The 112742-nt window shown below is 71.1% G+C and carries 114 protein-coding genes and 2 pseudogenes (2 of these 116 only partly in view); 93 read left to right on the plus strand and 23 right to left on the minus strand.

Annotated elements, in window-relative coordinates; translation table 11 throughout:
- The 4 genes in view from RY94_RS15930 to RY94_RS15945 are tightly spaced (at most 50 nt apart) and all read left to right on the plus strand, a layout consistent with a single transcriptional unit that may run on beyond the window.
- Nucleotides 1-261, plus strand: partial view of a CoA transferase subunit B gene (locus RY94_RS15930; protein WP_043447443.1) — the final stretch only. It extends 387 nt beyond the left edge of the window; only the last 261 of its 648 coding nucleotides appear in the window; its start codon lies beyond the left edge, outside the window; it ends in the stop codon at nt 259-261.
- Nucleotides 258-737: a MaoC family dehydratase gene (locus tag RY94_RS15935; RefSeq protein ID WP_043447445.1), complete on the plus strand. Its 480-nt coding sequence runs from the start codon at nt 258-260 to the stop codon at nt 735-737. The genes RY94_RS15930 and RY94_RS15935 overlap by 4 nt, the downstream gene beginning before the upstream one ends.
- A complete protein-coding gene (locus RY94_RS15940) occupies nt 734-1570 on the plus strand; it encodes an HpcH/HpaI aldolase/citrate lyase family protein (protein WP_043447758.1) in 837 nt (278 codons plus the stop codon). Before RY94_RS15935 ends, RY94_RS15940 begins: the two co-directional genes overlap by 4 nt.
- A 50-nt stretch (nt 1571-1620) precedes the next feature.
- Nucleotides 1621-2169: a dihydrofolate reductase family protein gene (locus RY94_RS15945; protein WP_043447448.1), complete on the plus strand. Its 549-nt coding sequence runs from the start codon at nt 1621-1623 to the stop codon at nt 2167-2169.
- 100 nt (nt 2170-2269) lie between these two features.
- On the opposite strand, the gene RY94_RS15950 is transcribed toward RY94_RS15945, so the two are convergent.
- Complete coding sequence (locus tag RY94_RS15950) at nt 2270-3853, minus strand: HNH endonuclease signature motif containing protein (protein WP_052274494.1); 1584 nt, start codon at nt 3851-3853, stop codon at nt 2270-2272.
- A 251-nt stretch (nt 3854-4104) separates the two neighbouring features.
- Here RY94_RS15950 and dxr point away from each other — a divergent pair, with 251 nt between their 5' ends.
- The 9 genes from dxr (at nt 4105) to RY94_RS15995 (ending at nt 13078) form a co-directional block, all read left to right on the plus strand.
- Entirely contained in the window at nt 4105-5379 is a 1275-nt protein-coding gene (gene dxr / locus RY94_RS15955; protein ID WP_052274495.1) for a 1-deoxy-D-xylulose-5-phosphate reductoisomerase, read from the plus strand.
- A complete protein-coding gene (locus RY94_RS15960; protein ID WP_043447451.1) occupies nt 5376-6719 on the plus strand; it encodes a M50 family metallopeptidase in 1344 nt (447 codons plus the stop codon). The genes dxr and RY94_RS15960 overlap by 4 nt, the downstream gene beginning before the upstream one ends.
- A 39-nt stretch (nt 6720-6758) precedes the next feature.
- Complete coding sequence (locus tag RY94_RS15965) at nt 6759-7379, plus strand: hypothetical protein (RefSeq protein WP_043447454.1); 621 nt, start codon at nt 6759-6761, stop codon at nt 7377-7379.
- A gap of 71 nt (nt 7380-7450) precedes the next feature.
- A complete protein-coding gene (locus RY94_RS15970; RefSeq protein ID WP_043447457.1) occupies nt 7451-7897 on the plus strand; it encodes a hypothetical protein in 447 nt (148 codons plus the stop codon).
- A gap of 10 nt (nt 7898-7907) precedes the next feature.
- On the plus strand, nt 7908-8198 hold the full coding sequence (locus RY94_RS15975) for a YciI family protein (RefSeq protein ID WP_043447460.1): 291 nt from the start codon (nt 7908-7910) through the stop codon (nt 8196-8198).
- 99 nt (nt 8199-8297) lie between these two features.
- Nucleotides 8298-9464, plus strand: coding sequence for a flavodoxin-dependent (E)-4-hydroxy-3-methylbut-2-enyl-diphosphate synthase (ispG, locus tag RY94_RS15980; protein ID WP_043447463.1), 1167 nt, complete (start codon nt 8298-8300; stop codon nt 9462-9464).
- Between the two features lie 37 nt (nt 9465-9501).
- A complete protein-coding gene (locus RY94_RS15985) occupies nt 9502-10320 on the plus strand; it encodes a GNAT family N-acetyltransferase (RefSeq protein ID WP_231554571.1) in 819 nt (272 codons plus the stop codon).
- A gap of 140 nt (nt 10321-10460) precedes the next feature.
- Entirely contained in the window at nt 10461-12260 is a 1800-nt protein-coding gene (locus RY94_RS15990; RefSeq protein WP_043447470.1) for a proline--tRNA ligase, read from the plus strand.
- Between the two features lie 2 nt (nt 12261-12262).
- On the plus strand, nt 12263-13078 hold the full coding sequence (locus tag RY94_RS15995; RefSeq protein ID WP_043447472.1) for a sulfite exporter TauE/SafE family protein: 816 nt from the start codon (nt 12263-12265) through the stop codon (nt 13076-13078).
- A gap of 16 nt (nt 13079-13094) precedes the next feature.
- Here the strand turns inward: RY94_RS15995 and RY94_RS16000 are convergent, their stop codons facing one another.
- Together RY94_RS16000 and RY94_RS16005 are read right to left on the minus strand one after the other, a co-directional pair.
- Nucleotides 13095-14141, minus strand: a complete 1047-nt coding sequence (locus tag RY94_RS16000) for an aminoglycoside phosphotransferase family protein (protein ID WP_082046450.1) — start codon at nt 14139-14141, stop codon at nt 13095-13097.
- Nucleotides 14134-15186 (minus strand): DUF4439 domain-containing protein, encoded by a 1053-nt coding sequence (locus RY94_RS16005; protein WP_043447475.1) that lies wholly within the window; start codon nt 15184-15186, stop codon nt 14134-14136. Before RY94_RS16005 ends, RY94_RS16000 begins: the two co-directional genes overlap by 8 nt.
- Nucleotides 15187-15508: 322 nt before the next feature.
- Between RY94_RS16005 and rimP the strand changes: the two genes are divergently transcribed.
- The 5 genes from rimP (at nt 15509) to rbfA (ending at nt 21246) form a co-directional block, all read left to right on the plus strand.
- Complete coding sequence (gene rimP / locus RY94_RS16010; RefSeq protein WP_052274526.1) at nt 15509-16135, plus strand: ribosome maturation factor RimP; 627 nt, start codon at nt 15509-15511, stop codon at nt 16133-16135.
- 10 nt (nt 16136-16145) lie between these two features.
- Nucleotides 16146-17135, plus strand: coding sequence for a transcription termination factor NusA (gene nusA / locus RY94_RS16015; protein WP_043447478.1), 990 nt, complete (start codon nt 16146-16148; stop codon nt 17133-17135).
- Nucleotides 17136-17240: 105 nt separating this feature from the next.
- A complete protein-coding gene (locus tag RY94_RS17565; RefSeq protein ID WP_082046451.1) occupies nt 17241-17591 on the plus strand; it encodes a YlxR family protein in 351 nt (116 codons plus the stop codon).
- Nucleotides 17592-17715: 124 nt separating this feature from the next.
- Entirely contained in the window at nt 17716-20700 is a 2985-nt protein-coding gene (infB, locus tag RY94_RS16020) for a translation initiation factor IF-2 (RefSeq protein ID WP_043447481.1), read from the plus strand.
- Between the two features lie 108 nt (nt 20701-20808).
- On the plus strand, nt 20809-21246 hold the full coding sequence (gene rbfA, locus RY94_RS16025) for a 30S ribosome-binding factor RbfA (RefSeq protein ID WP_043447483.1): 438 nt from the start codon (nt 20809-20811) through the stop codon (nt 21244-21246).
- 76 nt (nt 21247-21322) lie between these two features.
- Here the strand turns inward: rbfA and RY94_RS16030 are convergent, their stop codons facing one another.
- On the minus strand, nt 21323-22501 hold the full coding sequence (locus RY94_RS16030) for a pyridoxal phosphate-dependent aminotransferase (protein WP_043447771.1): 1179 nt from the start codon (nt 22499-22501) through the stop codon (nt 21323-21325).
- Nucleotides 22502-22556: 55 nt separating this feature from the next.
- On the opposite strand from RY94_RS16030, the gene truB reads away from it, so the two are divergent.
- From truB to RY94_RS16070, 8 genes are all read left to right on the plus strand, one after another.
- Nucleotides 22557-23459 (plus strand): tRNA pseudouridine(55) synthase TruB, encoded by a 903-nt coding sequence (truB, locus tag RY94_RS16035; RefSeq protein WP_231554574.1) that lies wholly within the window; start codon nt 22557-22559, stop codon nt 23457-23459.
- 2 nt (nt 23460-23461) lie between these two features.
- Entirely contained in the window at nt 23462-23830 is a 369-nt protein-coding gene (locus tag RY94_RS16040) for a hypothetical protein (protein ID WP_043447488.1), read from the plus strand.
- Nucleotides 23827-24270, plus strand: a complete 444-nt coding sequence (locus RY94_RS16045) for a hypothetical protein (RefSeq protein WP_052274496.1) — start codon at nt 23827-23829, stop codon at nt 24268-24270. Before RY94_RS16040 ends, RY94_RS16045 begins: the two co-directional genes overlap by 4 nt.
- Nucleotides 24271-24395: 125 nt before the next feature.
- Entirely contained in the window at nt 24396-25076 is a 681-nt protein-coding gene (locus RY94_RS17030; RefSeq protein ID WP_052274497.1) for a DUF4345 domain-containing protein, read from the plus strand.
- 130 nt (nt 25077-25206) lie between these two features.
- Complete coding sequence (locus RY94_RS16055; protein WP_043447490.1) at nt 25207-26202, plus strand: bifunctional riboflavin kinase/FAD synthetase; 996 nt, start codon at nt 25207-25209, stop codon at nt 26200-26202.
- Nucleotides 26203-26305: 103 nt separating this feature from the next.
- Entirely contained in the window at nt 26306-26575 is a 270-nt protein-coding gene (gene rpsO / locus RY94_RS16060; protein ID WP_043447493.1) for a 30S ribosomal protein S15, read from the plus strand.
- Between the two features lie 253 nt (nt 26576-26828).
- Nucleotides 26829-29084: a polyribonucleotide nucleotidyltransferase gene (locus tag RY94_RS16065; protein ID WP_043447496.1), complete on the plus strand. Its 2256-nt coding sequence runs from the start codon at nt 26829-26831 to the stop codon at nt 29082-29084.
- 114 nt (nt 29085-29198) lie between these two features.
- A complete protein-coding gene (locus RY94_RS16070) occupies nt 29199-30566 on the plus strand; it encodes a M16 family metallopeptidase (protein ID WP_043447498.1) in 1368 nt (455 codons plus the stop codon).
- Between the two features lie 24 nt (nt 30567-30590).
- Here RY94_RS16070 and RY94_RS16075 read toward each other — a convergent pair whose 3' ends face one another.
- Nucleotides 30591-31148 carry a hypothetical protein gene (locus tag RY94_RS16075; protein WP_156135217.1) on the minus strand — a complete coding sequence of 186 codons (558 nt, stop codon included), beginning with the start codon at nt 31146-31148 and terminating at the stop codon, nt 30591-30593.
- A gap of 88 nt (nt 31149-31236) precedes the next feature.
- On the opposite strand from RY94_RS16075, the gene RY94_RS16080 reads away from it, so the two are divergent.
- Complete coding sequence (locus tag RY94_RS16080; RefSeq protein ID WP_043447502.1) at nt 31237-31623, plus strand: PadR family transcriptional regulator; 387 nt, start codon at nt 31237-31239, stop codon at nt 31621-31623.
- A complete protein-coding gene (locus RY94_RS16085) occupies nt 31620-32336 on the plus strand; it encodes a hypothetical protein (protein WP_043447504.1) in 717 nt (238 codons plus the stop codon). The genes RY94_RS16080 and RY94_RS16085 overlap by 4 nt, the downstream gene beginning before the upstream one ends.
- 16 nt (nt 32337-32352) lie before the next feature.
- Here RY94_RS16085 and RY94_RS16090 read toward each other — a convergent pair whose 3' ends face one another.
- Nucleotides 32353-32835 (minus strand): hypothetical protein, encoded by a 483-nt coding sequence (locus RY94_RS16090; RefSeq protein ID WP_043447507.1) that lies wholly within the window; start codon nt 32833-32835, stop codon nt 32353-32355.
- A gap of 161 nt (nt 32836-32996) precedes the next feature.
- Here RY94_RS16090 and RY94_RS16095 point away from each other — a divergent pair, with 161 nt between their 5' ends.
- Nucleotides 32997-33698 carry a DsbA family protein gene (locus RY94_RS16095; protein ID WP_231554575.1) on the plus strand — a complete coding sequence of 234 codons (702 nt, stop codon included), beginning with the start codon at nt 32997-32999 and terminating at the stop codon, nt 33696-33698.
- Nucleotides 33699-33722: 24 nt separating this feature from the next.
- Nucleotides 33723-34358: a vitamin K epoxide reductase family protein gene (locus RY94_RS16100; RefSeq protein WP_043447510.1), complete on the plus strand. Its 636-nt coding sequence runs from the start codon at nt 33723-33725 to the stop codon at nt 34356-34358.
- Between the two features lie 182 nt (nt 34359-34540).
- Here the strand turns inward: RY94_RS16100 and RY94_RS16105 are convergent, their stop codons facing one another.
- Together RY94_RS16105 and RY94_RS16110 are read right to left on the minus strand one after the other, a co-directional pair.
- Complete coding sequence (locus RY94_RS16105) at nt 34541-34777, minus strand: hypothetical protein (protein ID WP_043447512.1); 237 nt, start codon at nt 34775-34777, stop codon at nt 34541-34543.
- 113 nt (nt 34778-34890) lie between these two features.
- Nucleotides 34891-35355 (minus strand): Fur family transcriptional regulator, encoded by a 465-nt coding sequence (locus RY94_RS16110; RefSeq protein ID WP_043447515.1) that lies wholly within the window; start codon nt 35353-35355, stop codon nt 34891-34893.
- Nucleotides 35356-35428: 73 nt separating this feature from the next.
- Here RY94_RS16110 and RY94_RS16115 point away from each other — a divergent pair, with 73 nt between their 5' ends.
- From RY94_RS16115 to RY94_RS16145, 7 genes are all read left to right on the plus strand, one after another.
- Complete coding sequence (locus RY94_RS16115) at nt 35429-37090, plus strand: catalase (protein WP_043447516.1); 1662 nt, start codon at nt 35429-35431, stop codon at nt 37088-37090.
- 218 nt (nt 37091-37308) lie between these two features.
- Nucleotides 37309-37680 (plus strand): universal stress protein, encoded by a 372-nt coding sequence (locus tag RY94_RS16120; protein WP_043447519.1) that lies wholly within the window; start codon nt 37309-37311, stop codon nt 37678-37680.
- 96 nt (nt 37681-37776) lie between these two features.
- Entirely contained in the window at nt 37777-40542 is a 2766-nt protein-coding gene (locus RY94_RS16125) for a cation-translocating P-type ATPase (RefSeq protein ID WP_231554576.1), read from the plus strand.
- 142 nt (nt 40543-40684) lie between these two features.
- Complete coding sequence (locus tag RY94_RS17035; protein WP_052274499.1) at nt 40685-41119, plus strand: DUF7793 family protein; 435 nt, start codon at nt 40685-40687, stop codon at nt 41117-41119.
- A gap of 61 nt (nt 41120-41180) precedes the next feature.
- Entirely contained in the window at nt 41181-41567 is a 387-nt protein-coding gene (locus RY94_RS17040) for a DUF7793 family protein (protein ID WP_052274500.1), read from the plus strand.
- 85 nt (nt 41568-41652) lie between these two features.
- The gene (locus tag RY94_RS16140) at nt 41653-43155 is read left to right on the plus strand and encodes a CYTH and CHAD domain-containing protein (RefSeq protein WP_052274501.1); all 1503 of its coding nucleotides are present in this window, start codon (nt 41653-41655) and stop codon (nt 43153-43155) included.
- A gap of 15 nt (nt 43156-43170) precedes the next feature.
- Nucleotides 43171-43524 carry a hypothetical protein gene (locus RY94_RS16145; protein WP_043447523.1) on the plus strand — a complete coding sequence of 118 codons (354 nt, stop codon included), beginning with the start codon at nt 43171-43173 and terminating at the stop codon, nt 43522-43524.
- Nucleotides 43525-43534: 10 nt separating this feature from the next.
- Here RY94_RS16145 and RY94_RS16150 read toward each other — a convergent pair whose 3' ends face one another.
- Nucleotides 43535-43786, minus strand: a complete 252-nt coding sequence (locus RY94_RS16150) for a MoaD/ThiS family protein (RefSeq protein WP_043447786.1) — start codon at nt 43784-43786, stop codon at nt 43535-43537.
- A 1-nt stretch (nt 43787) separates the two neighbouring features.
- Entirely contained in the window at nt 43788-44858 is a 1071-nt protein-coding gene (gene moaA / locus RY94_RS16155) for a GTP 3',8-cyclase MoaA (RefSeq protein WP_052274502.1), read from the minus strand.
- Between the two features lie 197 nt (nt 44859-45055).
- On the opposite strand from moaA, the gene RY94_RS16160 reads away from it, so the two are divergent.
- The 7 genes from RY94_RS16160 to RY94_RS16190 are packed head-to-tail and all read left to right on the plus strand — an operon-like array spanning nt 45056 to nt 50623.
- The gene (locus RY94_RS16160; RefSeq protein WP_052274527.1) at nt 45056-46591 is read left to right on the plus strand and encodes a molybdopterin-dependent oxidoreductase; all 1536 of its coding nucleotides are present in this window, start codon (nt 45056-45058) and stop codon (nt 46589-46591) included.
- A 46-nt stretch (nt 46592-46637) separates the two neighbouring features.
- Nucleotides 46638-47957: a molybdopterin molybdotransferase MoeA gene (locus tag RY94_RS16165; protein ID WP_082046454.1), complete on the plus strand. Its 1320-nt coding sequence runs from the start codon at nt 46638-46640 to the stop codon at nt 47955-47957.
- Nucleotides 47954-48439, plus strand: a complete 486-nt coding sequence (gene moaC, locus RY94_RS16170) for a cyclic pyranopterin monophosphate synthase MoaC (RefSeq protein ID WP_082046455.1) — start codon at nt 47954-47956, stop codon at nt 48437-48439. Before RY94_RS16165 ends, moaC begins: the two co-directional genes overlap by 4 nt.
- Nucleotides 48436-48921, plus strand: a complete 486-nt coding sequence (locus tag RY94_RS16175) for a MogA/MoaB family molybdenum cofactor biosynthesis protein (protein ID WP_043447533.1) — start codon at nt 48436-48438, stop codon at nt 48919-48921. The genes moaC and RY94_RS16175 overlap by 4 nt, the downstream gene beginning before the upstream one ends.
- Complete coding sequence (locus RY94_RS16180) at nt 48908-49345, plus strand: molybdenum cofactor biosynthesis protein MoaE (protein WP_043447534.1); 438 nt, start codon at nt 48908-48910, stop codon at nt 49343-49345. The genes RY94_RS16175 and RY94_RS16180 overlap by 14 nt, the downstream gene beginning before the upstream one ends.
- A 10-nt stretch (nt 49346-49355) precedes the next feature.
- Entirely contained in the window at nt 49356-50129 is a 774-nt protein-coding gene (gene dapB, locus RY94_RS16185) for a 4-hydroxy-tetrahydrodipicolinate reductase (protein WP_043447536.1), read from the plus strand.
- 14 nt (nt 50130-50143) lie between these two features.
- On the plus strand, nt 50144-50623 hold the full coding sequence (locus RY94_RS16190) for a hypothetical protein (protein ID WP_043447790.1): 480 nt from the start codon (nt 50144-50146) through the stop codon (nt 50621-50623).
- A 24-nt stretch (nt 50624-50647) separates the two neighbouring features.
- On the opposite strand, the gene RY94_RS16195 is transcribed toward RY94_RS16190, so the two are convergent.
- Nucleotides 50648-51829, minus strand: coding sequence for a heparan-alpha-glucosaminide N-acetyltransferase domain-containing protein (locus RY94_RS16195; protein ID WP_043447538.1), 1182 nt, complete (start codon nt 51827-51829; stop codon nt 50648-50650).
- Nucleotides 51830-51931: 102 nt separating this feature from the next.
- On the opposite strand from RY94_RS16195, the gene dapA reads away from it, so the two are divergent.
- From dapA to RY94_RS16225, 6 genes are all read left to right on the plus strand, one after another.
- On the plus strand, nt 51932-52870 hold the full coding sequence (dapA, locus tag RY94_RS16200) for a 4-hydroxy-tetrahydrodipicolinate synthase (protein ID WP_043447539.1): 939 nt from the start codon (nt 51932-51934) through the stop codon (nt 52868-52870).
- Nucleotides 52867-54567, plus strand: coding sequence for a ribonuclease J (locus tag RY94_RS16205; protein WP_043447541.1), 1701 nt, complete (start codon nt 52867-52869; stop codon nt 54565-54567). Before dapA ends, RY94_RS16205 begins: the two co-directional genes overlap by 4 nt.
- Nucleotides 54568-54643: 76 nt before the next feature.
- On the plus strand, nt 54644-57541 hold the full coding sequence (locus RY94_RS16210) for an FtsK/SpoIIIE family DNA translocase (protein ID WP_043447793.1): 2898 nt from the start codon (nt 54644-54646) through the stop codon (nt 57539-57541).
- A 9-nt stretch (nt 57542-57550) separates the two neighbouring features.
- A complete protein-coding gene (pgsA, locus tag RY94_RS16215; RefSeq protein WP_043447543.1) occupies nt 57551-58138 on the plus strand; it encodes a CDP-diacylglycerol--glycerol-3-phosphate 3-phosphatidyltransferase in 588 nt (195 codons plus the stop codon).
- The gene (locus RY94_RS16220; RefSeq protein ID WP_043447545.1) at nt 58135-58632 is read left to right on the plus strand and encodes a CinA family protein; all 498 of its coding nucleotides are present in this window, start codon (nt 58135-58137) and stop codon (nt 58630-58632) included. The genes pgsA and RY94_RS16220 overlap by 4 nt, the downstream gene beginning before the upstream one ends.
- Nucleotides 58633-58755: 123 nt before the next feature.
- Complete coding sequence (locus tag RY94_RS16225; protein ID WP_043447546.1) at nt 58756-59196, plus strand: helix-turn-helix domain-containing protein; 441 nt, start codon at nt 58756-58758, stop codon at nt 59194-59196.
- Nucleotides 59197-59260: 64 nt separating this feature from the next.
- Here the strand turns inward: RY94_RS16225 and RY94_RS16230 are convergent, their stop codons facing one another.
- The gene (locus tag RY94_RS16230; RefSeq protein ID WP_052274503.1) at nt 59261-59770 is read right to left on the minus strand and encodes a MarR family winged helix-turn-helix transcriptional regulator; all 510 of its coding nucleotides are present in this window, start codon (nt 59768-59770) and stop codon (nt 59261-59263) included.
- A 200-nt stretch (nt 59771-59970) separates the two neighbouring features.
- On the opposite strand from RY94_RS16230, the gene RY94_RS16235 reads away from it, so the two are divergent.
- Both RY94_RS16235 and recA read left to right on the plus strand, forming a co-directional pair.
- Entirely contained in the window at nt 59971-60189 is a 219-nt protein-coding gene (locus tag RY94_RS16235) for a DUF3046 domain-containing protein (protein WP_043447548.1), read from the plus strand.
- A gap of 202 nt (nt 60190-60391) precedes the next feature.
- Entirely contained in the window at nt 60392-61435 is a 1044-nt protein-coding gene (gene recA / locus RY94_RS16240; protein ID WP_043447550.1) for a recombinase RecA, read from the plus strand.
- A gap of 49 nt (nt 61436-61484) precedes the next feature.
- Here the strand turns inward: recA and RY94_RS18215 are convergent, their stop codons facing one another.
- On the minus strand, nt 61485-61820 hold the full coding sequence (locus RY94_RS18215) for a hypothetical protein (protein WP_197060703.1): 336 nt from the start codon (nt 61818-61820) through the stop codon (nt 61485-61487).
- Between RY94_RS18215 and RY94_RS18770 the strand changes: the two are divergent.
- The 5 genes and pseudogenes from RY94_RS18770 to dapF form a co-directional block, all read left to right on the plus strand.
- Nucleotides 61760-62143, plus strand: a pseudogene (locus RY94_RS18770) (hypothetical protein); the annotation flags it as partial. The gene RY94_RS18215 and the pseudogene RY94_RS18770 overlap by 61 nt on opposite strands.
- A 21-nt stretch (nt 62144-62164) precedes the next feature.
- On the plus strand, nt 62165-62500 hold the full coding sequence (locus tag RY94_RS18775) for a regulatory protein RecX (RefSeq protein ID WP_231554578.1): 336 nt from the start codon (nt 62165-62167) through the stop codon (nt 62498-62500).
- Between the two features lie 59 nt (nt 62501-62559).
- A complete protein-coding gene (gene miaB, locus RY94_RS16250; protein WP_043447802.1) occupies nt 62560-64122 on the plus strand; it encodes a tRNA (N6-isopentenyl adenosine(37)-C2)-methylthiotransferase MiaB in 1563 nt (520 codons plus the stop codon).
- Nucleotides 64119-65039: a tRNA (adenosine(37)-N6)-dimethylallyltransferase MiaA gene (miaA, locus tag RY94_RS16255; protein ID WP_043447552.1), complete on the plus strand. Its 921-nt coding sequence runs from the start codon at nt 64119-64121 to the stop codon at nt 65037-65039. The genes miaB and miaA overlap by 4 nt, the downstream gene beginning before the upstream one ends.
- Nucleotides 65036-65986, plus strand: coding sequence for a diaminopimelate epimerase (gene dapF / locus RY94_RS16260; protein WP_052274504.1), 951 nt, complete (start codon nt 65036-65038; stop codon nt 65984-65986). Before miaA ends, dapF begins: the two co-directional genes overlap by 4 nt.
- Nucleotides 65987-66009: 23 nt before the next feature.
- Here the strand turns inward: dapF and RY94_RS16265 are convergent, their stop codons facing one another.
- Nucleotides 66010-66618: a class I SAM-dependent methyltransferase gene (locus RY94_RS16265; protein ID WP_043447553.1), complete on the minus strand. Its 609-nt coding sequence runs from the start codon at nt 66616-66618 to the stop codon at nt 66010-66012.
- Between the two features lie 122 nt (nt 66619-66740).
- Here RY94_RS16265 and hflX point away from each other — a divergent pair, with 122 nt between their 5' ends.
- Both hflX and RY94_RS16275 read left to right on the plus strand, forming a co-directional pair.
- Complete coding sequence (gene hflX / locus RY94_RS16270) at nt 66741-68324, plus strand: GTPase HflX (RefSeq protein ID WP_043447555.1); 1584 nt, start codon at nt 66741-66743, stop codon at nt 68322-68324.
- Nucleotides 68317-70389, plus strand: coding sequence for an ATP-dependent DNA helicase (locus RY94_RS16275; RefSeq protein WP_052274505.1), 2073 nt, complete (start codon nt 68317-68319; stop codon nt 70387-70389). Before hflX ends, RY94_RS16275 begins: the two co-directional genes overlap by 8 nt.
- 40 nt (nt 70390-70429) lie before the next feature.
- Here the strand turns inward: RY94_RS16275 and lexA are convergent, their stop codons facing one another.
- Entirely contained in the window at nt 70430-71146 is a 717-nt protein-coding gene (gene lexA, locus RY94_RS16280) for a transcriptional repressor LexA (protein ID WP_043447556.1), read from the minus strand.
- A 380-nt stretch (nt 71147-71526) separates the two neighbouring features.
- Between lexA and RY94_RS16285 the strand changes: the two genes are divergently transcribed.
- From RY94_RS16285 to RY94_RS16320, 9 genes are all read left to right on the plus strand, one after another.
- Nucleotides 71527-72048: a LysM peptidoglycan-binding domain-containing protein gene (locus RY94_RS16285; protein ID WP_231554579.1), complete on the plus strand. Its 522-nt coding sequence runs from the start codon at nt 71527-71529 to the stop codon at nt 72046-72048.
- Between the two features lie 91 nt (nt 72049-72139).
- The gene (locus RY94_RS16290; protein ID WP_043447558.1) at nt 72140-73234 is read left to right on the plus strand and encodes a histidinol-phosphate transaminase; all 1095 of its coding nucleotides are present in this window, start codon (nt 72140-72142) and stop codon (nt 73232-73234) included.
- A 108-nt stretch (nt 73235-73342) separates the two neighbouring features.
- Nucleotides 73343-74032, plus strand: a complete 690-nt coding sequence (locus RY94_RS16295) for a DUF2461 family protein (protein ID WP_052274506.1) — start codon at nt 73343-73345, stop codon at nt 74030-74032.
- 118 nt (nt 74033-74150) lie between these two features.
- On the plus strand, nt 74151-74768 hold the full coding sequence (gene hisB / locus RY94_RS16300; protein WP_043447559.1) for an imidazoleglycerol-phosphate dehydratase HisB: 618 nt from the start codon (nt 74151-74153) through the stop codon (nt 74766-74768).
- Nucleotides 74765-75403, plus strand: a complete 639-nt coding sequence (gene hisH, locus RY94_RS16305; protein WP_043447561.1) for an imidazole glycerol phosphate synthase subunit HisH — start codon at nt 74765-74767, stop codon at nt 75401-75403. The genes hisB and hisH overlap by 4 nt, the downstream gene beginning before the upstream one ends.
- A 15-nt stretch (nt 75404-75418) precedes the next feature.
- Entirely contained in the window at nt 75419-75577 is a 159-nt protein-coding gene (locus tag RY94_RS18220; RefSeq protein ID WP_167398985.1) for a hypothetical protein, read from the plus strand.
- A gap of 71 nt (nt 75578-75648) precedes the next feature.
- A complete protein-coding gene (priA, locus tag RY94_RS16310; protein ID WP_043447562.1) occupies nt 75649-76407 on the plus strand; it encodes a bifunctional 1-(5-phosphoribosyl)-5-((5-phosphoribosylamino)methylideneamino)imidazole-4-carboxamide isomerase/phosphoribosylanthranilate isomerase PriA in 759 nt (252 codons plus the stop codon).
- A complete protein-coding gene (locus tag RY94_RS16315; RefSeq protein WP_043447564.1) occupies nt 76404-77258 on the plus strand; it encodes an SseB family protein in 855 nt (284 codons plus the stop codon). Before priA ends, RY94_RS16315 begins: the two co-directional genes overlap by 4 nt.
- Before the next feature lie 27 nt (nt 77259-77285).
- Nucleotides 77286-78584 (plus strand): MFS transporter, encoded by a 1299-nt coding sequence (locus RY94_RS16320; protein WP_043447565.1) that lies wholly within the window; start codon nt 77286-77288, stop codon nt 78582-78584.
- 100 nt (nt 78585-78684) lie between these two features.
- Here the strand turns inward: RY94_RS16320 and RY94_RS16325 are convergent, their stop codons facing one another.
- Entirely contained in the window at nt 78685-79137 is a 453-nt protein-coding gene (locus RY94_RS16325) for a DUF1844 domain-containing protein (RefSeq protein WP_043447567.1), read from the minus strand.
- Between the two features lie 334 nt (nt 79138-79471).
- Here RY94_RS16325 and infC point away from each other — a divergent pair, with 334 nt between their 5' ends.
- The 4 genes from infC (at nt 79472) to RY94_RS16345 (ending at nt 82337) form a co-directional block, all read left to right on the plus strand.
- The gene (gene infC / locus RY94_RS16330) at nt 79472-80560 is read left to right on the plus strand and encodes a translation initiation factor IF-3 (RefSeq protein WP_043447570.1); all 1089 of its coding nucleotides are present in this window, start codon (nt 79472-79474) and stop codon (nt 80558-80560) included.
- 104 nt (nt 80561-80664) lie between these two features.
- Nucleotides 80665-80859: a 50S ribosomal protein L35 gene (gene rpmI / locus RY94_RS16335; protein ID WP_043447572.1), complete on the plus strand. Its 195-nt coding sequence runs from the start codon at nt 80665-80667 to the stop codon at nt 80857-80859.
- 95 nt (nt 80860-80954) lie between these two features.
- Nucleotides 80955-81344 (plus strand): 50S ribosomal protein L20, encoded by a 390-nt coding sequence (gene rplT / locus RY94_RS16340; protein WP_043447574.1) that lies wholly within the window; start codon nt 80955-80957, stop codon nt 81342-81344.
- A gap of 45 nt (nt 81345-81389) precedes the next feature.
- The gene (locus RY94_RS16345) at nt 81390-82337 is read left to right on the plus strand and encodes a TrmH family RNA methyltransferase (RefSeq protein WP_043447576.1); all 948 of its coding nucleotides are present in this window, start codon (nt 81390-81392) and stop codon (nt 82335-82337) included.
- A 71-nt stretch (nt 82338-82408) separates the two neighbouring features.
- On the opposite strand, the pseudogene RY94_RS16350 reads toward RY94_RS16345, so the two are convergent.
- Nucleotides 82409-83599 (minus strand): annotated as a pseudogene (locus RY94_RS16350) (MFS transporter); the annotation flags it as partial.
- Nucleotides 83600-83868: 269 nt separating this feature from the next.
- Here RY94_RS16350 and RY94_RS16355 point away from each other — a divergent pair.
- Complete coding sequence (locus RY94_RS16355) at nt 83869-84321, plus strand: NUDIX domain-containing protein (protein ID WP_043447578.1); 453 nt, start codon at nt 83869-83871, stop codon at nt 84319-84321.
- A 40-nt stretch (nt 84322-84361) separates the two neighbouring features.
- On the opposite strand, the gene RY94_RS16360 is transcribed toward RY94_RS16355, so the two are convergent.
- Nucleotides 84362-85420 (minus strand): Rv2578c family radical SAM protein, encoded by a 1059-nt coding sequence (locus RY94_RS16360; RefSeq protein ID WP_052274507.1) that lies wholly within the window; start codon nt 85418-85420, stop codon nt 84362-84364.
- A 67-nt stretch (nt 85421-85487) separates the two neighbouring features.
- Between RY94_RS16360 and pcp the strand changes: the two genes are divergently transcribed.
- Complete coding sequence (gene pcp, locus RY94_RS16365; RefSeq protein WP_043447581.1) at nt 85488-86126, plus strand: pyroglutamyl-peptidase I; 639 nt, start codon at nt 85488-85490, stop codon at nt 86124-86126.
- 6 nt (nt 86127-86132) lie between these two features.
- Here pcp and RY94_RS16370 read toward each other — a convergent pair whose 3' ends face one another.
- Nucleotides 86133-86615 carry a DUF4157 domain-containing protein gene (locus RY94_RS16370; protein ID WP_043447582.1) on the minus strand — a complete coding sequence of 161 codons (483 nt, stop codon included), beginning with the start codon at nt 86613-86615 and terminating at the stop codon, nt 86133-86135.
- Nucleotides 86616-86815: 200 nt separating this feature from the next.
- Here RY94_RS16370 and pheS point away from each other — a divergent pair, with 200 nt between their 5' ends.
- The 3 genes from pheS to RY94_RS16385 all read left to right on the plus strand — a co-directional run bounded on the left by pheS (nt 86816) and on the right by RY94_RS16385 (nt 92635).
- Nucleotides 86816-87898 (plus strand): phenylalanine--tRNA ligase subunit alpha, encoded by a 1083-nt coding sequence (pheS, locus tag RY94_RS16375; protein WP_043447584.1) that lies wholly within the window; start codon nt 86816-86818, stop codon nt 87896-87898.
- A complete protein-coding gene (gene pheT, locus RY94_RS16380) occupies nt 87899-90442 on the plus strand; it encodes a phenylalanine--tRNA ligase subunit beta (protein WP_043447587.1) in 2544 nt (847 codons plus the stop codon).
- Nucleotides 90443-91075: 633 nt separating this feature from the next.
- Nucleotides 91076-92635, plus strand: a complete 1560-nt coding sequence (locus RY94_RS16385) for an HNH endonuclease (protein ID WP_231554590.1) — start codon at nt 91076-91078, stop codon at nt 92633-92635.
- 70 nt (nt 92636-92705) lie between these two features.
- On the opposite strand, the gene RY94_RS16390 is transcribed toward RY94_RS16385, so the two are convergent.
- Nucleotides 92706-93671 (minus strand): quinone oxidoreductase family protein, encoded by a 966-nt coding sequence (locus RY94_RS16390; RefSeq protein ID WP_043447589.1) that lies wholly within the window; start codon nt 93669-93671, stop codon nt 92706-92708.
- Nucleotides 93672-93755: 84 nt separating this feature from the next.
- Here RY94_RS16390 and RY94_RS16395 point away from each other — a divergent pair, with 84 nt between their 5' ends.
- The 10 genes from RY94_RS16395 (at nt 93756) to argH (ending at nt 103325) form a co-directional block, all read left to right on the plus strand.
- Complete coding sequence (locus RY94_RS16395; protein ID WP_043447591.1) at nt 93756-94166, plus strand: VOC family protein; 411 nt, start codon at nt 93756-93758, stop codon at nt 94164-94166.
- Nucleotides 94167-94198: 32 nt separating this feature from the next.
- Nucleotides 94199-94546: a YciI family protein gene (locus tag RY94_RS16400; RefSeq protein ID WP_043447594.1), complete on the plus strand. Its 348-nt coding sequence runs from the start codon at nt 94199-94201 to the stop codon at nt 94544-94546.
- Between the two features lie 78 nt (nt 94547-94624).
- Complete coding sequence (gene argC / locus RY94_RS16405) at nt 94625-95656, plus strand: N-acetyl-gamma-glutamyl-phosphate reductase (protein ID WP_043447597.1); 1032 nt, start codon at nt 94625-94627, stop codon at nt 95654-95656.
- The gene (gene argJ, locus RY94_RS16410; RefSeq protein ID WP_043447599.1) at nt 95653-96822 is read left to right on the plus strand and encodes a bifunctional glutamate N-acetyltransferase/amino-acid acetyltransferase ArgJ; all 1170 of its coding nucleotides are present in this window, start codon (nt 95653-95655) and stop codon (nt 96820-96822) included. The genes argC and argJ overlap by 4 nt, the downstream gene beginning before the upstream one ends.
- Nucleotides 96823-96833: 11 nt before the next feature.
- Nucleotides 96834-97832, plus strand: a complete 999-nt coding sequence (argB, locus tag RY94_RS16415) for an acetylglutamate kinase (protein ID WP_082046461.1) — start codon at nt 96834-96836, stop codon at nt 97830-97832.
- Entirely contained in the window at nt 97829-99097 is a 1269-nt protein-coding gene (locus RY94_RS16420; protein ID WP_052274508.1) for an acetylornithine transaminase, read from the plus strand. Before argB ends, RY94_RS16420 begins: the two co-directional genes overlap by 4 nt.
- Nucleotides 99094-100059 (plus strand): ornithine carbamoyltransferase, encoded by a 966-nt coding sequence (gene argF, locus RY94_RS16425; protein ID WP_043447601.1) that lies wholly within the window; start codon nt 99094-99096, stop codon nt 100057-100059. Before RY94_RS16420 ends, argF begins: the two co-directional genes overlap by 4 nt.
- On the plus strand, nt 100056-100595 hold the full coding sequence (locus tag RY94_RS16430) for an arginine repressor (RefSeq protein WP_043447603.1): 540 nt from the start codon (nt 100056-100058) through the stop codon (nt 100593-100595). The genes argF and RY94_RS16430 overlap by 4 nt, the downstream gene beginning before the upstream one ends.
- A gap of 100 nt (nt 100596-100695) precedes the next feature.
- Nucleotides 100696-101898, plus strand: a complete 1203-nt coding sequence (locus RY94_RS16435; protein ID WP_043447605.1) for an argininosuccinate synthase — start codon at nt 100696-100698, stop codon at nt 101896-101898.
- Nucleotides 101898-103325 carry an argininosuccinate lyase gene (gene argH, locus RY94_RS16440; protein WP_043447607.1) on the plus strand — a complete coding sequence of 476 codons (1428 nt, stop codon included), beginning with the start codon at nt 101898-101900 and terminating at the stop codon, nt 103323-103325. Before RY94_RS16435 ends, argH begins: the two co-directional genes overlap by 1 nt.
- A gap of 362 nt (nt 103326-103687) precedes the next feature.
- Here the strand turns inward: argH and RY94_RS16445 are convergent, their stop codons facing one another.
- Nucleotides 103688-104236 (minus strand): GNAT family N-acetyltransferase, encoded by a 549-nt coding sequence (locus tag RY94_RS16445; protein WP_043447610.1) that lies wholly within the window; start codon nt 104234-104236, stop codon nt 103688-103690.
- A 112-nt stretch (nt 104237-104348) separates the two neighbouring features.
- On the opposite strand from RY94_RS16445, the gene RY94_RS18030 reads away from it, so the two are divergent.
- Both RY94_RS18030 and RY94_RS16450 read left to right on the plus strand, forming a co-directional pair.
- Complete coding sequence (locus RY94_RS18030; RefSeq protein WP_156135219.1) at nt 104349-104492, plus strand: hypothetical protein; 144 nt, start codon at nt 104349-104351, stop codon at nt 104490-104492.
- 105 nt (nt 104493-104597) lie between these two features.
- Nucleotides 104598-106487 carry an ABC transporter ATP-binding protein gene (locus RY94_RS16450; protein WP_052274529.1) on the plus strand — a complete coding sequence of 630 codons (1890 nt, stop codon included), beginning with the start codon at nt 104598-104600 and terminating at the stop codon, nt 106485-106487.
- Nucleotides 106488-106492: 5 nt separating this feature from the next.
- Here the strand turns inward: RY94_RS16450 and RY94_RS16455 are convergent, their stop codons facing one another.
- Nucleotides 106493-107038 carry a methylated-DNA--[protein]-cysteine S-methyltransferase gene (locus RY94_RS16455; protein WP_052274509.1) on the minus strand — a complete coding sequence of 182 codons (546 nt, stop codon included), beginning with the start codon at nt 107036-107038 and terminating at the stop codon, nt 106493-106495.
- 49 nt (nt 107039-107087) lie between these two features.
- Nucleotides 107088-108614, minus strand: coding sequence for an AlkA N-terminal domain-containing protein (locus tag RY94_RS16460; protein ID WP_052274510.1), 1527 nt, complete (start codon nt 108612-108614; stop codon nt 107088-107090).
- 95 nt (nt 108615-108709) lie between these two features.
- On the opposite strand from RY94_RS16460, the gene RY94_RS16465 reads away from it, so the two are divergent.
- The 4 genes in view from RY94_RS16465 to tyrS are tightly spaced (at most 51 nt apart) and all read left to right on the plus strand, a layout consistent with a single transcriptional unit that may run on beyond the window.
- Entirely contained in the window at nt 108710-109351 is a 642-nt protein-coding gene (locus RY94_RS16465) for a DNA-3-methyladenine glycosylase (RefSeq protein WP_043447831.1), read from the plus strand.
- Nucleotides 109352-109362: 11 nt separating this feature from the next.
- Nucleotides 109363-109929, plus strand: coding sequence for an adenine phosphoribosyltransferase (locus RY94_RS16470; RefSeq protein WP_052274511.1), 567 nt, complete (start codon nt 109363-109365; stop codon nt 109927-109929).
- 51 nt (nt 109930-109980) lie between these two features.
- Nucleotides 109981-112233 (plus strand): HelD family protein, encoded by a 2253-nt coding sequence (locus RY94_RS16475; RefSeq protein WP_043447615.1) that lies wholly within the window; start codon nt 109981-109983, stop codon nt 112231-112233.
- 12 nt (nt 112234-112245) lie between these two features.
- A protein-coding gene (tyrS, locus tag RY94_RS16480) for a tyrosine--tRNA ligase (RefSeq protein ID WP_442853463.1) crosses the window boundary here: on the plus strand, nt 112246-112742 show its start. It continues 826 nt past the right edge of the window; the window shows 497 of its 1323 coding nt (coding positions 1-497); its start codon is at nt 112246-112248; its stop codon lies off the right edge, out of view.

The raw sequence follows: 112742 nt of genomic DNA on the forward strand, positions 1-112742 counted from the left end.
ATGGACCTCGTGTTCGGGGCCAAGCGCGTGATCGTCATGATGGAGCACGTGGACCGTGCCGGGCGGCCGAAGATCGTCGAGTCCTGCTCCCTGCCGCTCACCGGCAAGGGCTGCGTGGACAGGATCATCACCGACCTCGCCGTGATCGACGTCGGACCCGACGGCCTCGTGCTGCGCGAGACGGCACCCGGCGTCAGCACCGACGACGTCGTCGCGGCCACCGGCGCAGCGCTGCGCGTGGAGCTCGGGGGAGAGGCATGATCGAACAGCGCGGCCTGTACTTCGACGAGCTCGAGGTCGGTTCCGTCTATGCGCACCGGCCGGGCCGCACGCTCACCGAGGCCGACAACGTCCTGTTCACCACGCTCACCATGAACACCCAGGCGCTGCACCTGGACGCGGCGTGGTCGGCGGGCCAGCCGTTCGGGCAGCGGCTCGTCAACTCGATGCTGACCCTGGCCACGCTCGTGGGGCAGTCCGTCTCCCAGCTGACGCAGGGCACCATCGTGGCGCAGCTCGGACTCACCGACGTCGCCTTCCCGAAGCCGCTCTTCCATGGGGACACCCTGTACACCGAGACCGAGATCACCGGGGTCCGCCCGTCGTCGTCCCGTCCGGGGCAGGGCGTCGTCACCATGGCGCACACGGGGCGGAACCAGCACGGGGAGGTCGTGGCGACCGCGACCCGCAGCGTGCTCATGTGGTCCTCGACGGGGCCCCGGGACGGCCTGGCATGAGCGGCATCGTCCTCCCCCCTGCACTGGGCCCGGCCCTGCTGTTCTGCCCGGCGGACCGTCCGGAGCGGTATGTGAAGGCCGCGGACCGCTCCGACACCGTCATCCTCGACCTCGAGGACGCCGTCGCGCCGGGGGCCAAGGAGTCGGCGCGGGAGGCGCTCGCCGCATCCACCCTCGACCCGGGGCATACCGTGGTGCGCCTCAACGCCGTCGGGACACCGGACTTCGCACGCGACTGCGACGCCGTCCGCCGCACGCCCTACCGCACGGTCATGCTTGCCAAGACGGAGTCGCCCGACGACGTCGCCGCGGTCCGTGCGGCGCTCGGCGCCGTGGAGGTCATCGCCCTGTGCGAGACCGCGCGGGGAGTCGTGAACGTCGCGGAGATCGCCCGCGCCGAGGGGGTCAGCGCCCTGATGTGGGGCGCCGAGGACCTCGTGGCCTCCCTCGGGGGGACCTCGAGCCGGCGTCCGGACGGCAGCTACCGTGCGGTGGCCCTCCAGGCGCGCTCGCAGGTGCTGCTCGCCGCCGGGGCCGCGGACCGGCAGGCCATCGATGCCGTGTACGTGGACATCACCGACCTCGACGGCCTTGCAATGGAGACCGACGACGCCGTGGCCTCGGGCTTCGATGCGAAGGCCTGCATCCACCCGGGCCAGGTCGCCGCGGTCCGTGCCGCCTTCGCGCCGGCCGCGGCCGAGGTGGAGCGGGCGCGGGCGATCCTGGCTGCGGCCGAGAACGAGCGAGGGGTCTTCACGTTCGAGGGGCGCATGGTGGACGAGCCGATCCTCAGGCACGCGCGCCGTGTTCTGGGCAGGGTGTCGGGCAGCTGACATCCCCGACGGGGGATTGTGCTCCGCACCGATCTTTGTACGCTGGGGCGATGCAACCGCTGCGGTACTCCATCAACCTCACCCTGGACGGGTGCTGCGACCACCGTGTGGGCGAGGCGGACGAGGAACTGCATCGGCACGCCGTGGAGAACCTCGAGCGCGCCGATGCCCTCCTGTTCGGCCGGGTGACCTACGGGATGATGGAGGCGGCGTTCCGCGCGCCGGTCCGAACAGATGCAGCGCCCGCCTGGACGGAGCCCTTCGCCCGCACCATCGATGCGGCGAAGAAGTACGTCGTATCGAGCACCCTGGAGCGCGTCGACTGGAACGCCGAACTGCTGTGTGGCGATCTGGCGGACAGTGTCCGGGAGCTCAAACAGGGGCCGGGCAGAGGGCTGTTCACCGGTGGGGTGATGCTCCCTCGTGCTCTGGCGGAGCTGGGCCTGATCGACGAGTACGAGTTCGTGGTGCACCCACGGATCGCAGGCCACGGCCCTACGCTCTTCGCCGGGCTCTCACAGCACCTGGATCTCCGCCTGGTGGATCGGCAGGAGTTCGACTCCGGTGCGGTGGCCCTGCGATACGAGCCGCGAGGGTAGCCCTGAGGTCCTACCGCATCGAGCCGGTCTGATCTTGTCCGGGTGATCGGACGGCGCTGCGCTCGCCGGACGTACCGTGGCACCGCCGTCCGCCCGATCGTCAGAAGGGCGGCAGGGTTTCCTCATCAGCCACCCCCTCGGTACGCATGGCCGCCTCGAGCTCGCGCAGGATCCGGGCGGTCTCCGCCGAGTGCGGGTCGCCGGGCGGTGGTTCGGGCGGTGTCGTATACGTCCGACCACCCGGTGACAGCCACGTCAGCCCGCCGTCGGGATCGGGCCTCGGCGTCCAGTCCGTCTGGTGCTTCAGCATGTGGTGCCGCCTGCACACGGGGTGGAGGTTGTCCGCACTGGTTGATCCGTCGTCGACCCAGGCGAGCAGATGGTCGAGATCGCAGCGACTCGCGGGGCGGGAGCAGCCGTAGAAGCTGCAGGTCTTCTCCCGGAGCTGGACCCAGGTCCGCAGATCCTCGCTCGGACGGTACCGGGTGCGGTCGAGGCCGAGCACCGCACCCGTGTACGGATGGGTGAGCAGGCGCATCCACGAGGTGGCATCCGCGGCCAGGTGGCGAGCGGCGTCGGCGGGGATGGGGCCGTAGCCCTCGAGCTCGGCCGGTTCGTCGGTGAGTCCCATCAGCGAGAACACCGGGACGGTGACCACGATCCTCGCCGTGGAAGGACGCACACCCTGGCCGGTACTACTGCCTCCGGCGCCGCGCCGGCCGACGCTGCTGCCCGCGGCGTCGAGCCCTTCGCGGCCTCCGCAACCGCAGCGACCGCTGGTGGACGGCGTAGCGGCGGGCCGGCCCGCGCCGAGCAGCAGGTCGGCCAGCACATCGGCCCGCAGCTGAGGCAGCGTCCGCGGATCGTCGCCGCTCCGCAGAGTACGAGCCGCCGCGTCGACCATGGTGTGGGCCGCAAGTGCCTGCTCCGCGGGGAGGTAGGCACTCAACCACGCCATCCCGTCCCGGTCCGGTTCGAAGACGACGCACCGGTCGGCCGCCGCCCTCACCCGGCGCGCGGTCAGCGTCTCGGGGTGGAGCTTCTCCCTCAGCCGACGGCACCGTGCGGTGAGTTTCGGCCGGTTCAGGCTTCCCGCCACCTTCAGGATCTCGGTCTCGAATCCGCGCACGGCCTCGTCGGGGAGGGTGCAGGACTGCTCGACGATGACCGACGCGCGTCCTGGGCAGATATCGCCCTTTTCCAGGGCTGCCAACGTGTCCGTCAACTGGCCGGTCAACGTCAGCGACTCCGAGACGAGCCGCGCGGCGGACCCCTCGGACATCGTGAGCAGTGCTGCGGTCTCGGCGACCGTCTCGGTGAAGGCCAGGGACGAGGCCGGGCCCGACCAGGAATGGTGGTCCGGATTGCTGAAGGTATGGACCTTGGTGACCAGGCGGGCCCGCTGCGCGGCTGCCCAGGACGCCAGCCGGTCCGCGGCCCGCAGCAGGTCGAGGGTCGCGGCGGGACTGGACGGATCCATGGCGCCGGACGCTGCGCCCTCCAACCGGCCGACCAGGCCGTACGGCGTTGCGTCCTCGACGCGCGCACGGGCGTGTTCGTCGACCCCGTCATCATCGAATTCGCCATCCGAACCGAGAAGCTCGTCGAACGCATCCGCAGGCCAGCCCTCGAGCGCCTCGCTGTAGGCGTCCTCGAGAGTCAGCAGCACCGATTCGGTGGTCATGGCTCCAGCCAATCACCTCGCACCGACAAAACGGCCCGTGATCGAAGGCACGAAAAGCGCTGATTCCTGGACTTCCCGACTGGTGGCTGCCGAGCACCGAGCGACCCCAGGCCACGGCGCGAGGCGACCACCCGCTGCGGACCCGCCGACCGCCGCCGCAGGTCTGGACGACAGCCTGCCGCAGGCGCGAAACGACCACTCCCCGCGCAGTCCGGAGGGCCGGCACCGGCAGTCTGCGGGATACTGGGGCCATGGATTTCAGCAACCCCACCCGCGGGCACCGGCGCGTCACCATCCTCGGCTCCACCGGTTCGATCGGCACCCAGGCGCTCGACGTCATCGCCGCCGCCCCTGACCGCTTCAGCGTGGCAGGCCTCACCGCGGGCGGACGGAACCTCGACCTCCTCGCCCGCCAGGCCGTCGCCGTCCGGGCCCCCGCCGTCGGCGTCGCGTCCGCGACCGAAGCCGACCTCGAACTGGCGATCGCCCGTGCCGCCGACGACGCCGGTGTCAGCGGCTACGCCCCGCACCTGTTCGCCGGCGACCGGGCCGCGGCGGACGTCGCCGCCTGGCCGGACGCCGACGTCGTGCTCAACGGGATCACCGGGTCGATCGGGCTGGAACCCACCCTCGCCGCGCTCGGCGCCGGGCACCTCCTCGCGCTCGCGAACAAGGAGTCGCTGATCGCCGGCGGGGCCCTCGTGCGTGCGGCAGCAGCCCCGGGGCAGCTCGTCCCGGTCGATTCCGAGCACTCGGCGATCGCACAGGCACTTCGCGGGGGGACGGCGGACGAGGTGGACCGGCTCATCCTCACGGCGTCGGGCGGTCCGTTCCGCGGCATGACCCGCGCGCAGCTGCGGCACGCGACCCCCAGCCAGGCCCTCGCCCACCCCACCTGGGACATGGGCCGCGTGGTCAGCACCAACTCGGCGTCCATGGTCAACAAGGCCCTCGAGCTGGTGGAGGCGCATCTCCTTTTCGACATCCCGCTGGAGCGCATCGACGTCGTCGTGCACCCGCAGTCCGTGATCCACTCGATGGTCCAGTTCGTCGACGGGTCAACCCTGGCGCAGGCGTCACCGCCCGACATGCGCCTCCCGATCGCCCTCGGCATGGGCTGGCCGTTCCGCGTGCCCGGCTCGGCGAGGGCCTGCGACTGGAGCCGCCCCGAGGAATGGACCTTCGAGCCGCTCGACGACGACGCCTTCCCCGCGGTCGCCCTGGCCAAGCGGGCGGCAGCGGAGGGCGGCACCCGCATGGCCGTCTACAACGCGGCGAACGAGGAAGCCGTGGACGCCTTTCACAGGGGAGTCATAGGTTTCACTGACATCGTGGACACGGTCTCCGCGGTCGTCGAGGAGCAGCGTGCGCAGGATCAGGGCGCAGCCGTCGGCGACCTCACCCTCGACGCCGTCCTCACGGCGGAACGCTGGGCACGCCGGAGCGCCCGTGTCCGTTGTGGGCTCGAGGAGTCGTCCCTGCCGGACGGTGCAGGGGATGTGCAAGGCCAGAAGGAAACGCTGTGACTGTTCTGCTGTTCATTGCCGGAGTGCTCTTCGTCGTCGTCGGGATCGCCGCGTCGATCGCGCTGCACGAGGTGGGCCACCTGGTGCCCGCGAAGCTCTTCCGGGTCCGCGTCACCCAGTACATGGTCGGCTTCGGCCCCACTGTCTGGTCGAGGCGCCGCGGCGAGACCGAGTACGGGCTCAAGGCGATCCCGGCCGGGGGCTACGTCGCCATGGTGGGCATGTTCCCGCCCGCGACGACGGAGGCCGGAGCCGTCCGCCAGTCCAGCACCGGCGTCTTCCAGCAACTCTCCGACGACGCACGGCGGGCCGCCGCCGAGCAGCTCCAGCCCGGCGACGAGGACCGCGTGTTCTACAAGCTGCCCATCTGGAAGCGCATCATCATCATGCTCGGCGGGCCGCTCATGAACCTCCTGATCGGGACCGTCCTCTTCGCGATCCTCATCATGGGCTTCGGTTCCGCGCAGGCCACCACCACGGTCTCCGAGGTGTACCGCTGCGTCGTGCCCGCCAGCCAGCAGGCCGCCACGGGCCAGACCGACTGCGGACCGGACGACCCCGCCGCACCCGCGTTCCAGGCGGGCCTGCAGCCCGGTGACCGCGTGGTCGGCTTCGACGGCCGCGAGGTCACCGGCTGGGACGAGCTGTCCGGCTGGATCAGGGATGCCGCCGGGCGCGAGGTCGCCATCTCCTACGTCCGCGACGGCGAGACCATCGACTCCAGGATCACCCCCCTGCTGACGGAGCGGCCCGTCGCCGCGGAGGACGGCACGGCGGCGGTCGACGACGACGGCACCGCGCTGACCCGGGAGGTCGGCTTCATCGGCGTCGGTTCCACGCAGGAGCTCGTGCCCCAGCCGGCCACCGAGGTACTGCCCGCCGTCGGCGACTCCCTCGCGAGCGTGGCCGGCGTGGTGCTGAATCTGCCGCAGCGCGTGGTCGAGGTGGGCCAGGCGGCGTTCTCGGACGCCCCGCGCGATCCCGAGGGGCCCATCAGCGTGGTCGGCGTCGGCCGGATCGCGGGGGAGATCTCCGCGATGGAGGAGGTCCCCGTCGCATCCCGCGCCGCGACCCTCATCGGACTCGTCGCGGGCGTGAACCTCGCCCTGTTCGTGTTCAACCTGATCCCGCTCCTGCCGCTCGACGGCGGGCACGTGGCCGGAGCGCTGTGGGAAGGGCTCCGCCGCGGCGTCGCACGCCTGTTCAGGCGCCCCGATCCGGGCCCGTTCGACATGGCGAAGCTGCTGCCCCTCACCTATGCCGTCGCGATCCTGCTGATGGGCATGGGTGTCCTGCTGATCTACGCCGACATCGTGAAGCCGGTCGATCTTTTCGGCTGATCGGTTGTAAAACATAATTCAACCTCATACGGTTGAAGAATGTTCGTCCTCACGATCGACCAGGCGGCCAGCCGTACCTCCCCGGACCGCATCCCCGAGCTGCTCGCCCTCCTGCGGCCCGTCCGGGCCGTCCTCCCCTGGGAGCGCTCGGTGGGGGACGAGGCGCAGGGCGTCCTGGCCGATCCGGCCGACGTCGTCGACGCCGTCCTGCTGTGCCTGCGCGCCGGGGGCTGGTACGTGGGGATCGGCGTCGGCATGGTCGAGGAACCCTTCCCGTCCTCGCCGCGGGAGGGCCGGGGCTCCGCGTTCGTCGCCGCCCGCAGGGCCGTGGACCGGGCCAAGAAGACCGGTGACCGCGCGCCCTTGGCGGTCGAAGGACCTCGCGGCCACGCCGACGTGGCAGCGGAGGCCGAGGGGGTGCTCGCGCTGCTCGGCCGGCACGTCATGGGGCGCTCCGAGGCGGAGTGGCGCATCCTCGATCTCCTGCAGCCCGGCGAGCGCGGCACCCAGACCGTCGCCGCGCGGAGCCTCGGGATCAGTCCGCAGGCCGTGAGCAAGGCGGCCGCCCGTGCGGCCTGGCATGAGGAGCGCACGGTCCGTCAGGCAGTTGCACGCCTCCTGGCTTGGGCGGACCGCCCCGATGGAGCCCTGACCCACTGACGGGGGTGGCGTGCTGTAGACATGACGGACGACGGTGAGCGGCACGGTCGACGACCGTTCAGGAGGTATCGGTGGACGCACTGTGGATCGTGGTGGCCCTCGTCGCGGCGGGAGGCCTGGGCTCGCCCGTCACCATGCTCGTGCTACGCCTGGCGCGATCGGTGGACACCGCGGAACGGCGCAGGGAACTCCCCGAGCCCGCCGACCAGCCACAGCTCGAGCTGCCGGAGCCCCCGGCCCACCCACCCCAGGCGCCGATCGACGCCCTGCCCCCGGGCGTGCTCCGCGGCGGACTGGTCATCGGCGTGCTCGAGCGCCTCGCCGTGACCGTCGCCATCCTCGGCGGCCAGCCCGTCGCCATCGCCTACGTCGTGGCGGTCAAGGCCCTCGGACGCTACGCCGAGCTGAAGGAGACCCCCGCCGCGGCGGAGCGGTTCATCATCGGCACGCTGACCTCCCTGCTGTGGGCCGCCGGTGTCGCGACGATCGTCAAGGCCTACCTGCTGGGAGTCACGTAGGGTGAAAGCCATGAGTATCTTCGCCGTCGAGTACGTGTACAACCCCGACCACGACCACCTCCGCGCCGAGCACCGCCCGGCACACCGCCAATGGCTCGAAGGACTCGTCGGCGACGGCCGCGTCCTCGCCTCCGGCCCCTTCGCCGACGGCACCGGGGCGCTCCTGCTCTTCGCCTCCGCGACCGAGGCCGATCTCAACCAGCTCGTGAGCGAGGACCCGTTCGCGCAGGCCGGGGCGATCTCCGCCGTCAAGACCACCGCGTGGAACCCCGTGATCGGAACCTTCCGGGACCTCGTGTGACCTGCATCCCGGCAGGACGACGCAGCGTCCTGCCGGGTGGATAATGAAACCAAGTATGTCGTCACACGTGCGGCCAGGGCCGCCAGCATGGAGGATGTTTTGACCTCGGTCAACCTAGGAATGCCAGCAGCACCGCCGCCCGTCCTCGCTCCCCGGCGCAAGACCCGTCAGATCAAGGTCGGCTCGGTAGGGGTCGGATCCGATTCCCCGATCAGCATCCAGTCCATGACGACGACGCCGACCACGGACATCAACGCGACCCTCCAGCAGATCGCCGAACTGACGGCCACCGGGTGCGACATCGTCCGCGTCGCCTGCCCCTCGGCGGACGATGCCGCGGCACTGCCGATCATCGCGAAGAAGTCCCAGATCCCGGTGATCGCGGACATCCACTTCCAGCCGAAGTACGTGTTCGCCGCGATCGACGCCGGTTGCGCGGCCGTCCGCGTCAACCCGGGCAACATCCGCAAGTTCGACGACCAGATCAAGCAGATCGCCGACGCCGCGAAGGCCGCCGGCACCTCGATCCGCATCGGCGTCAACGCGGGATCCCTCGACCCGCGCCTCATGGAGAAGTACGGGAAGGCCACCCCGGAGGCGCTCGTCGAATCGGCCGTCTGGGAGGCGTCCCTGTTCGAGGAGCACGACTTCCACGACTTCAAGATCTCCGTGAAGCACAACGACCCCGTGATCATGGTCCGGGCGTACGAGCTCCTCGCCGAGCGCGGCGACTGGCCCCTGCACCTCGGCGTGACCGAGGCCGGGCCGGCCTTCCAGGGCACCATCAAGTCCGCCACCGCGTTCGGCGCGCTCCTGTCCAAGGGCATCGGCGACACCATCCGCGTCTCGCTCTCCGCACCGCCGGTCGAGGAGATCAAGGTGGGCAACCAGATCCTCCAGTCCCTCAACCTGCGCCCCCGCAAGCTCGAGATCGTGTCCTGCCCCTCGTGCGGCAGGGCGCAGGTGGACGTCTACACCCTCGCCGAGGAAGTGACCGCCGGCCTCGAAGGCATGGAGGTCCCGCTGCGCGTGGCCGTGATGGGCTGTGTCGTCAACGGACCCGGCGAGGCCCGCGAGGCCGACCTCGGCGTCGCGTCGGGCAACGGCAAGGGACAGATCTTCGTCAGGGGAGAGGTCATCAAGACCGTGCCCGAGGACCAGATCGTGGAGACGCTGATCGAGGAAGCCATGCGGCTCGCGGAGGAGATGGGGGAGGCTGATGGCGAAACTGCTGGCCAGGGTGGCCCCATGGTTACCGTTAGCTAGGCCCCAGCCCGACCCGGAGGGGCCGTGGTCCTTCCGGGTGCTCGGCGAGACCGACACCCCGGACCTCTGGGCCCTCGTCGACGCGGACCCCGTGGCCAACGTCTTCGTCGCCTCGCACCTCGAGGCGACGGGCAGCGCCGCGCCGTCGTTCGCCGGCGGCGAGGTCATCGGGATGTTCCGCCACCACGAGCTCCGCGCCGCCTGCTGGGCCGGGGTCAACCTCGTCCCGGTCGGCGTGACGGACGAGACCGGCGCCATCTTCGGCGACCACCTCGGCCGCTCGGGGCGCACCTTCTCCTCGATCTTCGGCCTGTCCGAGGGGGTGATGGATCTGTGGTCCACGCTCGAGGACTACAGCGCGGAGCCGTTCGACGTCCGTCCCACGCAGCCGCTCATGGCCATCGACACGGATCCCCTCATCACCCCGGCACCCGATCTGCGCTTCACGCGTCCCGACGAACTCGACCGCCTGCTGCCGGCCTGCGCCGCGATGTTCGAGGAGGAAGTGGGCTACTCGCCGTTCATCGGCGGGTCCGACCACTACCGCCGGCGGGTCGCCTCCCTGATCGGCCGCCGGCATTCGCTCGCGGCGTTCGACGACGACGGCACCGTGATCTTCAAGGCCGAGCTCGGCACCGTGTCCTCGCAGGCCGTCCAGGTGCAGGGGGTCTGGGTGAACCCCGACCACCGCGGCCGAGGGCTCAGCGCCGCCTACATGTCCGGCGTCGTCGTCGCCGCCCGCTCCCTCGCGCCCACCGTGAGCCTCTACGTGAACTCGTACAACGCGCGCGCCATCGCGGCCTACAAGCGCGTGGGCTTCGAGCAGGTGGACACCTTCGCGACGATCCTCTTCTGAGGACGGGTCCGTCGCGCACGCGACGGCGGCGGGGTGTGCGGACCGGCTAGATTGGTACCTGTTGTCTCCCGCCGGACGGCGGGGGAGTGGATGGCAGTGCTCGATCAAGCAGCGCCCGATGAATACGAACGGACACCCGCGTGGTCTTACGACTCTCGACCCTTTTCCTGCGCACCCTGCGTGACGATCCAGCCGACGCCGAAGTCGCCAGCCACCGCCTCCTGGTCCGGGCCGGCTACATCCGGCGCGCGGCCCCCGGCATCTACAGCTGGCTGCCCCTGGGCCTGAAGGTCCTCGCCCGCGTGGAGGGCATCATCCGCGAGGAGATGGAGGCCATGGGCGCCCAGGAGGTCCACTTCCCGGCGCTGCTGCCCAGGGAGCCCTACGAGGCGACGAACCGCTGGACCGAGTACGGCGAGGGCCTGTTCCGGCTCCAGGACCGCAAGGGCGCGGACTACCTCCTGGCGCCGACGCACGAGGAGATGTTCACGCTGCTCGTCAAGGACCTGTACAGCTCGTACAAGGACCTGCCGCTGAGCCTGTTCCAGATCCAGACCAAGTACCGCGACGAGGCACGCCCGCGGGCCGGGCTCCTCCGTGGACGTGAGTTCATCATGAAGGACTCCTACTCCTTCGACATCGACGACGAGGGACTCGAGGCCAGCTACCAGCTCCACCGGGCGGCCTACCTGCGCATCTTCGAGCGGCTGGGCCTCGAGGTCATCCCCGTGACGGCGACGGCCGGCGCGATGGGTGGCTCGAAGAGCGAGGAGTTCCTGCACCCCACGCCCATCGGCGAGGACACCTTCGTCCGCTCGGCCGGCGGCTACACCGCGAACGTCGAGGCCGTCACCACCGTGGTCCCCGACGCCGTCGACCACTCGGACGCTCCGGCGGCGGAGGTACGGGACACCCCGGACACGCCGACCATCGACACGCTCGTGGCCGCCGCCAACGCCATGGCCGCCCGCGAGGACCGTCCCTGGACCGCCGCGGACACCCTGAAGAACGTGGTCCTCGCCGCCGTCCTGCCCACCGGGGCGCGCGAGATCGTCGTCGTCGGTGTGCCCGGCGACCGCACCGTGGACCTCAAGCGCATCGAGGCGAACATCGCGGGCCACCTGGAGACCGGCGGTGAGGTGGCCGTCGAGGCCGCCACCGAGGACGACCTCAAGAAGCACCCGGGGCTCGTGAAGGGCTACATCGGACCGGGCCTCACGCCTGACGCCGCCGTCCTCGGGGCCGGGTCCGCCACGGGCCTGCGCTACCTCGTGGACCCCCGCGTGGTCAGCGGCACCGCATGGATCACCGGCGCCAACGAGCACGGGAAGCACGTGTTCGGCCTGGTCGCCGGTCGCGACTTCACCTGGGACGGCGTGGTCGAGGCCGTCGAGGTGCGCGAGGGCGACGAGGCCCCCGACGGCTCCGGACCGCTGGTCGCGGCCCGCGGCATCGAGATGGGCCACATCTTCCAGCTCGGACGGAAGTACGCCGACGCGCTGGGCCTGAAGGTCCTCGACCGCAACGGCAAGCTCGCCACGGTGACCATGGGCTCCTACGGTGTCGGCGTGACGCGCGCCCTCGCGGCCCTCGCCGAGGCGAACCACGACGACCGCGGCATCATCTGGCCCCGCAACGTGGCGCCCGCCGACGTGCACATCGTCGCCACGGGCAAGGGCACCGAGGTGTTCGAGGCCGCCGAGAAGCTCGCGGCGGAGCTCGAGTCCTCCGGCCTGACCGTGCTGTACGACGACCGCCCCAAGGTCTCCCCGGGGGTGAAGTTCGGCGACGCCGAGCTCATCGGCGTGCCCACCATCGTCGTCGTCGGGCGCGGGCTCGCCGACGGCGTGCTCGAGGTCAAGGACCGGCGCACCGGTGAGGCGCAGAACGTGGCCGTCGACGAGGCTGCCGCGCTGCTGCGCGAACTCACCGCGCACTGACCTTGGGAGGTTCGGGACTCGAGGAGCTGCACCTCGCCACGATCCTGCTGGTGCTCGTCGCCGGATACGCCGCCGGCTGGGTGGACGCCGTCGTGGGCGGCGGTGGCCTGCTGCAGCTGCCGGCGCTGCTCCTCGTCCCCGGCATCGCGCCCGTGGAGGCGCTGGCCACCAACAAGATGGGATCCATCTTCGGCACGACGACGAGCGCCATCACCTACTACCGGCGCGCCCATCCGGACCTGCGGACGGCGCTGCCGATGGCGGGGGTGGCCCTGATGGGCAGCTTCGGCGGGGCCGTGCTGGCGTCCTCGCTGCCGTCGTCGGTCTTCAAGCCGATCATCGTGGTGGCGCTCATCGCCGTCGCGGTGTTCACCGCACTGAAGCCGACCGTCGGGACGCTCACCGAGCTGCGGTACCAGGGGGCCCGGCACTACGGGACGGCGTGTGCGATCGGGCTCGTCATCGGCTTCTACGACGGACTGATCGGCCCCGGCACCGGGTCCTTCCTGATCATCGCGATGGTCACGCTGCTGGGCTACAACTTCCTCGGTGCCAGTGCCAAGGCCAAGATCGTGAACATGGCGACCAACTTCGGCGCCCTCATGTTCTTCCTGCCCAGCGGGTCCCTCCTGTGGGGCCTCGGGCTGCTGCTGGGCGTCGCGAACATGGCCGGCGGCTACACCGGCTCGCGCATGGCCATCAGCCAGGGCAGCCGCTTCATCAGGATCGTGTTCCTCCTCGTCGTCGGCGCCCTGATCGTCAAGCTCGGCTACGACGTGTGGGTCGAGAACGTCCGCCCGCTGGTGACAGGAGGCTGACGGCCGCCCGCGCCCGTCAGAGGGACGGCAGCGCTCCGACCGGCGGCAGGCCGTCCAGCGTCCTGCCCAGGACGGAGCTCGCCACCCACAGCGACCGCTGCGCGTCCCCGGGGACGCCTTGGCCGAGGTACGACAGCGCATTGCGGACCTCGCGGACCACGGTCCAGCCCCGGGCCAGCTCCGCATCGAGGCCCGCGGCCTCCGCCAGCGCCCGGCAGTGCGCCTGCAGGTGACCGGCAGGATCGCCGGCGTCGAGCTCGTCGAGCCTGTTCCACAGCATGGGCGCCACCGCGTACTCCGCGTCACCCAGCACGGGTTTCGGATCGATCGCCACGAAGTCCCCGAGCCGGTTCGGCGACGTCGGGAGGAGGTTGTCGTAGTGCAGGTCCGTGTGCACGAGGACGTCCCTCTCCGACCGTCGGCCGATGACCCCGCGTGACTGGCAGACCTCCAGCGCGGCCTCCATGAGCCAGCGCGGGAACGGTTCGCCGAGCTCGTCCCACTGTGCTGGGAGCGTGTCCGTCCACTGCTCGGCCTCGGACGCCAGGTGGGGGAAGGCCGCCCAGGGTGCGCTCGTGCCTGCCCGGAGGCAGAGCCGCCGCAGGACCTCGCCCCACGGTGCGGGCGTCTCGTCGAGCGGCACGTCCCGTAGCGAGTGGTCCCCGTCGAGACGCTGCAGCAGCAGGGCGTACTCGGGGCGCGAGGCGGAAAGCAGGCGGACCGCGCCCGTCCCGTCCCACAGCTCCAGCGCGTCGGGCTCGGGCAGGGCTTCGTCGTGGGGGATGCTCAGCTTGAGGACGGCAGGGGGCGCATCACTGTCGCGGCGCAGTACCGGCACGACGACGGCGCACCGCCCGGCCCACCCGGGCTGCCCGGGCCGGAGGTCGAGGTCCAGGTCCCAGGCGTCGAGTCTGTCCGCCAGCAGACCGTGCCAGGTGCGCGTCCACCGGGCGCCGCCGTCGATCGTCGCCGCGGACCGGACGAGGGCCGGCGGGAGATCCGGGAGGGCCGTGACCCGGCCGGGGGCCGTGGACCGTCCGCCGTCGCCGGCTTCGCTAGCCACCGGGCTGCTCCGTCGGGTGCACGGGAGCCGGGTCCGGGGTGGCTGCCGACGGCGGGGTGCTGCCGGCCAGTCCGGGGAGCGCTTCCAGGGGGGTGCCGGCCTCGATGCTGCGCTGGGCGGCGGCGCTGAACGAGGTGACGGCCCACGCCCGGGTCTCCGGACCGACCGTCGCGATGAGGCCCGCGTAGAGCTCGGCGTGCTCCTGTTCGATGGCGCGCGTCGCGGCGAGCGGATCGGCGCGGAAGTCCGGGCCGATCGCATAGCCCGCCGGCGTCGGGTCCGCGGGGACGCACAGGGCGGCGAGGCGATCGGCTGCGGCGTCCGCCGCCTCCCGGTGGGTGGACGCCGCGTCCAGCGCCCGTGCGGGCTCCGGGAGCAGCGCCGCGGCGACCTCGTACGCGTACCGGGCCTGGTCCTCCGCGGTCCGCGCGCCGAGGAGGGCCCGGCGGTCGGCATCCGGGCCGACCGGGGTCCCGGAGCACTCCGTGGGCGCCGGTGTACCACCGAGCGGTTCTGTCTGTTCTGCCGGTGCTGCCAGGTCCGCGAACGGGCCGGTGCCGGCGGCGAGGTCCACGGCGGACAGCGCGCCCGGTGCGGGCAGCCCGGGGTCGGCCCCCAGGGCCTGGCCGAGCCGGAGGGCGTGCCGCCACTGGTTGACGCCGGCGGCGGCCAGCACGCGGCCGGGACCGGGGTCCGCGCGGGCTGCGTCCCGAAGGCTCAGGAGTGCGCTGTCGCGGAGGATCGCCAGGACGGCGGGGGCGTCGGCCGGTGCCGCGGAGGCAGCGTCGTCGCCGGCCGTGCGGGTGCCCGTGCCCGGGTCCGCCGCGGGACCCGAGCCGCCCGGCTGTCCGTCCGGAACCGGGCTGGTGCGGGCCGGGGGGCCGTCCTCCGCCGTCGGGGCGGGGGAGCGCGGCAGGGCGACGGCGTCCNGCGACGGCGTCCGCCTGCTCGTCGAGGTCCACGGCGGCCGCTGCCAGTTCCGCGGCGGCCGCCGGGGCCAGCCCGGGGTCGGCCGCCGTGGTGCGCGCCCGGTCGGCCGCGGCACGGTAGCGGTGTTCGGCGTCGAGCTGTGCCTGTTCGGAGACGGAGTAGACGCGCGCCTGCGGTTCCGGGGCCCGCACGCCCAGCCCGACGCCGACCACGAGCAGCATCACGGCGAACAGACCGGCAAGGCCCGCCGACCGCCGCGCCAGGCGTCCTGCGCGGGATCCGCGGCGCCCTCCGCCGGCCCGCTGCCTGTCCGTCTCCGCGCGCTTCGTCACAGTTCCCGATGATGTCACGGCGCTTCCCGTTTCGGCCGCCGATACAGCCGGTGCCGCGGAATGTCGGTACTCTTGGAGCACAACATCATCGAGTGGGAGGCAGCCATGGCGGTCCGGTCCGGGAACGAAAATCATGCCTCGACCCGCAGGTCGGCCTCAGAGGTCGAACTGCAGGCCGAAGCGCAGCGCCTCTGGACCAGACTGAAGCCGGTGGTCGACCAGCACAACCTCTATCTGGAGGACGTCGAAGTCAAGATCGCAGGGTCCCATCGCACGGTGCACATCGTCGTGGACCTGCCCGAAGAGACCACGGGGAGCGTCGGTTTCGATGTGATCTCCGCCATCTCGACGGACCTCTCCGCAGCGATGGACAGCCTGGAGGACGACGACCGTCCGTACAACCTCGAAGTCTCGTCACCCGGGGTCTCCCGTCCCCTCACCGAACCGCGGCATTGGCGCCGCAACGTGGGGCGCATGGTCGAGGTGAAGCCCGTGACCGGCGACGCGGTCCTCGGCCGCCTGCAGGACGTATCGGACACCGGGATCCGGCTGCTGCCGCAGCTGCCGGTCAAGAAGGGCATGAAGCCCAAGCAGGGCGATCCGCTCGCCCTCGAGTTTTCCAAGATCCGCAAGGGGACCGTGCAGGTCGAATTCGCGCATCTCGAGGATGAACACCACGATGACAGCGATGGGGCCGATCCGGAGATCTCCGGCGCCGTGCACCACGCGTAAGGAGACCCACATGGATATTGATATGAGCGCGCTGAGACTCCTCGAGCACGAGCGCGAGATCCCCCTCGACAAGCTGGTTCCCACGATCGAGCAGGCACTGCTGATCGCCTACCACCGCTCGCCCGGCTCGCACGAGACCGCCCGCGCCGAGCTCGACCGCCGGACCGGGCACGTCACCATCTGGGCCACCGAGAAGGACGAGGACGGGGCGCCCGTCGGCGAGTTCGACGACACGCCCACCGGCTTCGGACGCATCGCGGCGAGCACCGCGCGCCAGGTCATCCTCCAGCGCCTGCGTGACGCCGAGGACGACAACATCCTCGGGGAGTTCCGCGGCAAGGAGGGTGAACTCGTCGCCGGCATGATCCAGCAGGGCACCAACCCGCACATGATCCAGGTGAACCTCGGCTCGGTGGAGGCGGTCCTCCCGCCGCCGGAGCAGGTGCCGGGGGAGAAGTACCTGCACGGCACCCGGTTGCGCGCGTTCGTGGTCGACGTGCACCGCGGCATGAAGGGGCCCTCCATCACGCTGTCCCGCTCGCACCCCGGCCTCGTGCGCAAGCTCTTCGAGCTGGAGGTGCCCGAGATCGCCGACAGGACCGTCGAGATCGTCGCGCTCGCCCGCGAAGCCGGACACCGCACCAAGATCGCGGTCAAGGCGAACATCCCGGGCGTCAATGCCAAGGGGGCCTGCATCGGCGAGATGGGCAGCCGCGTGCGCGCGGTCATGAACGAACTGAACGACGAGAAGATCGACATCGTGGACTACAACGACGACGCCGCCGCCTTCATCGCCAGCTCCCTCTCGCCGTCGCGCGTGACCTCCGTGACGATCACCGACGAAGCCACCCGCTCCGCGCGCGTCGTCGTCCCGGACTACCAGCTGTCCCTCGCGATCGGCAAGGAAGGCCAGAATGCCCGCCTCGCCGCCAAGCTCACGGGCTGGCGGATCGACATCGTGTCCGACGCCGCGCAGCAGGCCTCCGCGGCGAAGGCCTAGGCCTGCGGGTCGGGCGGCGGCATCGGAAGGGGTAGAATGGAAGGGACTGCTGCCCGGTCGCGCCCGGAAGAGGCTGTACGCCGAAACGATTCCGGGCACCGACCGATGGACGCACATCCGATACGCACCTGCGTGGGATGCCGTCGGCGGGACCGCCAGTCACACGTGATGCGGGTTGTTGCACGACCGATCGACGGCCAGATTGCCGCCGTCATCGATGAGCGGCGCCGGTTATCCGGACGGGGTGCTTGGCTGCACCCCGACCCGGCATGCATGGAAACGGCCGTCAAGCGGAAAGCCTTCAACAGGGCCTTCCGCGGGCCGGTGGACACTGCGCAGTTCGCAGCGTCCTTCCACGCATATTTGGAGCGTCGAGACGGACGCTCCGATTCAGCACCGTCCTCCCTGAAAGCGGGTCAGCACCCTTATGGAAACCCGATGAGCACCCAGCGATGAGTGCGCAACGATGACCAATCCGTTGCGCTCAGCATTCGATCTGCCAGACGCGTTCGCGCCTGGGATCAGCACTAGGAAATAGACGGTTCGTGCCTGACTCGGTGCGGACCGAGACAGGAGAAATGTGGCCAAGGTCCGCGTACACGAGCTCGCGAAAGAGCTCGGTATAACCTCGAAGGACGCAGTTGCGAAACTGCAGGAACTGGGCGAATTCGTCCGTTCAGCGTCATCCACCATCGAAGCCCCCGTCGTGAAGAAGCTTCGCGGCGCCTTCCCGAATGCCGTCGCCCCCAAGGCGGAGGCAGCCCCCGCCCCCTCGCGCCCCTCGGCGCCCTCGCCGGGCCCGAAGCCGGGTGCCGCCCAGGCGGCTCCCGAGGCGCCCGCCCCGGCGGAGCCCGCAGCACCTGCTGCGCCGGCCCCGACCGCACCGGCTGCACCGGCTGCACCCCAGGCGTCGCCGTTCTCCAACGGCTCCGTCCCCGCTCCCGCCGCCCAGGACGCTCCGGCAGCCCAGGACGCGCCGGCGGCACCGAGCACTCCTACACCGGCAGTCCCGGACGCGCCCGCCCCGGCGCAGCAGAACACCCCGGCCGAGGGCACGAGCGAGGGCAGCCGTCCCGGGCCCCGCCCGGCCACCCCTCCGGCCGCACCGTCGGCAGGGACGACGCGCCCCTCGGGCGCCCGTCCCGGTGGGGCACCCCGCCCCGGCAACAACCCGTTCGCGCCCTCCCAGGGCATGGGTTCACGCCGCGGTGACACCGATCGTGGTGCCGAGCGCGGTGCGGATCGTCCCCCGCGTCCGGGCAACAACCCCTTCGCCCCGTCGCAGGGCATGCCCCGGCCCGGTCGTCGTGACGATGCCCAGCAGCGTCCCGCAGCCGGTGCCGGCGGACCCCGCCCGGCCGCCGGTGCAGGTGGACCCCGCCCCGCAGCCGGTGCCGGTGGACCGCGTCCCGGTGCACCGCGTCCGGGTGCACCCCGCCCCGCCGGAGCCCCGGGCTCGCGTCCCACTCCCGGCATGATGCCGAACCGCACCGAACGCCCCGCCGCCCCAGGCCGCGGAGCACCCGGTGCCGGTGCCGGTCCGCGCCGCGGACCCGGTGGAGCCCCGAACAGTCCCAGTGGGGCCCCCGCCGGTGGCGGTTTCGGCAAGGGCGGCCGCGGACGCGGCGGCACCGCCGGTGCCTTCGGCAAGGGTGGAGCCGGTCGCGGCAAGCAGCGCAAGTCGAAGCGTGCGAAGCGGCAGGAACTGGAGCAGATGTCGGCTCCTTCGCTGGGCGGCGTGAGCGTACCCCGCGGAGACGGCAACACCGTCGTCCGCCTGCGCCGCGGCTCGTCCATCACGGACTTCGCCGACAAGATCGAGGCGAACCCCGCAGCACTGGTCACCGTGCTGTTCCACCTCGGTGAGATGGCGACGGCGACACAGTCCCTCGACGAGGACACCTTCCAGGTGCTCGGCACCGAGCTGGGCTACCTGATCCAGGTCGTCTCGCCGGAGGACGAGGAGCGCGAGCTCCTCAGCAGCTTCGACATCGACTTCGATGCCGAGCTGGAAGCCGAGGGCGACGAGCAGCTCGAGGCACGTCCGCCGGTCGTCACGGTCATGGGCCACGTCGACCACGGTAAGACGCGACTGCTCGACGCCGTCCGCAACACCAAGGTCGTCGAGGGTGAGCACGGTGGCATCACCCAGCACATCGGTGCCTACCAGATCCAGCACGTCCACGAAGAGACCACCCGCGCCATCACCTTCATCGACACCCCGGGCCACGAGGCGTTCACCGCCATGCGTGCCCGTGGCGCGAAGGTCACGGACATCGCGGTGCTCGTCGTCGCGGCGGATGACGGCGTCATGCCGCAGACCGTCGAGGCGCTGAACCACGCCCAGGCGGCCAACGTGCCGATCGTCGTGGCCGTCAACAAGATGGACAAGGAAGGCGCGAACCCGGACAAGGTCAAGGGCCAGCTCACCGAGTACGGCCTCGTCCCCGAGGAGTACGGCGGCGACACCATGTTCGTGCACGTCTCGGCGCTGCAGGGCATGGGTATCGACGAACTCCTCGAGGCCGTCCTGCTCACCGCCGACGCCGCGCTGGACATGCGGGCCAACCCCAACAAGGACGCCCGCGGTATCGCGATCGAGGCGAACCTGGACAAGGGCCGCGGTGCGGTTGCGACCGTCCTGGTCCAGTCCGGAACGCTGCACGTCGGCGACACCATCGTCGCCGGTACGGCCCACGGCCGTGTGCGAGCGATGTTCGACGAGAACGGCGACGTCGTCACGACGGCGGGACCCTCGCGTCCGGTCCAGGTCCTGGGCCTGTCCAACGTGCCCCGCGCCGGTGACACGTTCTTCGTCACCGACGACGAGCGCACCGGCCGCCAGATCGCCGAGAAGCGCGAAGCGGCGGACCGCAACGCGGCCCTCGCGAAGCGCCGCAAGCGCATCAGCCTCGAGGACTTCGACCAGGCCGTCGCCGAGGGCAAGGTCGACACCCTCAACCTCATCCTCAAGGGTGACGTGTCGGGTGCCGTCGAGGCCCTGGAGGACTCGCTGCTCAAGATCGACGTCGGAGAGGGCGTGCAGCTGCGCGTCATCCACCGTGGCGTCGGTGCCATCACGCAGAACGACGTCAACCTGGCCACGGTCGACAACGCGATCATCATCGGCTTCAACGTGAAGCCGGCGGAGCGCGTGGCGGACCTCGCCGAGCGTGAAGGCGTGGACATGCGCTTCTACTCGGTCATCTACGCGGCGATCGACGACATCGAGCTCGCCCTCAAGGGCATGCTCAAGCCGGAGTACGAGGAGGTGCAGCTCGGTACCGCAGAGGTCCGCGAGGTGTTCCGCTCCTCGAAGTTCGGCAACATCGCCGGTTCGATCGTCCGCTCGGGCATCATCCGACGCAACACCAGGGCCCGTGTCCTGCGCGACGGCAAGGTCATCGGGGACAACCTCTCCGTGGACTCGCTCAAGCGCTTCAAGGACGACGCCACCGAGGTCCGTACGGACTTCGAGTGCGGTATCGGCCTCGGCTCGTTCAACGATGTCAAGGAAGGCGACACCATCGAGACCTTCGAGATGCGGGAGAAGCCCCGCGCCTAGCAGGTAGGGCAGGTCGGGCGCTCCGGTTCTCCGGGGCGCCCGACCTGTCGGACCGCCGGAACCCCTCGCGGGTTCCTCTTCAGACCAGTCTCAGTAGGAGTAACAGCAATGGCAGATCCGGCCCGCGCCGCGCGGCTCGCGCAGCGCATCAAAGTCATCGTCGCCGAGGCGCTGCGGCGACGCGTGAAGGACCCCCGGCTGGAAGCCGTGACCATCACGGACTCCCGCGTCACGAACGACCTCCAGCACGCGACCCTGTACTACACCGTGCTGGGCGACGCGGAGGAGCAGCAGGCCACGCGGATGGCGCTCGAGTCCGCCCGGGGTGTGCTGCGGTCCGAGGTCGGCAAGAACATCACGGCGCGCCTCACGCCCACCCTCGAGTTCGTCCCCGACGAGGTGCCGGTCAACGCCAGCCACCTCGAGGAGCTCCTGCAGAAGGCGCGCGAGCGCGACGCCGAAGTGGCTGCGATCGCGCAGGGTGCCGATTTCGCGGGTGACGCGGATCCGTACCGCACGTCGGAGGACGACGAGGCGGCACGCTAGTCCCGGCGTCGTCCCGGACCACGCAGAAGGCAGCCGACCCCACGGGGCGGCTGCCTTCCGCGTCCTCCGGAGCAGGTCAGGTCCGCGGCGGGGAGGGGAGCCGGGAGAGTCCTTCGACGAGATCCTCCGTGCGGCCGCAGAGGGCGATCCTGACCCATCCCTCGCCGCGGGCGCCGAAGGCCGTCCCGGGGGCGAACGCCACGGCGCGGTCCGCGAGGAACGAGCGGGTCCAGGTGCGGACGTCGCCGCCAGTCGCGTGCGAGAGGTCGGCCCACAGGTAGAAGGCTCCCCGGGCGTCGAGATAGCCGATGCCTAGGCCGTCGAGGACGGCGGTGGCCGCGTCACGGTTGGCCCGGTAGTGCCGCAGTGCCGTGGACACGTAGTCCTGGGGGCCGGTGAGGGCGGCGACGGCGGCGTACTGCGACGCCGCGGAGACGCAGGACACGGTGGCCTCCATGATGTTGCTGAGCAGCGCCTCCATGCCCGGCGGCGTGACGAGCGCCCCGATCCGCAGGCCCGTCAGGCCGTAGGTCTTGGACAGCGTCAGCGACGTGATCACGCGCGGCTCGTGGGCCTCCGGTACTGCTTCGGGTCCGCCGGCGTCGAAGCGTGCCGGGCTGACGTGGGGGACGTCGTAGGTGAAGGCCTCGTAGCACTCGTCGGAGACGATCCAGAGATCCTGCTCGTGCGCGAACCGCACGAGCTCGCGCGTGAGCTCGTGGTCGAACACCGAGCCGAGGGGGTTCGACGGGGAGTTCAGCAGGAGGACCTTCGTCCGCTCGGTGACGAGTCCCCGCAGGTCCTCGATCCGCGGCTGGAAATCGTGCCCGGGCACCAGGGGGTAGGGCACGGGGACGCCGCCGAGCAGGCCGACGGTCATGGTGAACGTGGGGTACCCCGGATCTGGGAGGAGGACCTCGTCGCCCGCCCCGATCAGTGTGCTGAGGGCCAGGTGCAGGCCCTGCTGCGCGCCGGCGACGACGAAGACGCGCGACGGGTCGTCGTCGACCCCCGACCGCTGTGCGAACCGTTCCGCGAAGGCGGCCCGGGCCGGTGCGATCCCGGCATTGGGGGTGTAGTTGGTGTCGTCGCGGTCCAGGGCGGCCATGCCCGCCTCGAGGACGTGCCGTGCGACCGGGAAGGCCGGCTCACCGATGCTGAGCACGATGGCGTCGGGTGTGGCCCAGGCCGCCTGGGTGATCTCGCGGATCTGGTTGACCGGGACGTTCACCACGTGGGCTGGAGCGGAGGGCATACGGAGGATGGTATCGCGCACAGGGGGTCCCGGTGCGGACCATATACTGGGAGGCGTGAATGCCGGGCAGGTCCACTCAGGGCTGATTATCGTGGACAAGCCGCAGGGCTGGACCAGTCATGACGTCGTCGGGCGCCTGCGCCGCCTCGCCGGGACCCGCAAGGTCGGCCACGCCGGCACCCTCGATCCGATGGCCACCGGGGTCCTCGTCGTCGGGATCAACCGGGCCACCCGGCTCCTGACGTTCATCGTGGGCACCACGAAGACGTACACCGCCACGATCCGGCTGGGCCAGTCCACCCTCACCGACGACGCCGAGGGCGAGGTCACCGGCGGGAGCATCGCCGCGGCGGTGACCGAGGAGGAGATCCGCGCCGCCGTCGCCGCCCTGACGGGTGGGATCCAGCAGGTCCCGAGCAGCGTGAGCGCCATCAAGGTCAAGGGCGAACGCTCGTACGCGCGGGTCCGCTCCGGCGAGGAGGTCCATCTCCCCGCGCGACCCGTGACCATCCACCGCTTCGACATCCACGCCATCCGGCGCGTGAGCAACGGCCGCCTGCAGGACATCGACGTCACCGTCGAATGCAGCTCCGGGACCTACATCCGTGCCCTCGCACGTGACCTCGGCGCGGCCCTCGGTGTCGGCGGCCACCTCACGGCGCTGCGACGGACCCAGGTGGGCCCGTACACGATCGGCCAGGCACGCACCCTGGAGCAGCTCGCCGAGGAGCTGGAGGTCCTCTCGCTCGACGACGCCGGACGCGCACTGTTCCCGGTCAGGGAACTCTCGGACACCGAGACCGCGGATGTCTCCCACGGCCGGAAGGTGGCCCCGAACACGGACCCGGACGAGCCGGTCGCGGCGTTCGCGCCGGACGGCACGCTCGTGGCGCTGCTCGAGAACCGCGGGGGAGCGGCCCGGACCGTCCTGGTCTTCGCTCCGGGGGGCAAGGAGTAGGCGTGGATCCCTTCTTCCTCGTCGGGGTGGTCATGTGCGCCGTCTCCGCGGTGCTGTGCATCGGGGCCGGCGTGCTGCGCAGGCCGCCCAACGACATCACGATCCTCTCGATCGCCGCCGTCGAGCTCTTCCTCCTCGCCTACGCGGTCGGGGCCGTGATCCGGCAGCTCGCGGGGGAGCCGGTCCTCGGGGAGGCCTGGGAGTTCTGGGGCTACCTCCTCACGGCGCTCCTCGTGCCCGTCGGGGCGTTCTGGTGGGCGATCCTCGAGAAGACGCGCTGGAGCAATTTCGTGCTGGGCGCGGCGGGACTGACGGTGTTCGTCATGCTCTTCCGCATGGAACAGATCTGGGACGGGGTGGCCGGACTGTGAGCAGGCAGAGGAACGGGGCGGCATCCGCCGCGACCGCGGCGGACGGTACAGGCCGCGCCAGCGGGCCCGGACGGCTCCTCATCGCCGTGTACGGCGTGTTCGCCCTCGCGGCGACGGCCCGGGCGGCGTTCCAGATCGCGACGAAGTTCGGCGAGGCCCCGCTCGCGTACCTGCTGTCCGCGGCAGCAGCCCTGGTGTACATCGTCGCCACCATCTCCCTCGCCCGGCCCGGCGCCCGGGCGTACCGGGTGTCCGTCGTCGCCGTGACCACGGAACTGGTGGGCGTCGTCACGGTCGGGCTCCTCAGCGTCTTCGACGCCCAGGCCTTCCCGAGCGAGACGGTGTGGTCGGCCTTCGGCCGCGGGTACGGGTTCGTGCCGCTCGTCCTGCCGATCCTCGGCCTGCTCTGGCTGCGCAGGAACCGGCCGGGCCGGGCCTGACGCGACGGTCGACCGTACCCCACCGCGCGGTCCGGGGGATCCCGTCCCATCCGCCGCCGGCGGTGCCCCGCACCGTGAGAGTATGACCGAAAGAGCACCATCCAGCCTGCCTCCAGGGAGCCGACATGACCAGCAACAGCCCCGAGCACGACAACTCCTCCGCGTCGGGCGGACGGCCCCCCGGGCCCGACTCCCGCGGGAGCGGCGGCGCCGGGTCGGCACCCTCCTCCTCGCGCGCCGCGACCCCCGCGAGCACCGGCTCCTGGACCCCGGGCTCCGCACCCGGGACCTCAAGCTCCGCGCCCGGGACCTCAAGCACCAGGGCCGGCGCCCCTCAGGCCGGCACTGCGGCCAAGGGGAAGAAGGCGGGCAAGGCCGCGTCGACGGGCGGTGACTGGAACGTGTTCCGCACCGTCGTCGTCCTGGTGGGACTGGCCCTCGCCGCCTTCGGCGTCTACTACCTGATCCTCGGGACGGCGGGCCTGCCGGACACCGAGGGCACCCCGGTCAACCCCACCCTCGAGAGCCAGTTCCGGTTCTACTCGGCCATGATGGTGGGCGTCGGCGCTGCCTTCATCACCATCGCCATCAAGTTCCAGTGGGCCAACATGCTCTGGCTGGTGTGCCTCATGGTGTTCGTCGGCGGGATCGGGCGCGTCCTCTCGTGGGCGTTCTCCGGCACCCCCAACTACCTCCTGATCATCCTCATGGTCATCGAACTGGCGTTCCCGGCGGCCCTGCTCGTCTGGCACAAGTACATCGCGAAGACCACCGAGCTCCGTAAGGAGTTCGCCCAGCGCAGCTAGCCGCCGGCCGCCGCGGGGCGGGCAGGCGATGCCGTCCGCGACGCGGCCTTCGGCCATAATGGGATCGGCGATCGACCCGCCGGACCACACCCGTGGTCCCGGGGGTCCGGCCGAATCCCGAAGGAGATGCGTGTACTACTGGAGAGACCTGGACAGTGTGCCCGAGGATTTCGGGCCCTCCGTCCTGACGCTCGGCAACTTCGACGGCGTGCACCGGGGGCACCAGCGTGTCCTGCAGCAGGTCGTCGAGGCCGCGCGGCAGCGATCCGCTGCGGCCGTCGTCGTGTCCTTCGACCCGCACCCCGCACAGGTCCACCGGCCGGACTCCGCGCCCGAACTCATCATGGGCCTCGACGACCGCGTGGAGACCCTCGCGGAGACCGGCATCGACGCCCTGCTGATGATGCACTACACGCTGGACCTCGCCTCCAATTCGCCGGAGGAATTCGTGGAGCGCGTGTTCGTGCGGGCGCTCAAGGCCAAGGCCGTGGTCATCGGTCACGACGTCCGGTTCGGCAGGGGCAACAGCGGGGACCTCGACACCATGCGGGAGCTCGGCCGCACCCTCGGCTTCGAGGTCATCACCATCGACGACTTCGGCGCCAGCTACCCGGCGGACGCCACGGACGACGACGGCGACCGGCGCTGCTCGTCGACCTGGGTCCGGGAGGCGCTGGAGGCCGGCGAGGTGGGGACGGCGGCCCGCGTGCTCGGCCGGCTCCACCGCATGCGCGGCGAGGTGGTGCACGGGGCGGCGCGCGGCAGGGAGCTCGGCTATCCGACGGCGAACCTCGCCCCGTCGGCGCAGGGGTTCATCCCCGCCGACGGCATCTACGCGGGCTGGCTCATCGACCAGGCAGGGACGCGCTGGCCCGCCGCCGTCTCCGTGGGATCCAACCCCACCTTCGACGGCGTGGACCGCCAGGTCGAGGCTCACGTCATCAACCGTCCACCGGAGCGCGTGCAGGATTTCGACCTGTACGGGCAGTCGGTCGTCGTCGAGTTCGTCGAGCGGCTGCGCGGGCAGGTCACCTACACGGGGCCCGAGGCACTGATCGAACAGATGAAGCTCGACGTCGACCGCGCGCGCGGCCTGCTTTCGACAGAACATCAGCCCAGACGCTAGACTCGGGGGAGATCCGGCTGCAGTCCGTGGTGGCTGGATTTTTCTGTGTCGTCGTGCAAGCGACGCTCAGCACATGTTCACGGTACAACTCTAGGAGTTACTCGTGGCCCTTGACGCCGCCATCAAGCAGGAAATCATCAAGGCTTACGCCCTGGCCGAAGGTGACACCGGTTCACCCGAGGTGCAGATCGCGATGCTTTCCCGTCGTATCCTCGACCTGACCGAGCACCTGAAGATGCACAAGCACGACCACCACACGCGTCGTGGCCTGCTTCTTCTCGTCGGTCGCCGTCGTCGCCTGCTGGACTACCTGCGGGACACCGACATCACGCGCTACAGGACGCTCATCGAGCGCCTGGGTCTGCGTCGATAAGTAGCATCGGAAGGCGGCATCCTCTCCCCGGGAGGGGAGCCGCCTTCTTGCTGGAGACAGCATCGAAGTACCCAACGCACAACAGGAGTCAACCGGCACCACGCATTCGCGGTCCTCGGTAGTGATCTCCGGAACGCCGGACCGGCAGCTCCGTGGATCTCGATCGAAGACCGGGTGCTGTGGGTCGTCCATGAGGGACGGACCACGTCGGGTGCCGATTGCCTCCGCCTACCAGGAAACGGAGGTGACTCTCTTGGAGGGTCCCGAAATTCAGTTCGCCGAAGCAGTGATCGACAACGGTCGCTTCGGAACACGCACCGTCCGGTTCGAGACCGGGCGCGTCGCCCAGCAGGCCGCCGGCTCCGCCATGGTCTACATCGACGAGGACACCGCGCTGCTCTCGGCCACCACGGCCGGCAAGCACCCGCGCGAAGGCTTCGACTTCTTTCCGCTGACCGTCGACGTCGAAGAGCGCATGTACGCCGCGGGCCGCATCCCGGGCTCGTTCTTCCGCCGCGAAGGCCGCCCCTCGACGGAAGCCATCCTGGCCTGCCGCCTCATGGACCGCCCGCTGCGCCCCGCCTTCGTCAAGGGACTGCGCAACGAGGTCCAGGTCGTCGTGACCATCCTCGCGATCAACCCCGACGTCCGCTACGACGTCGTGGCCATCAACGCGGCGTCCATGTCCACGCAGCTCTCCGGCCTGCCCTTCTCGGGACCGATCGGTGGCGTCCGCGTCGCCCTCGTCTCCGACGGCAGCGGCCAGGACCAGTGGATCGCCTTCCCGAAGCACTCCGAGCTCGAGAACTCCGTCTTCGACATGGTCGTCGCCGGACGCATCGCCGGTGACGACGTCGCCATCATGATGGTCGAGGCCGAGGCCACCGACAACTCGTGGACCCTCATCAAGGAGCAGGGCGCGACCGCTCCCACCGAGGAGATCGTCGCCGACGGCCTCGAAGCCGCCAAGCCGTTCATCCGCGCCCTGTGCGAGGCGCAGGCCGACCTCGCCTCCCGCGCCGCGAAGCCCACCGTCGAGTTCCCCGTGTTCCTCGACTACCAGGACGACGTCTACGCCGCCATCGAGTCCGCCGGAGCCGAGAAGCTCGGGCAGGTCTTCCAGATCGGCGACAAGCAGGAGCGCGAGAGCGCGTCCGACGCCCTCAAGGCCGAGCTCATGGACGCCCTCGGCGCCCAGTTCGAGGGACGCGAGAAGGAGCTCTCCGCAGCGTTCCGTTCGCTGACCAAGGCTGTCGTCCGCCAGCGCATCCTCAAGGACCAGGTCCGCATCGACGGCCGCGGGCTGAGCGACATCCGCAAGCTCACCGCCGAGGTCGAGGTCCTGCCGCGCGTGCACGGCTCCGCGATCTTCGAGCGCGGCGAGACCCAGATCCTGGGCGTCACCACGCTGAACATGCTTAAGATGGAGCAGCAGATCGACTCGCTGTCGCCCGTCACGCGGAAGCGCTACATGCACAACTACAACTTCCCGCCCTACTCCACCGGTGAGACCGGCCGCGTCGGTTCGCCGAAGCGCCGCGAGATCGGCCACGGAGCACTGGCAGAGCGTGCCCTCGTGCCCGTCCTGCCGACCCGCGAGGAGTTCCCGTACGCGATCCGCCAGGTCTCCGAGGCGCTGAGCTCCAACGGCTCGACGTCGATGGGCTCGGTCTGCGCCTCCACGCTGTCGCTGCTCAACGCCGGTGTCCCCCTCCGCGCGCCGGTTGCCGGCATCGCGATGGGCCTCGTGTCCGATGTCGTCGACGGTCAGACCCGTTACGCGGCCCTGACGGACATCCTCGGTGCCGAGGACGCGTTCGGCGACATGGACTTCAAGGTCGCCGGAACGTCCGAGTTCGTCACGGCCATCCAGCTGGACACGAAGCTCGACGGCATCCCGGCCTCGGTGCTCGCCGCCGCCCTGAAGCAGGCCCGCGAGGCGCGCCTGCACATCCTGGGCGTGCTGCAGGCCGCGATCGACACCCCGGACGAGCTCTCCGAGTTCGCACCGCGGATCATCTCGGTGAAGATCCCCGTGGACAAGATCGGCGAGGTCATCGGCCCCAAGGGCAAGATGATCAACCAGATCCAGGAGGACACCGGAGCGGACATCTCGATCGAGGACGACGGCACCGTGCTGATCGGCGCGACGAACGGCGAGTCGGCGGAAGCCGCCCGCGCCGCCGTCAACGCCATCGCCAACCCGCAGGTCCCCGAGATCGGTGAGCGCTACCTGGGCACGGTCGTCAAGACCACGACCTTCGGCGCCTTCGTCTCGCTGACCCCCGGCAAGGACGGCTTGCTGCACATCTCCGAGCTGCGCAAGCTCGCCGGGGGCAAGCGCGTCGACAACGTCGACGAGGTCGTGTCCGTGGGCCAGAAGGTCCAGGTCGAGATCACCAAGGTCGACGACCGCGGAAAGCTCTCGCTCTCGCCCGTCGTCGCGGAGGACCTCTCCGAGGAGGACGCCGGCATCGAGCTTCCCGAGGCCACAGAGGGCGACGACTGACCTGTTGCCCCGCTCTCCCCGAGCACCGTACGGCCCCGGCGCGTCCCGATCGATTCGGTCGGCGCCGGGGCCGTCTGCTGTTTCCCGCCCAGTCGACAGACCAGAAAGTCCAGGATGTCCCTGTCCTCCGTAGTGTCCCTGCCCCTGCTGCCCACCCCCCGCGCCGGGGAGGGCGCCGATCCCACGTTCGTGGCCGGTGATCCCGGCGGCAACGTGGTGCGGCGCAGCGTGCTGCCCGGCGGCGTGCGCGTTCTCACCGAGGCGATGCCGGGCCAGCGGTCGGCGACGATCGGCTTCTGGGTGGGCGTCGGGTCCCGCGACGAGGCCGACGGCCAGCACGGCTCCACCCACTTCCTCGAGCACCTGCTGTTCAAGGGGACCGCGCGGCGCAGCGCCATGGACATCGCGTCCGCCTTCGACGAGGTGGGCGGGGAGTCGAATGCCGCCACCGCGAAGGAGAACACCTGCTACTACGCGCGGGTCCTCGACTCGGACCTGCCGATGGCCATCGACGTCATCGCGGACATGGTCACCTCCGCCGTGCTGGACCCGGAGGAGCTCGAGCAGGAGCGCGACGTGATCCTCGAGGAGATCGCGATGGACAGCGACGATCCCGCGGACGTCGCGCACGAGCGGTTCGTCGAGCTGGTGCTGGGGGAGCACCCGCTCGGCCGGCCGATCGGCGGGACGCCCGAGGCGATCCGCGCGGTGCCGCGCGAGTCCGTCCTCGCCCACTACCGCCGCTACTACACGCCCGCCGAGCTCGTCGTCACCGCCGCGGGCGGGCTGGAGCACGACGTCGTCTGCCGCCTCGTGCAGGAAGCGCTCGAGACCGCCGGCTGGACCCTCGACGAGGGTGCCCTGCCCGTCCCGCGCCGCCGGACCACCGAGGTCCCTGTCCGGGGGGCGACGGGCGTCCACGTGATCCGGCGCGCCGTCGAGCAGTCGAACATCCTCATCGGGTGCCCCTCCCTCACGGCGACCGATGAGCGCAGGTTCGCGATGAGCGTCCTGAACGCCGTCCTGGGTGGCGGCATGTCCTCGCGGCTGTTCCAGGAGATCCGCGAGAAGCGCGGGCTCGTCTACTCCACCTACTCGTTCTCGGCCGCCTACGCGGATGCGGGCTACTTCGGCATGTACGCCGGGTGCTCGCCGGCCAAGACCGCCCAGGTCATCGACCTGCTCGGCGCCGAGCTGGACCGGCTGGCCGCCGACGGCATCGACGCCGAGGAGCTCCGGAAGGCCGTCGGGCAGCTCTCGGGTGGCCTGGTCATGGCCCTCGAGGACAGCAGTTCCCGCATGTCGCGGCTCGGCCGGTCCGAGCTCGTCTCGGGCGAATTCGTCGACATGGACACCTCGCTCGACCGCATCCGGTCCGTCACCGCCGCGGACGTGCAGGCGCTGGCCAGGGAGCTCGCCGCGGCGCCGCGCACCACCGTCGTCGTCGGGCCCTTCGACTCGGAAGCCGACCTCGCCGGGTAGCCTCCGGCGCCGTCGGCGTACGGATCACCGCGCGTCGGGCAGAATGCTCCCCTTCCGGGATGTGCGGTCGACGATCATGGCGCGCACGATGCGCTGGATCATGACCGGGTAGCCGTGCAGGAGGAATCCGATCAGCAGGATCCGGGCTGCACCCTGGGTGTGGGTCGTGGCCGCGGCGACGGCGGCCAGCACCGCGGTCGCCACGCCGCCGAGAAGATGGGCGGTCTCCGACTGCTCGGTCCCCCTCAGGAAGCGCGCCAGTCCCGAGGCCCCGCTCTCCGACCGGCGCATCCGTCCGACGACCCGGTTCCAGCCCACGACATCGAGGGCTCGGCGGACCATCCCGGCGCCCAGCAGCGCGTAGATCGGTCGTTCCACAGGCCTGACCCGGTAACGGGACCGGCCGACGTCGACCACCGCGGGTCCCGCGAGCAGGGCCATGACGAGGAACCCACCCTGCACCGCGACAGCGAAGACGACGTGGTCCGGTCCGATGGCGGACCAGCCGAACACCGCGAGACCGACGCCGATCGCGAGACCCGCAGCCGCCGAGCCGGCCTGTCGGCCACGCGTGGTCCCCATGCGTTCCAGTCTGCCGAGGACCAGCACCGTCGGCAACCCGTCGCCAGAGGCTCTTTACAGGCTAACTACTTAGAGAGACAATCTAGTTATGGATGTCTCGAGTTCCGACCCGCGGACCAGGGGGAGCGTGGACTGGCCGAGCGACTGGCTGCGTGCCACGCTGGGCCTCCTGGCCCTCCGTGCGCTGGCGGCCGGACCCTCCTACGGATACGCGATCATCAGTGACCTCGAGCGTCACGGTTTCGGCGCCATCAAGGGCGGGACCCTGTACCCGCTCCTGTCCCGGTACGAGAGCGCCGGTTTGGTGACCACGGAATGGCGTGCCGGCGACGGCGGTCCCGGACGCAAGTACTTCGCGCTGACGGACCAGGGACGCACCGAGCTCACCCGCCTGGGTGCTGACTGGCGGCGCTTCGCCGACACCAGTACCGGTTATCTCGACCCCGAGCGGCTCACGAAGGAGACTCCCGCATGATGCAGACGACCAGCGACAAGAAGTGGTTCGACCAGCTCGTCATGGAGCTCCGCCTGCGCCAGGTGCACGGGAGCGCCATCGGCGACACCGTCGCGAGCGCCCGGGAACTCCTCGGCGACACCGGCCAGCAGGCCGAGGAGGCGTTCGGCCCCGCCCGGGACTACGCGGCCGCGCTCGACCTCCCGGCTGCACCGGAACACGACTGGATCCGCAGGGCACTGTGGCCGTCGCTCCTGGGGCTCCTCGCCTTCCTGCTCTTCATCCAGGCCGTGGTGTCCTGGACCCGGTCGGAGCTGCTGCTGGTGTCCCCGGCGCAGGCAGCCCTCCTCGCCACGCCGGTCGTGCTCGTCGCCTGCCTGCCGCTCTATCTCGACGCCGTGGTCCGGCGCATCTGGGTCGGCATGGCCCTTGCCGCTGCCTGTGCCGCCTCGGGCCTCCTCTCGGCGGTCGTGACCCCCACGGACCAGGCCGAGGCCTGGCTGGCCATGGACCCGGTGCCCCTGCTGGTCGGCAGCGCCCTGGTCATGGTGGCCCTGTCGATCAGGAACACGGTCAGGTCGCCCCGCCCGGGGCACGACGACGACATCACCGACCCGCTCTCCGGTGCGGTGGACGGCGCCGGCACGGGTGCGCGGTTCATGGTGCAGGTGACCCACTGGCTGTTCCCCCTGCTCGCCCTGGCCATGCTCGGACTTGCGCTGGCCCTCCGCTAGGCCGGCAGGGGATCGTTCACCGGGATGCCGGGGTCCATGCCTGCACGGTGAGGGCGATGGAGCTGGCGACGATTCGGGCGAGGACCAGCCCGGGACGGACGGTTCCCAGGTAGAGGGCGACGGGGACCGGGACCATGGCCAGGACGGTCGTGTCCGTCCCGCGGAGGAGCGACGATGCCTGATCGCGGGGGACGGCCCGAAGGGGGTCTCCACGGGAGGTGTGGTCCGGTCGGTCGCCGGGCGGGCCGCGGCACGGACGGCGCCCGCCCCCCATCCCGAGACCGGCGATCGCCCCGAGCAGGACGAGGGACGCGGGAGCGGAGGAGGCGGCCACGAACGCTGCTGTCAGGACACTCATCCATAAGCAGGGCTCCGGCGCGGCCTCCGTCGGAGGGGCGCGGCGTCCGAGGACGGTGCTGATGATGTGCTGGGCCCGCTGCGAGGTCATGCGCTCCGTCTCGGTGGCCCGGGCGATCGCGATGCCGTCCAGCAGCGCCATGAGCGTCGTCGCGTCGTCGCATCGGGGAGCTCGACTCCTCCGGGCGCCCGCCTTTAGTACATGATGCGGTGTACTATTGGGTGTGTGCGCAGGGGCAGCGACTGCCGAACCGGCTGAGATGCCTGCGCGACGACGCCGTTCCATGACGAGGAGACCCCACCGTGCCGACCCCCGCCCCCAGCGCGACGCCCGACGCGAAGAAGGGCATGAGCCTGCCGAACCGGATCGCGATCGGTCTGCTCGCGGCCGCCGCCGTCGTCGTCGGTCTGGTGTTCCTCGTCAACACGCTCGGCGAGGACGAAGGCCGGACGGACGGTACGACGACGACCGCCGCCGAGGTCGTCCGGGAGGACAGCCACCGCCTGTCCCAGGCACCGGACGAGAAGGCCGTGCTGGTCGAGTTCCTCGACTTCGAATGCGAATCCTGCCTGGCCGCGTACCCGGTGGTGGAGGACCTCTCCGAGGAGTACGGGGAGAACCTGACGGTGGTCTCCCGATATTTCCCCCTGCCCGGCCATCCGAACTCCGAGACCGCGGCCGTGGCCGTCGAGGCCGCCGCCCAGCAGGGGCGGTTCAAGGACATGCACGCGCGCATGTACGAGACGCAGACCGAATGGAGCCACACCTCCGAGGACAGGTCGCCGGTCTTCCGGGGCTACGCGGAGGATCTCGGCCTGGACCTGGCGGCCTATGACGCGGCGATCGCCGACCCTGCGACCATGGAGCGTGTGAACGCCGACAAGGACGACGGCATGGCGCTGGATGTCGAGGGGACCCCGACGTTCTTCCTCGAGGGACGCAAGATCCAGCCGGCGACGATCGAGGAGTTCCGCAGCCTCATCGAGACCGCCATCGCCGACTGATCGATCCCACCGGGAAGGAACACCATGGCGCACCCGACGGGCGACCACACCCTGGCCGGATCGGCGCAGGCCGCCGCGTCCCTGCCCGGGTTCGCGCGTCGGGTGCCGTTCGGGGTGATGCTCGTGGTCACGGGCGTCATCGGGTGGGTCGCCGCAGGCATCCTGATCCTCGAGAAGCTCGAGCTCTACCGGAACCCCGACCACGTCACCAGTTGTGACATCAACCCGTGGGTGTCCTGCGGGCAGGTCATGGAGACCTGGCAGGCGGAGCTCCTCGGCTTCCCCAACCCGTTCATCGGGCTCGTGGGTTTCACCGTCATCATCACCACCGGCATGGCCCTGCTCGCCGGAGCCCGGTTCGGCCGCTGGTACTGGGTGGGCCTGCAGGCAGGCGTCACGCTCGGTGCAGTGTTCGCGACCTGGCTGTGGAGCCAGGCCCTGTTCGACATCTACATCCTCTGCCTCTACTGCATGGTCGTGTGGGCCGCGATGGTTCCCCTGTTCATCCTGACCACCGTCCGCAACCTGGTCCACGGCATCATCCCCGCCCCCGTCGGCCTCACGCGGAACCTCGCAGCCTGGGTGGGGCCGGTCGTCGTCCTGACCTGGATCGCCGTCGCCGCCTCCGTGTTCTTCCGCTTCCTCCACGTCTTCACCTGAGATTCCCGGTACCGAAGCGAGGCGGCCCCTGTCCGTGGAGACGGCATCACTGCCGGCCCTGGGCCTCCATGCCCTGGGGGCACCGGCCCTCGCCGACGTCGTCGTACCGTTTGCGTGCCGGCCTCGCCCGCAGCACGAGGGCCTCGATGAGCGGTGGAGCTGCGGACGGGGCCAGGAGGCCGTCAGCCGGTGTAGGTGTACGAGCCGCCGGTCACCGGGCGTCGCACCCCGGTGGTGACGTAGCCGGTGGGGGTGGCGGGTACGGACCTGTTCGCCGTGACGTAGGTACCGGGTGCACGGAGGGCCTGGGGCATCGTGCGGCCCGTCGTGATGTAGCTTCCCCCGAGTGGGGATGCCGGCACGCTGCCGGCGGAGGCGGGGCGGAGATCGTGGCGGGTACTGGGCGCGATGAGGGTCAAGGTGTGGTCCTTCTCGGTTGATTTCGGGCATGCCGCACCAGGGCGGTGGGCCATGAGCCCGGACGGTGGATCACCGGACCGATGGTCGGTCGGTGACCAGTGGTATTTCTCGGCTACGGGTCGTCGGTGGCCGACGCGGTGGCGCGGCACTGCTCGCACAGGCCGTTGAACGTCACTTCGGCGGCGAAGACGGTGAACCCGGAATCGTCGGACGGCGCGAGGCAGGGTGCTGCCCCGATCACGCAGTCGACGTCCCTGATGGTGCCGCACGCCACGCAGACGAGATGGTGGTGGTTGTCCCCGACCCTGCATTCGAACAGGGCAGGCGAGCCCGGAGGATCGAATCGGCGGACGATACCGGCCCCCGTGAAGGCCGCCAGGATTCCGTACACCGCCTGCGGGGACGTGCCCGACAGTTCGTCCTTCACCCGGTCGAACACGCGTTCGGCGCTCGAGTGCGGGAGGTGCTGCAAGGCGCGCAGCACAGCGACCCGGGGTGCCGTCACCTTCAGTCCCGACGTCCGGATCGTGTGCCGTAGCACATCGATGTCGGTAGCGGAAGTAGATGCGATCGGCATGACAACCACTGTACCGTTTGTTTTGAATTACTCAAAACAACCGTTGCCGAGAGTCCACCATGAGGAGCACCGCATGACTGATGTCGCCAGCCAGCAACCCGCCGAAGGGGACGACCGCGCCGTCCTGACCAATCGCCAGGGCCACCAGGTCTATGACAACCAGAACTCCCGGACGGTCGGTGCCCGCGGCCCGGCCACGCTCGAGAACTACCAGTTCCTCGAGAAGATCAGCCACTTCGACCGCGAGCGCATCCCCGAGCGCGTGGTCCACGCCCGCGGCTTCGTGGCGTACGGCGATTTCGAGGCGACCGGGACATACGGTGACGAGCCGATCGCCACCTACACCCGGGCGAAGCTGTTCTCCGAACCGGGCAAGAAGACCGACGTCGCCATCCGTTTCTCCTCCGTCATCGGCGGCCGTGACTCGTCCGAGGCGGCGAGGGATCCCCGCGGCTTCGCCGTGAAGTTCTATACGGAGGACGGCAATTGGGACCTCGTGGGCAACAACCTCGCCGTGTTCTTCATCCGCGATGCCATCAAGTTCCCCGACGTCATCCATTCCCTGAAGCCGGACCCGATCACGTTCAGGCAGGAACCGGCGCGCATCTTCGACTTCATGTCGCAGACCCCCGAGGCCATGCATATGCTCGTGAACCTCTTCAGCCCGCGCGGCATACCGGCCGATTACCGCCACATGCAGGGATTCGGCGTCAATACCTACAAGTGGGTCAATGCCGAGGGCGCCACCCAGCTCGTGAAATACATCTGGCAGCCGCGCCAGGGTGTGAAGAGCCTGACCGAGGAGGACGCCGCCAACATCCAGGCGACGGACCTCGGCCACGCGTCGAAGGACCTGTACGAGGCGATCGAGCGGGGCGACTACCCGCAGTGGGACCTCTACGTGCAGCTGATGGACGACGGCGACCACCCGGAGCTCGATTTCGACCCCCTCGACGACACGAAGACCTGGCCGGAACAGGACTTCGAGCCGAAACTCATCGGCACCATGACGTTGAACCGGAACGTCACGGATCACCACAACGAGAACGAGCAGCTCTCCTTCGGGACGGGCGTCCTGGTGGACGGCCTGGACTTCTCGGACGACAAGATGCTCGTGGGGCGTACCTTCAGCTACAGCGACGCCCAGCGCTACCGCGTCGGCCCGAACTACCTGCAGCTGCCCGTCAACTCGGCGAAGAACGCCTCGGTCCACACCAACCAGAGTGGGGGACAGATGTCGTTCGGGACCGATCGGGCGCCCGGGCAGAATCCCCACGTCAACTACGAGCCCTCCATCACCGGCGGCCTGCGGGAGGGGCAGTACCCCACGCACGACGACCAGGGCCCCGAGATCCAGGGACGCCTGACGCGCAAGCGCATCCCGCTCACCAACGACTACCTGCAGGCGGGTCAGCGGTACCAGCTGCTGGAGCAGTGGGAGAAGGACGACCTCGTCGGCAACTTCGTCACGCTCATCGGGCAGGCGGCGCGCGCCGTGCAGGAGCGGATGGTCTGGCACTTCTACCTCATCGACGACGAGCTCGGAGCCCGCGTCGGCGACGGCCTGGGCATCGCCGTCGACGAGATCAAGGACCTGCCTCCCCTCGCCAGCCAGACCCTGTCCGAGGACGAGTTGACGCGTCTGAAGAACCTGGGCAGCAACGGTCCCCGCGACGTCGAGGGACTGACCATGACGCACTGCGTGCCCAACGAGCACGTGGTCGTCACCCGCTGATCCGACGGAGCTGACCGGCTGACGACGAGGACGAACAACAGGCCCTACCCTGCGGAGGCCAGGGCCTGTTGTTCGTCCTTGAACCTTAAAGTCCTACCCAATCGGGCTGGAGTCGGTCATGCTCGAGCAACACCCCTACTCGGACAAGGACCCACCATGCGTGCATTGCCGCTGTCTCACGGCGCCCCCCAGCCACTGCCATCCGTCGGCGCGTCAGCGTGAGCCCGGCCGATGCGCCGGTCCGGCCCGTCCTGGCCGGTTATGACGGCTCGGACGGCTCCCGCCGCGCCGTCCTCTGGGCGGCCCACCACGCGGCTGTCGCCGGACTGCCCCTGGTCGTCGTGCACTGCTGGGTCTGGCCGTTCTTCACCCAGGACNCCCTGGACCGCCTGCCCGCGGACACGGACCTCACCGTCATCGAGGACTCCTTCGCGGAACCGTCGGCGCCCGCGGTCATCATCCACCAGGCCCGCCGGGCCGTCTGCGTCGTCCTCGGCGCGAAGGGCACCAACACGCTCGGCGCCCGCCTCGGGTCCACGGTCCACGCCGTCCTCCACCACGCAGAAGGCAACGTCCTCGTCGTCCGGTAGGAGATCGCCCCGAGGTACGCCCACGCCACCCAGCTCGAAGGAATCCCCCATGATGACCGGACACCGCTTCTCCCACCGGGCATGGTGGTCCAGCCAGTGCGACAGGTAGACCACCGCCCGGTGGCGCCCACCGGGGGCCTGACGGTCCACGCCCGAAGTACTTCCGAGGTCCTCGACGCCCTCGACACGGGCACCGAGGGGCTGGACGCCGCGGAGGCGGCCCTCAGGCTGACGGCTCACGGACCCAACGCGCTTCCGCCACCACGTCGCCCGAATCCGGTCCTCACCTTCCTGAAGCAGTTCCACGACATCCTGATCTATGTCCTTCTCGCCTCGGCACTGGTCACCCTCGCCGTCGGGGACTGGATCGACGCCGTCGTCATCCTCGCCGTCACCCTGATCAATGCCCTGGTGGGGGTCATCCAGGACGGGCGGTCGCAGAAGGCTCTCGACGGGATCCGTTCCATGCTCTCCCTCAGTGCCAAGGCGAAGCGGGAGGGGGGCTGGATCAATGTCGACGCCGCGGATCTCGTGGTCGGGGACATCGTCCGCATGGAACCCGGGGACAAGGTCCCCGCCGATGCGCGGTTGCTCCGCGCCAGCACCCTGCAGGTCGACGAGTCCGCCCTGACGGGGGAGTCCCTGCCCGCGGACAAGGGCACCGCGCCGGTGCCTGCCGCCAGCAGCATCGGTGACCGCACCAACACCGTGTTCTCCGGGACACACGTCGTGGCCGGTGACGCCACGGCCGTCGTGTTCGCCACCGGGACCGACACCGAACTGGGCCGCATCCACACCCTGGTCACGGGGACGAGAAGCACGCAGACCCCGCTGACCAGACAGCTCGACGCCTTCAGCCGGCACATCTCCCTGGTGATCGTCTCCGTTGCGGGCGTCATGCTGCTCGTGGGCTGGTTCGTCCACCAGCGGGACATCGCGCAGCTCGTCCCGGCGACCATCGCCTTCGCGGTCGCGGCGATCCCCGAGGGACTCCCCGCCCTGGTCACCATCACCCTTGCCCTGGGTGTCCGCCAGATGGCATCCCGCAACGCGATCGTCAAGAAACTCGCGGCCGTGGAGACCCTCGGATCGGTCACGACCATCTGCACCGACAAGACCGGCACCCTGACCCGCAACGAGATGACCGTGCGGACGGTGATCACCGGTGCCGGTGAATACGCGATCCACGGCACGGGCTATGCACCCTCCGGATCGATCACCTCCACCGGCCCCGTCGGCGACGGGGCCGGTGGCCCGGATCTGGCGGCGGTCGTCGAGGTGTTCTCGCGTTGCAACGACGCGCACCTGATCTCCGATGACGGCGACTGGCAGGTGGTGGGGGATCCGACGGAAGGCGCACTCCGCACCCTCGCCGGGAAAGCCGGGTTCGACGGTTCCGACCACGAGCGGCTGGCCGTGATCCCGTTCTCCGCCGAGGGGAAGTTCATGGCCACCCGGGACCGGGGGCCGGACGGTGCTGCCCGGATCCTGCTCAAGGGCGCGCCCGGGGTGGTCCTGGAGCGCTGCAGCCACGAGATCGGCGCCGACGGCGCACTGCGTCCGATCGACCGCGGGACCTGGACGCGGACGGTCGCCGCGCTCAGCGACAAGGGTCTGCGCGTCCTCGCCGGCGCCCGTTCGGGCCCCACGGCTCCGACGAAGGACCTGCGCGAGGACGAGGTCGCCGGCGGCATGGTGTTCCTCGGGATCGCCGGGATCCTCGACCCGCCCCGGGCCGAAGCGATAGCTGCGATCGCGACCATGCACCGTGCCGGGATCCGCGTGAAGATGATCACCGGGGACCACCCGGGCACGGCCCTGGCGATCGCCCGGGAGATGCGGATCGCCCGGACCGACTCGACAGTGCTCACCGGCGACGCCATCGAGGGGATGGACGAGAAGGAACTCGCGGCCGCGGCGCCCGACGTCGACGTCTATGCCCGGACCAGTCCCGAGCACAAACTGCGGATCGTCGCCGCACTGCAGTCGCACGGTGAGATCGTCGCCATGACGGGCGACGGCGTCAACGACGCTCCGGCCCTGCGCCGCGCCGACATCGGCGTCGCCATGGGCATCAAGGGGACCGAGACCACCAAGGAAGCGGCTGAGATCGTCCTCGCGGACGACAACTTCGCGACCATCGGCCACGCCGTCGAGGAAGGCCGGCGGATCCGCGACAACCTGCAGAAGTCGATCCTGTTCCTGCTGCCGACGACGTCCGCGCAGGCACTGGTCCTGCTGCTGGCCGTCCTCTTCGGGTTCACCCTCCCGCTCCAGGCCACCCAGATCCTCTGGGTCAACCTCATCACCGCGATCACCCTGGCCCTGGCCCTGGCCACCGAGCCGGCCGATCCGGACAGCATGGACAGACCGCCGCTGCGGCCCGGCCGGGGGATCCTCGATCGAAGCTACGTGGGTCGGATCGTCTGGGTGACGGCACTGATCACCGCTGCCACGATCGGTGTGTTCTTCTTCGAGGTGAACGGGGGCTCCAGCACCGCCGAAGCGCAGACCACGGCCGTCACGATGCTGGTCCTCGGCCAGCTCGCGTTCCTGTTCAACTGCAGGTTCCTCACGGCATCGAGTCTCCGGCCCGCGGTGCTGCGGGGGAACCGGGCGATCTACATCTCCGGTGCGCTGCTCCTGGCGCTGCAACTGGTCTTCGTCTACGGGCCGTTCATGCACCCCTGGTTCCACTCGGCGCCCATCGGCGTCCGTGAATGGGCCTACACCACCGCCGTCGCCCTGCTCATCTTCCTCCTCACCGAGGCCGGCAAGATGGTGGAACGCCGTGCAGCACGACGGCGGGCTGCCGGCCACGCCCCGCGCAGGGTCGCCCCCGAGCGGCTCCGCGTCCCGTAGCTCCCGCTCCCGTGCGGACAAGCTGCGGAAAAGTTGCGGGTGCCCAGCACATCGGGGGTCCCACCGGTTCATAGGATGAGAAGCTGACGACCACTGTGGCTGGGAGCTGATAGGTATCGACGATCGATATGCCGAGCAGGCGGTGCGGCCGAGCGCGGGCACGGCGCCTGCCTCCGGCTACGGCCGGACCCTCAAGGTGTCCGCGGCCGAGGGCAGGGCGACGCTCAGCCTGCTCCGCCCCGCCCTGCTCCGCCTGACGTGGGCTCCCGGGACCGAGGTCCAGGAAGCGGACGCCAGGGATGTCCTCAAGCAGAGTCTGGAGCTGGTCGGTCATGTCCCGTACGCGATCCTCGTCGACATGCGTCACATCACGATCATCAATGCGGGTGCCCGGGCGGCCTACGGATCCGAGAGGATGGTCCTCGCTGCCGCGATGCTCGGAGTCACGCCCGTGGACCGGGTCATCGCAGCGTCCGTGCAGCAATCGGTGCACGACGTCCGGTTCTTCACCGACGAGCAGGCCGCGCTGGACTGGCTGACCAGTCATCTCCCCGACCCGTCATCCAGCTTCGGGTAGAAGCGCGGGTGGGCCCGATAGTCTGCGACTGGAAGTCCAGCAGCGGGATGGAGGGGCAGCGATGATCGACGACGACTCGCAGGCGGCGGACGAGGCCTTCACGGCGACGATGCGCGACGGGGTGCTATGGGTCGAATGGTTCACCGGGACGAGTGTCGGGGAGGCGGATGCGATCGCCCTCGTCGAGCGGTCCGACGCGATCAGCCGGGGCGTGTGCCCGCCGATGCTGGTGGAACTCAACGGCATGGTGACGCTCAGCCGGACCGCACTCCTCCGGTTCGCCGAGGAGCTGAACATCGCGGCGATGGCGATCGTAGGACCGACCGCCGTCGACAAGGCGCTCGCGGCGTTCTTCGCGGAGGTCCACGATCCGCCGTATCCCACCCGGTACTTCCGGCACCGGGTGAACGCCCTGCCCTGGCTCACGGGCTGCCCCCACGCACCCTGACGGCATCGCGGGAGAGACGGGTCCTCGGCCTGCTGACGCGGACCGGTGTGCCGATATACAGTGCCGTATGCGTCCCGATCCATTGGTGGAGATTGAGCGGAAGTTCGACGTCGACGACGACGCCGCGGTTCCTTCGTTGCACGACCTTCCCGGGGTCGGGAGGGTCGACCCGCCGGTCGAGTATCGCCTCCAGGCCGAGTACTTCGATACCGAGGACTTCCGGCTGGCTTCCCGGCGCATCACGCTGCGACGACGCACCGGGGGTGAGGACGCCGGATGGCACCTCAAGATCCCCGTCGGCCCCGACGAACGCCACGAACACCATGAGCCGCCGGGCAGGAAGGCCGACGGCGTTCCCAAGGCACTCCGTGACCTCATCCGGGTGTACGTCAGGGACATGGCGCTGGTGCCGGTGGCCCGGCTGACGACGCGACGCAGCGTCCACCACCTCCACGGCGAGGACGGCGGGGTCCTGGCCGACCTCATGGACGACCGCGTCCAGGCGGACGTGCTTCTTCCCGCGCCGGCCAGCCTGCACTGGCGTGAATGGGAGATCGAGCTCGTCGACGGGTCGATCGACCTGCTCGATGCCGGGCAGGCCCGGGTCACGGACGCGGGGGCGCGCCCCGCCGCCCACAGCTCCAAGCTGGACCGGGCCCTGGGCCCCCTGCTCCGCACCGTCGCCGACGCGCGACCCACGCCGACGCCGGACGGTCCGGCCGGGGACGTGCTGCTCGCCTACCTCCACGAGCAGCTGACCGTCCTCGAGGAGCAGGATCCCCAGGTGCGGCAGGACGCACCGGACGCGGTCCATCGCATGCGGGTCGCCACCCGGCGCGTGCGATCCGTCCTCGGCACGTACCGCTCCCTGCTGGAGGACACCGACGCCGTGCAGCTCCTGCGCGAGGAACTGAAGTGGCTCGCCGGCGTCCTCGGCAGGGCGCGGGATGCGGAGGTCATGCACGCGCGGCTCAAGGAGATGCTGGCCGAGGAGCCGGCCGGCCTCGTGCTGGGCCCGGTCGAGCGCAGGGTGGACCTGGAACTCGGCGGCGGCTATCGGAAGGCCCACGACCGGGCCCTCAAGGCGCTGCGCGGGCGGCGGTATTTCCTGCTGCTCGACACCCTCGAATCACTGCTGGCGGCCCCGGCACTGACGCCCCGGGCCGCCGAGCCGGCGGCCCGGGTGATCCCGGAGCTCCTGAACCGGGACATCCGGCGCCTGCGCGCGGCCGTCCACGAGGCCAGGCACCACCCCGCGGGCGTCGGCGACCACCCCGCCCTCCATCAGGCGCGCAAGGACGCCAAACGGCTCCGGTATGCAGCGGAAGCCGCAGACCCGGTCGGGCGGAAGAAGATCGCCCGCATCGGGGAGGCAGCCCTGGGGATCCAGAAGATCCTCGGCGAGCACCAGGACAGCGTGGTGACCCGGAACCTGCTGCGCCGCCTCGGTGTCGCTGCCTTCAAGGAGGGCGAGAACGGGTTCACCTACGGCCGGCTGCATGCCCTGGAGCAGGTCGCCGCCCTGCGCGCGGAATCCCGCTTCCGCCGGGAATGGAAGCACTTCCCCTCGAAACTCCGCGCGAACTAGGAACGGACTCCTGCCATGTGGACCTACCCGCGGTACGAGACCGTCAGCTTCCTGCGCGCGGCGGGAGCCGGCTACATCGAGGGCCTGGTCCTGATGCGCTACGCGCAGAAGGCGGTCGAGGACCGCGGGCTCGCATCCCGCGAGCGGGTCGTGCACGTCGAGGTCTGGGGCGAGGAGACCTGCGGCATGAGCAGCCACCAGGGGCATCCGGTGGACCTCACCGTCGAGAACAAGGCCATCTACTGGTACCGCGTCACCATCGAGGGGCCGCCGGAGGGACAGCGTCTGCTGCCGGACGCCGCCGTCCCGGCAGGAAGCGTGGTCGACGCCGTCGACCACGCGCAGGTCGAGGGCGCCGCCGCGCCCTAGCCTCCGCCCTTCAGCCGCCGGCGAAGGGCGGCAGGACGTCCAGCACGTCGTCGTCCCCGAGGACGGTCGAGGTGTCCCGCAGCGCCACCTCGTTGAGCAGGAAACTGCTGCGCCCGAGGACCGTCGCCAGCGACGGAGCGCCGGGCGAGGCCGGGCGTGCGCGCAGTTCGTCGAGCACGGCGGAGAGCGTGCGTCCGCCGGGCAGCCGCTCCTCCCCGACGCCGGTGGCGGCCTTCGCCGCCCCGAAATACCTCACCAGCACCTCAGCCACCGATGGCGCTCATCGACCGGTCGGGCTGGACGAAGTCGTCGGCGCCGAGTCCCGTGTGGCTCATGCCGTGCGCCCGCGGCTTCAGCCACATGGCGTCGCGCCAGCGCTGGGCCACGGCCTCGTCGTCCGCGTCCGAACGCAGGAGGCCGCGCAGGTCCGTCTCCTCGTGGGAGAAGAGGCAGCTCATGATCTTGCCCTCGGCCGTCACGCGCGTCCGTCGGCAGTCGGCGCAGAACGGCTCCGTGACCGACGCGATGATGCCGACGGTCCCGAGGACGACGTCGGGAGCGGTCTTCGACCGGACCTCCCACCGCTCGGCGGGGGCGCCGTCGCGGTTCCGGGGGTCCGGGGTGAGGACGAAGCGGGTCTCGACCAGCGCGCGCATCTCCGCGGCGGTCACCATGCCCTCCTTCGTCCAGCCGTGATCGGCGTCCAGGGGCATCTGCTCGATGAAACGCAGTTCGAAGCCGCGGGACACCGCCCACTCCACGAGATCGGGCGCCTCGTGGTCGTTGATGCCGCGCATCAGCACGGCGTTGATCTTCACGAGGCCCAGCCCGGCGTCGGCGGCCGCCTCGATGCCCCGGAGCACACGGTCCAGGAACGGCCGGCGGGTCAGCTGGGCGAAGGTCTCGGGGTGCAGGGAGTCCATGGAGACGTTGATGCGCGTGAGCCCGGCGTCCTTCAGCTGCACGGCACGGCGGTCCAGGCCCAGCGCGTTGGTCGTCATCGAGATCGGCAGGTCGGCGTGGTCCGTGCGGATGTCACGGATGATGTCGAGCAGGTCAGCCCGGACCAGCGGTTCCCCGCCCGTCAGCCGCAGCTCACGGACGCCGAGCAGGTCCACGCCGATGCGCACCAGCCGGACGATCTCCTGGCGCGACAGCACCTGGTCCTTCTGCAGCCAGTTCAGGCCCTCGGCCGGCATGCAGTAGGTGCACCGCAGGTTGCACTTGTCCGTCAGCGACAGGCGCATGTCCGTCGCCTGCCTCCCGTGGGTGTCCAGAAGGCCTTCGACCGTGCCCCCGCGGGCGACGCGCGGCATTCCCAGTTGGATTCCCATGGAATCGAGGTTACGCCCTCCGTCGGCCCGGACCCTACCCGGGCGCACACGGCCGGGCGGGGCTTCCGCCCGGCGTCGCCAGCCTGTAGAACGCGGGGAACCTCCCTCCACCCGCGGTCGTGTAAGCAACGGACCCGTCCGGTCGGACAGCGGCGCGGCCGGGACACGACGGAGAGGCAGGAATTCCCCCAGTGAGCATGCGACGCCCCGCGTGGGCAGCCGTCTCCGGCGCGCTGGCGGTGGGGCTGGGAGTGATCGCCGGTGAGCTGGCGGCAGCCGCACTGAGCCCCTCCGTCAGCCCGGTCAGCGCGGTGGGCTCCTCCGTCATCGACCGCGTGCCACCGGCCGTCAAGGACTGGGCGATCGCCTGGTTCGGGACCGCGGACAAGGCCGTCCTCCTGGCGACGATCGCCGCCGTCATCGCCGGGATCGCCCTCGCCGCCGGTGCGCTCGAGTACCGGCGGGCCTTCGCCGGCAGGGCTGTCGTCGTCGGCTTCGGGATCGTCGGTGCGCTCGCCGTGGCCTCGCGCCCGCAGTCCTCCACCGTCTCCCTCGTTCCCCCCGCGGTGGCCACGCTCGCCACGCAGGCGGCACTGTGCAGGGACGCGGGCGAGCCCTTCGTGTTCCCCGGCTCGGAGACGCAGTGGAACGGGCTGACCGACATGACGGACGCGGGCCTGCTCGCGGAGCACANCGTCGCCGTCGCCACCGGCGCGGCGGCCACCGGCGTGCGCTCCTCCCAGTCCGCCGTGACGCAGCAGCGCTCGTCGATCACGCTGCCCGCGCCCGCCCCGGCGGCGCCGCCGGCGGAGGGGTCCTTCGTCCCCGAGGGCGCGGACCTCGGGATCGAGGGCATCAGCGGGCTCGTCACGCCGACCGAGGACTTCTACCGGATCGACACGGCCCTCGTGGTGCCCGTCGTCGACGCCGCGGACTGGTCCCTGAAGGTCACGGGACTCGTGGACCGCGAGATCGAGATCACGTTCGACGAACTGCTCGCCCTGCCCCTGATCGAGCGCCACGTGACCCTGGCCTGCGTGTCCAACACCGTGGGCGGAGACCTGACCGGCAACGCGCGCTGGCTCGGCTGGCCCGTGCGCGAGCTCCTCGCCCGGGCCGGCGTGCGGCCGGAGGCCGACATGGTGCTGTCGCGGAGCATCGACGGCTTCACCGCCGGCACGCCGCTCGAGGCCCTGACCGACGCACGGGACTCGCTGCTCGCCGTCGGCATGAACGGGGCACCGCTTCCCGTGGAGCACGGCTTCCCGGTCCGGCTCGTGGTCCCGGGCCTCTACGGCTTCGTGTCCGCGACCAAATGGGTGACCGAGCTGAAGGTCACACGCTTCGCCGACGACACTGCGTACTGGTCCACGCGCGGCTGGTCCGAGCGCGGCCCCGTCAAGACCTCCTCCCGGATCGACGTGCCGCGTCCGCGGGCGAGCGTTCCCGCGGGCGACGTCGTCGTCGGCGGGGTGGCCTGGGCACAGCACCGGGGCGTGGAGGCCGTCGAGGTGAGGGTCGACGGCGGCCCGTGGCAGCGTGCCACGCTCGCACGGCCGATCTCCGCCGACACGTGGTGCCAGTACAGCGCCACGCTGTCGCTGCAGGCCGGTGAGCACACCCTCCAGGCGCGGGCGGTGGACCGGGAGGGCGGCGTGCAGTCCGAGGACACGGTGCCGCCGGCGCCCGACGGTGCCGAAGGGCTGCACACGGTAACGTTCTCGGTGACCTAGGCCACGCCCGCCGGGCGGTCCCGGCACCAGCGCGCGGAAGGCAATCATGAGACGAACCGTCGCCGAACACCAGGCCGCCGTGGCCGCACTCCTGCACCCGGGCAGCGGGTACCGCCGCACAGCCGCGGAGGTGCTCGCGCTCGGCGACGCCCTGGGCCGGGCACTGGTGGAGGACGTGCACGCGCCGGTGAGCCTCCCACCGTTCGACAACTCCCAGATGGACGGGTACGCCGTCCACGCCGACGACCTCGCGGGGACGGCCCCGCTCACGGTGGCCGAGCCCATCCCGGCCGGCATCGTGCCACCGCCGCTCCGGCCGGGAACGGCCGCCCCGATCATGACCGGCGCCATGCTGCCGACCGGCGCCGCCGCCGTCGTGCCCATCGAGCGGGCACAGCCCGCCCGGTTCTACGCCGCAGCGGACCGGGCGGCCGGGACCGCGACCGTGCGCCTCCCCGGAGGCACCGACGCCGGACGCTTCGTGCGGCGGGCCGGCAGCGACATCGCCGAGGGCGGGCTCGCACTGCCGGCCGGCACCCTGCTCGGTGCCGCCCAGCTCGGGCTCCTCGCGGCCTGCGGGGTGGGCGAGGTCCGTGTTGCCCCGCGCTTCCGCGTGCTGCTCCTGTCCACCGGGGACGAGGTGGCCGAGCCCGGCACGGACCTCGCGCCGGGACGGATCTACGACGCGAACACGACGCTCCTCGAGGCGGCGCTGCGGGAGGCCGGCGCCCACGTCACCCGCCACCGCCTGCTCGGGGACGATCCGGAGGTGCTCCGGGAGGCCCTCGCCGGGATCACGGCAGGCAGCACCGACCTCGTCCTCAGCAGCGGGGGCATCAGCCAGGGCGCCTACGAGGTGGTGAAGCAGGCGCTGGCGGCGAGCGGCGTGGAGTTCTCCTCGGTGGCCCTGCAGCCGGGCGGACCCCAGGCGCACGGCACCATCGCCGGCGTCCCGTTCCTGGGGTTCCCCGGCAACCCGGTGAGCGCGATCGTCTCCTTCGAGATGTTCCTGCGGCCGGCCCTCCACCGGCTGACCGGTGTCCCGGCGCCCCGCCCCGTGCTGGAGGCGGTCCTCGCCGAGGACGTCGACAGCCCTCCCGCCAAGCACCAGGTGCGCCGCGGCGTCTACCGCGCGGGGAGGGTGGCGCTCGTGGGCGGCCCCGACTCCCATCTGCTGCACGCCCTGGCCGCCGCCAACTGCCTCGTCCACCTGCCCGAGGGTGTCGGCTCGCTGGCCCGGGGCGACCGCGTCATGGTCACGCTCATCGGTCCCATACCCGCGGACCCCGTGGCAAGCGACGGCCCGATCACGGCGGACCGGGCCGGATCTGGTGGAATGGACTCCGCAGAAAGGACTCCATCATGAGCACCCCACCCCCCACCGAGGGCCTCTCCCACGTCCGGTCCGACGGCACCGCCCACATGGTCGACGTCTCCGGCAAGCAGGCGACCGTCCGCCAGGCCGTCGCCGAGGCGACCCTCGAGACCACGCCCGAGGTCGTCGCCCTCATCACCGACGGCAGCCTGCCCAAGGGGGACGCCCTCGCCGTCGCCCGCGTCGCCGGCATCATGGCGGCCAAGCAGACCTCCACCCTGATCCCGCTGTGCCACCCGCTGCCGCTGTCGAAGGTGACCGTCGACTTCGAGCCCGACGGCGGCCGCGTGCGGGTCGTGGTGCTCGCGAAGACCACCTCGCTCACGGGCGTCGAGATGGAGGCCCTGACGGGCGCGTCCGTCGCCGCGCTGACGCTCTACGACATGATCAAGGCCGTGGACAAGCACGCCGTCATCACCGGCACGCGCGTGCTCTCCAAGTCCGGCGGCAAGAGCGGGGACTGGGCCGTATGACACCCCTGCGCACCGCCGCCGTCGTCATCGCCTCCACCCGCGCCGCCGCCGGCACCTACGAGGACGAGTGCGGCCCGGCCATCACCCGCTGGCTCTACGACCACGGCTACGCCGTCGCCGACGCCGTCGTGGTCCCCGACGGCGACGCCGTCGGGACCGCGATCGGTGCCGCCCTCGAGGCCCGCCCGGCGGTGCTGATCACGAGCGGGGGGACGGGGCTCAGCCCCGACGACGCCACACCCGAACAGACCGCCCCGTACCTGACCCGCAGCCTGCCCGGCATCATGGAGGCCGTCCGCCGTGCCGGGGCCGACGCCGTCCCGACGGCGGTCCTCAGCCGCGGGCTGGCGGGCACGGCGGGCCCCACCTTCGTCATCAACCTGCCCGGATCGCCCGGGGGAGTCCGCGACGGACTCACCGTGCTCGCCCCGCTCATCGACCACATCTGCTCCCAGCTGGAGGGCCACAATGACCACCGGTGAAGTCGTGCACGCCGCCGTCGCCGACACCCCCATCACCCCCGAGGAGGCGCACGCCGGCGTCGACTCGCCGTACTGCGGGGCCGTCGTCGGCTTCAGCGGCGTGGTGAGGGACCACGACGGCGGCCGCGACGTGAGCTCGCTGAGCTACTCGGCGCACCCGAGCGCCGGACGCGTCATCCGCGAGGTGGCCGAGGAGATCGCCGCGCGGCACGACGGCATCCGGATCTGGGTGGCCCACCGCGTGGGACCCCTCGCGATCGGGGACCAGGCGCTCGTCGCCGCGGTCGGGGCCGCGCACCGCGGCGAGGCGTTCCGGGCCTGCTCGGACCTCGTGGACCTCGTGAAGGAGCGCGTCCCCATCTGGAAGGAACAGTTCTTCGCGGACGGCAGCGTGGAATGGGTCGGGGCAGGGGCGGAACAGTAGGCTTGGGGGCATGACTGAACTACTGCCGGTGGCCGTGCTGGGTGCCAGGGGACGCATGGGATCCGAGGCCGTCCGCGCGGTCGAGGCGGCGGACGACCTCGAGCTCGTCGCGGCCCTCGGCAGCAGCGACCCCCTCGACTCGCTCGTCGCCGCCGGTGCCCGTGTCGTCGTCGACCTGACCGTCCCCGACGCGACCGTCGGGAACGTCGGGTTCGCCGTGGAGCACGGCATGCACGCCGTCGTCGGGACCACGGGCTGGACCGCCGAGCGCCTGGCCCGGCTGGAGGCCCTCCTGGCCGCCACACCGGCCACGGGCGTCCTGATCGCCCCGAACTTCGCGCTCGGATCCGTGCTCGCCACCGCGTTCGCCGCCGCCGCGGCACAGTACTTCGAGTCCGTCGAGATCGTGGAGCTCCACCACCCCGACAAGGTCGACGCCCCCTCCGGCACCGCCGTGCGGACCGCCCAGCTCGTCGCCGCGGCGCGCGCCGCCGCGGGCGTACCCGACGCCCCGGACGCCACGCGGGACCAGCTCGACGGAGCGCGCGGCGCCCGCGTGGACGGCGTGCCCGTGCACTCCGTGCGGCTCCGCGGACTGACGGCCCACCAGGAGGTCCTGTTCGGGAGTGCAGGAGAGCAGCTGACCATCCGCCATGACTCCTTCGACCGCGCCTCCTTCATGCCGGGCGTCCTCCTCGGGATCCGCTCGGTGGCCCGGCACCCCGGGCTGACCGTCGGACTGGACGGCTACCTGGACCTGCAGACCGGCGGGGCGGGGTCGTGACCCCGCCGAACCCGGTGCTCGGCTTCTACCGGCAGCACAAGGTCAAGGCCGGTGTGCTGCTCATCACGGCGCTCCTCGTCTTCTGGCTCGTGGTCGCCTTCCAGCGCAGCTTCCTGCTCCTCGGCGACCCCGAGCCCGTGGCCAAGGCCCTGGGCGTCGGGTACCTCCTGCTGCCGTGCATCGGCGCGTGGGCCCTGGTCCGGGAGCTGCTCTTCGGCGCCCGGACGGAGCAGATGGCCCGTCGGCTCGACGCCGAGGGCGGCCTGCCCGTCGACGACCTCCCGAGGACTCCCGCCGGGCGGATCGTGCGGTCCGCGGCCGACGCCGCCTTCCCGGCCTTCCAGGCCGAGGTGGAGGCCGATCCCGGGAACTGGCGGAGCTGGTTCAGGCTCTCCTGCGCGTACGACGCCGCGGGCGACCGCAAGCGCGCCCGGCGCGCGATGCGCGACGCCGCGAAGCTGTACCGGCAGCACGGAGCGGGCGCCCCGCGCTAGCGGGGTCCACGCAGGCCGGGGGCGTCAGTGCCGGGCGTCGGCGCGTCCGTCCCGCGCCGCGTTCGCCGCACCGGAGGCGAGCAGTTCCAGGGGTCCGCGGGACCGGACGCGCTGGAAGAGGATGCCGATGGTGATCGCGGCGGCGACCTGCAGCCAGAGGACCAGCAGCGGGTCCGGGAGCGGGACCAGCTTGTCCGCCCAGCTCATGACGCAGATGTGGAGGGCGTACAGGGTCAGCGTCATGGCTCCCGGCGCCGAGAGCGGCAGGAGCGCCTGCGGGAACCGGCGGGTGAGCAGGAGGCAGACCGCGACGACGGCCGCAGCGGAGCCCGCCACGTGCACCAGATCGAGCGTCGTCCCGGAGTGGGGTGCGCTGACCGCGAGCCACCACCACGAGCCGGACTGGTCCACGCCCGCGAGCCCGACGTCGAGCATGGCCTCCAGCGGGTAGCGGCTGCCGTCCGGTGTCGCCAGGAGGGCGGCGAGGCCGCCGCCGGGCCCGAGGAGCTGGGCACCGAGCAGCCTGGCCCCGGCCGCGGCGAGCACGCCCGCGCCGAGGAGCCCCAGCTGCACGCCGAGCCGTGACAGGTCCAGCCGCCCGATCATCAGTCCCACCAGGATGAAGCCGAGCCACTGCAGCACGGGGTAGTACCCGGTCAGGAAGAGGTCCGCGGCGAGCGTCGCCGGCACGAGGAAGTGCTCGAAGACCGGGTTGCCGCCCACGGAGGGCGGGTCCACGGTCGCGGTCACCAGGGGCCGCAGCAGGTAGGCGACCACCGGGGCGACCAGCAGCCAGCCGGCCGTCCACGCCGCGAGCGCGCGCGGCCGCAGGCCCACGAACGGCAGTGCCAGGAGGAACAGCACACCGTAGTGGACGAGGATGATGGCGATGTTCGTCTCCACGCCGCCGAGGACGAGCCCGATGAGGGCGATCACGAGGGCGCGGACCGCGATGCCCGTGCGGTCGGCGGAGAGCGTCCGGTCGCGGTGCGGGAAGTGCCCTCCCGTCAGCAGGGCCAGCCCGATCCCGGCGACGACGGCGAAGAGGCCTGATGCCCGGCCCGAGAACAGCAGCGCGGTCCACGTGGCATCCGTGGTGCCCGGCACGTAGAGCGGCAGGATGTGGGTGCTCATCATGCCGAAGAGGGCCACGCCGCGCGCCGCGTCGATCCCGGTCAGGCGGCGGGGCGCGGACGTCGTGTGCATGCAGCCATGGTCCCACAGGCACCCTCCGCCCCGACGGCGCGGCCGCACCGGACGCCGCGCCCGGGCACACCGGGTTCCGCCCGACCGGGTAACGTTTTACCCATGGCTGAAACCCCCTCCCGCATCCGCCCGTTCGGTTCGCTCGTGGCCGCCATGGTCACGCCTCTCACCGACGACGGCGGCGTCGACCTCGATGCCACCGCCGCCCTCGCCGCGAAGCTCGTCGACGACGGCTGTGACGGCCTGGTCGTCTCGGGCACCACGGGGGAGACCTCGACCCTCGAGGACTCCGAGAAGGAGGACCTCTACCGCGTGGTCGCCGAGACGGTGGGGGACCGCGCGCGGGTCATCGCCGGCACCGGCACGAACCACACCTCGCACTCGGTGGAGATGGCCCGCCGCGCCGAGCGTGCCGGAGCCCACGCGCAGCTCGTCGTGACGCCCTACTACAACAAGCCCACCCAGTCCGGCGTGCTGGCCCACTTCACGGCCGTGTCCGAGGCGAGCGACCTGCCGATCATGATCTACGACATCCCGGGCCGGTCGGCCATCCCCATCACCACCGACACGATGCTCCGGCTGGCGGAGAACCCCAGGATCGGCGCGTTGAAGGACGCGAAGGCGGACTTCGCCGCCGTCACGCGGGTCCTCGCCGCCACGGACCTGGACGTGTACGCGGGCGACGACGGCCTGACCCTGCCCTGGATGGCCGCAGGCGCGGTCGGGGTCGTGAGCGTCAGCGCGCAGGTCGCCACGGTCGCCTTCCGTGCGCTGGTCGACGCCGCGGCGGCGGGTGATTTCGACGAGGCCCGCCGGATCCACTTCGACCTCGACCCCGTGGTGCGTGCCGTGATGACCCACATCCCGGGCGCCGTCTCCGCGAAGCAGATCCTGCGCCTGCAGGGCGTGCTCAGCAACGCCGTCGTCCGCCTTCCCCTCGTCGACCCGGACGAGGCCGAGCTGGCACCGGTCCTCGCCGATCTGGCCGAGGCGGGCTGGGTCATCGGATCCCCGGGGACGCCCCGGGTCGCCCGCGCATGAGCGACGCGGCCGGCGTCGGTCCCGCCCCGAGGGCCCTGCCACCGGCGCTGGAGCCGGGCACGCTGAGGATCGTGCCGCTCGGCGGCCTGGGGGAGATCGGCCGCAACATGGCGGTGTTCGAGATCAGCGGCAAGCTCCTGATCGTCGACTGCGGCGTGCTCTTCCCCGAGGAGACCCAGCCCGGGGTGGACCTGATCCTCCCTGACTTCTCCTTCATCGAGGACCGGCTCGACGACGTCGTCGGCCTGGTGCTCACCCACGGCCACGAGGACCACATCGGCGCGGTGCCGTATCTGCTGCGCCTGAAGGCCGACATCCCCCTCGTCGGCTCGCAGCTGACGCTCGCGCTCGTCGAGGCGAAGCTGCAGGAACACCGGATCCGCCCGTACACCCTCACCGTGTCCGAGGGGCAGATCGAGCAGCTCGGCCCGTTCGAGTGCGAGTTCGTCGCCGTCAACCACTCGATCCCGGACGCCCTCGCGGTGTTCATCCGGACGGCGGCCGGCAACGTCCTGCACACCGGCGACTTCAAGATGGACCAGCTGCCGCTCGACGGGCGGATCACCGACCTGCGGGCCTTCGCGCGCCTCGGCGAGGAGGGCGTGGACCTCTTCATGGTCGACTCCACGAACGCCGACGTCCCGGGCTTCACGACGGCGGAGCGGGAGATCGGTCCGGTCCTCGAGAACCTCTTCGGGCAGGTCCGGAAGCGCATCATCGTCGCCTCCTTCTCCTCCCATGTGCACCGGGTCCAGCAGGTCCTCGACGCCGCCCACACCCACGGCCGGTTCGTCTGCTTCGCGGGCCGGTCGATGGTGCGCAACATGGCGATCGCCGCGAGGCTCGGCTACCTGAAGGTGCCGGACGGCATCCTGGTGGACATCAAGAACGTCGACGACCTGCCGGACGACCGCGTGGTCCTCATGTCCACCGGCTCGCAGGGCGAACCCATGGCGGCGCTGTCCCGCATGGCCAACGGCGACCACCGCATCACCGTGGGCAAGGGCGACACGGTGATCCTGGCGTCCTCGCTCATCCCCGGCAACGAGAACGCCGTGTACCGCGTGATCAACGGGCTCCTGAAGCTCGGCGCCGACGTGATCCACAAGGGCAACGCGAAGGTGCACGTGTCCGGCCACGCCGCGGCCGGCGAGCTCCTCTACTGCTACAACATCGTGAGGCCGCGGAACGTCATGCCCGTGCACGGCGAGACCCGGCACCTCATCGCCAACGGGAAGCTGGCGCAGCAGACGGGCGTCCCGGCGTCGAACGTCCTGCTCACCGAGGACGGCTCGGTCATCGACCTCGTGGACGGCAGGGCCCGCGTGGTGGGAGCCGTCGAGTGCGGCTACGTGTACGTGGACGGCTCCAGCGTGGGGGAGATCACCGACGCCGACCTCAAGGACCGGCGGACCCTCGGCGAGGAGGGGTTCATCTCGATCATCACCGTGGTGAACCGCAGCACCGGCACGATCGTGTCCGGACCGGACATCCACGCGCGCGGGTTCGCCGAGGACGACGCCGTGTTCGACGAGATCAGGCCGAAGATCGCCCGGGCCCTCGAGGAGGCCGTGACGAACACGCCGGACCACACGACGTACCAGCTGCAGCAGGTCGTCCGGCGCATCGTCGGCACCTGGGTCAACCGGGGCTACCGACGACGCCCGATGATCATCCCCGTGGTCCTGGAGGCCTGAGGACGGCAGGTCCCGGGAGCCCGTCGGCGCGCGGGAATTCGACGGATCAGGGGAGTGGTCCGGTACCGTGATGGGCATGGCCACTCGAACGTCCCCTGCCCCGCGGGGCCAGCACCAGACCCGCAGCAAGGGAGCGTCCGCCGTCGCGGGGGCCCCCCGGACCAAGGCGCCGGCCAAGCCGCCGGCCAAGGGGACCGGCCGCGCCCCGGCGAAGGCCCGGCAGGCCCCGGTGACGCCCGACCCCCGGGACGAGGACCAGCTCGCCCTCCCGCTGCGGGCCGTCCGGGCGGTCTGGATGGGCACCGCGCGCGTCATCGGCTCGGGCGTCCGCACCTTCGGCCATGACGTCAACCCGGACCGTGAGCTCCGCCGGGACGGCTCCGGCTTCTTCCTCCTCCTGCTGGCCCTCGCCGTCGCCGCCGTCGAATGGTGGGCCCTCGGCGGCACCGCCGCCGACATCGTGCACGCGGCCGCCGGCGGCACCTTCGGCTGGATGGCCCTGCTCGTCCCCTTCATGCTCGGCATCGGTGCCGTCCGCCTGTTCCGGTACCCCGAGCGGCACCGGGCCAACAACCGCATCGCCATCGGCCAGCTCGTCATCCTCTTCGCCGGCTCCGGCATCGCCCACCTCGTCGGCGGCCGGCCCGGCCTCTCCGACGGCCTCGACGCCCTCTGGCGTGCCGGCGGTGTCGCCGGGTTCCTCGTCGCAGGGCCGCTCAGCAGCGTCCTCACGGCCTGGCCCGTGGGCATCCTGCTCGGGGCGGCGATCTTCCTCGGCCTGCTGATCGTCACGGCCACGCCCTTCCGCCACATCCCCGCCCGGCTGCGCACCCTGTACGAGCACCTGATGGGCCAGGACCCCGACGCCGCCGCCCGGCGCGACGACGGCCACGACCAGAGCTACCTCTACGAGACCCACGGCGCCACCGCGAAGCCCGAGCCGAAGCGCCGCAGGCGCCTGTTCGGCAAGGACACGTCCGAGGCGTCCGGCAACGACCACGACCGGCACGACGACGGCGAGGGCTACGTCGGCGACGAGGCGTTCGAGCGCGCCGTCATCGAGGACGAGGAGCGCCGCGCCCGCGAGGCCGAGGCCGCCGTCCCGCCCGGCGTCCGCCGCCCCACACGGCAGGAACTCGCCGCGGAGGAGCTCAAGCGGTCGCAGGGTATCGGCACGCCGCAGCCCGAGCCCGGGCGTGAACCGGAGGGTGCCACCGAGGCCATCGACGTCGTCCCCGCCGCGAAGGCGCTGATCGTCCCGTCGACACCGGTCCAGCCGCAGGTCCCGCCCACGCCCATCCCGCAGCGCACCGAGCAGCTGCAGCTCGCCGGCGACGTCGCGTACACCCTGCCGCCGTCGGACTACCTGCCGGCCGGCACGCCGCCCAAGGAGCGCTCGGAGGCCAACGACGCCGTCGTCGCCGCCCTGACCCACACCATGGACCAGTTCAACGTGGACGCGAAGGTGACCGGGTTCTCCCGCGGCCCGACCGTGACGCGCTACGAGATCGAGCTGGCGCCGGGGACCAAGGTGGAGCGGGTGACCGCGCTGTCGAAGAACATCTCCTACGCCGTCGCCAGCTCGGACGTGCGCATCCTCTCGCCCATCCCCGGCAAGTCGGCCATCGGCATCGAGATCCCCAACACGGACCGCGAGACGGTCTCCCTCGGCGACGTGCTGCGCTCCGGCAACGCCCGCAAGACGGACCACCCCATGGTGATGGGCGTGGGCAAGGACGTCGAGGGCGGGTTCGTCGTCGCCAACCTCGCGAAGATGCCCCACCTGCTCGTGGCCGGCGCCACGGGCGCGGGCAAGTCCTCGTTCGTGAACTCCATGATCACCTCGATCCTCATGCGCTCCACGCCGGACGAGGTGCGCATGGTCATGGTGGACCCGAAGCGCGTGGAGCTCACGGCGTACGAGGGCGTCCCCCACCTCATCACGCCGATCATCACGAGTCCGAAGAAGGCCGCCGAGGCGCTGCAGTGGGTGGTCCGCGAGATGGACACGCGCTACGACGACCTGGCGAACTACGGCTACAAGCACATCGACGACTTCAACAAGGCCGTCCGGAACGGGAAGGTCGTTCCCCCTGAGGGGTCCAAGCGCGTCGTGCGCCCCTACCCGTACCTGCTGGTCATCGTGGACGAGCTCGCCGACCTGATGATGGTCGCCCCGCGCGACGTCGAGGACTCGATCGTCCGCATCACGCAGCTGGCGCGCGCCGCCGGTATCCACCTCGTCCTCGCCACGCAGCGGCCGTCGGTCGACGTCGTCACCGGGCTGATCAAGGCGAACGTCCCGTCCCGCATGGCCTTCGCCACGTCCTCGGTCACCGACTCGCGCGTGGTGCTGGACCAGCCGGGCGCCGAGAAGCTGATCGGCCAGGGCGACGCGCTGTTCCTGCCCATGGGAGCGTCCAAGCCCATGCGCGTGCAGGGCGCCTGGGTCACCGAATCGGAGATCCACCGCGTCGTCGAGCACGTGAAGGGGCAGCTGCAGGCCGTCTACCGCGAGGACGTCGCGGTCGACGCGCCCAAGAAGCAGATCGACGACGACATCGGCGACGACCTCGAGGTCCTGCTCCAGGCCACCGAACTCGTGGTCACCACCCAGTTCGGGTCCACGTCGATGCTGCAGCGCAAGCTCCGTGTCGGGTTCGCGAAGGCGGGGCGCCTCATGGACCTCCTCGAGTCGCGCGGGGTGGTGGGACCGTCCGAGGGATCGAAGGCCCGCGACGTGCTGGTCAAGCCCGACGACCTCGCACCGGTGCTGGCCGCCATGCGTGGTGACGAGCCCTCCGGTCCGACACCGCCCCAGCCGCGGCCCCAGGCACCGATCGACCTCGTCGCGGACGATCTCGCCGCCCGGGCGCAGGCCGTCGACTACCACGACGGTGCGGACGCGTCGGGGGGCTCCGGTGACGGCGACGACGGCGAGGACACCGACGCCTGGAACCTCACCGGCAGGTAGCCTGAGAGTGTGACTAGCTCCCCGAGCCCGGCCGTGCCGGTCCTGAACATCGCGAACGTCCTCACGGTCGTCCGCATCCTCATGGTGCCGTTCTTCGTCTGGTTCCTCCTGCTCGACGACGGCCGCGACGGGCTGTTCCGCTGGCTCGCCGTCCTGGTCTTCGCGGTGGCGATCTACACCGACAAGCTCGACGGCGACCTCGCCCGCAGCCGGGGCCTCATCACGGACTTCGGCAAGATCGCGGACCCGATCGCCGACAAGCTGCTCATCGGCTCCGCCCTCGTGATGCTGTCCGTCCTGGGCGAACTCTGGTGGTGGGTCACCATCGTCATCCTGGTCCGCGAGATCGGGATCACGCTCCTGCGGTTCGCGGTGATCCGGTACGGGGTCATGCCGGCCTCGCGCGGGGGCAAGCTGAAAACCGTCGTCCAGACCGTCGCCATCCTGCTGTTCCTCATCCCGCTGCAGTCCATCGCGGGCGACTGGGCCTGGTGGCCCGCCGCCGCGGTCATGGCGGCCGCCGTCGTGATCACGGTGGTGACCGGCGTCGACTACGTGGTCCAGGCCATCCGGCTCCGGGCCGCCGCCCGCTCGTGACCGGTACGGGACCGGCCGCCGACGTCGTCGTCCAGGCCACGCGCCGCGGCCTCACGGTGGCCACGGCCGAGTCCCTGACGGCCGGCATGGTCGCCGCCTCGCTCGCCGACGTCCCGGGTGCCTCCGCGGTGCTGCAGGGCGGGGTAATCGCGTATCAGAACTCTGTCAAGCAGAACCTTCTGGACGTGGACGCCGGACTTCTTTCGAGTGCGGGGGCCGTCGACCCGCGCGTCGCCGCTGCGATGGCCGACGGCGCGAGGGCCGCGTTCTCCGCGGACATCGGGGTCGCCACGACCGGCGTCGCGGGACCCTCGGCGCACGAGGGGAAGCCCGTGGGGACCGTGTTCACGGCGATCTCCACCCCGTCGGGCACTGAGACGTTCGAGCATCACTTCGTCGGAGACCGCGACGCGATCAGGTCCGCTTCCCGCGACGCGGTGCTCGTCGAGCTCCTGGAGGCCCTGATCGGGGGAACAAACAATCGCCGGGGGTAGTTATAAACCATGTCGGCCGTTGATAAGGTTGGCGACTCAGGCTCAAGCAGAACGGGCAGGTCATCATCACGGGGCGGACGTCCATCGGGCGCCGCCGCATTATGAGGGAGCAAGGCGATCCAGATGGTAAAGCAGCCCGTATCCGTAAACGGCGTGGTCCGTTGGCGTGATGTGGGGTTGGCGGATGATGCACAACGCAGGCCCAAGGAGCGCAAACTGGTGGTTCTCCGCCATGAGATCGGCGACGTCCTCCGCGACGTCCGCCAGCGCCAAGGCCGCACCCTGCGCGAGGTGTCGCACAGTGCGAGGGTTTCCCTCGGATACCTCAGCGAGGTCGAGCGTGGACAGAAGGAAGCATCGTCCGAACTCCTCTCATCAATCTGCAGTGCACTCGAGGTGCCGCTCTCCTCGATGCTGCGGGAAGTCAGCGACCGCCTGGCAGAAGCAGAAGGCGTGTCCATCCCGGACACCATCCCCCAGGAGTTCTCCCGCGAGTTCGGGGACGACCTCACGGACGAACTGAACGACGACTTCCGTCGGGGGCTGGCGGCCACGAACCGCTAGTCAGCCGACAAAAAGGAAGGCCCGTCCCCGGCACGATCGAGGGGACGGGCCTTCCTGCTGTCTGCTACCAGTTGTCCCGGGTGTAGGTGTTGTTCAACTGGGCGATGAGCGTGCCCAGCCGCGTGAGGTCCTCCACGTCCCAGTCCTCCATGAGCTGGTGGAAGGCCTGCTTGCGGGCCGTCTGCGCCGCCACGAGCTGCCGCGTGCCGGCGTCCGTCAGCGAGATCGACTGCGCCCGGCCGTCGAGCGGGTCCGCTTCCTTCCTGACCAGGCCCAGCTGCTCCAGCATCGCGATCTGCCGACTGACGGAGGGCTTGCCCACTCCCACGCTCGCAGCGATGTCGGTGAGACGCATGGAGCCCTCGCGCTGCAGGATCACGAGGAGTCCGTACGCCGCCGGTTCCATGTCGGGGTGCACCCGACGCGCCACCTTGTAGGAGTTCGAGCGGGCGCGCCGCCACAGCATGCTCAGCTGCTGCTCCAGGGCTTCGATGGCCGCGTCGGTGTCGGCATCCTCCCCGGGGTAACCGGTACGGCCCGCGCCGGGGTCGGTGATGCTCGGCTTCGCGTTCATGGGGCCATTCTAGGGCGCACCGGCGGAATCACCATGCCCCGCCGCCTGTTTCCTCGCTCCGGCAGCGAATTCCGCCCGCGGGTCATCCACCCGGGGTGATTCCGACCGCGGCGGTCGGTGCCGGCCTCCGCGCCGAGGACCCAGAATGGTAGAAGAGGTGTGACGGCTGATCGGCCGACGACGAGGACAAGGGACAGTGCATGCGGTTGAGCGACTTCTGGCGGTTGATGGACGACGAGTTCGGGGAGCGGTACTCGCGGACCCTCGCACGGGACCTCGTCGTGGACCAGCTGGGTGACAGGACGGCGTCCGAGGCGCTGGGCGCGGGGGCCGATCCGAAGACGGTCTGGGAAGCGGTGTGCCGGGCGCAGGACGTGCCGAGGAGCCGTTGGCTCGGCCGCGACGTCAGGCCGCGCTGACGTCGGCGGCCAGGGCCACGGCAGACACTCGGAGGAACGACGGATAATCGAATATCTGTTCGGACGGGGATATGATGGTTGAACGGCCCGAGCGCTGTTATGCACATGGCGACGGCCCCGCCCGAACTGTCGGTGGGAGCCCTTACAGTCGAGTCGAACACGTACACACAGGCCAGTTGGCCATGAACAACCGAGGTGAAGAATGGCCGCTCCAGACCGCGAGAAAGCCCTAGAAGCTGCTCTCGCCCAGATCGACAAGCAGTACGGCAAGGGTTCGATCATGCGTCTCGGCGACGAGACCAGGGCACCCATCGAGACCATCTCCACGAGTTCCATCGCTCTGGATGCCGCCCTCGGCATCGGCGGACTGCCCCGTGGCAGGGTCGTGGAGATCTACGGTCCCGAGTCGTCGGGCAAGACCACCGTCGCCCTCCATGCCGTGGCCAGCGCCCAGCGCAACGGAGGGATCGCGGCGTTCATCGACGCCGAGCACGCCCTGGATCCCGAGTACGCGAAGAGGCTGGGCGTCGACACGGACGCGCTCCTCGTCTCGCAGCCGGACACCGGCGAGCAGGCGCTCGAGATCATGGACATGCTCATCGGGTCCGGGTCGATCGACATCGTCGTCATCGACTCCGTCGCCGCACTCGTGCCCCGCGCCGAGATCGAGGGCGAGATGGGTGACAGCCACGTCGGCCTGCAGGCCCGGCTGATGAGCCAGGCCCTCCGGAAGATCACCGGCCGGCTCGCCCAGACCAAGACCACGGCCATCTTCATCAACCAGCTCCGCGAGAAGATCGGTGTGTTCTTCGGAAGCCCCGAGACCACCACGGGCGGCAAGGCGCTGAAGTTCTACGCGTCCGTCCGGATCGACGTACGACGCATCGAGACGCTGAAGGAAGGCGTCAACCCGGTCGGCAACAGGACGCGCGCCAAGATCGTCAAGAACAAGATGGCCCCGCCCTTCAAGCAGGCGGAGTTCGACATCCTGTACGGCTACGGCATCTCCCGCGAGGGCGGACTCATCGATGTCGGTGTCGAGAACGGGCTGGTCAAGAAGTCCGGCGCCTGGTTCACCTACGACGGCGACCAGCTGGGGCAGGGCAAGGAGAACGCCCGGAAGTTCCTGAAGGACAACCCGGGTCTGGCCGACGAGCTCGAGCAGAAGATCAGGGTCAAGCTGGGCATCGGAGTGCAGCCGGAGGAGACGGACGTCCCGAAGCTCAAGGCCGTCAGCAGCGAGTAGGCGCAGTGGCATCGGGGACCGGGCCGGAAGCGGCCGGATGGGGGATCTCCTACGGCCTGTTCGGCTCGGACAGTGCAGCTGACCCGGACGAGTCCGAGCCGCCTCCCCGGTCCCGCTCCACGCGCCAGAAGCCGTCGCGGTCGGCGTCCTCCTCCTTCGGCAGGGCGACACCGACGCAGGGGCGGCGAGCGCCGCGTGCCCGGAGCCGCCGGGGCTCGGCAGGCCGGGCGTCCTTCGACGATCCGTTCGCGCCCGTCGTCGGCGCCTCGGCCGATGCCGCCGAGGTTTCCGAGGCCGCGGAGGCCCCCGGGCGGGCATCAAGGCATGGAACGCCGACCGCGACGAAGACATCACCGACGACGCCATCACCCAGGCCGAGACACACACCCTCATGGACGAACAAGGCCACGGACCCCGNCCCCCGGGGCGGGCGGAGACGGCGGCGGTCGTCGGCGGGCCCGCGGCGGTGACCGGTCCCCGTCCGCGGGTGCGCGGCGCGGGAACCGTGCTGCGGCTGCGGGTGGGACCGGCGGCACCACCGGTGATACCGCCCCTGACGGGGATGACGCCCCCGTCAGGAGCGACGAGCAGTGGACATCGCTGGCCCGCTCCGTCCTGCTCCGCCAACTGTCGCTGGGCGCGCGGAGCCGCCACCAGCTCGACCGCAAGCTCGCCGAGCGGGAGGTACCGCCGCCGATCGCCGCAGCCCTCCTCGACAGGTTCGAGGAGGTGCAGCTCATCGATGACGCCGAGTTCGCCCGGATGTGGGTGCGGACCCGCACCGCCGCCAAGTCGCTCTCCCGGTCCTCGCTGCGGCGTGAGCTCGCGGACAAGGGCATCGACGCCGAGTTGGCGGAGGACGCCCTGCTGCAGCTCTCCGACGAGGACGAGGACGAGCAGGCCCGCGAGGTGGTGCGGCGCAAGCTGCGCCGCAGCGCCGATCTCTCGGATCGTGCCGTGCGGGAGAAGGCGGTGCGGCGCCTCGTCGGGGTGCTCGCCCGCAAGGGGTACAGCCCCGGGACGGCGTTCTCGATCGTGAAGGACGTCATCGACGAGGCGGAGTGATCGCACCGGCGGACACGGCGATTGTGGGGCCCCAGCATGCCCGCCGTACGCTTGAGGACGTGAGTACGACACTTCCCGTTCCCCTCGACGAGACCCCCCACGGCATCCCGGCCAGTGCGCCGGGACAGCGCACCTACGAGGTGCGGACGTTCGGCTGCCAGATGAACGTGCATGATTCCGAGCGGATCTCCGGGCTGCTCGAGGGCGCGGGGCTCTCCCGCGTGGAGGGCGGCCAGGCGGACGTCGTCGTCTTCAACACGTGCGCTGTCCGCGAGAACGCCGATAACAAGCTGTACGGCAACCTCGGGATCCTCAAGGCGGTCAAGGAGGCGCGGCCGGACCTGCAGATCGCCGTCGGCGGGTGCCTCGCCCAGAAGGACAGGGAGACCATCCTCAGGAAGGCACCGTGGGTGGACGCCGTCTTCGGGACGCACAACATCGGCGCGCTACCCGCCCTGCTCGAGCGCGCCCGCCACAACCAGGACGCCCAGCTGGAGATCCTGGAATCCCTCGATGTCTTCCCCTCGACCCTGCCGACGCGGCGCGAGTCGGTCTACGCGGGCTGGGTGTCGATCTCCGTCGGCTGCAACAACACCTGCACCTTCTGCATCGTGCCGTCCCTGCGGGGCAAGGAGCGCGACCGCCGGCCGGGGGAGATCCTCGCCGAGATCGAAGCGCTCGTGGCGGACGGCGCCGTCGAGGTCACCCTCCTCGGCCAGAACGTGAACTCCTACGGCGTCGAATTCGGAGACCGGGGCGCCTTCGCGAAGCTGCTGCGCGCCTGCGGATCGATCGAGGGCCTCGAGCGGGTCCGGTTCACGAGCCCCCACCCGGCAGCGTTCACCGACGACGTGATCGACGCGATGGCCGAGACGCCCAACGTGATGCCGCAGCTGCACATGCCCCTGCAGTCCGGCTCGGACCGCATCCTGAAGGCGATGCGCCGGTCCTACCGGTCCAGCCGCTTCCTCGGCATCCTCGAACGGGTCCGCGACCGGATGCCCCACGCCGCCATCTCCACGGACATCATCGTGGGCTTCCCCGGCGAGACCGAGGAGGACTTCCAGGCCACCCTCGACGTCGTCGAGCAGTCGCGCTTCGCCACGGCCTTCACCTTCCAGTACTCGAAGCGTCCCGGCACGCCCGCGGCGGACCTGCCCGACCAGCTGCCCAAGGCCGTGGTGCAGGAGCGGTTCGAACGGCTGACCGCGCTGCAGGACCGCATCGCCCGCGAGGAGAACGCCCGGCAGGTCGGGGCGGTCGTCGAGGTGCTCGTCACCGACCAGCAGGGCCGCAAGGGCGGCGAGACGCACCGGCTCACCGGGCGGGCACGGGACCAGCGGCTCGTCCACTTCTCCGTGCCCGACGGCGCGGCCGTGCCCCGGCCCGGCGACGTCGTGACCCTGCCCGTCACCGAGGCGGCGTCCTTCCACCTGCTGTCCGACCCCGCCCCGGAACAGTACGCGGTGCGCCGCTCCCGCGCGGGCGACGCGTGGGACAGGAGCCAGGCCGACTCCTGCGGCGCTCCTGCCCCGTCCGACGGCACGGCCGGTCCCGACGGTGCCCCGCGCTCGGTCTCGCTGGGCATGCCGTCCCTGCCGGTCCGTGGAGGGCGTTCTTGACCCTTCCCGTGGTCGCGGTCGTCGGCCCCACGGGGTCCGGCAAGTCCGAGCTCGGCATCGCCCTGGCCCGGCGCCTCGACGGCGAGATCGTCAACGCCGACGCCCTCCAGTTCTACCGCGGCATGGACATCGGCACGGCCAAGCTGCTCCCGGCGGAACGGCAGGGCATCGAGCACCACCTCCTCGATGTCCTCGACGTCACGCAGGAGGCGAGCGTCGCCGCCTACCAGGACGATGCCCGCCGCGTCATCGGGGACATCCGTGCCCGCGGACGGGTGCCCATCCTCGTCGGCGGATCCGGACTGTACCTCCGCGCCGCCCTCGACCGGCTCGAGTTCCCGCCGACCGACGCCGGCGTCCGTGCCCGGCTCGAGGCGGAGCTCGCCGCCACCGGGAGCACGGCGTTCCGCGAGCGGCTCCGGGCGGTCGACCCGGCGTCCGCCGAACGCATCGACGACGACCGCCGCCTCGTCCGCGCCCTCGAGGTGCACGAGATCAGCGGGCGGCCCTTCAGCGCCTTCATGCCGCGCCGGGAGTACCACCGGCCCGCCGTGCAGATCGGTCTCGCCGTCGACCGGGACGTCCTGCGCGCGCGGCTCGCCGACCGGGTGCACGCGATGGTGCGCAGCGGACTGGCCCGCGAGGTGGAGCGCCTCGCCGCCGTCGGGCTCCGGGACGGGCGGACGGCGTCGCGCGCCCTCGGCTACGGGCAGTTCCTCCGCGTACTGGACGGCGCCATGACGGAGCAGGACGCCATCGAGGACACCATCGCCGCGACCCGCCGGTTCGCCCGGCGCCAGCTCACCTGGTTCCGGGGGGATCCGCGCGTGGCCTGGACGGACTGGCAGGCGCCCGGCCTCGTCGACCGCGCGGTCGGGCTCGTGCGGGCGCACGGGGACCTATCCTTAGGACTGTGACCGACTACCGCGCCCTCGCCGCCGATCCCGGGCAGTCCGCCGGCCTCTCCTTCACCAAGGGCCACGGCACCGGCAACGACTTCGTCCTGACACTCGATCCCGACGCGTCGGCGCCGGACGACGCCGCCTTCGTCGCCTCGCTCTGCGACCGGCACCGGGGCATCGGCGCCGACGGATACATCCGGGCGGTGCGGTCGTCCGCCCTGCCCGAGGGGCGGGCGCTCCTGCAGACGGACCCCGACGCCGAATGGTTCATGGACTACCGCAACGCCGACGGCTCGGTGTCCGAGATGTGCGGCAACGGCGTGCGCGTCTTCGCACACTTCCTGCTCGCCTCCTCGGTGGCCGAGCTGCCCGAAGGCGGCGAGCTCGCCATCGCCACCCGCGCGGGCGTCAAACGCGTGACCCGCTCCCACGACGGCTACGCGGTGGACATGGGGCCCTGGGAATTCATCCATCCCGAGGCTGCCGTCGCCCGCGGCATGGACTCCCTCGTGGAGATCGGCGGACTCGACGTCGACCGCCCGGCGCTGTCGGTCAGCATGGGCAATCCCCACACCGTCGTCGCGCTGGCCGAATCCGCCGAACTCCAGCAGACCGAACTGCACCGGCCTCCCGGGGTCCAGCCCGTCCCGCCGGAGGGGACCAACGTGGAACTCGTGGTGCCCTCGGATCCGCTGGTGGGGGACGACGGCGTCGGCCGGCTCAGCATGCGCGTCCACGAGCGCGGCGTCGGCGAAACCCAGTCCTGCGGCACCGGTGCGTGCGCCGCCGCGGCAGCCACACGATTCTGGGCCGGCCAGGGTGCGCCGACCCGATGGCAGGTGACCGTCCCGGGCGGCGTCGTCGGGGTGACCTTCGTCGACGGCCCCGGCGGTCGCGAGCACGTGCTGCTCAGCGGCCCGGCCGTCCTCGTGGCGGAGGGTGTGCTCCTTCCCGCAGCCTGAGCGGGATGAGCCGGCAGGGACGTTCAGCCGGCCCGGTGCACCTCGATGATGCGGAAGGACTTGGACGTCTCCGCGCGCCGGACCGTGAAGCCCCCGGCCAGTTCCCCGGCCAGCCAGCGCTGCAGCGAGTCCGCACCGAGGTTCTTCTGCACCACCAGCCAGGCGCGGCCGTCCGGAGCGAGGCGCGGGAGCCAGTCCAGCAGCAGAGCATGCAGTTCCTGCTTCCCGATGCGGATGGGCGGATTGGACCAGATGGTGTCGAACACGAGCGACCCGTCCACGGCGTCGGGGGTGCCGGCCGCTACATTGCCCAGTCCGAGGCGGGCGGCGTTCTCCGCGGTCAGTGCGACGCACCGCTCGTTGACGTCGACGGCGTAGACCTCGGCGTCGGGCGCCTTCAGCGCCATGGTGAGGGCGATCGGTCCCCACCCGCAGCCGATGTCCAGCAGGCGGCGCCCCTGCGGGTCCGGGACGGCGTCGAGCAGGATCGCGGTGCCCTTGTCGACGCCGTCGGGGCTGAACAGACCCGACGAGGTCACGAGGTCCCGACGCGCGCCGGCCAGGACGACGGAGAGCGGTCGGCGCGTGTCCGGTCCCGCCGGCTGGGCGCTGAAATAGTGCTGAGACTCCATGGACAGAAGCCTAGTGGCACGCCGGCGGCCCGTCCGCGCGGTCGGGTTTCGCGCTGGGAGAATACGCTGGAGCACGCCGGGCCCTCAGCCGTAGGATTGTAGGACATTCATCTAGGGAGACCATGACCGAGAACAACGGACATTCCACCGGCGCCGACATGGGCCCGGAGGAGATCCAAGCCGTCATCGACCGGATCCTCGCCAGCGACGAAGCTGCCGCGGCCAAGGCGACGAAGGGGACATCAGGGCCGGGGGAGAGCTCCGCGCCGATCGAGAAGACCTGGCGATCACGGGCCCAGGCCCTCTCCCAGGACGAGGAGCCGTCCGACGCCGACGGGGACCAGCAGGACCTCGCCGAGCGCCGTGCGCTCCGGCGCGTCGCGGGACTGTCCACCGAACTCGAGGACGTCACCGAGGTCGAGTACCGGCAGCTCAGGCTGGAACGGGTGGTCCTCGCCGGCCTGTGGAGCGAAGGGACGGCGCAGGACGCCGAGAACTCGCTCCAGGAGCTCGCGGCACTGGCCGAGACCGCGGGCTCCGAGGTGCTCGACGGTATCGTGCAGCGACGCCTCAAGCCGGACCCCGGGACGTTCCTCGGGTCGGGCAAGGCCCAGGAGCTGAAGGGGATCGTCCAGGCCACCGGGGCGGACACCGTGATCGTCGACAGCGAACTCTCGCCGTCGCAGCGCCGCGGCCTCGAGGACATCGTGAAGGTCAAGGTGATCGACCGGACCGCCCTGATCCTCGACATCTTCGCGCAGCACGCCAAGAGCCGCGAAGGCAAAGCCCAGGTGGAACTCGCGCAGCTCGAGTACCTGCTCCCGCGCCTCCGCGGCTGGGGTGAATCGATGTCCCGCCAGGCCGGCGGCCAGGTCGGCAGCGCAGGCTCCGGTATGGGCTCGCGCGGCCCGGGCGAGACGAAGATCGAACTCGACCGGCGCAAGATCCGCACGCGCATGGCGAAGCTCCGCCGCGAGATCGCCGGGATGAAGCCCGCACGGGAGACCAAGCGTTCCAACCGCCGTCGGAACCAGGTGCCGTCCGTCGCCATCGCCGGCTACACGAATGCCGGCAAGTCGTCCCTGCTGAACCGGCTCACCGACGCCGGCGTCCTCGTCGAGAACGCACTGTTCGCCACGCTGGATCCGACGGTGCGCAAGGCGGAGACGCCGGACGGCATCGGCTACACCCTGGCCGACACGGTCGGGTTCGTCCGCTCGCTGCCCACCCAGCTCATCGAGGCGTTCCGCTCCACCCTGGAGGAGGTCGCCGACTCCGACCTCATCCTGCATGTCGTCGACGCGTCCCACCCCGACCCTGAGGGGCAGATCGCCGCGGTCCGAACCGTGCTGACGGAGGTCGACGCCCGCAAGGTGCCCGAGATCATCGTGTTGAACAAGGCCGACGCCGCCGATCCGTTCGTCATCGAACGGCTGCGGCAGCGCGAACCGCGGTCCGTCGTCGTCTCCGCGCGGACAGGCGCGGGGCTCACGGAGCTGCGCCAGCTGATCAGCACGAACATCCCCCGCCCCGGCGTGAAGCTCGACCTGATGGTGCCGTACGAGCGCGGGGAGATCCTCAGCCGCCTCCACGAGGAGGATGTCGAGATCCTCGGCCTGGAGCACGTCGGCGAGGGGACCCGCCTCGAGGTGATGGTCCGGGAAGGCCTGGCCGCCGAGCTGGAGGCGTACGTCAGGCATGAGTGAGAGCACGCGGTCCGGCGCCGTGGCGGCGCCGGACGCGGCTCCCCACTCGGACGAAGCACGGCAGGCCCTCGAACTGCTCGACGCCGCCGTGGGCGCCATGGGCGGGGAGATGCGTTCCGGCCAGCACGAGATGGTCCGTCAGGTCAGTGAGTCCATCCGCTCCGGCGAGCACCTGCTCGTCCAGGCCGGCACCGGCACCGGGAAGTCGCTCGCGTACCTCGTCCCTCTGATCGCCCACGCGATGGACAGCGACAAGCCCTCGATCGTCTCCACGGCCACGCTCGCCCTCCAGGCGCAGATCGTGGGAAGGGACCTCCCGCGCCTCCTGGACGCCGTGCGGCCCGCGCTCACGCGCCCCGTCGACGTCGCCCTGCTCAAGGGCCGCTCCAACTACGTCTGCCTCCACAAGACCGGCGGCGGCTTCCCGGAGGAGGACGCGCCCGCCACCCTCTTCAGCCTCGGCGAGGATGCCGCGCCGCACCCCGCCCCGGCGACCGACGGCCCGTCCTCCGCGCTCGGGAGGGACGTGGTGCGGCTGCGTGAGTGGGCCGAGGAGACCGCGACCGGCGACCGCGACGACCTCGTGCCCGGCGTGAGCGACCGCGCCTGGCGCCAGGTGTCCGTCTCCAGCATGGAGTGCATCGGTGCCGCCCGCTGTCCGATGGCCCAGGAGTGCTTCAGCGAGAAGGCGCGCGCCGCAGCCGCGGACGCCGACATCATCATCACCAACCACGCCATGCTCGCGATCAGCGCCTTCGAAGGGCTTGCCGTCCTGCCCGAGTACGACGTCGTCGTCATCGACGAGGCACACGAACTCCACGACCGCGTCACCGGAGCCGTCTCGGGCCAGCTCTCCGCCTCGATGGTGACCGCTGCAGCCGCGGCACTCCGGCGCCACGCGTCCGTCACCACGGGCGTCCTCGACACGGCTGCCGACGCCTTCGAGGCGGCCGCCGAACTCGTTCCCTCGGGTCTCCTGCCGGGAGGCCTCCCCGAGGATCTCGAGCAGGCCCTCGCCCAGGTCCGCGACGCGTCGCGTGCCGCGCTGTCCGACACCAAGACGGACGGCAAGTCCGAAGCCGACGTCGACGGCGGCCGGCAGGTCGCACGCTCCCGCACCACGCTGGTCTTCGAGCTCGCCGAGCGGATCCTCGCGGCGTCCGAACTCAACGAGGTGGTCTGGGCATCGCGTCCCAGTACCTTCACGCCGGGTTCGGGCTACGCGCAGCCCGACGAGAGTGCACCCGCGACGCTGAACGTCGCGCCGCTGTCCGTCGCCGGGCGGCTGCGGGAGGGACTGTTCGAGGACCACACCGTGATCCTGACCTCCGCGACCCTCGCGATCGGCTCCGAGTTCGGTCCCGTCGCCGGCTCGCTGGGCCTCAGCGGCCCCGGTGCGCCCGCCTGGACCGGCGTCGACGTCGGAAGCCCCTTCGACTACCCGCGGCAGGGCGTGCTCTACGTGGCGAAGGACCTGCCGAAGCCCGAGCGGGGCACCTCCGACGCGCAGCTCGAGGAGCTCCTGGGGCTGCTCACGGCGTCGCGGGGAGGGGCGCTGGGACTGTTCTCGTCCAAGCGCGCCGCCGAGGAGGCCGCGGAGGCCCTGCGTCCGAAGGTCGACTTCGAGATCCTGTGCCAGGGGGAGTCCTCGCTCAACGCACTGGTCACGCAGTTCGCGGACGAACCGGATACCTGCCTGTTCGGCACCATGTCCCTGTGGCAGGGTGTCGACGTGCCGGGGGCCTCGTGCCGACTGGTCGTGATCGACCGCATCCCGTTCCCGCGGCCCGACGATCCGCTCATGACCGCCCGCACCCGGGCAGTGGCGCGGAACGGGGGCAACGGCTTCATGAGCGTGTCCGCCACGCACGCGGCCGTCCGGCTCGCGCAGGGCGCGGGGCGCCTGATCAGGGCGGCGGGGGACCGGGGGGTCGTCGCCGTCCTGGACAGCCGCCTCGCCAACGCCCGGTACGGCGGCTTCCTCCGGGCCGCCCTCCCGCCCTTCTGGGCGACGACGGACCGTGCCACCGTCACGGGCATCCTGAAGCGGCTCTCGGGGCGCTGACGCGCCCCGCCGGCCGCAGCACACCGGCTGCGGCGCGTGGCTACAGCGCGCGCATCACCGAGACGACCTTGCCCATGATGCTGGCGTGGTCGCCGAGGATGGGCTCGTAGCGCGTGTTCTGCGGCAGCAGCCACGTATGGCCGTCCCGCTGCCGGAAGGTCTTCACGGTGGCCTCCTCATCGAGCAGCGCCGCCACGATGTCGCCGTTCTGGGCGCTCTGCTGCCGGCGGACCACCACCCAGTCGCCGTCGCAGATGGCGGCATCCACCATCGAGTCCCCCGAGACCCTGAGCATGAAGAGATCCCCGTGGCCGACGAGCTGGCGCGGCAGGGGCATGACGTCCTCGACGACCTGGTCCGCGAGGATCGGTCCGCCGGCGGCGATGCGCCCCACGAGCGGCACCAGGGCGGTGTCGACGGCGATCCGGTGCTCGGCGGCGGGCTTCCCGTCCGCGGACGGACCGGTCTGGGCGCCCGAGGTGTCCGGAGCCAGGGTCAGGGGGAGCAGGACCTCCATGGCGCGGGGGCGCTTCGGATCCCTGCGCACGTAGCCGAGCCGCTCGAGCTGCGCCAGCTGGTGGGTCACGCTGGACAGGCTCGCGAGCCCCACGGTGTCGCCGATCTCCCGCATGGACGGGGGGTACCCCTTGTCGGCGATCGACCGCTGGATCGTCTCGAGGATGGTCAGCTGCCGGGCGGTCAGCCCCTTGGACACGGAGCGGCCGCGCGGCCTGCCCCGGCCCGCGGAGATGGGCACGGCGTCTGCCGGGACGTCGGCAGTGTTCGATTCCTGCCGGGCCGCCGCTGATGATTCCGCCACTGTTGCGCCTTTCGCCTGGGATCGCCGATCCCGCTGTCGCCGCCGGACCGCTTCCGTGGGCCGGAAGCCGTTTTGTCAGAGGCGGCTGGTTGTGTGAGATGCATCGACCCCGGGACCGCCCTCGGAGGGCAGTATCCGTCGACGATGGTGTGATCTCTTCACGCTAGGACAGACGGGGTCACTTTTCAAACATATGTTCGACCGAGTCTCGACACGGGTCGATCGTAGATGCTAGAAATAGGCAGATGCGTATTAGAACGTTTGTTCGAACCGGGCGGTCTGTCCGGCCAAGGCATTCGAAGGAAAGAGGAACGGCAATGGTTACACCCGTACTGCATGGCAGCTCGTTGTGGACGCCCGCTCGCCCCGAGAACCACCTCAGGCTCGTCTCCATGCCTGACCCGTCCTCGTCGACCATCGCCCTGATGCCCCCGACCTTCGCAGCACCCTCCCGGCCTGATGGGACCGGTTCCTCCACCGAGCCCGGTTCCTCCGTGCCGTCCCGTACCTCCACGCAGCGGAGTGCGGACCGTCCCCTGACGCTCACGCGGCGAGGGCGCCTGCTGCTGGTCGGCCTGCCGATCGCCCTGGGCGTCGCGGCCCTGATCCTCCTCGCGGCATTCCTGACCTCGCAGGCACAGGCGGGGGAGTCGGCGCCGACCTCCACGGCCACCGTCGAGGTGAGTGTGGTCACCGGAGAGACCCTGTGGGATCTCGCCGTGCGCTATGCGCCGGAGCGCGATCCCCGGGACGTCGTCGCCGAGATCGTCGAGCTCAACGACCTGCCGAACTCCGTGGTGCAGGCAGGACAGAGCATCGCAGTACCCGCCGCGGACTGACCGGGCCCCGCCGCGGACTGACCGGCGCCCACACCGGGACTGCCCGCCGGGCCATTCGTCCGTGGAAGACGGCATCCCTTAAACTCGAAGAGTGCCCTCCTCCGTCGAAGCCCTAGCAAACCTCCCCCTGCGTGACGACCTCGTCGGGCTGCACCCGTACGGCGCTCCGCAGCTGGACGTCCCGATCCTGCTCAACGTCAACGAGAACACCTACGGCGTACCGGCGGACGTCCACGCGGCCATCGTGGAGGCCGTCGCGGAAGCGACGCGCGGCCTCAATCGCTACCCGGACCGCGAATTCACCGAGCTGCGGAAGAACCTCGCCGACTATCTGGGGCACGGCCTGACGCCCGATCAGCTGTGGGCCGCCAACGGCTCCAACGAGGTGCTGCAGCAGGTCCTCCAGGCCTTCGGCGGACCCGGACGCACCGCCATCGGCTTCCCGCCCACCTACTCGATGTACCCCCTGCTCGCGAGCGGCACCGGGACGCGCTACGTCACCGCCGCCCGCGGTGCCGCCTACGCCATGACGCCGGAGGACACCGCCCGGGCGGTCCGCGCATCAGGGGCGAACATCGTGTTCCTCTGCTCGCCGAACAATCCCACCGGCACGGCACTCGGCCTGGACGTCGTCGAGGCCGCCTACGAGGCCGGCGAGGACGCGCGCGCCATCATCATCGTCGATGAGGCGTACGGCGAATTCGCGCAGGAGGGGACCGCGAGCGCCCTGACCCTCCTGCCCGGACGCCCGCGGTTGCTCGTCTCCCGGACCATGAGCAAGGCCTTCGCCCTCGCCGGCGCCCGGATCGGCTACCTCGCGGCGGCGCCGGAGATCGCCGATGCGCTGCGGCTCGTCAGGCTGCCCTACCACCTCTCGGCCATCACCCAGGCGGCCGCGAACGCCGCCCTCACCCACGCGGACACGCTCCTGGCGAACGTCGAGGCGATCAAGGTGCAGCGGGACCGCATCGTGCGCGAGCTCACGGGACTCGGGCTCACCCCGGCCCCGTCGGACGCGAACTTCGTCTTCTTCTCGGGCCTCGAGGACCCCCACCGTGTCTGGCAGGGCCTCCTGGAGGCAGGGGTCCTCATCCGTGATGTCGGCATCCCCGGATCCCTGCGCGTGACCGCGGGTACGGAGGAGGAGACGACGGCGTTCCTGACGGCGCTGGCGACGCTGCTCTGACGGCCGGGTCGCCGTTCCGACGGTCGGGTCGGCGACGGCCCAGGGCTCCGGAGGGGCCATCCGCTGCGGGCGATGCGCCGCGCGGGTGCAGCGCCCATCATGTGTCGCATGGATCGTCCGATCTTCGAGGAGGCGCAGTCGTTCTTCGCGCGGATGGAGGCGGACAACACTCGCGAGTTCTGGGCCCGCCAGCGCAGGCTGTACGACGACGGCATCCGCCCGGTCTTCACCGCGGTGTGTGCGGCCCTGACGTCGTTCTCCGGATGGCGGATCTACCGCCCGCACAACGACCTCAGGTTCCGGCCGGACAGCCCGCCCTACAAGACCTTCATCGGGGCTGTCGCCGAGCGGCCCGACGGGGTGGGTGCATTCATCCGCGTGAGCAGCATCGGCCTCCTGGTCGCCACCGGCCTGCCGTTCCCCGCCGCGGACCAGCTGGCCGCCTTCCGGGCCGCGGTGGCCGGCGACGTCTCGGGCCCGGCGCTGGTCGCCGCGATCGGCGCGGTCACCGGGCAGGGCATGATGATCCGTCCCGGACGGGCCCAACCGCTGACACGCGTCCCCCGGGGCTTCCCGGCCGATCATCCCAGGGCGGATCTGCTGCGGTGGAAGGGCATCGAGGTCAACCATCGCGTGCGCCGACCCGCGTGGGTGGACATCGCCTCCGCCTCGGCGGGCATCGATGAGCTCCTGTGCGAACCCGCCGCGCTGCACGAGTGGCTGGCCCGCTACGTGGGAGCTTCCACCCTCACCGCGGAGCAGCGGTTCGGTCCGCGCCGCGGCACCGGGGCCCCGTGACCGGTGTGCCCGGCGGGAACACCTAGAATTGAAGGGCAGGACCGCCGGGTGGTTCGCGCCGCCCGCCCTGCTCCCACGTCGATCCGCGCCTGAATGACGCGCACAGAAGGAAGATGCTATGACAGTTGATGCCGCCCGCGGCCGTACGGCCCGTATCGAGCGCGTCACGAGCGAGTCCAATGTCCTCGTCGAGATCGACCTCGACGGTACCGGGGCGTCGTCGATCGACACCACGGTGCCGTTCTTCGACCACATGCTCACCGCACTGTCGAAGCACTCCCTCATCGACATGACCATCCGGTCCTCCGGGGACACGCACATCGACGTCCACCACACGGTGGAGGACACGGCCATCGCGATCGGCGAGGCCCTGCGGATCGCCCTCGGCACGAAGGCCGGCATCCGGCGCTTCGGCGAAGCCACCGTCCCGCTCGACGAGGCACTCGCCAACGCCGTCGTCGACATCTCGGGGCGTCCGTTCCTCGTGCACGGCGGGGAGCCGGCCGGCCAGGAGTACCACCTCATCGGCGGGCACTTCACGGGTTCCCTGACGCGCCACGTGTTCGAGGCGCTCGCCCTGCACGCCCAGATCTGCCTGCACATCACCGTCATCGGCGGCCGCGACCCGCACCACATCGTCGAGGCCCAGTTCAAGGCCCTCGCCCGGGCGCTCCGCGCGGCGGTCGAACCGGACCCGCGGGTCGAGGGAATCCCCTCCACGAAGGGAGCGCTATGAGCGCGCGCACCGTCACCGTCCTCGACTACGGATCCGGCAACGTCCGGTCCGTGGTACGTGCCCTCGAACACGTGGGTGCCGATGTCGTCCTCAGCGCCAAGCCCGACGACGTCCTGAACGCCGACGGCCTGCTCGTCCCCGGCGTCGGTGCTTTCGCCGCCGTCATGCAGGGCCTCAAGGACGTCGACGCCCTGCGGATGATCGGGCGCCGGGTCGCCGGCGGCCGCCCCGTACTGGGGATCTGCGTGGGTCTGCAGGTGCTCTTCGACGAGGGCGTGGAGCACGGCGTGCGCACGCCCGGCATGGGTGAGTGGCCGGGCACCGTCGAACGGCTCAAGGCCGACGTCGTGCCCCACATGGGCTGGAACACCGTGGAACCGCCGGAGGACACCGTCCTGTTCGAGGGCCTCGGCGACGAGCGGTTCTACTTCGTGCACTCCTACGGCGTGCAGGATTGGTCCTTCGACGTCACCCAACCCGCCATGAAGCCGCCGCAGGTCACGTGGTCCGACCACGGCGGCCGGTTCATCGCCGCCGTCGAGAACGGTCCGCTCAGCGCCACCCAGTTCCACCCCGAGAAATCCGGTGACGCGGGCGCCCAGCTCCTGCGCAACTGGATCGACGGGCTGCGCTGATCCGGTGGTGGACCGATGCTGAGCCTCGTGCTCATGGGGGTCGCCGGACTCCTCATCGGCGGCGCCTTCTCCCTGCGCGGGCAGGAGTTCCCGCGCTGGGTGTGGATCGCCTTCCTCGCCCTCGCCGGTCTGGCGCTCCTGGCCGCCTACCTGTTCACGCTGCCCGGCGACTAGCCCGCCCCGCACCGCCACAACCCGCTCCTCCACCGCGGCCCCGCCGCCCGAACGAAAGCAGTCAGCAGACCATGAGCCCCCTCACCGAAACGCCCACCCTCGAGCTCCTCCCCGCCGTCGACGTCGCCGACGGCCAGGCCGTGCGCCTGGTGCAGGGTGAGGCCGGCAGCGAGACCAGCTACGGAGACCCGGTGGACGCGGCCCGCGCGTGGCAGGACGCCGGCGCCGAGTGGGTGCACCTCGTGGACCTCGACGCCGCCTTCGGCCGCGGGTCCAACAAGGACCTGCTCGAGCGCGTCGTCCAGCAGCTCGACATCAAGGTGGAACTCTCCGGCGGCATCCGCGACGACGCGTCGCTGGAGGCGGCCCTGGAACTGGGAGCGACGCGCGTCAACCTGGGCACCGCGGCGCTCGAGAACCCCGAGTGGACGGAGCGGGCGATCGCCCGCTACGGGGACGCCGTGGCCGTCGGGCTCGATGTCCGGGGCACCACGCTCGCGGCGCGCGGCTGGACCCAGGAGGGCGGCGACCTGTGGGAGGTCCTGCAGCGCCTCGAGGACGCCGGCTGCGCGCGCTACGTCGTGACCGACGTGACGAAGGACGGCACGCTCAAGGGGCCGAACCTGGCCCTCCTGCGGGAGGTCCTCGCGAAGACCACACGGCCCGTCGTCGCCTCCGGCGGGATCTCCAGCCTCGACGACATCGCCGCCCTCCGCGACCTCGTGCCCCTCGGGCTCGAGGGCGCGATCGTCGGCAAGGCCCTCTACGCCGGGGCCTTCACACTGCCGCAGGCCCTGGACGTGGCAGGGCTGCCCGCCTCGGACGCGTGAGCGGCCGGCAACTCCCCGCCCACATCGCCGCGGCCCTCGCCGGCAACACGGCGGACTCCGCCGGGCAGCCGTGGGCGGGCCGCGACCTGTCCGGTCCGGAGAACCCGCTGCACGCCTTCGACGACGACGACGGCGCGGCCGACGCGGGGCTCGCCGCGGCGCTGAGCGGGCTCCTGCGCCCCGCGGACGGTCCGGGCGACGCCGAGCGGGCCGTGTTCGGTGCACTCACCACGGCCAGGGTGTTCATCCCGATCGTCGCCCGGCTCAGCGACCAGGCGGAGGCCGCCACCGGGCTGCACGCCGACAAGGAGGCCGAGATGGCGCTCGTCACGCTGACCGCGCCCGACGGCCGGAAAGCCCTGCCGGTCTTCTCCTCGACCGGGGCTCTGGGCCGGTGGCACCCGGACGCGCGGCCCGTCGCGGCGTACGCGTCACGGGCCGCCCTCGCAGCGGCCGCCGAGGATGCGCAGCTGATGGTGCTGGACCCCGGGGCCGATCTCACGTTCGTGCTCCGGCGTCCCGCCGTCTGGGCCCTGGCCCGGCAGGTCCCCTGGACGCCGTCGTACGAGGACCCGGCCCTGGCGTCGCTCGTCGAGGAGGCGGCCGGTCAGGAGGAGGACATCCTCGCCGTGGGCCTGCGGCCGGCCGGTGGAGTGCTGACGCGCACGACCGGCGGTAGCATTGCCTCCGGTGGGGGGCCGGGCCCCGAACTCCGGATGGATGTCCAGCTCCGCCCGGGCCTGTCCGCCGACGGGGTGCGCGACGCCGTCGCCTCCTTCCGCGGGAAGCTCCTGGGCCTCACCGGTTTCGTGGACCGCGTCGACTCGCTCGACATCAAACTCACCCGCTGACGGGGTCGTCGGCCAGAAAGACGAACAGTGAACTTCGCCGTATACCGGGACCTGCTGCGCATCCGCTCCGTCCGGAGGCTGCTCCTCGTCGGGATGATCGCCCGCTTCCCGCACTCGGCCGCCGGGGTGCTGCTGACCCTGCACGTCGTCCAGACCCTCGACCGCGGCTACGCGGAAGCGGGCGCCGTCGCCGCCGTCGTCACGATCGGTATCGCCGTCGGTGCACCGTGGCGCGGCCGGCGGATCGACAGCGCGGGACTGCGCCGCGCGCTCATCCCGTCCGTCGTCGCGGAAGCGGTCATCTGGTCGGTGGCGCCGCACCTGTCCTACCAGTGGCTGCTCGTCGCGGCACTCGTCGGCGGGTTGTTCACCCTGCCCGCCTTCTCCGTGATCCGCCAGGCGCTCGGCGTCCTCGTGGACGGCGACCGGCGGCGCACGGCCTTCACGCTCGACGCCATCTCCACCGAGGTCATCTTCATGGCCGGGCCCGCGGTCGGTGTGGTCCTGGCCACCCAGGTGTCCACGGTGCTCGGGCTGACGCTGGTGGGGATGGCCACCGCCTCGGCCGGCCTCTTCCTCATGTGGTTCAACCCGCCCACGCGGTCCGACCAGCTGCCCGACGCCGTCACGGTCGCGGCCTCCGCGCCGGCCGGGATCAACGAGGCCGCGGCGGACCTCATCGGCGCCGGGAACGCCGACCCGCAGGAGCCGCGCCCGGCCTCGATGCTGCGCAGGGGGGTGCGGAAGGTGCTGCCCTGGATCACCGTGCCCCTGGTCATGGTGATGATCACCGCCGCCGGTGCCGGGCTCCTCCTCTCGGGATCCGAGGTGGGAATCGTCGCCGCGCTCGAGCAGACCGGGAACGAGAGCCAGCTCGGCCTCGTCTTCGTGGCGTGGTGCGCCGCGTCGGTGGTCGGAGGCCTCGTCTACGGCGCCCTCCACCGGCCGATCCCCCCGTCGCTCCTCCTGCTCGGCATGGCACTCCTGACCCTCCCCATGGGCTTCGCGGAGACCACGCTGTCACTGGCCCTGCTGTCGATCCCGGCCGGCCTGCTCTGCGCGCCCGTCCTCTCCGCCGCCTCCGAGAAGGTCGCGGACCTCGTGGCGGAGGACCGGCGGGGCGAGGCGATGGGCTGGTACGGCTCGGCACTGACCTCCGGCGTCGCCCTCGGAGCGCCGGTCGCGGGGCTCCTCATCGATGCCGTGGGTCCGTGGGGCGGGTTCACCGCCGTGAGCGTCGTCGCGGCGATCATCGGGATCGCCGGGTTCCTGGCGCGTGACCTGGGCAGCCGGACGACGACGGTGGCCGCCGGAGCCTCCCGCTAGGCAGGTCCGCCGAGGGGTGCGCACCCTCCGTCGCACGGGAACGGCCCGCGACCCTTGGGGCGCGGGCCGTTGCATTCCCGGCGGCGGGGGGACGACGGGGTCAGTTGACGGGACCCGTGTACTTCTCGCCGGGGCCCTGGCCGGGCGCATCAGGGATGATCGAGGCCTCGCGGAACGCGAGCTGCAGGGACCGGAGTCCGTCACGCAACGGTCCTGCGTGCTGGGACCCGATCTCGGGGGCGGCCGCCGTCACGAAGCCGGCCAGCGCGGTGATCAGCTTCCTGGCCTCGTCGAGGTCCTTGAGCTGCTCCGCGTTCTCCTCGTGGCCGAGGCCGCACTTGACGGCGGCGGCGCTCATGAGATGGACCGCCGACGTGACGATGACTTCCACGGCTGCCACCTCGGAGATGTCACGCATCTGCTGCCGGACGCCCTGCTCGGCCTCGTCCGCCGCGCTGTGGCCGTGGTCCTGCTCCTCGGAGAAGCTGCGGCGGGAGGTGGCAGCCGGCCCTGCGGAGGGGGAGTGCTGCGGGTTGTCGTGTGGCGTGTTCATACTGGTAAGCTTGGCATAGACCAACCGGTCGCTGTTAGCCGCTGTGCTCTTCGAGCAGGCTTCGGTGCCGGTCTGCAAGCGGAGTCCTCTCCCACCCGCGTTTGCCTGGTGTGACCTCAGGTCGCATTGCAGGTAGCCGGGTTCATGGTCGGTCCTGCCAACGATCGCGCAGGAAGCCCAGGCTTCCACCGATCACCGACGACCGGTCAACGAGGCCTCCGATTGCGCATGCAATGGGAGGCCTTCTTTCGTCTGCAGGCGGTTTCAGCTCGAGAATTCACAGGAGTCACACATTAGCGAGCCAAGAATCAATGATCGTATCCGCGTTCCCGAGGTGCGGTTGGTCGGACCTGCCGGCGAACAGGTAGGAATCGTCCGTATCGAGGACGCGCTCCGACTTGCCGCCGAGTCCGACCTGGATCTTGTCGAGGTAGCACCGCAGGCGAAGCCTCCGGTAGCCAAGCTCATGGATTTTGGTAAGTACAAGTACGAAGCGGCCGTCAAGGCCCGCGAGGCGCGGAAGAACCAGACCAACACGGTCCTGAAGGAGATCCGCTTCCGCCTCAAGATCGATACGCACGACTACGAGACCAAGCGCGGGCATGCCATGCGCTTCCTCGGCGCCGGCGACAAGGTCAAGGCCATGATCCAGTTCCGCGGACGTGAGCAGCAGCGGCCCGAGATGGGTATCCGCCTGCTGCAGAAGTTCGCGGACGACGTCGCCGAGGTCGGCGTCGTCGAGTCGACGCCGCGCATCGACGGACGCAACATGGTCATGGTGATCGGTCCCACGAAGAACAAGGCCGAGGCGAAGGCCGAGGCACGCCGGGAGACCCAGCGTGCCGAGGCGAAGGCTGCCAACGAGGTCGCGAAGTCGGGTGGCGAGCCCAAGCGGGTGGACACCTCCGGGCCCAGTGGTGCGCCGCTGACGCAGTCCCTTGCGGACCTGCTGCCCGAGGGCTACGAGATCAGGAGCGAGCCCGAGGCTCCGAAGGCTCCCGTCGAGGAAGCTCCTGCCCAGGAGACCCCGGCGGCACCGGTGGAGCAGGCACCCGAGGCTGCTCCGGCGGCCACCGAGGCTCCTGCAGCTGCCCAGGCCGCACCGGCCGCGCCCGTCCGACAGGCAGCACCGGCTCGCCAGGCTCCGGCCCGGACGTCGTCCGCCCCGCGGTCGACGTCGTCGAGGCCAGCGACCGAGCGGCCCGCGCCGTCCCGTTCCTCCGCCCCGGCGGCGAAGACGGCAGAGACCGCCCCGGCATCCACGCCGGACGCGGCCCCTGCGCCGAAGCCGGCCGTGGCTGCCAAGCCCATGGCCATGCCGAAGCCCGGAGCGCCGAGGCCGCCCGCGACACCCAAGCCTGCTGGACGAACGGCTCCCACCAAGAGCCCGACCAGCCGCCCCAAGCCCGGAAGCACGGACTAGGGCTCCGGCCCTGTCCCACCGGGCTCGAACGAAACCAGCAGGCACCTCCGGGTGCCGAACTCCGGGTGCATCCGCCCCGGCTATCCAAAAGGAGATCGGTTCCCATGCCGAAGATGAAGACCCACAGTGGCGCCAAGAAGCGCTTCAAGCTCACCGGTAGCGGCAAGCTCAAGCGCCAGCAGGCCAACCGCCGCCACTACCTCGAGCACAAGTCCTCGACCGTGACGCGCCGTCTCGCCGGCGACAAGATCGTCTCGAAGGCCGACACCAAAGTCATCAAGAAGATGCTGGGCGTCTAACCACCAATCCACCCCCTCCCGGGAAAGCGCGCGCACCCACGGTGCGGCGCTCACGGCTCAAGCCGCGACCGGAGAAGAACTGAAGGAGTACGCACGTGGCACGTGTGAAGAGGGCAGTCAATGCCCACAAGAAGCGTCGGGTCATCCTCGAACGCGCCAAGGGCTACCGCGGCCAGCGTTCGCGCCTGTACCGCAAGGCGAAGGAGCAGCTGCTCCACTCGTTCGTCTACAGCTACGGCGACCGCCGCAAGCGCAAGGGTGACTTCCGTCGCCTGTGGATCCAGCGCATCAACGCTGCGTCCCGCGCCAACGGCCTGACCTACAACCGCCTGATCCAGGGCCTCAAGGCCGCCGAGATCCAGGTCGACCGCCGTATGCTCGCCGACCTCGCCGTCACCGACGGTGCAGCCTTCGCGGCCCTCGTGCAGATCGCCAAGGACGCCCTGCCGGCGGACACCTCGGCCCCGCTCAAGGCCTCGGCCTAGGCGCATCGGCTGCTGCGGGCCTCCGAGCCCGCACACCGGAACACGATGACTGTGAACGGACGCCCCCAGGCTCCACTGATGACCAACACCCACGCAGACCGGGTGAAGGAGGTGGCACGCCTGGCCGGGCGTCCGTCGCGTTTAAGGCGGCGGGAGTTCCTGGCCGAAGGTCCCCAGGCGGTCCGGGAGGCACTGCGCCTGCACCTCACCCGCCACGAGGCAGGACAGGACGGCGTCGTCGTCGACGTCTACGCGACGGCCGATGCGCTCGAGCGCCACACCGACATCGCGGACCTCGCCGGGCAGGACGGCGCCCCGGCCGTCCGGCTCGTCACCGCCGACGTCCTCGCCGCCATGTCGTCCACCGTCACACCGCAGGGCTTCGTCGCGGTGTGCCGGTTCGTCGACGTCCCGCTCGACGCCGTGCTCGCGGCGGCGCCGCGCCTCGTCGCGGTCCTCGTGGAGGTGCGTGACCCGGGCAATGCGGGCACCATCATCCGGGCGGCGGATTCCGCGGGAGCCGACGCCGTGATCCTGACCGGCGCGAGCGTGGATCCCTACAACCCGAAGACCGTGCGGTCCACCGTGGGCTCGCTCTTCCACCTGCCGCTCGTCCTCGGCGTCGACCTGGAGGGCCTCATGGACGGCCTGCGTCATGCGGGTATCACCGTCCTCGCGGCCGACGGCTACGGCAGCACCAGCCTCGACGACCTCCAGGACGCCAGCGCGCAGCGCAGGTTCGCCACGCTGCGCACGCCGCAGGAGGGCGAGGAGGGAGACCCGGCCGGTGCGGGCGACGCCTGCGCGGTACGCCTCGAGGACGCCGGCGCCTGGCTGTTCGGCAACGAGGCGCAGGGTCTGTCGGCCGACGTCACCGCGGCGGCCGACGCGCGCGTGGCCGTACCCATCTACGGCAGTGCGGAGTCCCTGAACGTCGGGACCGCCGCCACCGTCTGCCTGTACGCCTCAGCCCGCGCGCAGCGCCGCCGCTGACCCTGTCGNGCTGACCCTGTCGGCCCCGCCGGTCCGGCGTCGCCGCTCCGCGGGCGGTCGTCGGCCCGGCCGCGCCGGTCCATCCTTCCGCTGAGCAGGGCGACGCCGAGCCCCAGGACCGCGAGCACGGCGCCGACCAGGGCGGGTGCGGTGAAGCCCCATCCGGCCGTGATGACGGCGCCGCCCAGTGCCGCGCCGAGCGCGTTCGCGGTGTTCAGCGACGAGTGGTTCATCGAGGACGCGAGCGACGGCGCCCCGGGCGAGACGTCCAGCAGGCGGGCCTGCAGTGGCGGGATGAGCGCTGATCCGCTCGTGCCGACGAGGAAGACGAAGAAGCAGGCGGTCCAGGGGTTGGTCGCCGCGAGGGGGAACACCAGCAGTACAGCCGCGATGGCCACCATGACGCCGTAGATGCTGCCCATGATGGACCGGTCCGCGAGGCGCCCGCCCAGGATGTTGCCGACCACCATGCCCACGCCGTAGAGGGCGACGACGAGGGGCAGCAGCGACGCGCTGAGCCCCGCTACCTCCGTCATGGTCGGTGAGATGTACGAGTACACGGCGAAGAACCCGCCGAAGCCCACGATGCCGACGAGCAGGGTCATCCAGAGCTGCGGACGGCGCAGGGCCCCCAGCTCCTTGCGGATGCTTGCGCCGGGGCGGACGGGGAGATTCGGGACGAAGGCGCGGATCAGCACGAGCGTCGCCGTCCCGATCACCCCCACGAGCAGGAACATGGAGCGCCAGCCGTACTGCTGGCCGAGCCAGGTGGCGAACGGGACACCCACCACGTTGGCGATGCTGAGTCCCAGCATCACCATGGCGATGGCGCGGCCCCGGCGTGCGGGATCCGCAAGGGACGCGGCGATGACGGCGGCGACACCGAAGTAGGCCCCGTGCGGAAGACCCGAGAGGAACCGTGAGGCCAGCATCCAGCCGAAACCCGATGCGAAGTAGGAGGACAGGTTGGCCACCGTGATGAGGACCATGAGTGCCAGGGCGACGGCGCGCTGCGGTTTCTTCGCTCCGAGGGTGGCGAGGATCGGCGCGCCCACCACGACACCGAGGGCGTAGGCGGAGATGACATGCCCACCCTGCGCGTAGTCGACGCCGAGATCCGCCCGCATCTCCTCCAGCAGGCCCATGATGGTGAACTCGGTGGTGCCGATCGCGAAGCCGCCCACCGCGAGCGCGCCGATGGCGAGCAGGAGTGGACGGCCGGTCAGCCGGTTCGACGTCGGAGGGGGAGCGGAGGCGGTCATGGAAGTCCTTGCGGCTGGATCTCGGGGCGGGGGGATCGGCCGCCGGATCCTCCATGGAGTACGGGGTGGACGGCGACAGGGACGCCGTCGTCCCTTCCAGCCTAGGTGACGACGTTGCGCCACCCCGAAATGCAACCACGGAGACCGGCGGGCCGGAATGTGTGGTGCGATCGTCGACGGGGTCATGGTGATGAGGCGGTCGTCGACCCGGGCCGGGACCGGACGGCACCGCGAACGGGGTGAGGAGTCGTCGATAGACTCGGCGGGTGATGCAACCACCCTCGGACCAGCTCCTCCAGATCGTCGGGGCGGCCGTCGTCGACTCCCTCGCCCGACCGACCCGCCTGCTCGTCGCCCGGCGGTCCGCGCCGCCGCAGTTCGCCGGGATGTGGGAATTCCCCGGCGGGAAGGTGGAGGCGGGGGAGGACTGCGACGCCGCCCTGCTGCGCGAGCTCGAGGAGGAACTCGGCGTCACCGCACGACTCGGCAGCGAGATCATCGGGCCCGGACCGCAGGGGTGGCCGCTCAACGAGCGGGCGGCCATGCGGGTCTGGTTGGCAGAGGTCACGGCCGGGGAGGCGATGCCGCTGCAGGACCACGACGACCTGCGCTGGCTGCCCCTGCACCCCGGTGGGGAGCTCGAGGCGCTGCCATGGATCCCCGCCGACCGGCCCATCCTCGCTGCGCTGCGCCTGGCGACAGCCCACCGCGCCGCCCTCTGACGCGCACGCTCCGTGAGGACTCCGCCCGGCGCCCGACGCTTCAGAACAGTGCGGCCTGCACCGGCTCCGACGTAGGGGCGGTGGGTGGAACGGCCGCGGTCGGTCCTGGCTGTGCATCGGCCGACAGGTTGCGGAAGAAGCCGGCGCCCGCCACGAGGCCGTGCTTCCTGCGGAAGATCCTGATCCTCCCGGAGAGCCAGTCCCGGTACTCCTTCGACGCGTAGCTCCCGCCGCGGTAGAGCTCCTCGTACCGCGGGACAAGCTGTGGGTGATGCGCGGCTAGCCACTGCATGAACCACTCACGGGAGCCGGGCCGCAGGTGCAGGGGGCCGGCTGTCACGCCCGTGGCCCCGGCGCCGGCCAGGGCGCCGAACAGCTGGTCGAGCGAATCGTCGCCGTCGGTGAGCCAGGGGAGGATCGGCATGGCCATGACCCCGCACGGCAGGCCTGCCTCGCGGAGCCGTGAGACGAGCGCGAGCCGTGCCTTCGGGGCGGGTGTGCCGGGTTCGATGGCTTCGGCGAGGACCGGGTCCACCAGCGCCAGGGAGATCCCCATGCCCACGCCCACGGAGTGCGAGGCCGCCTTCAGGAGGGGGATGTCGCGGGCGAGCAGCGTTCCCTTGGTCAGGATGGAGAAGGGGGTCCCCGAGTCCGCGAGGGCGGAGATGATGCCGGGCATGAGCCGGTACCGCCCCTCGGCCCGCTGGTAGGGGTCCGTGTTGGTGCCCAGGGCCACGTGCTCGCGGGCCCAGGAGGGTCTGCCCAGTTCACGGACCAGGACCTCGGCCGCATTGATCTTGACGACGAGCTGCGCGTCGAAGTCGAGGCCCGTGTCGAGGTTCAGATAGCTGTGGGTCTTCCGGGCGAAGCAGTACACGCAGGCGTGGGAGCAGCCGCGGAACGGGTTGATGGTCCAGGAGAACGGCATCGACGACGTGGGCGGGACCCTGTTGAGGACCGACTTCGCGGCGACCTCGTGGAAGGTGATCCCGGCGAAGTCGGGCGTCCGCACCGTCCTGACGAGCCCGGCGAGCGGCAGCAGCGCCGGGGCCGCCGGCACCTCGTCGTCGTCCGTGATCTTCTGCCCTTCCCATCGCATGGACCTATTAGAACACGTGTACTAATTGTCCGTCACTCCCGATCAGCTGGGCGTCTAGGGTGGGAGCATGATCCTGCTGACAGGCTTCGAACCCTTCGGGGGAGAGTCCACCAATCCGTCCTGGCAGGCCGCACAGCGTGCGGCGGAACTGCTGCGCGCGCAGGGCCGGGAGGCGGTCGCCGTCGAGGTGCCGTGCGTCTTCGGGCGGAGCATCGAGGTGCTGGAGGGTGCCCTCGCGCGATTCGAGCCCGAGATCGTCCTCTGCGTGGGGCAGGCCGGCGGGCGCGAGCGGATCTCGCTGGAGCGCGTGGCCATCAACGTCGACGACGCCCGTATCCCCGACAACGCCGGTTGCCGGCCCGTCGACGAACCCGTGGTGGCGGACGGCCCCGCAGCATATTTCAGCACCCTGCCGATCAAGGCGTGCCGCGAGACCGTGGCCGGGCTGGGCATCCCGGTGGAGGTCTCCCAGACCGCCGGCACCTATGTGTGCAACCACCTCTTCTACGGGCTGATGAACCTGCTGGAGGGCCGGCAGGGGGCCCGGGGCGGATTCGTCCATGTGCCCTTCTCCTCCGAGCAGGGAGCCGCCCACGGGCAGCCGGGCGTCGCCGTCGACGCGATGGCCGCGGCCCTCGCAGCGATCGCGACGACGGCGGCGGAGACCGCCGTCGACGCGCGGATCACCGCAGGCGCGGAGCACTGACCGGCGTCACACGGGGCCGGAGCGAGGGCCGACCGAAGCGACAGCGGCCCTGACCGATGCCGCGACCGTTGCCCAGAGCGGACGCGCCGGCCGCTCCCGGTAGCCGCCGTCGGACAGTCCTGCCCCGCGTTCGAAGGGATTGCGCGACGCCGGATCCCCGGTCCGCAGGAGCGAGTAGCCCGCCGCCACGAGGTACGCCGGGAGGAAGGGCAGGCCGAGGCACGCCGCGTACTGGCGGGCATGGCGCGCCTCGTGTTCGAGGAGCCGGAGGAACGCCGGCGGGGCGCTGCGGGGCGCGCTGCCGCGCAGCAGCACCACGCTGCCCACCGTGAAGGCGCGGGCCTTCGGCAGGCGACGGCGGTAACCCTCCGCGAGCAGGATGCCGTACGGTCCGGGTGAGATGCGGCAGCCGGACAGGGCGGCGACCGCGAGGCCGCACGGCGTCGACAGGTTGATCCAGTTGAGGAACGGCACGAGCCTCCGGTTCATGCCGCCATCGTACGGCGATGCCGCACCACCCCGTCGCCGGCGCCGCACCACACGGTGCCCGTCCGGCAGTTGCCACGGCCGTCGCCTAGACTTGGGACGCCGGTGCGCCCCGCTGCGTCCCGGCGTTTTCCTGTCCACGGCATGGCCCGCCCCAGCGAACGGCCCGCCGCACGTTTCGAGAGTGCAAGGTACGCAACCCCATGGCCGAAACCACAGAGCACGCCGGGCACGCCGGCCGCGATGCCCAGGTCCCCGATCCGCTGGACGCCGCGTCGGTCGCCGCCGCCATCGACGCCGCGCTGGCCGACATCGCGGCAGCGGCCGACCTCGACGGGCTGAAAGCGGTCCGGATCGCGCACACCGGCGAGAAGTCGCCGCTGAGCCTCGCCAACCGGGGCATCGGCGCCCTGCCGAAGGAGCAGAAGTCGGCGGCGGGCAAGAACATCGGCCCCGCCCGCGGACGGATCAACCAGGCGCTGGCCGCCCGCACGGTGGAACTCGAGGCCGAGCGCGACGCGCGGATCCTCGTCGAGGAGGCCGTGGACGTCACCGCCGCCCCGCGACGCCGTCGGACCGGTGCCCGGCATCCGCTGTCCACGCTGCAGGAGCGGGTCAGCGACGTCTTCGTGGGCATGGGCTGGGAGATCGCGGAAGGACCCGAGCTCGAGTCCGAGTGGTTCAATTTCGACGCCCTGAACTTCAAGCCGGACCACCCGGCGCGGGAGATGCAGGACACGTTCTTCGTCGACCCGCCCGAGGCCCACCTCGTGCTGCGCACCCACACCTCGCCGGTCCAGGCCCGCTCCATGCTGGAGCGCGACCTGCCCATCTACGTCCTGTGCCCGGGCAAGGTGTTCCGCACCGACGAGCTCGACGCCACCCACACGCCGGTCTTCCACCAGTTCGAGGGCCTCGCGATCGACAAGGGGCTGACCATGGCGGATCTCGTGGGCACGCTCGAGCACTTCACGCAGCAGCTCTTCGGCGACGACGCCAAGGTGCGCCTGCGCCCCAACTTCTTCCCCTTCACGGAGCCGAGCGCCGAGCTCGACATCTGGCACCCGGGCGCCAAGGGCGGCCCCCGCTGGATCGAATGGGGTGGCTGCGGCATGGTCAACCCCAATGTGCTGCGCGCCACCGGCATCGACCCGGAGGTCTACTCCGGGTTCGCCTTCGGCATGGGGATCGAGCGGGCACTCATGTTCCGCAACGAGGTCATCGACATGCGGGACATGATCGAGGGCGACGTACGTTTCAGCGAACACTTCGGGATGGAGATCTAGGTGAGAATCCCACTGTCCTGGCTGCGCGAGTACGCAGCCGTGCCTGCGGACGCGACCGCGGAAGACGTGATGGCCGAGCTGGTCAAGGTAGGCCTGGAGGAAGAGGACGTCCACCGTCCCACCGACGAGCTGACCGGACCGATCGTGGTGGGCCAGGTGCTCAGCATCGTCAAGGAACCGCAGACCAACGGCAAGACCATCAACTGGTGCGAGGTCCGCGTGGCGCCCGAGGGCGCCGAGCAGACCCTCACCGGGGACGGCATCGACCCCTCCGGCGTGCAGGGCATCGTGTGCGGCGCCCACAACTTCGTGGAGGGCGACAAGGTGGTCGTCACACTGCCCGGCGCGGTGCTGCCGGGTGACTTCCGCATCAGCCCCCGCAGGACCTACGGCCACGTGTCCGCCGGCATGATCGCCTCGGTCCGCGAGCTCGGCATCGGTGACGACCACGACGGCATCCTCGTGCTGTCGACGCTGGGGCTCGACCCCGAGGTCGGCGCCGATGCCCTCGAACTCCTCGGCCTGTACGACGAGGCCGCGGAGATCAACGTGACGCCCGACCGCGGGTACTGCTTCTCCATCCGTGGCGCGGCCCGCGAGTACGCGCACGCCACCGGGACGGCATTCACCGACCCGGCCGCCGCCGTCGTCGTCCCGCCGGCAGCGCCCGGGGGATACCCGGTGCGGCTGGAGGACGCCTCCCCCGTCTACGGCACACCCGGCTGCGACCGGTTCGTCGCGCGGACGGTCCGCGGCGTCGACCCCACGCGCCCCACGCCGCCGTGGATGTCCGCGCGGTTGCGCCTCGCGGGGATCCGCTCCATCTCGCTCGTCGTCGACATCTCCAACTACGTGATGCTCGAGCTCGGCCAGCCGCTGCACTTCTACGACCTCGACAGGCTCTCGGGTGACATCGTGGTCCGGCGCGCCGCCGCGGGAGAGACGCTGCGGACCCTCGACGACAGGGAGCGCACGCTCGACGCCGAGGACCTCCTCATCACCGACGCCTCGGGCCCCATCGGCATCGCCGGGGTCATGGGCGGTGCCTCCACCGAGGTCTCGGCGGGCACGGACAACGTGCTCATCGAGTCCGCCCACTTCGACGCCGTCAGCATCGGCCGCTCGCGGCGCCGCCACCGGCTGCCGTCCGAGGCCTCCAAGCGCTTCGAGCGCGGCGTGGACTGGAACGTGGCGGACATCGCCGCGCAGCGCGCCGTCGACCTCCTCCTCGAGCTCGCCGGGGGCACCGTCGACGACGCCGCCACCGACGTCGGCCAGGCACCGGAACCGCGGGTCATCGACCTGCCCGCCGACTTCCCGGCCCGCCTGATCGGACGCGACTTCAGCGACGTGCAGATCCGGGGCACCCTCACGGACCTCGGGGCGGCGGTCGAGGAGGCCGACGGCGGCTATCGCGTCACCGCCCCCACCTGGCGCAGCGACCTCGAGACCCGCGAGGACCTGACCGAGGAGATCATCCGGCTCGTCGGCTACGACACGATCCCTTCGTCGCTGCCCGTCGCCCCTCCCGGGCGCGGTCTGACGCGCGTGCAGCAGCAGCGCCGTCGGCTCCTGAACGCACTCGCGGCGGCAGGGCTCACCGAGGTGCTCTCCTACCCGTTCGTCAGCGAGGCGTCGAACGCCGTGTTCGGCACGCCGGACGAGGGCTCGGCACCGGCCTCGGTGAAGCTCGCGAATCCCCTGAGCGCCGAACTGGGCTTCCTCCGCCGGTCGATCCTGCCCGGCCTCGTGGAGCTGGCGAAACGGAACCACTCACGAGGGTTCCGCGACCTGGCCCTGTTCGAGGCGGGGTCGGTCTTCCTGCCCGACGGCACCCTCGGCTCCGAGTCCATCCCGCCGCTGGGCATCAGGCCCGACGACGCCGTCCTCGACGGACTGCACGTCGGGATCCCGGACCAGCCGCTGGTCGTGGCCGCTCTGTTCACGGGTCATGAGACGGCGCCGTCGGCGGGTGTCACCCCGCGCGCCTGGGACTGGGCGGACGCCGTCGACGTCGTGCACCTCATGGCGCAGGTCACCGGTGTCGACGTCGTGGTCCGGCAGGGCGCCCACCAGGCGTTCCACCCCGGCCGCACGGCGGAGTTCTCGCTGCGCAGCGGCGAGGTGCTGGGCTACGCGGGAGAGCTGCACCCGAAGCTGATCGCCGCGCAGGACCTCCCCGCCCGTACGGTCGCCCTGGAGATCACCGCGGACCTCCTTTTCGAGGCTGCCGCCGACGTGATCGTCGCGCGGTCGCTGTCCACCTACCCGCCGGCCACGCAGGACGTCGCGCTCGTCGTCGAATCCTCGGTGGTCGCCGGCGATGTGCTCGAGACCCTGCGGGAAGGGGCGGGTGAGCTCCTCGAGGACGTCAGCCTCTTCGACGTCTACACGGGACAGGGCATCCCCGAGGGGCGGAAGTCCCTTGCGTTCGCCCTGCGGTTCCGCGCGCCTGATCGCACACTGACGGCGGACGAGGCCAGCGCGGCCCGCGACACCGCCGTGGCCCTCGCAGCCGAGCGGTACGGCGCCGTGCAGCGCTGATCCCTGCAGCACGTCGAAGGCCCGTTCCCTTGTGGGGGCGGGCCTTTCGTGTGGGTGGGTGTCATCGCGCTGCCGGTTCGGGAATCTCGGCGCGCTATCCGTGATGGCTCTCCTGGCGATGCGTGCTCTGCCCTTTCCGGCATCGGCGAAGACGGACCGCAGACTCCGCTGATCCCAGCCGGTTCTTCCCTCCGGCGGCGGCTCGTCACGACCTCACAATGTCGGTGGCGGCGGGGAGAATCGAGTATGGACAGCAGCCGGAACGCTCCGCTCGAAACCACCGATCCTGGTGGTGCTTCGCGGCGTGGCGCTGTCCCGTCCGCTGCGGTTCCCTCGGTTGTCGTCCCCTCCGTCCAAGGTCCTGCGGACCCCGTGCAGGATCTGATCGATCTGATGGCGTCCCTTCCGGTGGGCTCCGGGAACGCCGAACTCGTTCAACAGCTGCGCGAGTTGATCCGTCAGTTCAAGGCCACCGTGTCCGGTGGTGCGTCGTGGGATGGTGCTGTCCCGCCGGCGACGTTCCCGGCGGGCTCCGTCCCGTCCACGCCAGTACCGGGTGCTGTGCCGCCGGACGGCGTCGGGCCTGCCGCTGTTCCTGCTGGTTCCGTGCGGGTGGGGTGTGTGCGGGATCTGATGGAGGAGATGCTCTCGCTTCCCATGCCGGCGGATGGTCCGGGGCTCATCGATGAGGTCCGTGATCTGGAGGACTTCACGTCGGCGATCGCCGCCCGGCAGGCGAGGGTCACGGTTGCCTTCGACGTCGGGGAACGCGATGCCCAGGCTGGGGCTGGTGTGCCGGTGGCGGAGCAGGGCAGGGGTGTGGCGGCGCAGGTGGCCCTGGCCCGGCGTGAGTCCCCGGCCCGGGGCGGGCGGCTGCTCGGGGTCGCGCGGGCGCTGGTGGCGGAGATGCCGCATACGATGGCCGCCCTCGAGGCCGGGTTGTTGAACGAGTGGCGGGCGACCCTCCTGGTCCGGGAGACCGCCTGCCTGTCCGCTGCGGACCGGTGCGCGGTCGATGAGGAGCTCAGCCCCGACACCGGTACCTTCGACGGGGCCGGGGACCGGCAGATCGTCGCCGCTGCCCGGGCGGCGGCGTACCGGCGGGATCCCCGGTCGGTGACGCAGCGGGCGAGCCACGCGGCGGGAGAGCGGCATGTAGGTCTGCGGCCGGCCCCGGACACCATGACGTATCTGACGGCCCTGCTGCCGGTCGCCGAGGGGGTCGCGGTGCACGCGGAGCTGACCCGGCATGCCGACGCCTGCCGGGCGGAGGGCGATGAGCGCACACGTGGCCAGTTGATGGCGGATGCGCTGGTCGAACGCACCACGGGCACCCCGGGCGGCTTCTCCCGGGTCGAGGTGCAGCTGATCATGACCGACCGGACCCTCATCCAGGGTGACAGTGAGCCGGCCCGGCTGCCGGGCTACGGGATCGTCCCCGCCGGCTGGGCCCGGGACCTCCTCACCCTCGGGAAAACCACCGGGCAAACCACCGGGCAGGCTTCCGGGCAGACGACCCCGCGACCGTTCGATCGGTTCACCCACCAACCCGCCGGCCAGGCCTCCTTGCGGCCCGGGACACAGTCCGGCGGGCGAGCCCGCGGGGACGACGTCGAAGACGCCTCCGAGTTCGGACCCGAACCCGGCCGGGCACGCGAGGACGGACCCGAGGCTCGGCGAGGGTTCGAGGTCTGGCTGCGACGGTTGTACACCGCCCCGGGGAGTGGGGAGCTGATCGCGGCCGAGTCCCGCGCCCGACTCTTCACCGCAAATCAGCGCCGGTTTATCCAGGCCCGCGACGATCTGTGCAGGACCCCGTACTGTGATGCGCCGATCCGCCACTACGACCACATCATCCCCTGGCACAAGGACGGGCCCACCAGCCTCGCCAATGGTGCCGGACTGTGTGAGGCGTGCAACCACACCAAGGAACTCCCCGGCTGGACGACCAGACCGCACCGCGATTCCGGGACCAGCCACGCCCGGCATGCCCTCGAGCTCACCACGCCCACCGGGCACGCCTACCACTCCACCGCGCCGCCCCTGCCCGGCAGTCACCAGGAGAACCGGGAACAGGGAGGCGCCAGGGCCGTTCGCCCTCCCGGGGCGACGGGCCACGAATCGGATCATCGGGGTCCGCCGACACAACAGCACGCCCGCCACTTCCGACGGGTCGACCTGGTTTTCGCCTGACCCCTCGTGGAGGTTGTCGTACCCACGGGTACAGGACGAAGGCCCGGGAGGCATCGACCGGATGAGGAGCTCAGGGAATGAGCAGCACCTTGCCCGTGGTGCGGCGGGCCTGCAGATCCTCATGCGCCCGGGCCGCGTCGGCGAGCGCGTACCGGGCACCGATGCGCACATCGAGCTGGCCCGCGGCGACGGCACCGAAGAGTTCCTCCGAACGCCACCGGCGCTCCTCGGAGGAGAGCAGGTGATGCGCGAGGGTCGGACGGGTGACGAAGAGCGAGCCGCCGCTGTTGAGGCGCTGCAGCTCCAGCGGGGGCACCGCCCCGGAGGCCGCCCCGAAGAGCACGAGGGTGCCGCGGATCCGCAGCGAGCGCAGCGAGTCGTCGAACGTCGCCCGGCCCACGCCGTCGAACACGACATCCACCCCGACCCCGTCCGTCAGGGTCCTCACGGCGTCGGCGAATCCCTCGTAGCGCAGCACCTCGTCGGCGCCGGCGGCGCGCGCGAGGTCCTCCTTCTCCGGCGTCGACACCGTGGTGATCACGCGGGCGCCCTTGGCCTTGAGCAGCTGGATCAGCAGCAGGCCCACTCCGCCCGCGCCCGCGTGGACGAGCACCGTCTGGTCGGGCTGGACGGGGAAGGTGGAGTTGATCAGGTAGTGGGCGGTCATGCCCTGCAGGGGGAGGGCGGCCGCGGTCTCCAGGTCCACACCCTCCGGCACCGGAAGCGCCCGGTCCGCGTCCACGAGGGCGTATTCGGCATAGGTGCCTGTCCCCTCGGCGAACGCGACGCGATCCCCGGTGGAGAAGCCCGTGACACCCTCTCCGAGCGTCTCCACGGTCCCGGCGGCCTCGGCTCCGGGCGTGAAGGGGAGGTCGACGGCGTAGGCCCCGCTGCGCTGGTACGTCTCGATGAAGTTCACGCCGGCGGCGGCGACCCTCACCAGCAGCTGGCCCGGGCCGGGGGCGGGGCGGTCGACGGTCGCAAGGGTGAGGACGTCCGGACCGCCCGGTGCGGTGACGACGATGGCAGAAGGCATGAGGTTCCCTTTCGGTGGCGTTCCCTCATGCTAATCCTGTGGTGATCCCTGTCAGTCCGCGCTGCGTTATGGCAGGCTGACGTGATGCCCACCACACCCGCACCCCTCGTCTATCTCAGCTTCCCCGGGACCGCGCGGGAGGCGCTGGGTTTCTACGCCGACGTCTTCGGGGGTGAGCTGACCCTGCATTCGTATGAGGACTTCGGGAGGACCGACGGCCCGCCGGAGGCTGTGGCCCATGGCGTGCTCGACGGCGTCGTCGCCCTCGCAGGATCGGATGCGGCAGCAGGAGAGCAGACCGTGCGGTGCGAGGGCCTCATGCTGTCGCTGCTGGGGACCGCAGAGCCGGCGATGCTCCACGAGTGGTTCGACAGGCTGTCGGTCGGCGGATCGGGGATCGACCCGCTGGCTCCGAAGCCGTGGGGCGCCTCGGACGGCCAGGTCACCGACCGGCACGGCCTGCGCTGGCTGATCGGGTACGAGCCCCAGGCATGACCGCCCGTCCGTCCCCGACCGAAGGACCATCCATGCCGCAGTTCGCCGTCCTCATCTATGCCGACGAGTCCCTCCACGCTGCGGACGCGGCAGCGGCCGACCTCGAAGAGAACGATCTGCACGCCCGGGACCTCTCGGCCTCCGGCACGATGTCTCTGGCCTACGCCCTGACGCCGCGGGCCCAGGCGGTGTCCATCCGACGGGATGGCACCCGGGCAGGGCCCTTCGTGCAGTCCGACCAGTTCGTCGCGGGCTTCTACGTCGTCGAAGCTCCCGATCTCGAGGCTGCGATCGGGATCGCCCGCCGGAACCCGGCGGTCCGCACCGGCACGGGCGGTGTGGAGGTCCGCCCCGTCCACAGCGGGGGCATCACCGCCTGATTCCTCAGGACCTGGACGACGCGGAGCCGAATGCATAACTATGTGTATCTATGCATGATGTTGTTGTAGGCTGAGACCATGACGTTCACCGCAGCCGTGTCCGGCGCCAGTGGCTATGCCGGGGGAGAGATCCTGCGCCTCCTCGCCAACCACCCCGACATCGAGGTCGGGGCGATCACGGCCCACAGCAACGCCGGCGCGCGCCTGGGCGACGTCCAGCCCCACCTGCACTCCCTCGCCGATCGGGTGCTGCAGGAGACGACCCCCGAGGTGCTCACCGGACACGATGTCGTCTTCCTCGCCCTGCCGCACGGCGCCAGCGCCGAGGTCGCGGCCCGGCTGCCGGCAAACACGCTCGTGATCGATGCCGGCGCCGACCACCGCCTGCAGGACCCCGCCGCGTGGACGAAGTTCTACGGCTCGGCCCACGCAGGCACCTGGCCCTACGGATTGCCCGAACTGCCCGGCCACCGGGCCGGCCTCGTCGGTGCCCGCCGGATCGCCGTCCCCGGCTGCTACCCCACGAGCGTCCTCCTCGCGCTCACCCCGGGCTTCGCCGCGGGACTCCTCGAGCCCGACGACGTCGTCGTCGTCTCCGCGTCCGGCACCTCCGGGGCGGGCAAGGCCGTCAAACCGAACCTCCTCGGCTCCGAGGTCATGGGCGGCATGAGCCCCTACGGCGTCGGCGGCGGGCACCGCCACACCCCCGAGATGGAGCAGGGCCTGAGCCGTGCGGCCGGCGAGCGTGTTTCCCTCTCCTTCACGCCCACGCTCGCGCCCATGGCCCGCGGGATCCTGACCACGGCGACCGCCCGTGTGACGTCCGGCGTCGGGTACGCGCAGCTGCGGCAGGCCTGGGAGGACGCCTATGCGGCCGAGCCTTTCGTGCGGCTGCTGCCCGAGGGCCAGTGGCCCACCACCAAGGCGGTCCTCGGCTCCAACTACGCGAACCTCCAGCTCGCCTTCGACGACCACGCGGGCCGCGTGATCGTCAGCTGCGTCATCGACAACCTCACCAAGGGGACCGCCGGCGGCGCCGTGCAGTCCATGAACATCGCCCTCGGACTCGACGAGACCGCGGGCCTGACCATCCAGGGGATCGCACCGTGAGCATCACGTATCCGGGCGGGTTCCGCGCTGCGGGCGTCCCCGCCGGCCTCAAGAGCACCGGCAAGCCCGACGTCGCCCTCGTGGCCAACGACGGACCGCTGCACAACGCGGCCGCCGTGTTCACCTCCAACCGGGTGGCGGCTGCACCCGTACTCTGGTCCCGGCAGGTCGTCTCGGACGGGCGCGTCGACGCCGTCGTCCTGAACTCCGGCGGCGCCAATGCCTGCACCGGTCCGGAGGGCTTCCAGAACACCCACCGGACCGCGGAGGTCACCGCCGAGCTCCTCGGAGTCTCCGCGACCGACGTCTTCGTCTGCTCCACCGGCCTGATCGGTGAACAACTTCCGATGGACCGGCTGCTCGCCGGGGTCACGGACGCGGCCGGATCTCTGGGCAGGGGCGGCGGGCCCACCGCCGCCGAGGCGATCATGACCACGGACACGGTGTCGAAGGAGGCCCGCTACCCGGCGACGGCCGACGCCGCGAGCGAGGGCTACGCGATCGGCGGGATGGCCAAGGGAGCCGGCATGCTCGCGCCGGGCCTGGCCACGATGCTGGTGGTCCTCACCACCGACGCCGCCCTCGACGCCGCGGCCCTCGACGCCGCCCTGCGGGAAGCGACCCGCGTGAGCTTCGACCGCACCGACGCCGACGGCTGCATGTCCACCAACGACACCGTGGTCCTCCTCGCCTCCGGGGCGGCCGGTGTCACACCGGATGCGGCGCAGTTCACCGCGGCCCTCACGCAGGTCTGCCTCGACCTCGCCGCGCAGCTCATCCACGACGCCGAGGGCGCGAGCCACACCATCGCCGTCACCACCATGAACGCCGCCTCCGAACGCGACGCCGAGGTGGTCAGCCGTGCCGTCGCCCGGTCCAACCTGTTCAAGACCGCCATCTTCGGCAACGACCCCAACTGGGGCCGCGTCCTCGCGGCCGTCGGCACCACGGACGCCGCCTTCGAACCGGACGAGCTGAACGTCTCGATGAACGGCGTGCAGATCTGCCGGAACGGCGGGATCGGGGATCCCCGCGACCTCGTGGACCTCACCGGCCGGGACGTGACCGTCGAGATCGACCTCGCCGCCGGGACGGCGAGCGCCACGATCTGGACCAACGACCTCACGCACGAGTACGTGCACGAGAACTCCGCCTACTCGAGCTGACGGGAGACCCCATGACGAGCAGCGACACGAACACCGGGACGGGCACCGCCACGAATCCGACGGCGACGCCGTCCGCCTCGACTCTGAAGGCCCAGGACAAGGCCGCCACGCTGGTAGAGGCGCTGCCGTGGATCCAGCGCTTCGCCGGCACCACGATGGTCATCAAGTACGGCGGCAACGCCATGGTGAACGAGGAGATGCGCCGGGCCTTCGCCGAGGACGTCGTCTTCCTGCACCACGTCGGCATCCGACCCGTCGTGGTGCATGGCGGCGGCCCCCAGATCAACGCGATGCTCCAGAAGCTGGGCATCGCGTCGGAGTTCAGGGGCGGCCTGCGCGTGACGACCCCCGAAGCCATGGACGTGGTCCGCATGGTCCTCACCGGCCAGGTGGGCCGTGAGCTCGTGGGCCTCATCAATTCCCACGGCCCCTACGCCGTCGGACTGTCGGGCGAGGACGGCGGGCTGCTCCGTGCGGTGCGCACCGGGACCGTCGTCGACGGCGAGACCGTGGACCTCGGGCTCGTCGGGGACGTGACCGCCGTGCATCCGGGTGCCATCCTCGACATCCTCCAGGCCGGGCGCATCCCCGTGATCTCCACCGTCGCCCCGGAGTACGACACCGACGGCGAGGCCGTGCAGCAGGTGCTCAATGTGAACGCCGACTCCGCCGCCGCGGCGCTGGCCGCCGCACTCGGGGCCTCGAAGCTCGTGATCCTCACCGACGTCGAGGGGCTCTACGCGGCCTGGCCGGACCGGAGCTCCCTCATCTCCTCCCTGACCGTCAGCGAGCTCCGCGAGCTCCTGCCCGGCCTCGAATCCGGGATGATCCCGAAGATGACGGCGTGCCTGCAGGCCGTCGAGGCCGGCGTGGAACGCGCCCATATCGTCGACGGACGGCTGGCCCACTCGATGCTGCTCGAGACGTTCACCACCGCGGGCATCGGCACGCAGGTGGTCCCCGACGAAGCCATCACGACACAGCCCACGACTCCGGGAGGGGCAGCATGAGCCACACGACCATGAACGAGACCGCGGACCTGCTCACGGGCGGGGCGTCCGGTGCGGACTGGCTCGCCCGTTACAGCTCCTCGCTGATGGGTGTCTTCGGGACGCCGCAGCGCGTGCTGGTGCGCGGGTCCGGCTGCTTCGTGTGGGATGCCGACGGCGGACAGTACCTCGACCTCCTCGGCGGTATCGCCGTCAACGCCCTCGGCCACGCGCACCCCTTCGTCACCTCCGTCGTCTCCAGCCAGCTGGCGACCCTCGGCCACATCTCCAACTTCTTCACGAGCCCCACCCAGGTGGCGCTCGCCGAGAAGCTCCTGCACCTCGCGGAGGCGCCCACCGGGTCCCGTGTGTTCTTCACCAACTCCGGCGCCGAAGCCCTCGAGGCCGCGGTGAAGCTCGCGCGCCGCAACAGCACCCCGCAACGGCAGCGCATCCTCGCCCTCGACGGCGCCTTCCACGGACGCACCATGGGGGCACTCGCCCTGACGTCCAAGAAGGCCTACCGCGAACCCTTCGAGCCCCTGCCCGGCGGCGTGGAGCACATCCCCTTCGACGACATCGAGGCCCTCCGGTCCGCGATGGACTCCTCCGTGGCAGCACTGGTCGTCGAACCCATCCAGGGCGAGGCCGGCGTCCGGCCGCTCTCTCCCGAGTACCTGCGCGCCGCACGGGAGCTGACCCGCGACCACGGGGCGCTGCTCATCCTCGACGAGGTCCAGTCCGGCGTCGGACGGACGGGCCGCTGGTTCGCCCACCAGTGGGTCGACGGCGTGGTCCCCGACGCCATGACGCTCGCCAAGGGCCTCGGCGGCGGATTCCCGATCGGCGCGCTCGTGACGTTCGGTGAGGACGTCTCCTCGCTGATCGGTGCGGGCCAGCACGGCACCACCTTCGGGGGGAATCCCGTGGCCACCGCGGCGGGTCTCGCCACGCTGCACGTCCTCGGGACGACGGGCGCCCTGCAGCACGCATCCGACGTCGGCACCCTCCTCGCCTCGCGGCTCGCAGCCACCGACGGGGTCACCGCGGTGCGCGGTCAGGGCCTGCTCATCGGGTTCGACGTCGACGGCGAGTACGCGCCGGCGGCAGTCCAGTCGGCGCTCACCGCAGGGTTCATCATCAACGCGACGGGGCCCTCGACCCTCCGGCTCGCGCCGCCGCTCATCCTCACCCCCGAGCAGGCGGCCACGTTCCTGGATACCCTGCCCGCCATCCTCACCACTGCCCGCACCGCCCACGCCGCTACCCGGGAGGCAACCCCATGACGCGCCACTTCCTCGTCGACACGGATCTCTCACCCGCCGAACAGGCCGAGGTCCTCGACCTCGCCGTCGAGCTCAAGGCGACGCCCTACGCCCATGCGCCGTTCGCGGGGGAGGGTGCGGGCCGCAGGACGGTCGCCGTGATCTTCGACAAGACCTCCACCCGCACCCGGGTGTCCTTCGCCGCCGGTGTCGCGGACCTCGGCGGGGTGCCGCTGATCATCGGCGCGGGGGACTCCCAGCTGGGACACAAGGAGTCGATCACCGACACCGCCAGGGTCCTCGACCGGATGGTCGCGACGATCGTATGGCGGACCTACGCCCAGGCCGGGCTCGAGGAGATGGCCGCGGCGTCCAGCGTCCCCGTCATCAACGCCCTCTCCGACGACTACCACCCGTGCCAGCTGCTCGCGGATCTCCTCACCATCCGCGAGCACAAGGGCACGCTCGCGGGGCTCACCATGACGTACCTGGGGGACGGCGCCAACAACATGGCCAACTCCTACCTCCTCGCCGGGGCCACCGCCGGCATGCACGTCCGGGTCGCCGGGCCCGAGGGCTACCTCCCCGACCCGGCGGTCGTGGCCGCCGCGGAAGGGCGGGCCGCCGAGACCGGCGGGTCCGTCCTCGTCACCACGGACGCGGCCGTCGCGCTCGCCGGGGCCGACGTCGTCGCCACCGACACCTGGGTGTCCATGGGCCAGGAGGACGAGAAGGCGGCACGGCAGGAGCTGTTCCGCTCCTACGCCGTCGACGCCGCAGCCATGGCGCAGGCCGCGCCGGACGCCGTCGTACTCCACTGCCTGCCCGCCTACCGCGGCTACGAGATCGCCGCCGACGTCATCGACGGCCCGCAGTCGCTCGTGTGGGACGAGGCAGAGAACCGGCTGCACGCCCAGAAGGCCCTCATGACGTGGCTCGTGCAGCAGTCCGCCCGGCCCGACGGGCAGGGAGACGGGTCATGACCGTGCAGCGCGATTCCGCCCGCCTCACCACGAAGACGGCCCGGCACGCCCTCATCACGGACCTCCTGACCGCGCGGTCCGTGCGCTCGCAGGTGGAGCTGGCCACCCTGCTCGCCGCCGACGGCGTCCAGGTCAATCAGGGGACGCTGTCGCGGGACCTCGTGGAGCTCGGCGTCGTCCGCGTCCGCGGAGCCGAGGGCGCGCTGATCTATGCGGTGCCCGTGGAGGGCGGCGGCAGGCACGCGCGCAGCGGTGTGTCCCAGGAGATCCTCGACGCCCGGCTCGCGAAGCTGTGCAACGAACTGCTGGTGACGGCGGAGGCCTCGGGGAACATCGTCATCCTGCGGACGCCGCCGGGCGCTGCGAACTTCCTCGCCCTGGCCATCGACCACTCGGTGATGCCGTCGATCCTCGGCACCATCGCCGGCGACGACACCGTGATGCTCGTCAGCCGCGACCCCGACGGCGGCGCGGCCGTCGCCGACCGCTTCCTCGGACTCGCGCAGGAACCGCAAGGTCCCGCCGAGCCGTCCTGACCCCGTCGCTGCGGCCGGCCCTGTGCCTGCCGCGGCATGACACCCTGAACATCTACACACCCACGGGCGCACCGCCCGGACAATCGAAGGAGCACCTCCCGTGACTGAACGCATCGTCCTCGCCTACTCCGGCGGACTCGACACCTCCGTGGCCATCGGCTGGATCGCCGAAGCCACCGGGGCCGAGGTGATCGCCGTGGCCGTCGACGTCGGACAGGGCGGCGAGTCCCTCGAGACCATCCGCCAGCGCGCGCTCGGCTGCGGCGCCGTCGAAGCCTACGTGGCCGACGCCCGCGAGGAGTTCGCGACCGACTACTGCATGCCCGCCCTGAAGACGAACGCGCTCTACATGGACGCCTACCCCCTCGTCTCCGCGCTGTCCCGTCCCGTGATCGTCAAGCACCTCGTCGCCGCCGCGCGTCAGTTCGGCGCCACGACCGTGTCCCACGGCTGCACGGGCAAGGGCAACGACCAGGTGCGCTTCGAGGTGGGCATCCAGACCCTCGGCCCGGACCTGAAGTGCATCGCCCCCGTCCGCGACCTCGCCCTCACGCGTGACAAGGCCATCGCCTTCGCCGAGGAGAAGGGCCTGCCGATCGAGACCACCAAGAAGAACCCGTTCTCCATCGACCAGAACGTCTGGGGCCGCGCCGTCGAGACCGGGTTCCTCGAGGACATCTGGAACGGCCCCACCAAGGACGTCTACGACTACACCGAGTCGCCCGAGTTCCCGCCCGCCGTCGACGAGGTGATCATCTCCTTCAAGGAGGGCATCCCCGTGGCGATCGACGGCAACACGGTCACGCCGCTGCAGGCCATCGAGGAGCTCAACCGCCGGGCCGGCGCCCAGGGGATCGGCCGCATCGACATCGTCGAGGACCGCCTCGTCGGCATCAAGAGCCGCGAGATCTACGAGGCCCCCGGCGCGATGGCCCTGATCGCCGCGCACCGCGAACTCGAGAACGTCACCATCGAGCGCGAGCAGGCCCGCTTCAAGAAGACCGTCGACCAGCGCTGGACCGAGCTGGTGTACGACGGCCAGTGGTTCTCGCCGCTGAAGCGCTCGCTGGACACGTTCGTGGACGACACGCAGAAGTACGTCACCGGCGACATCCGCATGAACCTCCATGGTGGCCGCGCGACCGTCACCGGCCGCCGTTCCGACGTCGCGCTCTACGACTTCAACCTCGCGACCTACGATTCCGGGGACACCTTCGACCAGTCGATGGCCCGCGGCTTCATCGAGATCTTCGGCCTGTCCTCCAAGGTGGCCTCGAGCCGGGACCAGCGGGCAGGCGCCTGATGGCTCCAGAGCATCAGGGGACCAACGAGGGCTCACTGTGGGGCGGCCGGTTCGCCGGCGGACCCGCGGACGCCCTCGCCGCACTCAGCAAGTCGACGCACTTCGACTGGCGGCTGGCGGTCTACGACATCGAGGGCTCCCGCGCCCACGCCCGTGTGCTCCACAGGGCGGGCCTGCTCGACGACGGCGAGCTCGCCGGGATGATCGATGCCCTCGACCGCCTCGACGCGGACGTGCGGTCCGGTGCCTACACACCGGCGCAGAGCGACGAGGACGTCCACGGGTCGCTCGAGCGTGGCCTCATCGAGCGTGCCGGACCGGCGCTCGGCGGCAAGCTGCGCGCGGGCCGGTCCCGCAACGACCAGGTGGCGACGCTCGGGCGCATGTACCTCCGGGACCACGCCCGGATCATCGCCCGAGGCGTCCTCGCGACGATCGGCGCCCTGGTGGACCAGGCCGAGGCACACCTCGAGGTGCCCATGCCGGGGCGCACGCACCTGCAGCACGCGCAGCCGGTGCTGCTCAGCCACCACCTGCTGGCCCACGCGTGGGCCCTGCTGCGGGACGTGCAGCGCCTGCAGGACTGGGATCGCCGCGCCGGGATCTCACCGTACGGATCGGGCGCCCTCGCCGGGTCCTCGCTGGGCCTGGACCCGGAGTCCGTCGCCGCGGACCTCGGTTTCTTCTCCGCGACGCACAACTCGATCGACGGGACGGCGTCGCGGGACGTCTACGCGGAGTTCGCCTGGGTCGCCGCGATGATCGGGGTGGATCTCTCCCGCGTGAGCGAGGAGATCATCATCTGGGCCACCAAGGAGTTCTCCTTCGTCACCCTCGACGACGCCTTCTCGACCGGCTCGTCGATCATGCCGCAGAAGAAGAACCCCGACGTCGCCGAGCTCGCCCGCGGCAAGGCCGGGCGTCTGATCGGTGACCTGACGGGGCTGCTCGCCACGCTCAAGGGACTGCCCCTGGCGTACAACCGCGATCTGCAGGAGGACAAGGAGCCGGTGTTCGACGCCGTCGACACCCTCGAGGTCCTGCTGCCCGCGGTCTCGGGCATGATCGCGACCCTCGTCTTCGACACGGAGCGCCTGGCCTCCCTCGCACCGCAGGGATTCGCCCTCGCGACCGACATCGCCGAGTGGCTCGTCCGGCAGGGGGTGCCCTTCCGCGAGGCGCACGAGCTCTCGGGTGCCGCCGTCCGCATCGCCGAGCAGCGCGGCGTGGAACTGTGGGACCTGACGGACGAGGAGTTCGCGGGGATCTCCGCGCACCTGACGGCCGCGGTCCGCGAGGTGCTCACGGTCGAAGGATCACTGGCCAGCCGCGACGCGCAGGGCGGTACGGCCCCGGCCGCCGTCCGCCGCCAGCTCACCGCGCTGCGCGCCGAGCTCGACGGCGTCGAGGCCTACGCCGCAGCCTGACGGTCGACTCCTGGTCATCGACAGCGGCGCGGCCCCCATCGGGGCCGCGCCGCTGTCGGTCATGCCGGTGGCGGCTCCTCCAGCCGCACCACGATCTTCCCCCCGCACATGGCGCCCGGTCAGGCGTTCGAGGGCGTCGGGCGCGCGCCCGGCTCCGCGCGGAGCAATCCGAGGCGATCATCGGACAGCTCAGTGCCTACAACCCGCACGCCGTCGTCTGCGTCGGAGTGCCCTTCGGTCGTACCCGGCCACAATGGATCCTCCCGCACGGTGGAATCATCCGCCTCGACGCAACCACCAGAACCGTGAGCGCCGACGACAGCTAGCCGCCCGCCAAGGTGGAAATCGTCGGATACCCGTTCTCAGGTGGTCAGGTCCTCCCAGACGAAGGTCGTCGTCTGCCCCGTCTCCCAGTCGCGGCGAAGAATGGCGTAGGCGACCGAGGCGACCGGCTCGCCGCCGTGCACGGGCCACCCTTCGCGGTAGTGGGCTTCCTTCAGCCAGCCGCACCGTATGAAGGTCCTGCGCATCGCGATGTTGTCCTCCCTCGTCTGCCCTTCGAATCGATGGGTGTTCGGCTGTGCCGTGAAGAGGTGATGCGTGGCCGCCTGCAGGACTTCCACGCCGAGGCCTCGTCCCCGGAACCGACCGTCGAGGCGCAGGTCGAACATCGGCGTGGGATCGCGGAAATCCTCGAAGCGAAGGAACCCGATGCGGCCGTGCCCGGTGTGGTGAATCCAGAAGGAGCCGTTGTCCTCGTCCCGGTACGCGCCCTTCGCGATAGCAGCTTCGACGGCTTTGCGCGCAGGCCGGGGGTTCGGGTGAAAGGGGAACTCGTTGCGCGTCATGAAATCGACCAGGGCGTCGTGATCGTCCTCGACCGGATCCAGGCGTACAAGATCGATGGGCATGGTGGTTCACCCTACTGGGTCCCCTGAAAGGGCTCGAAGATCCGGATGGCGACGAGTTCTGCATTCTGCTCGACGGCTTCGGCCAGGATCGACGGCCCGTAGGATGTGGGCCATGACATCCGATGACGAGAAGGACCCTCCCGTTCCCGCCCACCTCGAGGGCATCTCGCTGAAGCGGGTCCACGACGGTCAGGTCCTGGGAGAGCCCGACTCCGACGACACCACGTCCCCGCCGACGCAGGGTCAAACCAGCTAACCGTCCTCAGCCGGCAGGCCAGCCCTTGCCGGGACCGCTGCCGGCCCCGCTACGCCCGCCGCGAAGTGCTTTGACACCGTGCATCACCCGGCGGATCGTGTGAACATGCAGCCCACCGCCCCGCGCGCCACGCTTCGGGAATTCTTCCCCTACCTGCGGGGGCACGTGCGCGTCCTCGTCCTGGTCGCCGTCGTATCCCTGATCTCGACGGGCCTCTCGATCGCCCAGCCGCTCATGGTCCAGCAGCTCGTGAACGCCGTGTCCGCGAACCGCCCGGCCACCGTCTTCGTCTGGCTCCTCGTCGTCATCACCCTGGGTGGGGCGGTCTTCGGGGCGGCACAGTCCTACCTCCTCCAGCGGACCGCGGAATCCGTGGTCCTCGGGGTACGCCGGTCCCTGGTGGGGCAACTGCTCGCGCTGCCCGTGCGCGAGTTCGACCGCCGACGCGTCGGCGACCTCATGTCGAGGGTCGGGTCCGACACCACCCTCATGCGCAGCGTGATCACCTCCGGCCTGTTCGAGATCGTCTCGTCCGTCCTCATGTTCTGCGCGGCCGTCGTCCTCATGGTCCTCATCGACCCCCTGCTGTTCGGCATCACGCTGACCGCCGTCCTGACGGGCGCGGGCGGCGTCGTGTTCCTCGGACGCCTCATCCGCAAGCGCAGCCGCGACGTCCAGGACGCCGTGGGCTCCATGACCGCCGCGGTCGAGCGGGGCCTGTCCGGGATCCGCACCATCAAGGCGTCCGTCGCCGAGGAGCGCGAGGCCGCGGTGATCGACGTCGAGGCGACCACGGCCTACAACGCCGGCGTCGCCATGGCCCGCCTGCAGGCAGCCGTCCAGCCCATCATGTCGATCTGCATCCAGGGCGCGTTCATCGTGGTCCTGACCGTCGGCGGGATCCGCGTGGCCGCGGGCGAACTGCTGCTCGGCGACCTGATCGCCTTCATCCTGTACCTGTTCCTGCTCGTGATGCCCATCGGATCCGCCATGAGCGCGTTCGTGCAGATCCAGTCCGGCCTCGCGGCCCTGGACCGTATCCAGGAGATCGCCCGGCTGGAGCCGGAGCGGGCGGACGAGGAGCGCCCCGCACGGACCGCATCCGGAGCCACGGTGCCGTCCCAGGGCGCGCCGCCCCTCCACGGCAGCAGCATCGAACTCCGCGACGTCAGCTTCCGCTACGGCGACGACCGCGGCGAGGACGGCGCGGGCGCTACGGGCGTCGCGGACGGGCCACCGACGTCGGCCGGTGAACCGGGGACCCCGGTGTCACCGGTGTCGCCGGTAGCGGCGGGCACCGCCGGACAGCCGGTCCTCGACGGGGTCAGCTTCACCGTCCCCGCGGGCAGCAGGACGGCCCTCGTGGGTCCCTCGGGCGCCGGCAAGTCCACGGTGCTGGCCCTGCTGGAACGGTTCTACGAACCGACGGCGGGCAGCATCCTGGTCGACGGCGTCGCCCTGCCCGGGATCCCGCGCTCGGAGTTGCGCTCGCGCATCGGCCTGGTGGAGCAGGAGGCCCCCGTCCTCAGCGGGACCCTGGCGGACAACCTCCGGCTGGCCGCCCCGGACGCCACCGACGACCAGCTCCGCCGCGTCCTCGCGGCGGTCGGCCTCGACGCGCTGGGGGACCGCTCGGACGACGGCCTGGACCTCAACCTGGGGGAGGACGGGATCCGGCTCTCGGGCGGCCAGCGGCAGCGTCTGGCGTGGGCCCGCGTGATCCTCGCCGACCGTCCCGTCCTGCTGATGGACGAGCCGACGTCGGCCGTCGATTCGCGGACCGAGCAACTGCTCCAGCAGACGCTGGGGGAGGCCTCGCGGGACCGCACCGTCGTCGTCGTCGCCCACCGCCTGTCCACCGTGGCGGACTTCGACCAGATCGTGGTGCTCGACCAGGGGCGGGTCGCCGCGGTCGGCACCCATGACGAGCTCCTCGAGAGCAGCGACCTCTATCGCGACATGGCGGCCCGGCAGCGGCTGGTCGCCCACGCCTGAGCCGGTCAGGCCACCGACGTGCGGCCGGCCTCCCGGTCGAGGAGCCGCTGCTTGACCGGCAGGCCCCAGCGGAAGCCGCCCAGTGATCCGTCGGTCCTGATCACCCTGTGGCAGGGTACGAAGAGCGCTGCGGCGTTCTTCGCACATGCTCCCGCCGCCGCGCGGACCGCGGCCGGGTTGCCCGCCCGGGCGGCGTACTCGAGATAGGTGACCGGAGCGCCCGGGGCGATCGTGCGCAGGACGTCCCAGGCGTGGGCGCGGAACGGTCCGGAGGCCTGGCGCACCCGCACCGCCGTGATGGCGTCGACGTAGCCGTCGTAATAGCGGGCCACGGCGTCGAGGACGGGCCGCATGGCGGACGCCGCAGGGTCGAAGCGGGCGGTCATGAGGCTCGGGTGGATCTGTCCGGTCAGCTCCTCACGGAGGGAGGTCCACCCGGACGAGAGCACCGCGCCCTCGGCCTCGATGACGGTGAAGGGGCCGTCGGGCGTGTCGATGGTCTCGGTCGTGGTGCCCCGGAGGACGGCGGGTGGGGCGAGGGTCGCGCTCATGGAAGGGGTGTCCGTTCGGTCGGTCGGGCGGGGAGACGGGGGGAGGTGGTCAGGCGGCGTCATCGACGGATCCTCCGGCTACGCCGGGGGGCGGCGCGGCGGTCCGCCACAGGTGCAGGGTGGCGTACGAGCGCCAGGGCCGGACGCCGGCCATCGCGGCATCGAGCGACACGGCGGAAGCGATGGTCGGATCCCGCGACAGCCGGGCCCAGCCCGCCCGGACGGCGGCATCGCCCGGGAGGTGGATGTCGGGGTGGCCGAGCACGCGCATGACGACGTAGTCCGCTGTCCAGGGTCCCACGCCGTCCAGCTGCAGCAGGTCCCCGCGCAGCTCGGCGGGGTCGGAGCCGATCCCGATCGCGAAGGACCCGGAGGCGAGCTTCCCGGCCGCCGCGCGCAGCGCAGCGTCACGGCGGCGCGGTCCGCGCAGGAGGGTCCCGGGTGCCGTGGCGAGGTCCTCGGCGGAGGGGAAGAACCGGTCCAGCCCGGTGCCCGGCACATGGACCGCCGGCCCCGCTGCAGCGAGCCGGCCGAGGGCCATCGTCGCCGCGGCCACCGTGCCCTGTTGGCCCGCGATCGCGCGGATCAGGGTCTCGTGGGGATCCAGCGACCCCGGAAGGCGCAGCCCCGGCGCATCCGCTACCAGTGCCGCGAAGCCGGCGTCACGCGACAGCGCGGAGTCGACGGCCACGGGGTCGGCGTCGAGGTCGAAGAGCCGACGGATGCGGCTGAGCAGCGGCTGGAGGTCCGCCAGCCCCGCCACCGAGACCGTGACGGGCAGGGCGGCCCGCCCGTCCCCCTGCGGCTCGACCGCCTCCGCCCTGAACCAGGCGGGCCCGGCCGGCAGGCGGAGCAGGCGCTCGTAGCTCGTCGTCGTGCCGATCTCCACACCGGCGACGGCGCGGGCGGCGAGGAAGCGGAAGATGGCGTTGTCGTACGGCGGCCGCGCGGGCAGGGACAGGGAGAGCCGGAGCGGCCCACCGGGCTCCGCGGTGGGCGAGCCGTCCGTCCCGGTCCGCTGCCGCGACGCCTCCCGCAGCCGGCCCGGGGTGAGGTCGAAGACCTGCTGGACGGTGTCGTTGAACTGGCGGATGCTCCCGAAGCCGGCGGCGAACGCGATGTCCGCGAAGCGCAGCGTCGTGGCGGTGAGGAGGGTCCGCGCCGTCTGGGCACGGTGCGCGCGGGCCAGCGCGAGCGCCCCGGCGCCGAGTTCCTCCCTGAGGATGCGGTTGAGCTGTCGGGGGGAGTAGCCGAGCCGCGCCGCCAGGCCGGGAACGCCGGCGCGGTCCACTTCGCCGTCGGCGATGAGCCGCATGGCGCGGGCCGCCGCGTCGCTCCGCAGATGCCATTCGGGGTCCCCCGGAACGGCCTCCGGCAGGCACCGCTTGCACGCGCGGTACCCGGCCTCGTGCGCAGCCGCCGAGGTGCGGAAGAAGGTGACGTTGGCGGGCTTCGGAGTCCGGGCGGGGCAGGAGGGCCGGCAATAGATGCCCGTGCTGGAGACAGCGGTGATGAACTGCCCGTCGAAGCGGGCGTCCCGGGCGTCGATCGCCCGGTACTGCTGCCAGAAGTCCATGCCGTCATCATGCCACCCGGCCGGGCACCCTACTAGCGGGATTCGGACATGACGGTCCGAGCAGTGGGGGAGTGCTTTGCTACGGTCGATGCGTGATCGATGAGAGCAGGACGGCCCCGGACCTCCGCGCACGGCTGGGTGGCAGCGCCCTGGAGGTCGCGCCCTCGCTCCTCGGCGCGCACCTCACCCACAGCAGCGACGACGGCGACGTCACCGTCCGCATCACGGAGGTCGAGGCCTACCTCGGCCCGGACGATCCGGGCTCGCATGCGTTCCGTGGCAGGACCCCGCGGAACGCCACCATGTTCGGACCCGCCGGGCACCTCTACGTCTACTTCACCTACGGCATGCACTACTGCGCCAACATCGTCTGCGGAAACGAGGGGTGGGCCACAGGCCTCCTGCTGCGGGCGGGGGAGATCGTGGACGGCACGGGCCTCGCGCGTGATCGGCGCTCCCAGCCGGCGACCGACCTCGACCTCGCCCGGGGGCCCGCACGCCTCGCACAGGCGCTCGGCCTCGACCGCCGGAACGACGGCGCCGACGTGCTCGCGCACCCGTTCCGCCTGGTCCTGCCGGAGGCGCCCGCGGCGGCGGTCCTCACCGGACCGCGCGTGGGCGTCAGCGGTGTCGCAGGGACGGCGGAGTATCCGTGGCGCTTCTGGCTGCCGGAGGAGCCCACCGTCTCCCGCTACCGTCCGGGGAAGCCCCCGGCAGCCCGTAAGGTTGATCCGTGATTATCAGCGACATGGATCTCGGCCCGGCGACGGTACCCAGCGCGTCCGGACTGGCCGCGCAGGCCCGGGAGGCCGTCGACCGCCTGTGTGCCGTGGTTCCCGACTTCCCGTCGCCCGGGATCATGTTCAGGGACCTCACGCCGGTGTTCTCCGACGCTGACGGTTTCCGGGCGGTCGTCGACGCGCTCGCCGAAGCCTTCGCGGGCCAGTTCGACGCCGTCGCCGGGGTTGAGGCCCGCGGCTTCCTCCTCGCCGCCGCCGTCGGCTACGCGACCGGCACCGGCGTCGTCACCGTCCGCAAGGCGGGCAAACTGCCCCGCGCCGTGTACCGGGAGTCCTACGACCTCGAATACGGTCAGGCGTCCCTCGAGATCCACCAGTCGGACCTGCCCGCCGGGACGCGCGTGCTCCTGCTCGACGACGTCCTCGCCACGGGGGGAACGCTCGTCGCCGCGGGAGCGTTGCTCGAACAGGCCGGCGCCGTCGTCGTCGGGTGCGGCGTGGTCCTGGAACTCGCGGACCTCCCCGGACGCGATGCCCTGGCGGGCCGACGGGTGCATGCGATCGAAACCGTGTAGCGTCCACCACGCTAGAATTGACGGTCTGCCTTTGATGGAAGGAAATGTCCGATGCACGAGACGTCCCAGGCCAAGGCCGAGCTGGAGCACGAGCGCGGCTACGTCGATGGTCTGTACCACCGTCTCGATGAACTGCGTGCGGAGAAGGCGCTGCAGCTCGCCGAGGTCCGACGCACGCAGGCGGCCGGATCCCACCAGAACAGGTCGGAGCGGGACGCCTTCGCGACGATGTACGAGGACCGCCTCGCGCAGCTCAACGCCGTCGACGACCGCCTCGTGTTCGGTCGCCTCGACCTGGACGACGGCGAGAAGCGCTACATCGGGCGCATCGGCCTGTCCGACGAGGACCTCCGGCAGCTCATGGTCGACTGGCGGGCCCCCGAAGCCGGCACGTTCTACCAGGCGACGGCCTTCGAGCGCATGGGCGTCCGCCGCCGCCGCCACCTGATCCTCGCGCGACGCGACGTCGTCGCCATCGAGGACGACGTCCTGGACGCGGACCTCCTCGGCGACGACGACTCGCTGCAGGGCGAGGGTGCCCTGCTCGCGGCACTCAACACGCGGCGCACCGGCCAGATGTCAGACATCGTGGGCACCATCCAGGCGGAGCAGGACCGCATCATCCGGGCGCCGCTGCCCGGGGTGACCGTGGTCCAGGGCGGCCCGGGCACCGGCAAGACGGCGGTCGCGCTCCACCGCGCCGCCTACCTCCTCTACACGCACCGCGACCGGCTGAAGTCCGCCGGCGTACTGCTCGTGGGTCCCACCGACGCCTTCATGAAGTACATCGAGCGCGTCCTGCCGTCCCTCGGCGAGACAGGCGTCGTCATGGCGGGGATCGGCACACTGATGCCCGGTGTCACCACCGTGCTGGAGACGGACGAGACCGCGGCGGCCCTCAAGGGCCGGCTGGAGATGGCCGAGGTCATCCGCACTGCCGTTGCGAACCGGGAGCGCGTGCCGTCGGAGAACAAGCGCCTCAATGTCGAGGGGACCATGCTGACCCTCACCCCCCGTCAGGTCTCCCGTGCGCGTGAGCGTGCCCGGGCCACCGGCAAGCCCCACAACGAAGCACGGGTCACCTTCGTCAAGATCCTCCTCCGCGAGCTCACCGAGCAGCTGCTGGACAAGCTGGAGGAGTCCTCGGGCGGCGGTAACAACGCCGACCGCTCGTACCTCGCCGAGGACGTCCGCAGCTCCCGCGACGTGCGGATCGCCCTCAACCTCGCGTGGATGCCGCTCACACCGCAGAAGCTGGTGTCCGAGTTGTTCGCACGCCCGGAGCTGCTGCGTGCGGCGGCCCCCCACCTGGACGAGGACGAACTGGCGGTCCTCGCCCGGCCCGCCGACGCCCCCTGGACCGAGGCGGATGTGCCCCTGCTCGACGAGGCCGCCGAGCTGCTCGGCGACCTCGACCCGTCGGCCGGACGCGACACCGCCGCCCGCGAGCAGGAGCAGAAGCGCGACCTCGCCAACGCGGAGCGGGCCCTGGAGAACGTCAACGCCTCCCTGGAGGACTCCGGGGTGGACGGGGTGCTGACCGCCGAGGATCTCGCGCAGCACAACGCGGTGACCGCCACCCGGCTCTCGGCCGCGGAGCGAGCTTCCGGCGACCGCACCTGGGCGTACGGGCACATCGTGGTCGACGAGGCCCAGGAACTCTCCCCGATGCAATGGCGTCTGCTGATGCGGCGCTGCCCGCTGAAGTCCTTCACCATCGTCGGGGACATCGCGCAGACCAGCTCGGCCGCCGGCTCGAGGTCCTGGCAGCAGGCCCTCGAGCCCTTCGTGCGGGACCGCTGGCAGCTCGAGGAGCTGACGGTCAACTACCGCACCCCCGCACAGATCGCCGAGGCCGCGGTGCGCATGGCGAACGCCGCGGGGCTCGTCGTGTCCGCCCCGAAAGCGGTGCGGGAGGGACGGTTCCCCCCGATCCTGGATACGGTGGACGACGCCGTGACCGCCCTGGTGCAGGCCATGCCCGAGGAACTGACGGCCATCGACGGCGGCCTGCTCGCCGTCATCGCGCCCGACCACCTGCTGCCCGCCGTCCGGAAGGCCCTGGCACCCGCATACGGGGACCGCGTGGGCTCCGGCGCGGGCGGGCCGGGCCAGGACATCGTGGTGATCAGCCCGCGCGAGTCGAAGGGCCTGGAATTCGACGGCGTCGTGATCCTCGAGCCGCAGGAGATGCTCGACTCCGCGACGGCCAGGGTCGGTGACCTCTACGTGGCGATGACCCGCCCCACGCAGCGCCTCCGCGTCATCTCGGGAGGCCGGATTCCTGCTGGTATCGCCGACTGATAATTTGGACTCGTGTCCCAGCAAACAGATATCCCGGTCAGTGGCCTCGCAGGCCAGCGCAACGATCCGTCCTTCGACGGCGTCTACGACGAGCTGGTGTGGCGTGGTCTGATCCATGTCTCCACCGATGAAGGGGAGCTGAAGGAGCTGCTGGGCGGCCCGTCGATCACCTTCTACTGCGGGTTCGACCCCACGGCTCCGAGCCTCCACCTCGGCAACCTGGTGCAGCTGCTGACGATGCGCCGCCTGCAGCTCGCCGGCCACCGTCCGCTCGGCCTGGTGGGCGGGTCCACCGGCCTCGTCGGCGACCCGCGGCCGACGGCGGAGCGCACCATGAACACGAAGGAGACCGTCGCCGAGTGGGTCGGCTCCCTCGAAGCCCAGGTGCGCCGCTTCCTCGACTTCGAGGGACCCAGCCCGGCGCGGGTCGTGAACAACCTCGACTGGACCGGCCCGATGAGCGTCATCGACTTCCTGCGCGACGTCGGGAAGTACTTCCGCGTGGGCAC

This window comes from Arthrobacter sp. L77 (genome assembly GCF_000816565.1).
In the GTDB taxonomy this organism is placed as follows: domain Bacteria; phylum Actinomycetota; class Actinomycetes; order Actinomycetales; family Micrococcaceae; genus Arthrobacter_D; species Arthrobacter_D antioxidans.

Excerpts from the sequence above, each read along its gene's own strand:
- RY94_RS16390 (WP_043447589.1), bottom strand. The coding sequence starts at position 93,671 with ATGCCTTCTGCCATCGTCGTCACCGCACCGGGCGGTCCGGACGTCCTC.
- RY94_RS16110 (WP_043447515.1), bottom strand. The coding sequence starts at position 35,355 with ATGCCGATCGCATCTACTTCCGCTACCGACATCGATGTGCTACGGCAC.
- RY94_RS16420 (WP_052274508.1), top strand. The coding sequence starts at position 97,829 with ATGAGCCACACGACCATGAACGAGACCGCGGACCTGCTCACGGGCGGG.
- RY94_RS16165 (WP_082046454.1), top strand. The coding sequence starts at position 46,638 with ATGAGACGAACCGTCGCCGAACACCAGGCCGCCGTGGCCGCACTCCTG.
- RY94_RS16355 (WP_043447578.1), top strand. The coding sequence starts at position 83,869 with ATGCAACCACCCTCGGACCAGCTCCTCCAGATCGTCGGGGCGGCCGTC.
- RY94_RS16445 (WP_043447610.1), bottom strand. The coding sequence starts at position 104,236 with ATGCCCATCGATCTTGTACGCCTGGATCCGGTCGAGGACGATCACGAC.
- argF (WP_043447601.1), top strand. The coding sequence starts at position 99,094 with ATGACGCGCCACTTCCTCGTCGACACGGATCTCTCACCCGCCGAACAG.
- RY94_RS16470 (WP_052274511.1), top strand. The coding sequence starts at position 109,363 with ATGGATCTCGGCCCGGCGACGGTACCCAGCGCGTCCGGACTGGCCGCG.
- moaC (WP_082046455.1), top strand. The coding sequence starts at position 47,954 with ATGAGCACCCCACCCCCCACCGAGGGCCTCTCCCACGTCCGGTCCGAC.
- RY94_RS16100 (WP_043447510.1), top strand. The coding sequence starts at position 33,723 with ATGGCGCACCCGACGGGCGACCACACCCTGGCCGGATCGGCGCAGGCC.
- moaA (WP_052274502.1), bottom strand. The coding sequence starts at position 44,858 with ATGGGAATCCAACTGGGAATGCCGCGCGTCGCCCGCGGGGGCACGGTC.
- RY94_RS16230 (WP_052274503.1), bottom strand. The coding sequence starts at position 59,770 with ATGAACGCGAAGCCGAGCATCACCGACCCCGGCGCGGGCCGTACCGGT.
- RY94_RS16370 (WP_043447582.1), bottom strand. The coding sequence starts at position 86,615 with ATGAACCGGAGGCTCGTGCCGTTCCTCAACTGGATCAACCTGTCGACG.
- dapA (WP_043447539.1), top strand. The coding sequence starts at position 51,932 with ATGGCTGAAACCCCCTCCCGCATCCGCCCGTTCGGTTCGCTCGTGGCC.
- RY94_RS17030 (WP_052274497.1), top strand. The coding sequence starts at position 24,396 with ATGACCAGCAACAGCCCCGAGCACGACAACTCCTCCGCGTCGGGCGGA.
- hflX (WP_043447555.1), top strand. The coding sequence starts at position 66,741 with ATGACCGAGAACAACGGACATTCCACCGGCGCCGACATGGGCCCGGAG.
- dxr (WP_052274495.1), top strand. The coding sequence starts at position 4,105 with ATGGATTTCAGCAACCCCACCCGCGGGCACCGGCGCGTCACCATCCTC.
- RY94_RS16265 (WP_043447553.1), bottom strand. The coding sequence starts at position 66,618 with ATGGAGTCTCAGCACTATTTCAGCGCCCAGCCGGCGGGACCGGACACG.
- RY94_RS16180 (WP_043447534.1), top strand. The coding sequence starts at position 48,908 with ATGACCACCGGTGAAGTCGTGCACGCCGCCGTCGCCGACACCCCCATC.
- argB (WP_082046461.1), top strand. The coding sequence starts at position 96,834 with ATGACGAGCAGCGACACGAACACCGGGACGGGCACCGCCACGAATCCG.
- pcp (WP_043447581.1), top strand. The coding sequence starts at position 85,488 with ATGATCCTGCTGACAGGCTTCGAACCCTTCGGGGGAGAGTCCACCAAT.
- RY94_RS17040 (WP_052274500.1), top strand. The coding sequence starts at position 41,181 with ATGATCGACGACGACTCGCAGGCGGCGGACGAGGCCTTCACGGCGACG.
- RY94_RS17565 (WP_082046451.1), top strand. The coding sequence starts at position 17,241 with ATGGACGCACATCCGATACGCACCTGCGTGGGATGCCGTCGGCGGGAC.
- RY94_RS16235 (WP_043447548.1), top strand. The coding sequence starts at position 59,971 with ATGCGGTTGAGCGACTTCTGGCGGTTGATGGACGACGAGTTCGGGGAG.
- pheS (WP_043447584.1), top strand. The coding sequence starts at position 86,816 with ATGGCCGAAACCACAGAGCACGCCGGGCACGCCGGCCGCGATGCCCAG.
- RY94_RS16285 (WP_231554579.1), top strand. The coding sequence starts at position 71,527 with ATGGTTACACCCGTACTGCATGGCAGCTCGTTGTGGACGCCCGCTCGC.
- RY94_RS16460 (WP_052274510.1), bottom strand. The coding sequence starts at position 108,614 with ATGGACTTCTGGCAGCAGTACCGGGCGATCGACGCCCGGGACGCCCGC.
- priA (WP_043447562.1), top strand. The coding sequence starts at position 75,649 with ATGAGCCCCCTCACCGAAACGCCCACCCTCGAGCTCCTCCCCGCCGTC.
- rpmI (WP_043447572.1), top strand. The coding sequence starts at position 80,665 with ATGCCGAAGATGAAGACCCACAGTGGCGCCAAGAAGCGCTTCAAGCTC.
- RY94_RS15935 (WP_043447445.1), top strand. The coding sequence starts at position 258 with ATGATCGAACAGCGCGGCCTGTACTTCGACGAGCTCGAGGTCGGTTCC.
- RY94_RS16295 (WP_052274506.1), top strand. The coding sequence starts at position 73,343 with ATGGATCGTCCGATCTTCGAGGAGGCGCAGTCGTTCTTCGCGCGGATG.
- RY94_RS15975 (WP_043447460.1), top strand. The coding sequence starts at position 7,908 with ATGAGTATCTTCGCCGTCGAGTACGTGTACAACCCCGACCACGACCAC.
- RY94_RS16145 (WP_043447523.1), top strand. The coding sequence starts at position 43,171 with ATGTGGACCTACCCGCGGTACGAGACCGTCAGCTTCCTGCGCGCGGCG.
- RY94_RS15950 (WP_052274494.1), bottom strand. The coding sequence starts at position 3,853 with ATGACCACCGAATCGGTGCTGCTGACTCTCGAGGACGCCTACAGCGAG.
- recA (WP_043447550.1), top strand. The coding sequence starts at position 60,392 with ATGGCCGCTCCAGACCGCGAGAAAGCCCTAGAAGCTGCTCTCGCCCAG.
- dapB (WP_043447536.1), top strand. The coding sequence starts at position 49,356 with ATGACTGAACTACTGCCGGTGGCCGTGCTGGGTGCCAGGGGACGCATG.
- RY94_RS16205 (WP_043447541.1), top strand. The coding sequence starts at position 52,867 with ATGAGCGACGCGGCCGGCGTCGGTCCCGCCCCGAGGGCCCTGCCACCG.
- hisH (WP_043447561.1), top strand. The coding sequence starts at position 74,765 with ATGAGCGCGCGCACCGTCACCGTCCTCGACTACGGATCCGGCAACGTC.
- RY94_RS16450 (WP_052274529.1), top strand. The coding sequence starts at position 104,598 with ATGCAGCCCACCGCCCCGCGCGCCACGCTTCGGGAATTCTTCCCCTAC.
- RY94_RS16275 (WP_052274505.1), top strand. The coding sequence starts at position 68,317 with ATGAGTGAGAGCACGCGGTCCGGCGCCGTGGCGGCGCCGGACGCGGCT.
- RY94_RS15945 (WP_043447448.1), top strand. The coding sequence starts at position 1,621 with ATGCAACCGCTGCGGTACTCCATCAACCTCACCCTGGACGGGTGCTGC.
- argC (WP_043447597.1), top strand. The coding sequence starts at position 94,625 with ATGACGTTCACCGCAGCCGTGTCCGGCGCCAGTGGCTATGCCGGGGGA.
- RY94_RS16075 (WP_156135217.1), bottom strand. The coding sequence starts at position 31,148 with ATGGGGACCACGCGTGGCCGACAGGCCGGCTCGGCGGCTGCGGGTCTC.
- RY94_RS16360 (WP_052274507.1), bottom strand. The coding sequence starts at position 85,420 with ATGCGATGGGAAGGGCAGAAGATCACGGACGACGACGAGGTGCCGGCG.
- rimP (WP_052274526.1), top strand. The coding sequence starts at position 15,509 with ATGGCGGTCCGGTCCGGGAACGAAAATCATGCCTCGACCCGCAGGTCG.
- RY94_RS16175 (WP_043447533.1), top strand. The coding sequence starts at position 48,436 with ATGACACCCCTGCGCACCGCCGCCGTCGTCATCGCCTCCACCCGCGCC.
- RY94_RS16030 (WP_043447771.1), bottom strand. The coding sequence starts at position 22,501 with ATGCCCTCCGCTCCAGCCCACGTGGTGAACGTCCCGGTCAACCAGATC.
- RY94_RS15940 (WP_043447758.1), top strand. The coding sequence starts at position 734 with ATGAGCGGCATCGTCCTCCCCCCTGCACTGGGCCCGGCCCTGCTGTTC.
- RY94_RS16210 (WP_043447793.1), top strand. The coding sequence starts at position 54,644 with ATGGCCACTCGAACGTCCCCTGCCCCGCGGGGCCAGCACCAGACCCGC.
- RY94_RS18220 (WP_167398985.1), top strand. The coding sequence starts at position 75,419 with ATGCTGAGCCTCGTGCTCATGGGGGTCGCCGGACTCCTCATCGGCGGC.
- RY94_RS16090 (WP_043447507.1), bottom strand. The coding sequence starts at position 32,835 with ATGGCGCTGCTGGACGGCATCGCGATCGCCCGGGCCACCGAGACGGAG.
- rbfA (WP_043447483.1), top strand. The coding sequence starts at position 20,809 with ATGGCAGATCCGGCCCGCGCCGCGCGGCTCGCGCAGCGCATCAAAGTC.
- RY94_RS16395 (WP_043447591.1), top strand. The coding sequence starts at position 93,756 with ATGCCCACCACACCCGCACCCCTCGTCTATCTCAGCTTCCCCGGGACC.
- RY94_RS16385 (WP_231554590.1), top strand. The coding sequence starts at position 91,076 with ATGGAGGAGATGCTCTCGCTTCCCATGCCGGCGGATGGTCCGGGGCTC.
- nusA (WP_043447478.1), top strand. The coding sequence starts at position 16,146 with ATGGATATTGATATGAGCGCGCTGAGACTCCTCGAGCACGAGCGCGAG.
- RY94_RS16070 (WP_043447498.1), top strand. The coding sequence starts at position 29,199 with ATGTCCCTGTCCTCCGTAGTGTCCCTGCCCCTGCTGCCCACCCCCCGC.
- hisB (WP_043447559.1), top strand. The coding sequence starts at position 74,151 with ATGACAGTTGATGCCGCCCGCGGCCGTACGGCCCGTATCGAGCGCGTC.
- RY94_RS16195 (WP_043447538.1), bottom strand. The coding sequence starts at position 51,829 with ATGCACACGACGTCCGCGCCCCGCCGCCTGACCGGGATCGACGCGGCG.
- RY94_RS16325 (WP_043447567.1), bottom strand. The coding sequence starts at position 79,137 with ATGAACACGCCACACGACAACCCGCAGCACTCCCCCTCCGCAGGGCCG.
- RY94_RS15965 (WP_043447454.1), top strand. The coding sequence starts at position 6,759 with ATGTTCGTCCTCACGATCGACCAGGCGGCCAGCCGTACCTCCCCGGAC.
- RY94_RS18030 (WP_156135219.1), top strand. The coding sequence starts at position 104,349 with ATGACATCCGATGACGAGAAGGACCCTCCCGTTCCCGCCCACCTCGAG.
- RY94_RS16345 (WP_043447576.1), top strand. The coding sequence starts at position 81,390 with ATGACTGTGAACGGACGCCCCCAGGCTCCACTGATGACCAACACCCAC.
- RY94_RS16430 (WP_043447603.1), top strand. The coding sequence starts at position 100,056 with ATGACCGTGCAGCGCGATTCCGCCCGCCTCACCACGAAGACGGCCCGG.
- RY94_RS16400 (WP_043447594.1), top strand. The coding sequence starts at position 94,199 with ATGCCGCAGTTCGCCGTCCTCATCTATGCCGACGAGTCCCTCCACGCT.
- RY94_RS16475 (WP_043447615.1), top strand. The coding sequence starts at position 109,981 with ATGCACGAGACGTCCCAGGCCAAGGCCGAGCTGGAGCACGAGCGCGGC.
- RY94_RS16455 (WP_052274509.1), bottom strand. The coding sequence starts at position 107,038 with ATGAGCGCGACCCTCGCCCCACCCGCCGTCCTCCGGGGCACCACGACC.
- RY94_RS16085 (WP_043447504.1), top strand. The coding sequence starts at position 31,620 with ATGATGCAGACGACCAGCGACAAGAAGTGGTTCGACCAGCTCGTCATG.
- argH (WP_043447607.1), top strand. The coding sequence starts at position 101,898 with ATGGCTCCAGAGCATCAGGGGACCAACGAGGGCTCACTGTGGGGCGGC.
- RY94_RS16115 (WP_043447516.1), top strand. The coding sequence starts at position 35,429 with ATGACTGATGTCGCCAGCCAGCAACCCGCCGAAGGGGACGACCGCGCC.
- RY94_RS16080 (WP_043447502.1), top strand. The coding sequence starts at position 31,237 with ATGGATGTCTCGAGTTCCGACCCGCGGACCAGGGGGAGCGTGGACTGG.
- RY94_RS16225 (WP_043447546.1), top strand. The coding sequence starts at position 58,756 with ATGGTAAAGCAGCCCGTATCCGTAAACGGCGTGGTCCGTTGGCGTGAT.